Origin of the sequence: Dorea sp. 210702-DFI.3.17, assembly GCF_020560825.1 — a bacterium.
Lineage (GTDB): Bacteria > Bacillota > Clostridia > Lachnospirales > Lachnospiraceae > Dorea > Dorea formicigenerans.
In genome coordinates this window covers 1-86,564 of sequence record NZ_JAJCNB010000008.1, presented here as the reverse complement: position 1 = coordinate 86,564, position 86,564 = coordinate 1, and the positions used below count along the sequence as shown (strand labels likewise).

The following is an 86,564-nucleotide window of genomic DNA, read 5'->3' as shown; positions in this document are numbered from 1 at the left end:
ATCTTCAGGGTTGTTGTCTATTATTTAATTATCAAGGTTCTTTTTCTTTGTTGTCGTCTCAGCGACAGCTTATTTATATTATCACATTCACAATCGCTTGTCAACAACTTTTTTATTTTTCTTTTTCGCTGTCCGCTTCGATCATCTCTGTCGTTCGAAACAGCTTATCTAGAATATCATTTCTATCGACATTTGTCAACAGGAAATTTCATTTATTTTTTTGCGTTCCCATGAGCTCTTAAGCACTTTCCAGTCTTGTCTCACGCGACAGCTTGTATAATATATCATGCCCGTCCAGAATTGTCAATATTGTTTTTATTATTTATTTTATTTACACAATTTACACAATTTTAGTTATCACATTTCGCTTTACTTGTTCATATTTGCAGTTTGAATTACATTCCCCCCAAATTAATACCCAAAATTGCAATTAAAGTATCTTATTTTGTGAGAAGAGTTTCCATTAAACGCAGTTTGACACGTAGCATTTTGCTAAAATACTACGTGCCAGCCTTAAACTTATTGTTGTCCTACGATCTTTCCAAACTTCAATGGACTCATCTCATCATCTTCATAATCAAATACATATCTTTCGTATGCATTGATAATATGTGTGCTCTTATATTTATCACATCTTTTATGCTGCCTTCCGTAAGTCATATGTACATGTCCATGTACGAAGAACTTCGGACTGTACTTCTCTATCAGCTCTATAAATACTTGAAATCCCTGATGTGGCAGATCTCTTCCGTCATTGATCTGATATGCCGGAGCATGTGTGACCAGAATGTCAAAACCACGGTGTTTTAGCAATTGAAACCATAGTTTCTTCACTCTTTTCCTCATTCCACGTTCTGTAAACTGATATTTTCCACCACTATAACGCATGGAACCACCAAGTCCTAAAATTCGCAAGCCTTCAAATTCATAAATCGTATCATCAATGCAAATACAACCTTCTGGTGGGATACGATCATATTTTTCATCATGGTTTCCATGCACATACAGTACCGGAGCAGCTGCAAATGTTGTAAGAAAAGACAGATAATTTGGATTCAAATCACCACAGGATATAATTAAGTCCACACCTTCCAGTTTGCTTTTGTCAAAGAAATCCCAAAGGTATTTCGACTCTTCGTCTGCAATTACCATTATTCGCATTGTTCTTTATCCCTTCCTCGTCTCAATCCCCTGTTGTGTAAGAACCGGTTTGGCCTGCTCCTGTAATTCTTCAATCTTTGGTATTCTTCCTATAATATTCTCTGCCAGCCAGTCCATCTCGATCACTTCTTCCGGAGACAGCTTTTCACCTTTCTTTTCCTTAAGTATATGTCCCTGTGCATACATCTGATCTGTAAATGTATGAAATTGTCCCGTTTTATAATTATGCTTTAATACATTGACCAGTCGGACTGTACCCGCCGGAAGTTTTTTTGAACAAATAACATCTACTACCCCTGTCGGCATTCCCCACCAGTAATTAATTGCTTTTTCTACATCGTTATCTTGTTCCCAGTTTCCTGCCATAATTGTACGGATCAGTTCTTCATAGAATTTTCCCCAGTGGCACAGTGGCATTGCAAGATTCTTCTGCTCACCTCCGCCACTTTCGCGATGATATACTCCATAAAAATGATTATTATCATCTGGTACGATAATATCTTTTCCCGAAATACAATTCGGGTCTATCTCGTCAATTCTTTTCTCAATATCCTGCTCTTTCAGCGTAGACCACTCTAAATACACCTTCGCTCTTGGATTTGTCATCTGCGCTCCAAGCGCAAATGCATTAATCTGTGCAATTGTTCCCAAAATCGGATAATCCGCAATATATACAATCTTATCGTTTTCAGCCATTTCCCCTGCAATTGCTCCCATCAGGAACTTCGCCTCATGCATACGAGTATAATAAGTCCGGATGTAGCGGTGCGTCGTATTCAAAGAACAGTTTAAGATTCTTACTTCCGGATGCGTAATTGCCGCTCTTAAACTTTCCTGCGCAAATATCGGAGTTGTCGTAAATATAATATTGCAACCCGCATGAATAGCTTCCTCCAGGGCTGATGCTATATTTTTTTCTGTTATATTTTCATAACTTACAGTCGTGACTTCATTTGGAAATGTCTGCTCAAGATGCCTGCGTCCCAGTTCATGACTATATGTCCACGCAGAAGAATGTGGTGTCTTCGCATAGATAAATCCTACTTTCAAATGAGATGGTTCTTTATTGCCACCGAGAGGAAGCCATTTTTCAAACAGAGATGGCTTATCTTCTGTCGGAGTCATTTTCAATTCTACTTTTTCCTCATCATTATACTGAAGCAGAACAAATTCTTCCCATGCTTTCTTCACAAGTTCGTTAATTTCTTCTACTGACATTTCTTCTACTCGTTTATAACTGTATAGATGTAAAAATGAAAGAAATGCCTCTGCTGATGAAACTTCCAGTTCTTGTCCACCATGTGCATGAAATGCCGCTGTAAATCTTGCATACACAGAACTGAAAATCAGTCTGTCATCATCTGTCCAGTACTCATCCGGATGTTTTCCCATCTCTTTTATGAGCTGTGCATACTGTCCTTCTTCTGAAAATGTAATATAATTTACTTTAGACACTCTGTAAAAATTCACAAATTCATAATAAATTTTTACGTTTTTATCATTCGTTTTCTTCGGAAGAATACGCGTTACCGTTCCCGGGATTGAAATTGCACCAAAAAATTTCATGACACTGACACGCTTATTTCCCTCTTCTACATAGAATTTATTCATATACTCCCACGCCTTGATTGGCTCATGAATTCCTTCCTTTTCATGAGAAGTGCTGAGTTTTGCCCATTTGATTGCAAACTCCGTATTACTCTCCAATATCGGCATAAAATTACTTGCAAATGCACTGCTTCTACCACTATATCTTGTTCCAACTATCTGATCGATCGGAATCTGAACAAGTCCCAGTGATTCTGTTGATAATGCCTCATCTGGTAATATTTCGTCCAAAGATTCCAAAGTCGGCTTCCGCCCTGCAAGAAGCCGGCTCTCATATTCTTTTTTCCCATAACGAAATGCTTTATTATAGTCTTTTAACGCCATCTTTTACCCTCCTGTTCATATCTCTTTCAGCCGTCACACAAGATTCATAGCCTGGTTTACATTTTCTACTCCTAGTATCTCTATTCCTTCCATCTTTCCAATCGTCTTCATGGAAACTGCAGGGACAATACATCTTTTAAATCCCAGTTTTTTTGCTTCTGATACTCTCTGTTCCGGCATGGTCACGGCCCGCACCTCTCCACTTAATCCTACTTCGCCAAACACGATAGTATCCTCATCAATTGGGCGATTTTTATAGCTTGATGCAATCGCCATCACAATTCCTAAGTCTGCTGCCGGCTCATTCAGCCGGATTCCTCCTGCAATATTCACATATGCATCATACGCGGAAAGCGGCATTCCCATACGTTTTTCCAGAACTGCCATCAGAAGATTGACTCGGTTATAATCAAGCCCTGCTGCCGTACGTCTCGGCATTCCAAAGTTCGTCTTACATACAAGTGCCTGAATCTCCATGAGCATCGGTCTTGTCCCTTCCATTGCACATGCCACAACAGAACCCGATGCATTTTCCGGTTTTCCTGATAACATATACTCGGACGGATTCTCTACCTCCACCAAGCCGCCTTTTTGCATCTCAAACACGCCGATCTCATTCGTAGATCCAAAACGATTCTTCACCCCACGCAGAATCCGGTAAGATGCATGTCTGTCTCCTTCAAAATATAACACTGTATCCACCATATGTTCCAATACGCGTGGGCCTGCAACTGTGCCTTCTTTTGTCACATGTCCTACAATAAATATTGAAATATTAAGTCCTTTTGCAAGTTGCATAAATACATTGGTCGATTCACGCACCTGAGACACGCTTCCCGGTGCCGACGCGACCTCTTCGTTATACATCGTCTGGATTGAGTCGATCACGACCATATCTGGATGCTGTTCTTCTATCACATGACGTATAATTCCAAGATTCGTTTCGCACAACAGAAACAAACTCTCAGAAAATGTTCCCATCCGATTCGCACGCAGTTTAATCTGCTTTAACGATTCTTCCCCGGAAATATATAATATCTTACGGTTTTGTCCTGATAACTTCTGACATACCTGCAGGAGAAGTGTTGATTTACCGATTCCCGGATCCCCTCCCACCAGCACAAGCGATCCAGGCACGATTCCACCACCAAGCACTCGGTCAAGTTCCAGAATCCCTGTCCGCATCCGCTCATCGTCATCAGTCGTAATACTGGAAAGTGTCACTACCTTCGCATCTTTCGCATCCCTTACCTGCTGCACTGCAGCCGTACTTCCTCTTGTTACTGAAACTTTCTCTTCTACAAATGTATTCCATTCCTTGCACATCGGACACTGTCCAAGCCATTTGCTTTCTTCATGTCCACAGTTCTGACAGAAAAATATACTTTTTTTACCTTTTGCCATGTACGATTCCCTTACATCTTTTTTATACTTCTATTTATAAATCCACTCTTAAACCTTGATTTATCATTTCTTTTTTATTTCCATTTTACCAGAAAGGGGAAGCTACGCCTCTGCGAGCTCCCCCGATGTTCTGCGTATTTACTTCTTGATAATCTTAATCTCAATCTCTTTATTCGGATCAAGTTCTGCGCTCACGCTCAGTTTTCCGCTTAAATTCGTTGTCATATCGCCGACATTCACATCGTCCATATACACAACATATTCGCTGTCTGCTTCCAGCTCCAGTGTAATCTGCGCATCCTCAGTACCGGATACTTTAAAAGAGACCTCTCTCTCAGAAGCTTTAAAATCTTCTACTGCTGTTCCCGGAACGGATTCGTATACGAACATACCATTCTTTTCCAACTTTGTAATCTCAGAGAATGTCTTTACCTTATACACATCTCCCTGGAATTCAAATCCGTCCAGTTTTGTCTTGCTGCTCAGAGTATAGTCTCCAAAACCAAGTGCTCCGTCTGCTTCAGCTCTTAATAGCTCTTTCACTGCTGCCATTAGCTCTTTCCTCCTAAGGTTCATTTGTATTAATTATTATATATCAATTTATTTTTATTTGGTAGTCTTGACCTCAAATTTTATTTCTTTTTTCGATACGCCAGCAACGACTTCCTGACCACGCTTAATCTCACCTGCGAGAATTGCCTCGGCCAGACTGTCTTCCAGTTCACTTTGTACTGCACGTCTTAACGGTCTTGCTCCATATTTCTTATCGGTTCCTTTTTCCATAATCAGCTTTTTCACAGAATCACGTACCGTCAAATGAATATCCAGCTGTTCTTTTGCACGCTTGACCACCTCCTGGCACATCATTCCCGTAATCTTTTTAAGTTCCGGTTCACCTAGCGGATGGAATACAAGAATCTCGTCAATTCGATTCAGGAATTCCGGACGGAAGACAAGCTTGATCTCATTCATAACATTCATCTTCATACGCTTGTAATCTTCCTCTTGATTCTCCTTATTGCCAAATCCTAGCCTTTTGGGATCAATGATCGCCTGTGCACCTGCATTTGATGTCATAATAATGACCGTATTCCGGAAATCGACTTTTCTGCCCTGAGAATCTGTAATATGTCCATCATCTAATACCTGCAGTAAAATGTTAAATACATCCGGATGTGCTTTTTCAATCTCATCAAAAAGAATCACTGAATACGGATGTCTTCGCACCTGTTCGCTTAACTGTCCACCTTCCTCGTGACCAACATATCCCGGAGGAGAACCAATCATCTTTGCCACACTGTGCTGTTCCATATATTCGGACATATCAACACGAATCATGGCATTCTCATCATGGAATAATGCTTCTGATAATGCCTTTGACAATTCCGTCTTACCGACTCCGGTCGGTCCAAGGAATAAAAATGAGCCAATCGGGCGCTTTGGATCTTTTAGCCCCACACGCCCTCTTCGTACAGCTTTCGCCACAGACGTAACAGCTTCTTCCTGTCCAACCACTCTCTTGTGAAGCGTCTGCTCTAACTTTTGCAAGCGCACACCTTCAGATTCCTGTAGCTTCTGCACCGGAATCTTCGTCCAGTCAGATACGACCGCTGCCACTTCCTCTTCTGTTACAAGTGGTTTTCTGCCCGCCTGCTTTTTCTGAAAACGCTTCTTCGTCTGCATAATCTTTTTCTGAGCATCTTCTTTCTCTGCCCGGATCCTGGAAGCCTCCACAAGATCACCTGCAAGAATTGCCTCTTCCATCTTTGCTTCGTAATTACCAAGAACCTTTTCCAGTTCATAGATATGCTCCGGTGTCTTGAATCCACTAAGACTCACTTTCGCACATGCTTCATCAATCACATCAATTGCTTTGTCCGGAAGGAAACGGTCACTGATATAACGGGCAGATAATGAAACTGCCGCCTGAAGCGCATCGTCTGTAATCTGTACATGATGATGCGTCTCATAACGTTCCCGCAGTCCTTTTAATATTTCTTCACACTGCTTCTCATCTGGTTCTTCCACTGTAATTGGCTGGAATCTTCGTTCCAGTGCCGCATCTTTTTCAATGTATTTTCGATATTCCGCAATCGTTGTTGCTCCGATCAATTGAAGTTCTCCTCTTGCAAGAGACGGTTTCAGAATATTAGATGCGTCCATTGCGCCTTCCGCACCGCCTGCGCCGATGATTGTATGCACTTCATCCAGGAATAAAATAACATTTCCCGCCGACTTTACTTCCTGCAAAAGTCTCTTCATACGTTCTTCAAATTCACCACGGTATTTTGTACCTGCGATCATACTTGCAAGATCTAACGTATAGACCCGCTTGTCACGCATTCCTTCCGGTACAATGCCACTTGCGATCTGTGCGGCAAGTCCTTCTACCACTGCTGTCTTACCGACTCCCGGCTCTCCCACCAGACACGGATTATTCTTCGTTCTTCTGCCAAGTACCTGCATCAGACGGTGAATCTCTGCTTTTCTTCCAATGACCGGATCAAGCTTTCCTTCTTCTGCCTGCATAGTCAGATCTGTACCATACTGGTCTAAAATCCCATCTTTTCTTTGATATGCCTCTTGAAGCTCCTCTTGATATTCCTTGATATCCACGCCGAGAACTTCCAGCGTATCCTGCACGATTTTCTGTATATTTACATTGAGTGTCAGAAGTATTCTGGTTGCAACACTGTCCGGTTCCCGAAGGATTGCAAGGAGCATATGCTCTGTTCCAATTGCCTCTGATTGAAAACGAATTGCCTCTTCCTTGCTTTCCTCCAGAGTATATTCAAGTCTCGGACTTCTCTTTGGCTTTTCCTGAAAAGTCACTTCTCCGACCGGTGAGATCAGTTCATCTACAATCTTATATAAATTTGCTTCTTCTACACCATTCGCTGACAATATCTGTCCCGCCACACCTGTACATACCCGCATAAATGCAAGCAGCAGGTGTTCTGTTCCTACATATGGATGATCCAGTTCTCTGGCAATCTTTTCCGCTTTTTTCAGCACTTCTTTTGCTGGTTCTGTATAATTCATGCTGTCTGTTATTCCTTTCCACCGTATTCATCAAATAATTCATCCACCATCTCGTGAACTTCTTCTCTACTGACATTCTTAAGACTTCCCTTAGCCAGCGCGATTCTTAGCGCACGCTTTACTTCTGCATAAGCTTTTGCCTTATCTGCATCAATTGCAATCACAGCGCCACGTCTGCGGTCAAGCTGGATAAATCCTTCCTGCTTCAATATGGAATATGCTTTATTAACTGTATGCATATTGATACCTACCGTATCCGCAAGCTGACGGACAGATGGAAGTGATTCTCCTTCTTGGATTGTCGCAGTCGCAATTCCCATAATAATCTGATTCTGTAATTGCACATACAGTGCCTCATCACTGTTAAAATCGATCTCTATCAGCATCGTATCACCCTCATTATCTCTTTTGTTCCACCCTCACGGATGATTTCATAAACAGATTAAGCTTTCTGTTATACATCTAATATAACATACAAAAAAGGAGCTTACAACAAAAATGTAAAACTCCTTTAATCCAGACTTTCCTAGTTCTTCTTGCCTTTCTTTACAGCTCCAAGTGCCGCACCGATTGCTCCTGCATAACGGCTCTGCGGATCTGTCTTAACTTCCATGCCAAGTTCCTTTGTCAGCGCTTCACTGATATAGCTGCACTCGCAGAGACCACCAGTCAGGCAAAGCATCGGACGGTCTTCACTCATACGATTTGCCTGGGCAGCAACCTTTCGTACGATAGAATCAACCACTGCAAATGCGATATTTTCCTTCTTTTCTCCCTGACCAATGAGACTTATGACCTCGGACTCTGCAAATACCGTACACATAGAACTGATCGTTACACCTGAGCCTTCTCTTGCAAGCTCACACATCTCATTTGGACGCATGGACAATGTATTTGCCATAATTTCCAGGAATCTTCCTGTTCCGGCAGAACATTTATCATTCATCATGAAATCTTTTACAAATCCCTGTTCTACACAGATAATCTTTGTATCCTGTCCACCGATATCAATGATTGTCATATCTTTATTATCAAAAATCCAGACAGCCCCCATAGCGTGACAGGTAATTTCTGTAATCATCTTATCTGCATATGGCACAGACACACGGCCATATCCAGTAGCAACACATACATTTTCTTCAGGATCCGCATCATTTTCCACAAGCTTCTTACGAATCTCTTCTGCCGTATCCACACTGCTCCATCCTGTCGGCTGCACAAACTCAAGAACAATTTCTTTGTTCTCGTTCATAACAACAGTCTTGGCACAAGTAGATCCAATGTCAATTCCTATAAACTTCATATCTTATCTTTCCCTCTCATGAATTTACACAACATAAATTTCAAAATTCATTTTAAAATAGTCTGTAACCGGCAATCTTACAACATTTCAATAAATGCTGCAATTCTTGTATTGAGCTGTCCGACATCTGCCTGAGAATAATCTGTCTCCACGTTAATGTATGGAATTCCTTTTTCCTCATTTACAAACTTGCGGATTGCACGAGTCTCAACGTTATATGTATGACAGGCCTGAAGTGTCATCTCAAGAACTCCGTCAACCTGATACTCGTCAATCAGACGTCCCATAAGATCAAAACGGTTCGGATTTGGTGTCATAACTGAACAACCGATTGCCAGATATCTCTCTGCAATTGCCTGGTAAATATCCTCAGCATTCTCATCAACAAGACGGTCGATAGATTTAGCTCCAGTACAGTTTTCATAAGTTACGACAACACCACCATTATCCTCAACAGCACGGATCACTTTCTCAGTTGCTCCTCCGATTGGGCATCCTGTGATCAGAATTCTTGGTTTCTTCTCCAGCATCTTTCCAGATGCATACTCTGCCTCAATCTTGTCAACAAGGGCATTCACTTCTCCGGCAATCTCAGAACGATTTAATTTAAATGTACTTCCGTACAGAACCTTGAACAGATCATGTCCACTGATTGGAGCCGGATCATGCTGCATAACTTCATAAAGACGCTTCAGTGCTTTTCTTGCTTCATTCTCAATTTTAACAGCTTTTCTTACATCTTCATCTGTAATTATAACTTCGAATTTTTTCTCAAGATACTCTTTAAAACGGATAATCTCTTTTTTCCAAAGTTTCAGCGCTTCCGGTCCCTGAGTATTTGGCAGTTCCATTACAAACACATCTTTGAATTCGCTCATATACTCATACATTTTTTTCTTTCCGTCACATGTTGTCTCCCCAACAACTACATCTGAGAAATAGAAGAATGGGCATTTATCTGTCTTTGCAAATCCGTAACTGGATTTGATCAATGGACATAAGTTCTTTGGAAGGTCTTTTTCTGCTTCCGGGATTGTCTCATCAGATGTGGAACACAGGCTGACCGTTGAAGCTCCCATAGCCATAGCAATCTCTTTTGGGAAATATGTACAATAAGCTCCTACTACTGGTGTTCCCTTGTCTTTCAGTTCTTTCATCATAAGAAATGATTTCTGTCTCTGCTCAGCAAATTCTTCAAAAACCTCTGGCAAATCTTTAATAATCTCCATATTCTTTCACCTCATCAAATTTATTCGTATCTATAAACGGACACAATTAACCATTCTGTTAAAATTTTAGACTTTTATAGCATAATATGCAAATTGTTTATTTCTATAAATATACATATTATATAGATGTGCTCTATATTTATTATTTCTCGCTACTTTTATTGTTCTTCATTCGCTCTATTTCCAGGGAAACCTATGTTTATATGTTCCCACAAAATCTCCTGCAACATCTCCTGCAACATTTTGTTGCATCTATTGCCCTCACTCTTTATCTGTGCTACACTACATCTACATCAAATTTCGGGCACGATATTTTCATTATGTTTCAACGCCCATGAAAATCCCCAGCCAGGATTTCATTTCTGAATTTCATTGCTTTTTCAGCAAAGAATTCACTCAGATTTTTGATGATGTTACTCATTCATCGCAACTTTAAGTGCCCCTGCACTTGCACAAGTTGCATGCACACCGGGCAAATGTTACGGTACTTCTGAATTTTTGACAAATCCCTTTTGTATAGAATTTATTTTCATTCAATTTCTATATTGTCTTTTTATACTTACAATGTTAAAATATATTCAGAAAGTTTTTAGTTTACATTTGCTCAGAGAGGAGCGCTATGGAAACTACCAACAAGACAACTGAACATGGGGTACACAATTCAAAGATTCATGACAATGCAGCCAAGATTGTATTCGGAGACTCGACACTCTGTGCCCAATTTCTAAAAGGATACACGGACATTCCTTTTTTCATGAACATAAAGCCAGAGGATATTGAAGACGTTTCTTCACATTTTATTCCTTTATTTCAGGAATCCCGTGATTCTGACATTGTGAAGAAGATTCAGCTTGAAAACACAGAGCTTTATCTGATTGCACTTATTGAACACCAATCAGAAGCAGATGCTGACATGTCTTTTAGATTGCTCAGATACATGGTTTATGTCTGGACTGATTACGCTGCCACACAGGAAAAGTTACATCCTGGAATTACGAAATCCAAAGATTTTTTATATCCGCCAATCCTGCCAATTATTTATTATGAAGGCACGGGACAATGGACTTCTGCATTACATTTTAAAGACCGGGTATTCATGAGTGATATCTTTAAAGAATTCATTCCAGATTATAAATATCTGGTCGTTCCTTTGAATAAGTATTCCCAAGAAGATTTAATTGAAAAAGGTGATGAACTCTCAGCTATTTTCATCCTTAACAAACTCAAGAGTTCCTCTGATTTCAAACATTTAAAAGAGATTCCAGAAGACTACTGGAACCAATTGACACAGAATACACCACCACACATTTTAAAGCTTATTGGCGCTGTATTTTCAGCATTTCTTCATACAATCAATGTCCCTGCTGAAGAAATCAATGACCTTACAGACCATATTACAAGGAGGCAGTTTAATATGATGTTTGATTCTTTTGAAGCATATGATGTACAGGAGACAAGGCGCGTCAGTCGAGAAGAAGGCGAGCAGCTCTACTTAATCAAACAAGTTATTAAAAGGATAATCAAAAACTTTTCTGTTTCTCAGATAGCTACTGATTTGCTGGAACCGCTTGATACTATTCAGCCAATCTATGACCTTGCCATGAACCAGGCACCTGATTATGATGCCGAGAAAATTTTAAAATTATTACACACAGGAAAAATATAATTTACTATCCATAGCAAAAGAGGATGCAGCACTCATTTTTTTGAATGCTACATCCTCTTTTAACCTCTTAAATTTCCTATATTTTAGTATTTCTTCGTCTATTCCTGGAATGTCTTCAATGCATCGATGGTTCTTTGAATCAGCTCGTCCAAAGTCCAGCCCAGCATATCTGCTCCTCTTTCTATGACTTCTCTTGAGCATCCAGCCGCAAAATTCTTGCTTTTATATTTCTTTTTTACCGACTTTAGCGTCAGATCCTGCACGCTTTTCGATGGACGCATAAGCACCACCGCTCCAATAAGCCCTGTCAGTTCATCTACTGCATACAACACCTTCTCCATCTCATGCTCTGGTTGAATATTAACCGTAATTGCATATCCATGACTTGCCGTCGCATGAATAACACGTTCGTCGACTCCTCTCTCTCTCATAATTTCCTGAGATTTGATACAATGCTCTTCTGGATATTTTTCAAAATCCAGATCATGTAAAAGACCTACAATTCCCCAGAATTCTTCCTCTTCTCCATATCCTAGTTCTTTTGCAAAATAGCGCATCGTATTCTCTACTGTCTGTGCATGCTGCAAGTGAAATTCGTCTTGATTATATTCTGTTAATAGTTCCCAGGCTTCCGCTCTCGTCATATCAGGCATCTCCAATCTTTCATATACTTTCTTTTCCTATATGTTTTATATGATATATGCCTTTTTCTATATTGTCAACTAATTTTTCACGACGTTGGTATTCCGGTACACGGACAACAATATTCCCATATAAAAGTAAGTAATCATCATGGTCATATTTCCATGAGATAAAAATGGCATATAATTTCCGCTAATCGGATAAAGTCCTGCATTTACTCCAATATAGAACAGTGACTGTAAAATCAAAAATAATACACAGCCGATACTGATCATATATCCCAGGCGATTCTTCTGTTTTACCGCCATTCGAAGCAATAGTGCCATAAATACCACAAATACTACAACCAGAAAGACTCCTTTTACATTTCCAAAATAATGGAACAGGTATGTCCAGATATAATCATTTCTTGCATAATTGTAAAGCGTGACAGCTTCTACTTCTGCGGCACCATTATATGGATCCGTTACTTCTATTTTTCCGGAAGATTGCGACTCATGCCATTTACTTGAGTTTTGATCTTTTGCAGTATTTGCTACGTCTGCAACCGCACCTCTTGTATAATCCCAGTGTTCTCCGGTAATTAAAGCTTCCAGTCGATGTACCTGATAATCTGTAACGAAACGTCCATTACCCCAAAATGTTATTCCGGACATCAGTATCAGGCAGATTCCAATCACACCCCACATTCTAATCAAAAATTTCTTTTTATTTTCTCCAAACCAGCCCTTACAGACCGCCACATGCAGTAAGACCAGCCCTGTAATTCCGGTAACAACTGCAGATGACATAAACGGTATCATCAAATCGGTAAGTACTGATATTCCAAGACACACGGTACTAATGATCAGTCCTTTCGTTCCTTTTCTGCGGAAATGATAAATTGTCCCTGCGTAAAAGGGAATGACCAGATAGGACAATAACATCTGAACTACACTTCTGCCATTGACCATCGGTCCAATCCACATTGTTTCATCAAAAAAGATCTTACTAACTATAGAAAAGACTGCCGGTATCTGCATGACTGCCCAAATTGGAAATGACCACTTTACTAATACAGAATAATCCAGATAACAGATTCCCAACATGACCGCTATTCCTATTAACATTGCACTCCAAATTCCGCCATATAAAAAGTTATCTTTGAAAGCTTCCAGTGTACTCATATTCATTGTTGGAAAAGACGAAGTAACTACCGCCTGTAGGATCAGTCCCATAATACTAATAATTAAAATCGCCATCAGAACTGTCCATTCCATCTTCGGGCGGTGCACCCGGTCAAGCTTCACGCCTGCCTCCACTGGATCTCCCATCTCCACTACAGCCATCGACTCGGCTTCTTCTTCACCTAATCCATGAGCCATGAAATCCTGTTTCTGGTCTTCAATATGTGCTTCTACTTCCTCCGCAACCATGGTTCGCGCACGCTTTGTACGAATCTGTTCCGTCAAAGATTTCAAATATTCCTGTCTATCCAAAGCATACACCTCCCAGAACATTTCTCACTGCTCCGGCGTATTCTTTCCATTCTTTTTCTTTTGCACGGAGTTGCTTCTTTCCTTCTCTTGTTATGGAATAATACTTTCTTGTCTTTCCACCCGCTTCCTGCTCGTAAGACTTTACAAACTCCTTTTCCTCCAGTCCATGAAGGAGCGGATATAATGTTCCTGCTTTTAACTCAAATACATTCTCTGACTTCTCCCTCAAAGTCTCAATCATCTCATAACCATACATGTCTTTCTCTTCCAGAAGCTTAAGAATCAACATCATCGTGCTTCCGGACACCAGGCTTTTATCTACTGCCATTTTATACCTCCCCTTTCTTTTTTCAATTCAGAATCTTTTTAATCAGTTCTGATTTTTGCATTCATATCTACCCTGCCGACACATCTTATCCGATATAACTGATATAAATTGACTTTCATCATTAAAACAATGTTTTATATCGACAATCGATATATCGGTTATCTACATAGTATATCGGCAATCGATATATGTCAAGCATTTTCTGTAGATATATGCGAGATATGTGCAAGATATATGCAAAGAAGCAGCCGTTTTCACGACTGCTCCTGAACTTCCATATGCGTCTGATGCCTAAATCAGGAAATCTTATTCAATGACGATTTCAAACTCGTCCCCAACTTCCTTTGATGTTGGTTTCTTTCCCTGACTCTTTGCATATTTTTCAACATTTTCTTTCTGTACCGGCTCACTTACCAATACTTTAATTGGACCTTTTTCATTCTTCAGAGCCTCTGCTGTCAGCATGATCGGCTCTGGGCAGGAAAGTCCTCTTGCATCTACTTCTACCATATCTATATACTCCTTTCAGACATTATTTTCAGCTATTCTGTTGTAATTATTTCATCTGAATTTCTTTCTGTTCTTATTTCTTAGCTGTCTCTCTCTTGCATGTAAATGCTATGATGAACAGAACTACGATGCAAAGAATACATGCAACTTTTCCGTTAGTTGGAACTGCTCCGGCTACAACAGCTTTTGTCTCCGGGTTAAGTGCTGTTCCACTTGCTGCAAGTCCGAAGTTGTGGCAGATTGCTGCTCCTACAAACATTCCGATTACAGTGACTCCTGAATCAGAAGATCCCTGTCCTGCAAGGATTAACTGACGAAGCGGGCATCCACCTGCAAGAACTGCTGCAAATCCAACTGTATACATACCAAGGATATTCCACAAGTGTTCAGAATGTGCAATAACTCCTGGTGTGTTAAATCCTACTACAAATTTTCCTGTTGCAATATTGAAGATCAGCATTACAACGAAAAGTCCGCCAATAACAGATAATAAATCAAAGTTCTTCATAATAATGACATCACGGATTCCACCTGCAAAGCACATTCTTGATTTCTGAGCCATAGCTCCGAAGATCAGGCCTCCTACAAGAGACATAATGATTGGTGCGTGTAAACTTCCCGGACCAGCCGCACTTACTTTCAAAAGTGATGTGCATGTTGCAAGGATCAAAATTCCAACAACGATGACCGGAAGTACTGCTCCACTTGCTTTTGTTGTTGCCTGTGCTCTTCCAAGGCTGAATCCCTGTTTCAGAGCAAATACACCAGTTGCTACTCCAAGAATAAATCCGATAAGTGCTACCCATGCATTTAAATCACCGGCTGACATACGAAGTACCATACGAAGTGGGCATCCCAGGAATACGAGTGCTCCGATCATAATGATCACACCAAGTACAAAACGAATCATCGGTGAAGATCCACCTGTAGAGCGGAATTCTTTTGTCACAATTGAAATAATAAATGCGCCAAGAACCAGACCGATAATCTCTGGTCTTGCATACATTACTGCTTCAGCCTGATGCATCCCCATTGCACCAGCTGTATCACGGATAAAGCATGCGATACAGAATGCCATATTTGCCGGGTTACCAAAATATGCAAGACATGCTGCTACAAGTCCGCATATCACACCTGCCAACGCAAGTGTTTTCTTTGAGCCTGTTAAATTCATATTTTTTCCTCCTCCAATAACATAACTCTCGTCTTTAGATTACAACTTCTATTTTAGTTTCTTTTTTTCGACATGTCCAATTGATAAATACATTAAATCCCTTATATTTATTGTTAATGTTTATACATATTGCATATCATATTAATAGGATTAGTGCTTATATTTTTTCTGTATTTTCTTTATTTTTCTTGTATTTACTATTTTCTTCCTGTTTCTTCATTTATACAGCTCTCTGTTTTTATACATTTACAATGCATATTTTGCATATTAAAAAGATTTTTCCATTTTTTTCTTGCATATTTATGAATTTAGGTGTATAGTATGATTTGCGATTGCAAATAAGATATTTTCTTATTAAAATAGAAAGTAAATGATACATTAGGAGGATTTCGAAAATGAAAGAAAAAGTCGTATTAGCATATTCAGGCGGACTGGACACAACTGCTGTTATTCCGTGGTTAAAAGAGACATTTGGCTATGATGTAATCTGCTGCTGCATTAACTGTGGACAGGGCGAGGAGTTAGATGGTCTGGAAGAAAGAGCAAAGATGGCTGGTGCTTCCAAATTATACATCGAGGATATCATTGATGATTTCTGCGACAACTACATCATGCCTTGTGTAAAGGCTCATGCAGTATATGAGAATAAATATTTACTCGGAACAGCTATGGCTCGTCCGGCAATTGCTAAGAAATTAGTTGAAATTGCAAGAAAAGAAGGTGCTGTAGCAATCTGCCACGGTGCTACTGGTAAAGGAAATGACCAGATTCGTTTCGAGCTTGGTATCACAGCACTTGCTCCAGACATCAAGATCATTGCTCCTTGGAGAATGACAGATCTCTGGAAGATGGAATCCCGTGAGGATGAGATTGCTTACTGTAAAGCACATGGTATCGACCTTCCATTTGATGCCAGCCACAGCTACAGCCGTGACCGTAACTTATGGCACATCAGCCATGAAGGTCTTGAGCTTGAGGATCCTTCCTGCGAGCCAAACTATGAGCATCTGCTCGTACTTGGTGTTACACCAGAAAAAGCTCCAGATGCAGGTGAATATGTAACCATGACATTTGAAAAAGGTGTACCAACAAGTATAAACGGACAGCAGATGAAGGTATCTGAGATTATCATGAAGCTTAATGAGCTCGGTGCTAAGCACGGAATCGGTATCTGCGACATCGTAGAGAACCGTGTTGTAGGTATGAAATCCCGTGGTGTATATGAGACACCTGGCGGAACAATCCTTTACGAGGCACATCAGCAGTTAGAGGAGTTAGTTCTTGACCGTGCTACGACAGAAGTTAAGAAAGATATGGGAAATAAACTTTCTCAGGTTGTTTATGAAGGAAAATGGTTTACACCACTTCGCGAGGCAATCCAGGCATTTGTTGAGTCAACTCAGGAGTACGTAACAGGAGAAGTGAAATTCAAACTTTACAAAGGTAACATCATCAAAGCCGGAACAACTTCACCGTACTCACTTTACAATGAGTCTCTTGCAAGCTTCACAACTGGTGACCTTTATGACCACCACGACGCTGACGGATTTATCAATCTGTTCGGACTGCCGCTTAAGGTTCGCGCTATGAAGCTTCAGGAAGTAAAGAGCAATAAGAAATAATTCTTGAAACCATAATTAAAATAATCATAAAAAATAGTGTGTAGATTATCTTTGCAATGACCTACACACTATTTTTATTTAAGAATGCTTTTTCTATCTTCGGAATATCTTCGCTACGCCTGTCACTGCTGCCCCAATTACTACATACACATCTGCCAGGTTCGCGGTGAGTCTTCGAAATCTGCTGTTTTTCCACTGGATTCCGATATAATCAATGACTTTTCCACGAATCAGTCTGTCATAGGTATTACTGATTGCACCGGCTGTCAAAAATACCATGCCGAATTTTCTGAGCCATTTCCCTTTTTTGAGAAAGAGCCATGCATCATAAATTGCAAGCCCGGCACACAAGATACCAGATGTCTTTCTCACTAGCTCCGGCTTCTTATCCAGTGTATTAAAACAGAAGCCTTTATTATAAACCTTCCGAAGCACAACTTTGTCCAGAATTGTCTCACGTTCTTCCTCTTCTTCAAAATTCTCCTCGATGTACTGCTTAATGCCCATGTCCACGCACACCAGCACAACAAGAAGTCCTCCTGCTGCCATCAATAACATCTGCTATACCTCCTGAATTTTTCGTATCTCCTCCTGGCACTGTGCTGCTTCTTCCTCTCTTTTTTCAATTGATTCGCACAGAGAAATATATTCCAGATCTGCTACTTCTGAAATTTTCTTTCCTAACTGCTCAAAAAAGTCTGCCATATTGTACCTCTCCCATCTGTTATAATCTTCTCAATCTGTCCAGCGATTGATACAGGTCCATCGTTCCATAGCCCCACTGTCGGTTCGGGAATTCTGAAAATGTTTTCTGCTGTGCTCCTAATATGATAATATTTGCCACCTGACTTGTGGTAACTCCTGCCGGAATCGGCTGATTCAAAATCCATTCCATGATCATCGCACAGGCTCCGGCTGTGATTCCCGTTGCCACACTGGAACCGCTTCGCCTTACAAATGTTCCATTTACCCCTGCTCCCAAAACCTGGACTCCTGGAACTGCAAAATCAGGTTTTATTCTCTTGTCTCTAGTATAACCTCTGCCAGAATTAATATCAACACTCTTATCTGCTCCCCTGTAATAAGCAACCGTGATCGGATCATCGGTATTCGCAGGCTCTGTCAATGTCACGTCCGGACTTGCCTCCAGAAAATATACATTTCCATCAAGAAATTCCCGCACCGGAAGCCAGATGTGAAACTCTCCATCTGCACGCCCCAGCGACTGTACTCCTATCTTCCAGATACCCTGTGCCGGATGATCGAATTTTAGGAACAAAAGCTGGGATCTTCCGTTCCGCAAAAACAACCGGTATTCCACATCCACAACCGTCTGCTCAAATGGAAATGTAAGCTGATAGCGATTCCCCTGCCGAATGGAAATCACCGGACTTCTCTCCCCAGACGGAGATATAAGATACGCTGTCACAATATTGGGAATGGTCCCCCATAATTCTGCTACAAATCCCGTATTTCCACTTTCGACACGCATTTCCACTTCCTGAACCTCTCCTACCTGATTCAGTTTTCCCTGAAAATGATGTCGTTCATTTGCCTCATTTCCTCCTCCGATAACCACACATCGATCTACCAGTCTGGAATAGCTTCCGAGAATCCGCGACAGACTGGACATTCCATTATGTCCGCCAAGGTTCGTTCCAAGAGCCACACACATAACAAGGGGCATCTGTTTTTTCAGTGCCAGAAGATGCAGATACCGAAGTCCCTGCGCAATATCTGTCTCCTGATAACACACTGCCTTCTGTCGTATTCCATAAAATTTCCGCAGATAATCTTTCGCTTCTTTTAACTTCACTACTGCAATTTCAGCCTCTGATGCCGCCCCGGTAAAACCTTCCTGGATATTTTCTCCACCTGCTGCCACACTTGCTAAAAATGTACCGTGTCCATTTTCATCGCTTACTGGCACAACTTCCTTTGGATTGTCACTTTTCAATGCCTGATTAATCTGATTATTCGTATACTCACTTCCATATGTAAATGTATCCGGTGGCTGACCGTTCTGGTCAGTCTGATCCCATATCGCCGTAATTCGACTGCTTCCATCTATGTTTCGAAAGATTTCATTTTCATAGTCTATTCCTGTATCCAAAAATCCAATCATAATTCCTTTTCCCCGAAGATTAAGACCCGGGTAATTCTGAAGCACACTGATTCCTGTCTCATTCATAGCTTCCATATCCAACAGTGCATAGCAATTTGGAATACTGTTGTAACCATAAGCCGCAATGCTTAGTTCTTCCCCTAGACTTTGATCCACATATGCTACACGATAGCCAAAGCCAAGGCTCTGCACACAAATCTGGCTCTTGGGATAGACCAGTTCCTGATCTGACCGGTAATTCGGAATAATAAAATCCCGAAAATCCTGAGAGAGGATTTTTTCACGGCATGAAGTATCTCCTGTCTCTTCCTCCTTCTGCTGTGTTGCTCTCACTCTCTCCTTCAAAACATTGCTTTTTGTATTTTTTCGTGTCTTTAGCAATGTATTTATTTCTCCATAACTATCATTCATAAAAAAGAAAACACCTCGTATACTTTTCATATGTATATGAGATGTTTTCTTATTTTATTATTGGGCATTATCTTCTATATTTTTATAACTGCCTTACTATCTATGCCTGACTTTCTAATCTCGGTACTTCCTGCCCTCTCAGTGTAATAATCGGACCACCAGTATTTTCTATGTACTCCTGTGTGATCGTCACTTGACCGATGCTGTCATCTTTCGGGATTTCATACATGATATCCAGCATAAATTCTTCGATAATCGCACGAAGGGCTCTCGCTCCAGTATCCTTCTCCATCGCCTTTTTCGCAATTGCACGTAATGCACCTTCTGTGAAATCGAGCTTCACTTCATCCAGTGCAAGAAGTTTCTGATACTGCTTCAGAATTGCATTCTTTGGCTCCTCCAGAATCTTCACATACATATCTTCTGTGAGTCCCTGTAATGTAAAGACTACCGGAAGTCGTCCCAGGAACTCCGGGATCATACCAAAGTTTCTAAGATCTTCTGTTGTTACCTTCTCAAGAATCTTCTTATCATGATCATATTTATCTTTCAGATCTGCGCCAAATCCAATTGCAGACTGCTTTGTAAGTCTCTCTTTGATGATGCCGTCCAGATCCGGAAATGCTCCTCCACAGATAAATAAAATGTTCTTTGTATTGACTGTTGTGAGCGGAACCATCGCATTTTTACTGTTAGCTCCAACCGGAACTTCCACTTCGCTTCCCTCTAAAAGCTTCAGCATTCCCTGCTGTACGGACTCTCCACTAACATCACGCTGACTCGCATTTTTCTTTTTTGCAATCTTATCAATCTCATCAATAAAAATGATTCCCTGTTCTGCTTTTTCCACATCGTTATCCGCTGCTGCCAGAAGCTTGGATACGACGCTTTCGATATCATCTCCAATATAACCTGCTTCCGTCAGAGATGTAGCATCTGTAATCGCAAGCGGCACATCCAGAATTCTTGCCAGCGTCTTGACAAGATAGGTCTTACCGGAACCTGTAGGTCCAATCATCAGCATGTTAGATTTCTCAATCTCAATGTCGTCCATGGAATCTGTTGCCACACGCTTGTAATGGTTGTATACAGCAACAGACATCACTTTCTTGGCATATTCCTGTCCGACTACATACTCGTCCAGGCTCGCCTTGATCTTATGCGGTGCCGGAAGGTTATGAATGTCAACGAGCGGCGTTGCCTTCTCGCCTTCTTTTTTCTTCTTCACGCGCTGCTGCTTTGGAATCTGCTGGCTCATATCATCAATATTTAAGAACTGAACTCCCGGCATATTCATAAGCTGGCTATAATCAATCGCACCACCGAAGTTCATATTATTCATAGCATCAAAACTCTTTTGCATACAGTCATTGCACACACACATATTGTTCGGAAGATTGATCATCTTTCCAGCCACACTCTCTGGTCTGTGGCAGACAAAGCAGACTTTCTCATATTCATCATCGTTATGATTGTCATTGCTATTATTATCGTTGTTATCAATTGTATCTACATAATCCTGTTCAGACATGGTTCTTTCCCTTCTTTCCTACTTTTGTTCCTCTACCATCTTAATGAACTGCTCCTCCGAAATAATCGGAACTCCCAGTTCCTTTGCTTTTTTATTCTTTGATGAAGTCGATGTCACATCATTATTGATTAGGTAATTTGTTTTGGAAGTGACAGATCCCGTAACTTTTCCTCCCAGGCTCTCAATCAGTTCCTTGACCTCTCCTCTGTTTGCAAAATGTTCCACACTCCCGGTAATAACAAAGTTCACTCCGGCAAAGATCTGTTGACTCTCTGATTCTTCTTCCTTTGGAATCTCAAGCTCTTTAAGCAGCCGCTTCAAGCTTTCTACATGCTTATCATCCTGAAAATAAGTTACAAATGCACCGGCAAGTACTTCGCCTACTCCTTGAATCTCTGCAAGTTCTTCTGCAGTAGCATGGATCATACGATCCACGTCACCGGAAAACTCTCTGCAGATGACCTTCGCATTTGCAAGCCCAATTCCCGGAATTCCAAGTGCATAGATAACTTTCGGAAGTGTCGTCACTTTTGCTTTCTCCACATTTGCGATCAGGTTCTTGTAGGATTTTTCTCCAAAACCTTCCATCGTCTGAATCTCTTCCTGCCATTTATCCAAATGAAAAATGTCTGTGAATTCCTTTATAAATCCACGGTCAATAAACTTCTCCAGCGTTGCCTCTGACAAACCTTCAATATTCAAAGCATCACGGCTCGCAAAGAGTGCAAATGCTTTGACATGCTTTGCCTGACATTCCGGATTGGTACAATACAGTGCTTTTGCATTGCTGACCTGGCGAATCTCTGTCTTGCCGCCACAGACCGGACAGACTTTTGGAATATCTTTCACACCACTTCTTGTCAGATTCTGTGCAATCTGCGGAATGATCATATTCGCCTTATAAACTTCAATTTCATCCCCCACACCAAGTTCCAATTCTTCCATAATACTGATGTTATGGACACTAGCACGGCTCACTGTCGTTCCCTCCAGCTCCACCGGTTCAAAGATAGCGACCGGATTGATGAGTCCTGTTCTAGATGGACTCCACTCAATCTCCAGAAGCTTTGTCTGGCGGATCTCATCAGCCCATTTAAATGCAAATGAATCTCGTGGAAACTTAGACGTCCGCCCTAGTGATCTTCCATACGCTATATCATCATATACTAACACAAGTCCGTCGGACGGGAAATCGTTCTCGGCAATTTTTTCTGAAAATTTAATAACTTCCGCCTCTACTGTGTCTCTTATTACTTCGTGGTATTCTACTACTTCAAACCCCTGCTCTTTCAGCCATTCCATCTGACAGGCTCTGGAATTGTGGAAATCCACATCTTTTGCACTGACCAGTGTAAATGCATAGAATTTTACATTTCTTTTTGCTGTAATCTCACTGTTCAGCTGGCGTACAGAACCACTGCAGAGATTACGCGGATTTTTATATTTTGCTTCTGCTTCCTGGATCTGTTCATTAATCTTCTCAAAATCTTTATAGCCGATCACTGCTTCGCCGCGCAGTATCAGCTCACCTTGATAGCTGATCTGAAGCGGTACATTTTTAAAGACTTTTGCATTGTTTGTGATGACCTCACCTACTTCTCCATTTCCACGGGTGACTGCCTTAAAAAGATGTCCGCCCCGGTAAGTCAGAACAATGGTAAGTCCGTCCATTTTCCAGGACATCAGTGCCTTCTGATCTCCCACAAAATTCTTTAATTCCTCTACATCTTTCGTCTTGTCCAAAGAAAGCATTGGGCTTTCATGCCGTTCTTTTGGGAGTTCACTGACCACTTCATATCCAACTCGCACCGTCGGACTATTGGAAAGTGTGATCCCAAGCTCACGCTCCAGTTCCTGAAGTTCATCATAAAGCTTGTCGTACTCATAGTTGCTCATGATTTCTTCTGCGTCTTGATAATATGCTTTTGATGCTTTATTCAAAAGCTCCACCAGTTCCTTCATGCGTTCCTGCCTGTTCATATAGCTTCTTTAACTCCTGTCCTTCTATTTTTCGCACTGCTCCACTCTTTAAGCTTCCCAGTTCTACATTCATAATTCTTATTCTTACAAGCTTTGTCACTTTATATCCAAGTGCTTCGCACATTCTCCGGATCTGACGGTTCAGCCCCTGTGTCAGAATAATGGAAAATGTGTACTTTCCAATTTGCTTTACCTCACACGGTCTTGTTACCGCATCCAGATTCTTTTCCACGTCCTGTATATGCACACCCTCTGACATCTGCCGCACAAATTCTGAAGTGATTTCTTTATCCACGCGGACACGATATTCCTTTTCATGATGATATCTCGCCCGCATCATACTGTTGATCAGTTCTCCGTCATTTGTCATAATAAGAAGGCCTTCCGAATCTTTATCCAGTCTTCCTGCATAGGTCACCCGCACCGGATAATGCAGGAAACGTATGATATTATTTTTCACTTTCATATCCCCGGTACACACGATACCTGCCGGTTTGTTGACTGCCAGAACAACCTTCTGTTCTGCACCCTGGATCACTTTTTTCCCGACACAAATTTTCTGCTCCTCTGACACTTTCATGCCCGGTACAGCCCGTACGCCATCCACCGTCACACGTCCCGCCTCTATGAGACGGTCTGCCTCTCTTCTGGAGCAGATACCTGCCTCACTGAGGTATTTATTTAATCTTATCATTTACTAACACTCCAATTACTTTGCAGTTCCTATTCTGACTTATCCGTTGTCAAAATACTACTCAGCTTGTCATCCTGTACAAAATTATTGCAATCGTACAAAAACAGCACACTTGTAATTTTATTCTTATCTAACAGATCCGACACATGCTTCTGATAATAATCTGCATCTACCACGATGATCTCCCTGTAATATGGAATTAAAAATGGAATCATACAGTCTGCAAAGGAATCCTTCACCAGAAGCAGCCGGTCCGTGCTGTCTGCTGTCGTGCGGATATCTATTTTATCATAATCTCCACCGAGAAATACTTCATACGCATCAGGTTCGTCCAGTTTTGTACGGTCATAAAGCTCTGCTGTCTTTATGCCCTCAGACTCATAGCTTGCCACCATCTGCGTGTTATCAGAAGCATTTTCCGTTAAATATGCGTAAATCGGTTCACGGTATCCGCTTTCAAATCCACTTGTTCGGGAAAGATTTCCACTGAAATCACCGGTCACTACATAAGGTTTTAAATCCGGTGCTTTCGAAGTGTCAAGCCCCAGATCTGAAGCAATCTGCTGCCATACAAGACTAGCTCCAAGCGTTGTCCAGCGGGAATCTGTGTGGTAATAAATTTCCTTATCTTTATTCGCATTTAGAACACCTTGTGCATCAATCCAGTTCACACTGTCTCCAAGCATGCTCTGAATCTGTGCAATCTGCACTGTCTGATCTTCCACCGGAGCATAAGAAGGAAGCTTATCTGCCCATACATTTGCAGCGTCCGGAATCAGTGCCATATACATCGGCACATCGGAATAATCCTCGGCAAGCGCTGTAATCGCGTCCACATTTTCCTGAACCTTCTTTTCATCCAGCTTGTTAATATCCGCCAGAAGATACTGGTTCTTTCCTCGGTACACACCGTTCACGTCCCGTCTTCCAAGAACTGTATCCAGTTTCGCCTGGGTATCTTTCACCGTCTCTTTGAAAAATGTCCTTCCTGCTCCTGTCACATTCACAAGACACAGGATCATGATCACGGCTGCGAATACAAATACTGCACTTCTGCCTCTCTCCAGACGTTTTTTATTCTTTTCTTTTTTATCTTTCTTTCCAAATACCAGAATCTTCTTCCAGATAAGATTCGGAAGTGGTGTGCTTGCAAGAAATGCCACTACAAGAACGAACACATTTCCAAGGAAAAGATATCTTCCCATGATACCAACCACATCGCCTCCGCCAAATCCAAACATCACTTTCAGATAACCAAATGACGCTGCCGGTGTTTTACCAAAGAAAAATACCCAGCCAAGTGCTGTAAAAAAACATGTATAAATCTGTCCAAGCACAGGTGGTAATCTCTTTAAAAATGGCAGTGCATAACGCTCCACGATCTGCCAGAATGCAAGGTAGATACCCCAGAGCAATCCACCTGTGACCGTTACCTGCCACGGTGCATTCTTCCACATACCTGCATACCAAAGTCCCATCAGAATTCCGGATACAAGTGTTCCAAGCCAGCCGCCCCAGAGTGGTTCACAGATGTAATCCCAGAACCATGCAAAAACAGAGCTGTTAAAACGGCGTACAAATGTTGTTATGTTACGTGCTACATATGGATAGCGGAAATTTTTCTTCACATCAAATCCAAGCATTCTGCAAAGTCCCACTGCCATATCACAGTATCCACTGAACGCAAAGTAAATCTGGAACATGAAGATTGCACATCCCAGCCATGCACCAAACACAGACAACTCGCCTGCCTTCAAAGACATGATCTTGGTGAATGAATCTGCCAGGTAATCTGCAATGATAACTTTCTTTGCAAAACCACATACAAATAAAGCAATTCCTTCGCCAGCCTTTGCCCAGGACAATTTGCGAGTCTTTAATTCCTTTCGGATCTGCGGATATTTTACGACCGGTCCTGCCAGGAACAACGGAAACATTGCTATGTAAACAGAAAAATCCAGAATACTTTTCTGAGCCTTTACATTTCCCCGGTGAATCTCAATCAGATAAGAAAGTACCTGTAAGATGCAGATTCCTATTCCGACCGGCACTTCCGAAATAAAGCCCACGCGTTGTCCGATAAATGCAAAGAACACATATACTATCATATTGATCAGTATGCTTCCAGCAAATAACTGCTCCGTACTCCTTCTTCTTCGCATGTAGCCTTCCATCTGAATTCCCACAGCATAATTAAACAATATAAAAAACGCCAGAACGACCAGATTGACCGGGGCTCCCCATGCAAAAAAAACTGCTCCCCCTGCAACCAGGGCAATGTCTTTTATCTTTCCCGGAAGCAGATAATACAATATGAAAATAACTGGTAAAAATACACATATAAATGCGATACTATTGAATAACATAATTTCTAAACGCCGCCTCCAGAATTTTATTAATACAAGCCTCATAATAGGCTTTTGTCATTGTACTTCCGTCCTCCCCATAATAAGAAGCGTCCGTAAGATCTGTTGTGTCTACATATTTCACTTTTTCTTCCTTACAAAGAGCCTTCAAAGCTTCATTGTATGAAGTTACATCCAGCGCGGTACTCATCTTGGACGAACTACTATCATCTGATGATGTATCACTATCACTATTGCTCTTAGAATCTGTGCTGCTCTTAGAATCTGTATTGCTCTTAGAATCTGTACTGCTCTTAAAATCCGAGTTGTCAGTTGTATCTTTAGCATCTGAATCTGAATCAGTATCTGAATCGGCTGAACCTGTCGCATCACCTGTACTTGTCAGTGACAGGTATGCCGGGATACTGCATACATAAACTTTCGTATCCGGCAATGCTGCTTTCACCTGCTCAACAAAGCTTTTGTAATTCGCTGCAAATGCATCCGCTGTCTCTCCACTGACTGCTACATCTCCTCTTCCGATACAGAGGATAAGCTTCTGTGGTGCAGTCTCTGCTTCTGTTACGGCTGTCAAAAGCTCATTTAATCCGGAACCTTCCGCATCGCTGACCGTTGCTCCATCCTTTGACTTCACCTGCGACTTACTCAAGATGTCATTCTGTCTGAAGCCAAGTGCAGTACTGTCGCCAAGCACAATGCAGCCATCCATCTTTTCTTTTGCAGACTTTGCTTTCCACGCTGCCGCCTCATCTGCTTCTGTCTGCTCTAATTCCTGAATCTTGGCATCAATCTTCTGAACATTGGCATCTTCCAGTTCTGTCAGTTTCTTTACTCCTTCTGTCGCATCCACTCGCGGATTCATCATTCGTGTTCCAATAATCAGCGCACCGATCAAAAACAAGAGGATTACCGCAACAATCGCAAAACGAAGCACTTTATCCGGCTCCATTTTTTCCTTCATTTTTTCTTTATTCTTTTCAAACATTTTCATTCTCCAATAAACAAATAAACTATGTACATCTTTAAAAAGACATACATAGTTTATTTTACTTTGTATAAGAATAAAAGTCAAATTTTATAACTGTTTTATCAGATTCACCATCTCAATTGCTGATAACGCACAATCATAACCTTTATTGCCAGCTTTACTTCCGGCACGTGCAATTGCCTGTTCAATATTTTCTGTTGTAATGATTCCAAATAAAACAGGAATACCTGTTGCAAGCTCGATCTGTGCAATTCCTTTTGCTGATTCGTTACACACCAGATCATAATGAGATGTATCTCCACGAATAACTGCACCTACACAGATGACTGCATCGTACTTTCCTGACTGCGCCATTTTCTGCGCTGTGATTGGTATTTCAAATGCTCCCGGCACCCATGCTGCTGTAATATTTTCTTCTTCTACACCATGTCTCACAAGTCCGTCAACAGCTCCGCCTAATAACTTATTGACAATAATTTCATTAAATCTGGCTGCTACGATTCCAACTTTCATTCCCTCTGGTGCTACTACTTTTCCTTCAATTACCTGAATCTGTTTCATGTTCTTCTTCCTCCTGCATTCTTTTTTATAATTGTATTTCTTTGAAAATGTGTCCCATTTTTTCCTGTTTTGTTTTCATATAATTCAGATCATATTTTTGTGGCTGGATCTCTAATGGTACTCTTTCCTTAATTTCCAGTCCGAAATCCTGAAGCCCATAGACTTTATCCGGGTTATTGGTAAGAAGTCTTAAGGATTTCACGCCCAGGTCTGATAAAATCTGAGCTCCGACCCAGTACTCTCTGAGATCTGGGGCAAATCCCAGTTGAACATTCGCCTCGACTGTATCATATCCACGTTCCTGAAGTTCATATGCTTTGATCTTATTGATCAGTCCGATTCCTCTTCCCTCCTGTCTCATGTAGAGAATGATTCCTCTTCCCTCTTCCTCCACCTGGCGCATTGCCGTCTGAAGCTGCAATCCGCAGTCACAGCGAAGAGAACCAAAAGCATCTCCGGTCAGGCATTCTGAATGGACTCTGCAAAGTACATTTTCTCCCTCCCCGATTTCTCCTTTTACCAAAGCAAGATGATGCTCTCCTGTAATGTCATTCACATATCCATGAATCTTAAATTCTCCATACTGTGTTGGAAGATCTGCCACCGCCTCTTCTTTTACATGCTTTTCATGAATTCTTAAATAATCCTGCAAATCTTTGATTGTGATAAACGTAAGATGATACTTACGAGCCAGCTCCCAGAGTTCTGATGTACGCATCATCGTTCCGTCTTCTTTCATGATTTCACAACATACACCACATTCTTTCAGTCCCGCCAGTCTTACAAGATCTGTCGTTGCCTCTGTGTGACCGTTACGCACAAGTACACCGCCTTTTTTTGCCACCAACGGGAATACATGGCCCGGTCTTCTGAAATCTTCTGGTCTTGATGTATCATCCACACATTTCATCATCGTATATGCACGTTCTGCTGCCGATATACCGGTTGTTGTATCTACGTGATCAATCGATACCGTAAATGCTGTTTCATGATTATCGGTATTTTCTGAAACCATCTGTGGAAAATTAAGCTTTGCTGCCAGTTCTGCGCTCATCGGCGTACAGATCAGTCCCTTTGCATGCGTTGCCATAAAATTAATATTTTCCTGGGTTGCAAACTGAGCAGCACAGATCATGTCTCCTTCATTTTCTCTGTCCGGGTCATCTGTAACAAGAATGATTTTTCCATCTTGTAAATCCCGGATTGCCTCTTCTACTGTATTATATTGATACTTTTGTTCCATCTGTTCTTCCTCCGTTATTCTTTTTCTGTTGCTGTATATTTAAAATCCAAATTCTTCCAGAAACTCCATTGTAATTCCTGTCTTTTTCTCATGTTCCAATTTGGACTCTTCTTTTTTTCCAATCCCCATTAATTTTTCTACATATTTTCCGATTATGTCATTTTCCAGATTCACAAGATCTCCGGATGCTTTTTTCAGAAGTATCGTCTCTTCCCCTGTATGTGGAATGACTGATACCTGAAACCCTTCATCGTCTACCTTCGCAACCGTCAGGCTGATTCCATCGATGCAGACAGACCCCTTTTCCACGATCAGATCTAATATCCGCTGTGAAGTTTTAATGGATACCCAGACTGCATTTTCCTCTTGGATCATTGACCTGATAACTCCTGTTCCGTCAATATGGCCGCTCACAATATGGCCTCCGAATCTTCCATCCGCTGCCATTGCCCGTTCAAGATTTACATAACTTCCAATCTTACAATTTCCAAGACTGCTCCTTCTGATCGTCTCTGCCATGATATCTGCCGTAAATCCGTCAGGCTGCAGGGAAGTGACTGTCAGACATACTCCATTTACCGCAATACTGTCTCCGATCTTCGTACCTTCCAGTACTTTTGCTGCCTTCACCCCCAATACCCCTGAATTCCCATTCAACTGAATATAACGGACTTTTCCCAGTTCTTCTACAATTCCTGTAAACATAATTCCTCCTGTTCTTTTCTTAAGACCTGACAGGTAATTTTTAGGTCTTCTCCAATCTGGCAGATATCCTTGAACTTTAGTACCGCTGCCTGAGACGGAAGCTCTATCCCAATTCCATCCACCGGAGTCCGGCTTCCTGCTCCGCCAAAGATTTTTGGTGCAATAAATGCCTGCACCTCCTGGACAACTCCGGCCTGTAGTGCACTGTCATTTAAAGTTCCTCCACCTTCCAGTAAAATACTGTCGATATTTTCTTTTCCCAGATACTCCATCAAATGCTTCAGATTAACATGTTTTTTCATATCCGGACAAAATACGGTTTCCACTCCCATTGTCTGCAAAATTTCTTTTTTCTTCTCTACATTCTCCAGATCTGCATAGGCTACAATCGTCCGGTACTCCCTCGCACTTTTTACGATCTGGCTGTCCAGTGGAATTCTTAACTTACTGTCACAGATAATCCTGACCGGACTTTTAAGCCCTTCTACCCGGACATTCAGCATTGGATCATCAGCAAGTACCGTTCCTATCCCGACCATGATTCCCATATACCGATGACGCATATACTGTACTTCTCTGCGTGCGGCTTCTTGGGTGATCCATTTTGAAGCTCCTGTCTTTGTTGCAATTTTTCCATCCAACGTCATTGCATACTTCATAACTACATACGGTGTTTTGGTCGTTATATAATGAAAAAATATTGGATTTAATTCATCACATTTGTCTCTCATAAAATCTTCCACAACCGCTACACCGGCATCTCTTAATATCTTCGCTCCCTTTCCTGCCACTTTCGGATTTGGGTCTCTGGATCCAATCACTACTTTTTTTATCTTCTGCTCTAAAATTGCTTCCGTACACGGCGGCGTCTTTCCATAATGACAACATGGTTCCAATGTAACGTACAGCGTTGCCCCTTCGGCTGATTCAGTGAGAGAAGCAATTGCATTTCGTTCCGCATGCAACTCTCCGCATCTGGCATGATAGCCTTCGCCGATAATACGTCCATCCTTTACGATGACCGCTCCAACCATCGGATTAGGATTCGTCCATCCTTCTCCTTTTTTTGCAAGTTCTATTGCACGTTTCATATAATCCTGGTCTATCACATACATTCCTTCTTTCTTTTTATCTTAGAACAAAACCCCTGCAGATGATCTACAGGGGTTTTGTTCACTGGTACTTTAATCACAACTTCATGTCCAATTATCTATGAAAATAAAGAAACTCTGAAATGGTCTACCATCTCAGAGCCTCGATACCGCATTCATAACTAAAACTATATGTACCGTCTTCTTCTCTCATCCAGACTATACTGTCGGCTTCGGAATCTCACCGAATCATGCCTCTCGGCTCGCGGGCTTTACCGCCGGTAGGGAATCTCACCCTGCCCTGAAGATTTCTATCTTTTTTTGTATAATAATACTTTATTGCTTATTTGTAAAGAATTTTTTGACTTTTGAGAATTATTTCGCAAAAATCCATAAATTTCGCTTTATTTTTCACTGTATAATTTGTTGAAACACTTTTTCTTCTTCCAAAAATAATACGGTATTACGAATAGAAGTGTTCCTCCCCATGCGATCGGATAACTGATCAGCAAAATTTCCACCTTATGATAAATCGGAGTCAAAATCATAACCCACGGGAGCCGTATTAAAAACAATCCTCCAAATGTAAATATCGTAGGCCACAGTACATCTCCGACTCCGCGAAGTCCACCGTCCAGGTTTTCAAGCAGAATGCTGAGCAGATAACTCGGCACCAGGAACCGGAGCATATACACACCTATGTCGATCACCTTCGGATCCGTTGTGAACATATGATACATAGGCTCACAAAATGCATACAATGTAAAGATGATCGCACCCGTAAATACATAAGAAATACCAATGTTTACCCGGATACTCTTATATACCCGGTCCCACTTACCTGCTCCATAATTCTGTCCGACAAATGTTGTGACCGCAGCTCCCAGTGCACTGGATACTGTCCAGAAAATCAAATCTAATTTCCCATAAGCCGCCCATCCTGCTGCCGTATCCGTTCCAAAGCTGTTGATCGATGCCTGAATGACTACATTGGTCACTCCGTAAGCACATGCCTGCAGAGCTCCCGGTATACCGATTTTCAACTCTCTTTTTAGAACACATGCTTCCATGCGAAGTTCTCTGAATTGTAGTTTCATAGAATCATAGTCTTTTGTCAAAGACCAGGTCACAAAAAATGCGCTGACACACTGGGAAAATACGGTTGCCAGTGCTGCTCCTGCAATTCCCATTTTTAATATAACTACCATGAATATATCCAGACCTATATTCAGTACGCAACAGACCACCAGATAAAGAAGCGGTCTTTTGGAATCTCCGACTGCTCTCATGATCGCCGCTCCCATATTATAGACCAGCGTAAATAAGATTCCCATAAAATAAATGCGTAAATATGTGGTTGATGATGCCATCATATCCTGTGGAGTGTTCATGATCTTAAGCAGCCATGGTGTCAGCACTGCTCCCACTACAGATATTACGAGACTGACCACAATGGAAAATAAATATGCAGTATGAAGTCCTGTATGCAGTCTTCCTTTGTCTTTCGCTCCGTAATACTGCGCAATGACAACTGCCGCTCCATTTGCCAGTCCATTAAAAAATGTAACAACAATCGTTGATAAAACAGCCGCTGGACCGCCTACGCTGGCTAATGCTGCCTTCCCCACAAAGCGTCCGACGATAATCGTATCCACGGTTGTATATAATTGCTGGATTAAAGTTCCCAGCATGATCGGGAAGAAAAATATCAGAAGCTGCTTCCAGATAATCCCCTCCGTGATCGTATTTTCTTCTATTGTCTTTTTCCCCAAGTTTTTTTCCTCTCTTACCTCTTTATTTCTGTATATCTTTTGCAAATCTGCGCTTATTTTCAGTCAGCACATATCCGCAAACTGTATTATGCCTTCCCCAAGGCTATGTCACATAGAAATAATTATACTCGATTTAAAATTTATTGAAAAGCTTTTTAAAAAATTAGAATTATAATGCTACAAAAATTATGCTATAATATCTCTAATAATTATCCAGAGAGGTTTTCACTATGATCGTTCTTAATCTGAAAGCAAAGGTCTGTATGTCCCACCTGCTTTTAAAACCAACATTTGATACATTCTCCTTGATCGAGGGGGAAGTAACTACCTTTAACCGCTTCCAGGTAGATGGAAGAATCCATAAAGACTTTTTTGATGAAACTTTCGAAAAGGAGTATTCCACCTGGGGAGAAGTTCGCGATTTTTTCTTCCAGGTAATCCGTGGAAAGAAAACTCCGTTAAATTTCAAATTCATATTATCTCTAGCAAAAGATCAGTTTGAATCCTTTCTCACTGAGCATGATCTGACCTACCGCCCGGAGGAAATCCAGGGACTATATCTTAATTTCCGCTATGACGGACTGGCACTTCAATGCATCACCGGGACTTCCATGAATACATTTACCATGGATAAAAGCGTAGAAAAAGCCTGGGACGAATATGTCCAGAAATTCTTTGCCAGTCAAGAGCTTGATTTTTAAAAACCAAACTCCTTCCACAGTTTTATCTATGGAAGGAGTTTTTCTTACATCTTGGCTTCAATTCCATTTATTCAATACTCTTGAGTGATTCTACCATATCAATCTTCTTCAATTTAAAATACATAATTCCATTTACGATCAATGAAAACAGAATTGTAAATAGCAGACTGTACATGTAACTTGAAAAGTTAATATTTCTTCCGAACATGGCTGTGTCTACTTCCACCGTATCAATGATAAAGGCATGCAGGAATTTTCCAAGCACCACTCCTACCGCCGCTCCGATGAATGTCAAAAGTACATTTTCACGATATACGTGTTCTGCCACTTCCAGATCATAGAATCCCAGCACTTTCAAGGTTGCCAGTTCCCTCTGCCGCTCCGTGATATTAACAGTATTAAGGTTATAAAGTACGACAAATGCAAGCATTCCTGCAGAAATGATCAGTACTACAATAACCAGATTCAGACTTTTTAGCATATCGTCCAGCTGTTTTTCAATATCACGCATATAGCTGACGCTAAGCGCTCCGTCCTGGGTCAGAATGTCTTCACCAATCTTGTTGTAGTCTTCCTGCGTATCTCCTTTTTGTCCTGCAAAGAAAATACTGTTATATTCCGAATTCTCACCATACACTTTCTCATAATAAGAAGGAGTAAAGAAAATATAGTGTCCCATATAATTCTCGCAGATATGAGCAATTTTTACTTTCTTATTACCATTCTCTTCATCTTTAATTTCAATGGTATCCCCTGCTTTTGCATTCAAAAGTTTTCCGGTTTTCTCAGAAATAATGACACCTTCATCATCAAGCGTATACTCCTCTTTTGATTTCCGGTCGTGGAAATCAAAATAATCTTTTACGTCTTTCGGTTCCGAAAATACGACCTGATAAGTATCACGTTTATTCTTTCCATTGACAAGTGTTACATTCTTCATGCTGGTCTGCATATAATGACTGATGTCCGAATCGTCCTTCATATAATCCAGGAGATTCTGTCTTGTCTCATCTGAAATGTCTTCTTTTAGGTAGACACTTCCATCATACATCTGAATATCCCGGAACTGCAATTCTGCAATTTCATAACAGGAATCTTTGATTCCATATCCAACCAGCATCAATCCCATACAACCGCCAATTCCAAAAACTGTCATAAAGAAACGTTTCTTATATCTGGTTAAGTTACGAATGCAAGACTTCCATGTGAAACTTAAATGTTTCCAAATAAATTTTATTCTTTCCAAGAAAACTCTTTGTCCATTTTTAGGTGCCGGTGGGCGCATCAGTACTGCCGGCTGTGCTACAAGTTCTTTGTAACATGCAAAAAATGTTGCTGCCATTGTACATACAATTGCTGCCGCCGCTGCCATCCAGGCATAGATCCATTGGTATGGGATCAGAATATGTGTAATATGCTGATATAATATTCCATATGCATAGACAATGATATATGGCAATATCTTTTCACCGATCAGCACACCCAATACACTGCCGCCTGCTGTCGCGATCAACGCATATCCAAGATATTTCTTCGCGATGGACATCTTGCTATATCCAAGTGCTTTCATGGTTCCGATTGCGGTTCTTTGCTCTTCTACCATTCGCGTCATGCTGGTCAGACTAATCAGCGCCGCGACAAGAAAGAATAATACCGGGAAGACACGGCCAATCGCACCTAGACGCTCCGCGTTTTCTCCGTACCCGGAATACTCAGTCAAAGTATCACGGTCATAGACATACCAGGTTGGTTTTTCGATGTCCTGAACCTTTGCCTCTGCGTCCGCAATTTTCTGTTCGCCTTCTGCAATCTTCTGGGCAGCCTCCTCTTCACCATTGGCATACTCAATTTTTGCCTCTGCAACTTTCGCTTCATTTTCCGCGATTTCTGCTGCTCCCTCTTCCAGCTTCTTCTCCTGCTTTCGAATTTCAGCCCATCCGGACTGAATCTGGGATTTTCCACTTGCAAGCTGCTGCGGAACACCATTTAAAGAAGCCTTCGCAGCGTCAAGCTCTGACTTCGTCTGAGCCAGAGTTGCTGCAGTGTCATCAAGCTGCTTCTGGGCAGCATCCAGTTCGGCTTTACTCTCATCATATTTCTGCTGTTCAATGGAAATCTTCTGCTGCATGCCAGCTTCGTTTTCCTTAAGCTCGGTAAGCTGTCGTTCAGATTGTTCTTTTTGCTCCTTCTGCTCTTTTGTAAGCTGATCCTCAGGTATTTGGTCAAATGCTGACAATTCAGAATTTACTGCCTCGATCCCCTGATGAATTTTCGTCAATGTCTGCTGGTCTGCCTGAATCATCTGCTGAAGCGCTGCAAGTCCTTCTCTTCCAGACTGAATCTTTGCTTCTGCTTCCGGCTTCGCAGCCTCATATTGTGCAAGTCCGGCTTCATATTGAGCCTCACCTTCCTGAAGCTGTGCAAGTCCGGCATTATATTGATTCTGTGCCTGTTCCAGTTCGCTTTCTTTTTTGCTCAATGTATTCTTAGCACTGGCAATCTGCTTTTTACCACTGGTGATCTGTGCTTTTCCACTCGTCAACTGCTCCTCGGCGTCTGCTATCTTAGCCGCCGCATCCGCAAGTTCCGAAGCTGCATCCGCTCTGCCCTGCTCCAGTTCTTCTCTCGCCTCGTCAATCTTCTCTTGTGCTTCATTTACCAGCTCCTGCTTTCGAATTTCGGCTCGTTCATCCGTAATATCTTCGATCTGCTCCAAGACTTTCTCTACTTTCTTATCATATCCGTCCGTAAATGCTACTTCATTTTTTGCACCTTTGACCTGTACATATACTTCCGTGTATACGTCCATATCAAATGTCTCTTCCGGCACCATGACAAATGCACTGATAGTTCCGGTACCAATCGTTGCACTTCCACGTCCATAAGAAATGTACATCGGACTGCTGCAAAGGCCGACAACTTTCAGCGTATCTGTCGTCAGAGTATCTTTAACCTCATCAGACGTTCCGGAACGCAATTTAATTGTATCTCCGACCTTATATCCTGCATCCTGGTCTGCCAGACATTCCCCTGCTTTTTGGGGCATCCGTCCGTCACTTAACTTCACCTGATTCATCTCATCCTGTAAAGATATCACATGCAGAACTTTTTGTTTCTTATCTACGACCTGCATGAAGTCCGCGCTGTACGCGCCCTCTGCATGTTCTACTCCGTCGATTTTCAAAATCGCGTCCACATCGTCCTGTGTCACGCCATATGTACTGAGCGCTTTAATATCCATAAGATTGCTTTCATCAAAATATGTATCTCCCGTCAGTCTCATATCCGGCTCCGATGCACGAATTCCTGAGAAAAATGCAACACCCAGTGCCACTATAAATAAAATAGACAGGAATCGCCCCGGACTCTTTCGGATCTCCATATAAAAATCTTTGCTCGTTGGTTTCATTTTCATATGTAATGCCTTTCTTTACCACTCAATCGTCTCGACTGGAACTGGGTGTTCGTTCACTGTCATCTCTGATACCATACCATTCTTTATCTTAATGACACGGTCCGCCATTGGCGCAATTGCAGAGTTGTGTGTGATCAGAATTACAGTCATCCCCTTTTCCCTGCAAGTATCCTGCAAAAGTTTCAAAATCGCCTTACCTGTATTATAATCCAGTGCTCCTGTCGGCTCGTCACACAGCAAAAGCTTCGGATTCTTTGCAAGCGCTCTTGCAATGGAAACCCTCTGCTGTTCTCCACCAGATAACTGCGCCGGAAAATTATCCAGACGCTCACCAAGTCCTACATCTTCCATAACCTCCTGGGCATCCATAGGATTCTTACAGATCTGAAGAGCTAATTCTACATTTTCAAGAGCAGTCAGGTTCGGGATCAGATTATAAAACTGAAATACAAAACCAATGTCATCTCTTCTATATGCTGTCAATTGTCTCGGTGAATACTGTGCAATATCTTTTCCATCTACGATCACTCGACCAGAGCTTGCCGTATCCATACCTCCAAGAATATTCAAAACCGTTGTCTTTCCGGCACCACTTGGGCCTACCACAACTGCAAATTCTCCCTTCTCAATCTGGAAATCAATACCGGCTGCAGCCATAATCTGCACCTCGCCCATCTGATATATTTTCTTCACATCCTCAAGGGATACAAAACTACTCATAACTTTCCTCCACTTCCTCCGTTGACACCCAATCCTCTTCCCTTACCGTTTTTTCACCTTTCCCTAATTCAGCCATCAATGCTAATTCTGCTTTCATTCTATCATAATCTTTCATATCCAAAATCACGTACTCACCTCTGCCATTTTTAGTCAAAAATACAGGAGCACCTTCACTTGTTTCTTTTAAAACTTCTGTATAATTTCTCAAATCAGAAATTGGTTTTATATTTGGCATTTTCACCGCTTCCTTTCAGTTCTTTTTCTTAGTATAACAATTCTTTTTCTTCTTTACAATTAAATTCACACGTTAATTTTACAGCAGTAAAAAAATAAAATCATAATGCATTTCAGCTCCAAGTACTTTATACTATTATTAAGAACTACTAATGTCATTTTTCTATAAATTATAAAGATTGGAGTTTGCCATGGAATTACTTATGAACACTCAGAAAGAATGTCAGCAACTGGAAGTATACGGGGAATATTTGAAAAAAATACCAGAACTGCTGAAACAATTAGAAACTGTTGAGAAAATGTATCAGAAAGCTGTGTTAGAAGAAGCCATGCTGAAAGACAAGCCTCTTGATAATCACAGTGTCCAGCTCTATGCAGAACGTCTGCACAGAATCAAAGAACAATGCGAGATTCGCTCCGCAGACATCCGTCAGCAATGCACACTTATCCTCGAACTCAAAAGCCAGATAGAAGCCGAAAGTAGTGTATTGAAAGCGTTGCAACCTTAATAAGCAGCTTCGTGTCAGCATGTAAGTTTTATTGATTATATACTACCGGAAACTGCAGAACAGAAAATCCACCTGATTTTTCTGACTTCTGTGCAGTGGCGATGAGACTGTAGAAAACTTGAAAGCCTTTGCTTTTAAGTTTTCTGTTCTATCAGGCTCATCAGAACGTCTTGCACAGGGAAGACAAATCAGGTGGATTTTCATTATGCATTTTCAAAGCTGATATAATCAGTAAAATTACTCCCGTCCATCGAAGCAATACGTACATACCTGACTTGGATCAATTCCAATAGACTCTAAAAGATCGTCCAGTCTATGGTATCTTAGTGACGTAAAGTTCTGGATTCTTCGAATTTCTTCGATCATATTTGCATAGCGGTCGGAGCATGGATCTGAATACTCTTTTAATACCTCTGCAGATACTTCTCCGCCTTCCTGCTCCTGAATGACTCTTCTCGTGATCAGATCCATCTCGGATTTCGATCTTGAGAAGTTCAGGTATTTACATCCATAAAGAAGCGGTGGACATGCCGGGCGGATATGCACTTCCTTCGCTCCGCTTCTATATAAAAACTCTGTTGTCTCACGAAGCTGTGTTCCACGGACGATCGAGTCATCGATCAAGAGTAATTTCTTGTCTTCGATCAGAGCCTGTACAGGGATCAGCTTCATTCTCGCGATCAGGTCACGCTGACTTTGGTTGGTCGGCATAAATGATCTCGGCCATGTCGGTGTGTATTTGATAAATGGCCTTGCATACGGAATTCCTGATTCATTTGCATATCCGATTGCATGAGCAATACCTGAATCCGGCACACCTGCTACAATATCCGGATGCACACTATCTCCATCACGCTTTGCCAGCATACTTCCGCAACGGTAACGCATTTCCTCAACATTTACCCCTTCATACGCAGAAGTCGGATATCCATAGTATACCCACAGGAAAGAACAGATCTTCATCTTGCCAGTTCTTGCCGGGCGTATTTCTTCTACTCCCTCCGATGTCACATAGACGACCTCGCAAGGTCCCAGTTCCTTATAATCGGTATAGCCCAAGTTAATATAAGCATGACTTTCAAATGAAAGACAATAAGAATCATCCTTCTTACCTATCACAAGAGGTGTTCGCCCATACCTGTCCCTTGCACCATAGATTCCTTCTTTTGTCATGACAAGCATCGTCATAGAACCATCTACAACGTCCTGTACATATTTGATTCCTTCTACTATGGATTCTTTCTCACAGATTAGCGCCGCCACAAGCTCTGTCACATTGATCTGCCCGTTAGTCATTTCCTGAAAATGTGAATGATCCTTCTCAAACAGACCTTTTAACAGTTCCTCATAGTTATTAACTTTTCCGACTGTTGTGATTGCAAAGCTTCCAAGGTGTGACTGAATCAAAAGTGGCTGCGGATCATAATCGGAAATACAGCCAATTCCAAGATATCCTTTCATTTCTGACACATCATGATCAAACTTTGTACGGAATGGAGAATTCTCTATATTATGAATGGCACGGTAAAATCCATCCTCTCCATAAACTGCCATTCCTCCTCGTCTTGTGCCAAGATGTGAGTGATAGTCTACTCCGTAAAATAATTCCAGGACACAGTCCTGCTTTGATGCTACACCAAAAAATCCTCCCATGGCGACCTCCTTATATACTCTTTTGTTTTTATAACTATTTATTCCATGCAAAAAAGTAACCCGGCAAAAGCCAGGCCACTCTTTTTACTTTAACATCTCACGAAGCTTCTGGTTGACCAGTCCGGGATTTGCTTTCCCCTTCATTGCTTTCATCGTCTGACCTACCAGTGCTCCAAGTGCCTTCTCTTTTCCACCCTTATAGTCTACTACAGCCTGTGGATTATCTGCAATAACTTTTTTAAGAACTTCTATAAGTGCTCCTTCGTCATTGACCGTTTTAAGCCCGTGTTCTTCAACATACTTTTCTGGATCTACATTTTCCTCGAACACATGATCAAAAACTTCTTTCGCCACCGAGCTGTTGATTGTTCCTGCATCTGCAAGCTCGATTAGTTTCGCAAGGTTCTCCGGTGTAAATATAATATCTTCTGATTCCATGTTATGTTCTTTTAAGAGCCGCATCGTCTCCACCATGAGCCAGTTGGAAACTTTCTTAGGTTTTCCACATAAAGCAGTTGTTTCTTCAAAGATATCCGCCATATGTTTAGATTCTGTGAGGATTTCTGCATCATATTGTGGAATATCGAACTCTTTCTTGTAACGCTTTAATTTTTCCTCACGGAATTCCGGCTGTCGTTTCTTAACCCGGTCAATCCATTCCTGGCTGATAACAATCGGGACAAGATCCGGTTCCGGGAAGTAACGGTAATCCTGTGCATCTTCTTTGGAACGCATTGCATGTGATGATTCTTTGTTGTCATCCCAGCGTCTCGTCTCCTGAACAACTTTCTTTCCGGCTTCCAGAAGCTCAATCTGACGCTCCCGTTCTCCTTCGATGGCTCTTGCAATTGCCTTAAAGGAGTTCAGGTTCTTCATCTCCGTTCTTGTTCCGAATTCACTGGTTCCCATTTCACGAACGGACAGGTTCACGTCCGCTCTCATAGAGCCCTCCTGCAATTTGCAGTCAGAAGCACCAAGATACTGAATAGTTGTACGAAGTTTTTCCAGATATGCAATAACTTCCTCAGAAGAGCGCATATCCGGCTCCGATACAATCTCCACAAGCGGTACACCGCTTCGGTTGTAATCTACCAGTGATGTATCGTCCCACTCGTCATGGATCAGCTTACCGGCATCTTCCTCCATATGCATTTCATGGATCCGTATTTTTTTCTTCGTATCGCCAACTTCGATCTCTACATAACCATTTCTTGCGATTGGTAAATATAACTGGGAAATCTGATAGTTCTGTGGGTTATCTGGGTAAAAGTAATTCTTACGATCGAATTTGCATACTCTTGTAATATCACAGTGAGTTGCAAGTCCGATTCCCATTGCATACTCTACTACCTGTCTGTTCAGTACCGGAAGGGAACCTGGCATACCAGTACATACCGGACATGTGTGGGTATTTGGCGCACCTCCGAACTGGGTGCTGCAACCACAGAAAATCTTTGTCTTTGTCGCAAGTTCTACGTGAACCTCAAGTCCAATGACTGTCTCATACTGCTTTGCCATAACTATCTTCCCTCCTTCACAAACTGTGGTGCTTCATAAGTTCTTGTCTGTTCAAATGTGTAGGCTGCCTGGATAATTTTTTTCTCCTGGAAGCAGTCTCCGATAAGCTGCATGCCGACCGGAAGACCTTTGGAATCTTTTCCTACCGGAATACTGATTCCAGGAAGTCCTGCCAGGTTCACGGAGATTGTGTAAATGTCACTCAAATACATTTTCATCGGATCACTTAAGCTCTTTCCAAGCTCTGGTGCCGTTGTCGGAGCCGCCGGAGCCACGATCATATCATATTTTGCAAATGCTTTGTCAAATGCCTGTTTAATCAGTGCCTTTGTACGAAGTGCTTTCAGATAGTAAGCATCATAATATCCAGAGCTTAATACAAAAGATCCAAGCATGATCCTGCGCTTTACTTCTGCTCCGAATCCTTCGGAACGTGTCTTTTTGTACATATTGTGAAGTCCTTCGTATTCTTCTGTGCGGTAACCATATTTTACGCCATCAAAACGTGCCAGGTTGGAACTTGCCTCAGCATCTGCAATAATGTAGTATGCCGGAATCGCATATTTCACAAGACTTAAGTCAAATTCTTCTACAACTGCGCCTTTTTCTTCCAGGACCTTCACTGCATTTAAAATCTGCTCTTTTACGTCTGCGCTTAATCCATCCCCAAAGTAATCTCTCGGAATACCTATCTTCATACCTTTCACGTCGTCTGTCAATGCCGAAGTAAAGTCATATTCCCGCTCCACGGAAGTACTGTCTTTTACATCATGAGAAGCGATTGTCTCAAGGATAGTCGCACAATCTGTCACATCTTTCGCAATTGGTCCGATCTGATCCAGCGAAGAACCGTAAGCAATCAGTCCGTACCTGGATACCGTTCCATAAGTCGGTTTAATCCCCGTTACACCACAAAATGAACTCGGCTGACGGATAGATCCACCTGTATCAGAACCAAGTGCATAAGCGCACTCACCTGCTGCCACTGCTGCGCAGGAGCCACCTGAAGAACCGCCTGGCACATGTCCCAGATTCCATGGATTTCTTGTCACTCCATAATAAGAAGTCTCGGTTGTACTTCCCATGGCGAATTCATCCATATTAGTCTTTCCGATTATGACTGCACCGGCTTTTTCCAAGTTCAAAACTGCCTCTGAAGTAAAGGTTGGAACAAAATTTTCCAGAATTTTGGAACTGCAAGTTGTTCTCGTCCCTTTCGTGCACATATTATCCTTGATTGCCACCGGAACACCTGCAAGAGGACTCAGAAGTGTTCCGTCATCGATCATCTTCTGAACTTCTTCGGCACGCTTTAATGCACCCTCTTTATCAATGGTCACATAGCTGTGCACATCATTCTCTACCTTTTCAATCTGATCCAGATATGCCTGCGTGGCTTCCGTAACTGAAATTTCTTTTGCTTTTATTTTCTTTCCGAGTTCCACTGCTGTCAGACTCATAATATCCATAACTCGTCTCCTCCTATCCGATTGTCTTCGGCACCTTGAAGCTCTGCTCCTTCATAAGTGGTGCATTTGCCAATGTATCACTGCTGCCATCACCATTTGTCACAACGTCTTCGCGAAATACATTATTCACCGGAAATACATGAGACATCGGTTCAATTCCATCCGTGTCGAGTTCATTTAATACATCAATGTAGTCCAACATTTTTTCCATATCTGCCTTGGCTTCTTCTTTCTCTTTCTCTGAAAGTTCCAGCTTCGCCAGAATACCCACATACTCAATGGTCTCGTCTGAGATTTTGTTTGCCATTTTAAGCACCCTCCTGTCTGCCAGTTATCTTACATCTTAATTCTTATCTCTAATAATTGTAATATTCATAATAATCCGTCGTTGATATATGCTCGCTTGGAGTCAGTCGGAGTTCCATATTGTCATCTAATGTAATCTGCGCATTTTTCGGAAGAACAAGATTCTTATATTCCTTTCCGTCTGTGCAATTCTCGCCCAGATACAGATCTTTTGTCTCCATAGATTCACCATATTCTGTATAAATATCAACGTCCACACTGCCTTCTCCACTGACCAGTATGAGATCATACACCCCTGCCGGAAGGTCAGGACCTACGGTCAGGTCTTTTTTTACTACCAAAGGCTCTTGTCCTGCCAGTGGATTATTTTCATAAAGAATGTTTTCTGTCTGCGCATTATCTGAATAAAGTGTAATCGTTGTCTGTGAAGAAATGTGAACAATCGCTCCATTGTATAATCTTAAGTCATCCAGATAATCACCGTCTGTCCGCCCTGCATATTCATAAAGGTAAAATCCGCTGTCCCAGTCATCAACCTGGACCGTATCGTAATCATAAGATACATCCGCCTGATAATTTCCTTCCGGAATGTGCACACCGACCACATAGTCACCACTGGTCAGCTCAAAACTTACACTCTCACCATCTGCCGGAAGTTCTTTTGTCACATTTTCATACGGGTCACTTCTTGTATAGTCTTGTGTATTCTCCTGGTATCCGCTGATTACATCATCTAAAATATCACTGACCATCGGTTGGAAAATACCAAAAAATACATTGAAGATGACAATGACTGCTATAATCTTACTGATAATCCTTCCCGGCTTTTTCTTCTTACCGACTTTCTTACGCCCTGTACTTCCTGTATTTCCAGAGTAAGTAGTTGTACTCCCCTGCCAGGACTGATCCTGCTGCCTGTTGTTATCTTTTTGACTCCCCTGCCAGGACTGTCTCGATGTATTTGGCTTCGGCTGTTTCTCCGGCTTCTCATTCTTGCCATAATGCACATGAGTCAATGGTTCATGATCACATTCACTTTGGTTTATTCGATAATTTTTATCGGATTTGTTATTGTCTAATCCACACTCCGTACAGATTCCATTACTATTCAGTTTTCCTCCACATAAAGAACATCTCTTTCCAAACATAGCTTCTTCCATCCTCTCTGCTCATTTCGCTCCCGGGTGGTTAAGCAGGTACATTTCCACTTTTATGGGGAGCATAGATGAGAAGAACTGTCTGGGAATTCTCTATGGCTCCAGTCTGCTTAAGTCTCTTGGGAATAATGTTGTTTCTCTTACATTATCCTCCCCAAGCAGCTGCATCGTCAAGCGTTCCAGTCCAATTCCCAGTCCTCCGTGTGGCGGCATGCCATGTTTAAATGTAGCAAGATACTGATCCATACCTTCTGTCGTCATGCCTCTTGCTTCAATCTTCTTTAGAAGTGTCTGATAATCGTGGATTCTCTGACCTCCGGTCGTAATTTCAAGGCCACGGAAGAGAAGATCAAAGCTCAGTGTATATTTCGGATCCTCCGGATCGTCCATCGCGTAAAATGGACGCTTCTTTGACGGATAGTGCGTAACAAATACAAAATCGCTGCCCCACTCTTCTTTTGCATATTTTCCAATCAGTACTTCTTCTTCCGGCTCCAGATCAAATGGGTTACGCATCTTGTGATTATATTTCTCAGCTACCAGCTCTTTGATCTCACTGAATTTTACTGCCGGAATCTGATCTACTTTCGGAAGTTCCACATTCAGAATCTTCAGTTCTCTGGCATAATCTTTTTTTAAAAGTTCCATGGCATACTGGAGAAATCCTGTCTCCATTCCCATAATATCCTCAAATCCATCAATATAGCCCATCTCAAAGTCCAGACTCGTATATTCGTTCAAATGTCTCTTCGTATTATGCTTCTCAGCACGGAACACCGGCGCCGTTTCAAATACCCGGTCAAACACACCGACCATCATCTGTTTGTAGAACTGAGGACTTTGCTGGAGCACTGCCGGGCGGTGGAAATATTCCAGCTTAAATAAGTTTGCACCACCTTCTGCACTTTTGGCTCCAATCTTCGGTGTATGAATCTCAGTAAATTCCTGACTATATAGGAAATCACGAAATGCTCTTGTCAGTCCTTCCTGAATCCGGAATTTTGCACGCTCCCTGATATTTCTAAGAGAAATGGAACGATAATTTAACTTTGCCTCCAGAGAAGTGTTTAATTTCCACTTGGAAATTGCAAGCGGCATCATCTCATCTTCCGGCTGACTTAAGATTTTAACTTTTTTCATGCGGATTTCAATGCCATTCGGCGCTTTTTCATTCTGCTCAAGCACCCCTTCGACTTCAAGCGTTGATGCTTCTTTGATTTCTTTCAGATCAAATGTGGCACTGCCTTCTTCGTATATACACTGGAGCAGGCCTTCTCTTTTTCTTAAGATTACAAATGCAACTGTTCCCATATCACGGATTGTATGCACTGCACCATTGACTTTTACTGCCTCGCTGGTCTTTGCATTTAAAAGTTCTGTAATCTCCAATGTATCTTTTTTCTTTACGCCTGTCTGGTATTCCATGACTGTTTCCCTCCTGTTAAATTTTGTTCCATTTTATTACTCTTTTAATATTTTTCTTTCAGAAAGTATCTTTCTTAATGCAAAAAGTCCCGGAATACATAATCGTATTCCGGGACGGATTATCTTAATATCCGCGGTACCACCCGCTTTTGAACTCGTCTTTGAATTCATCTCTCGCACATAACGCGTGCCAGCGTACTGCTCTACTTGCAATTACTGTAAATTTAAACCTAAATTGCTTTCGCTCAGTCTGCTCCAGAGTGTTCCCTATTGTTCCTTTCCCTCAAATGACGCTCTCAGTCGGTGGCGTCATATTCCTGTCAAGTTATCACGAACAGAGTCTCTTTCTTTGCATTTTTTATACTGTCTCTAAAAAGATGCTCTTATGTTAGCACATGTTTTTTTTCTTTGCAAGACATTTTTTCAACTTTTTTATGTTCTTTTTTGTTCTTTTCCTTTCTTTCAATCTTCTCTTAGACAATTCCTCTCAAAGCTGGCTGCGGATTACTGTTGAGTTTCAAGAATGCCTCGGCATTCTTGCTGCGAGGTGTGAGTCATCTTCCAGTTGATATAATACACAAGTGCATCAATAAACTGCGCGCTTCCAGGACATTTCTTCGCACCAAATCCCATAATCTCCACCATATATTCCCGGTTGTTCTGCCACCCCACTTCTACAACCTTCCGGATTGCCCGCTCTACTTTTCTTGGCGATTCGTCATAGATCTGCCCAATAACAGGATAAATATCAGCCATAATGCACAACGGCTCTCTCATGTACTGATTCGCCAGTCTGACCGCCACTGGTAAATATGTATACCCTTTATATTTTGGCGTAATATTGCATTTCGATAAAACTTGTAGTGTTGCATTCTCCATGTTACGTCCCCCCTGATTCTGTAGTTGATTTAAAAAAATGCACTTGCTATAATACTTACATAAAGTATTATAGCCAACTACTAAGCTAATTACTTAACCGAAATTTACGACTTTTTTTCAACATCATTTTATAAATGGTCAGTTTTTTGTCCATTATTCCAGCAAACAAAAAAAAGGGAAATCGAGACAAATATGACGAAAAATGTATTATTGGACTGTTTTGTCCAGAATTTGGAAAAGGAACGTTTAAATCTTGGAATGACACAGGCCGAATTTGCATCCAAACTGGAAATTTCAGTGTCTACTTACAAAAATATCATTTCTCGGAGGACTGACAAAATTGATATCATGATTGCCATGCAAATCTACAAAATGACAGGGCATTTTCTTTATGAGTTATTTGGAAATGATAATCCGGAAATGGAATGTCTGAAAAAGTTTCGTCTGCTAAATAATCGCCAGAAGGCATACATCAGTGGCAAGATTGATTTCCAACTGGAAATGATGAGTCACGAGCAGGATTCAGAAAATATGCTGGATGTTCTTGTACTGACCGGCAACATGGAAGATGGTATGGTACTGGATTCTGCGAATGAAGAACGTATCTACTGTCCGGAATATATTAAGAAATATGGTGAACGCCTGCATTGTGGCATTCGCATTACTTCCAACCACCTTAATCCTGTGTATGTCATAAATGATATCCTGGGAATTTCAAAGAAACCTCCGCGTGACGGTGACACCTGTATCCTGATCCACAAGCCGACCGGCCGCGCATTTATCCGCAAGATGCAACAGGGAAATCCTTGTCATCTGCTCCCGATCAACGGTTATGGCGATATTATCACAGTTGACCCGAACAATCATACCGATATGGTACAATGGTTAAAATTCGGAGTCGTGATTGCAGTCCTGCGACGCTAACTAATTTCAATTGATTGTTTTTTTTAGCAAAAGCGCCACACAGATTCAAGGCTTTCTTTCGTCACCTGTCTGTGTGGCATTTTTATTATTTTAAGAGGTCGTATTCCTATCTATGTATTTATTTTCCGTCTTGGAGTACACAATCTTCTGCGCTTTATAAAGGCTCTGATATCCAGACAGCAGATAGCTGGCTGCTATTACGGTACAGAAATACGGCATTCCTGCAAATCCAAACAGCTCAAATGCAATCAGAAGGGAGCTGATCGGACTGTTTGTCACAGCACAGAACACGCCTACCATGCCACACGCTGCACAGATATCTACCGGCAAGCCAAATATCGGTGCCAGTGCGGAGCCGAATGTCGCCCCAATAAACAGTGACGGGACTATCTCACCGCCTTTAAAACCTGAACAAAGTGTGATACATGTAAATAATATTTTCAACAGAAATACCCACAATTTCTGCGGTTCTGCAAAACTCTGCGCAATCGTACCTCCACCAAGCCCCAGGTAGGTATCTGTTCCCGTAATCTTCCACAAAAGAACGACTGTCACACCTCCAACAAACACTCGAAGGTACGGATTCTGAAACCATTTTTTCAACTGCTTTTCAAAAATATGTAACATCACGCAAAACAGCGCTCCGGCAAATGCAAAACAGATTGCCAAAAGAATCGCTTTTCCCCACGCGATTCCATAAAAATTCGGAACTTCTTCTACGGGATACGGCGCAGTCAGTGTCCGAACTCCCATAAAGATTGAAATCCGCTCTCCGATAAATGCGGAGAACACGCACGGAACGAGCGCTGCATAATACATAATCCCGACGCTGATAACCTCCATCGGGAACAATGCTGCTGCCATCGGCGTTCCAAATAGTGCTGCAAAAGCTGCGCTCATACCCGCCAGCGTCATAATACGTTTATCACTCTCATTCAAATGTATCTTACGTCCTAGCCAGTTTCCGAGGCTTGCCCCAAACTGAAGTGCCGCACCTTCCCGGCCGGCAGAACCTCCAAACAAATGCGTCAAAGCTGTCGCAATCAAAATCAATGGTGCCACTCTTCCCGGCATCGTATTCTGATCTGACCGTACTACCATAAGCACCATATCTGTTCCGGCATTCTTCTCTTGCCCCGTAACATGATAAAGAAAAACAATCATGAGACCTGCAAAAGGCAGCAGATATACCATCCACATATGCCCCATACGAAAGTCCGTTGCCCACGTGATCAGATTCGCAAATGCACTGGCGATGACACCGATCACACCGCCAATCACAATCGATAATAGAATCCATTTCACCAGACTCCCTAACAATATTCTCCACGCATGAAACATATGCATGAGCTCCTTCTTCACCTTCTCCATTTCCATCTCACTTCCTCTATTCCTGTATTGTTAAAATTATAAACGCACGGATTCAAAACTTGGCTATATGCAAATTTGAATTGCACCTATAATAACCAGTTTTTTATCCGTGCGCCTTATAAATACCTCACCTTATGAGCCTGACGGAATATATGGTCTGAGTGCCCCGGCAACATTACTGATTGGCATTGTCTGAAGCCATACCCTTCCCGGTCCTGTAATCACGGTATTAAACAGCCCTTCGCCTCCAAAAAGCATATTCTTCACGCCCGGCACAGTCTGAATATCCATCTGACAACTGGCTGTCATTGCTGCAAGATGTCCCGTATCAATCACAATCTGCTGTCCCGGCTGCAGTTCATATTCCACTACATGTCCGTCAAATTCCGCAAATGCAACTCCCTGTCCACTGACTTTCTGAAGAACAAATCCTTCTCCTCCAAATAATCCGGAAGCCACTTTCTTATGGAAATGTACAGACAACTGTACTCCCGCTTCACTTGCCAGAAATGCACTCTTCTGGAAGATCATTTCCTGCCCCGGTCTGATGTTAAATGCACGAATCGATCCTGGAAAGCAAGAAGCAAATGCGATCATTCCGTTGCCTCCCTGTGCAGTGTAAATATTCTGGAACATCTTCTCTCCTGAGAACATTCTTCCTACAGCTTTCCCAATCCCTCCATTGGTCGTTGTCTCCATCTTCATGTTCGGAGACATCCAGGACATACCGCCTCCTTCCGTAATCATCCGCTCACCCGCTTCAAGCTGGCAGATCACAACCGGAAGAGTATCTCCCTGAATCTGATACCTCATATTTGTCATCCTCCTTTATATGGGATTTTATATAAGTGCCATTCGGTCTAACTGACACATATATTTGTCAATACGTATCTGGTCTGCCGCTGAAATCTGCTTACCAGAAAAATAATATGTAACCCGATCAGTTTTTGAAAATTCCTCTGCATCATTAGCCCCATTCTTCACACTGATCGTATCACACTCTTTTTCCATTCTACGGATTAATTCCCGAAGTGCTCCTTCATTTCCATCTACAAATTCTATCTTATTCGGGAAAATCTCCTGATAGCTCTCTTTGAAATAATTAAAATGCGTACAGCCAAGGACAAATGCTTTATATTCCTCTAATGGATAATCCTTCAGCGCCTCCTTAAGATACGGCACAACCTGATCCTGATCAAATATTTCCTGCTCTGCAAATCTAACCAGCTTTGGGAGCGCAACCAGATCTACCATATCACGCTTATCCACCCGGTCCACCAAGTGATGAAGCTTGTCTCCTTGAATTGTGATTGGTGTTGCTGCCACCAGGATTCTTCCCGGTCTGTCAGCATATTCTTCTACTGCTTTTTTCACTGCCGGTTCCATGCCCACAATCGGCAGTGGAAACTGACTTCTGTATTCTTTTGTGGCCACACTCGTAGCTGTATTGCAGGCAATCACAATCGCATCTACCTGCTTCTTTATCATAAATGCTATAATTTCGTCAATATATCCCCGGACTTGCTCTCTTGTTTTTTCCCCATATGGGACGTGCTCCTCGTCCGCATAATAGAGAAAATCTGCTTCTGGTATCATGCGAAGTGCACGGTGCAGAACAGACAACCCACCCATGCCCGAGTCAAAAATACCTATTTTCATGATGTCACTCCTAGAACAATGAATGTGCCTTGGCACAATCAAGCTGTTCTTTCATTATAGCACAGAATTAAGTTGTCTCAAAGAATATTTAATTGCCACTGCAAAACGTAGCATAGAAAATATTTAAACTACAACTTTGCAAAAAAGAAAAGCCACAAAACTAACCATATATCAGCTTTGCGACCAATCATAGTCGGAGTGACAAGATTTGAACTTGCGACCTCTACGTCCCGAACGTAGCGCTCTACCAAGCTGAGCCACACTCCGATACATTCTTTAATTAAGTAACCGGATACTCATTCAAGTATCCGGCGCCCCTGCCAAGGAACTACGGATAGAGGACTCGAACCTCTACTAACAGAGTCAGAGTCTGCTGTGCTGCCATTACACCAATCCGCATTAGTGTGATGTTCTGCGTTATCAGCGAACAAATATTATTATACTTAATTCTGAAAAAAAGTCAATACCCTTTTTTTTATTTTTTCGCAATTTTTCACCAAATTTATATCTCTCATTTTCTAGCTGATATATTAGAAAATCTGCATCTATTGTGTGAAAGTAAAAAGTGTCAATATTTACTCTTTCAACCTCTACGTCCCGAACGCAGCGCCCGTATACGCAAAATGCTGAGTATCTCTTACGAAATACTCAGCATCAATAACTACGGATAGAGGACTCGAACCTCTACTAACAGAGTCAGAGTCTGCTGTGCTGCCATTACACCAATCCGCATTAGTGTGACTTACTCTGCTGTTTTATTTGTCCAGCAAATATTAATTATACACATATTCAAGAGAATGTCAATAGATTTTTTGCATTTTCACCAGACATTTTTCAAATCGCTGATGGGGGCGTAGCATTTTAACAAAATGCTACGTCCCCATCTACAATTTTACTACAATTTACATTTCTTTGATTCTCTTGATTGCTGCTACTGTGTTTTCGTATGTTCCAAATGCTGTCAGGCGGAAATATCCTTCTCCGCTTGGTCCGAATCCTGAACCTGGTGTTCCGACTACGTTTGCTTTTTCAAGCAGATAATCGAAGAAATCCCAGGATGTCATTCCTTTTGGTACTTCTAACCAGATATATGGTGCATTCACGCCGCCGGATACGTTATATCCTGCGTCTTTCAGTCCTTGTTTGATTGTTTTTGCATTGTTCATGTAATAAGCGACCTGATCTTTTAACTGAGCCTTTCCTGCTTCACTGTATACCGCTTCCCCTGCACGTTGTACGATGTAAGGTGCTCCGTTGTATTTTGTTCCATGACGTCTTGCCCACAGGGAATGAAGCATCACGTCTCCGGATTTCAGATCTTTTGGAATAACGGTTGCTCCAAGACGTACTCCTGTAAATCCTGCATTCTTAGAGAAGCTTCGAAGCTCTATTGCGCATGTTCTTGCTCCTTCGCACTCGTAAATGGTGTGTGGTACGTCTGACTCGGAGATATATGCTTCATATGCAGAGTCGTAGATGATGACTGCTCCGACTCTATTAGCGTAATCTACCCACTCCTGAAGCTGTGCTTTTGTGATTGTGGATCCTGTCGGGTTATTCGGGAAACACAGATAAATGATGTCCGGTGTCTCTTCCGGCAATGCCGGTGCAAAGTTTGTTTCTTTTGTACAAGGCATGTAGATCACATTGCTCCATGTCTCTGTCTTTGCATCGTAAGTTCCGGTACGTCCTGCCATTACATTTGTATCAACGTACACAGGGTAAACCGGGTCACACACTGCAATCTTACTGTCTGCCGCAAAAATTTCCTGAATATTTCCCGAATCACATTTTGCACCATCAGAAATAAAGATTTCGTCTGCCTGAATGTCGCAGCCTTTATCTTGATAATCGTTCTTTGCCATGGCGCTTCTTAAAAATTCGTATCCAAGATCTGGTGCATATCCGTGAAATGTCTCGGCATGGCCCATCTCATCAACAGCCTTGTGCATGGCCTCGATGATTGCTGGTGCAAGTGGCTGTGTTACATCACCGATTCCAAGGCGGATGATCTGCTTCTCCGGATTAGCTGCCTGATATGCAGATACTTTCTTTCCAATCGTTGAAAAAAGGTAACTTCCTGGTAATTTCAGATAATTTTCGTTTACTTTGAACATCTTTCTAGTCTCCTTTATTTATTCATTATGTGATATCTTCTTACAGTTCTATCTCCCCGTCAAATACAACGGTCGCCGGACCTGTCATATAGACATGATTATCTTCTTCATTCCATTCAATCTGAAGATTTCCTCCCAGAAGACGGATTTCTACTTCTCGCTCTGTATATCCGTTTAAAATGCTCGCGACTGCTACAGCACATGCTCCGGTTCCACATGCAAGTGTCTCGCCGGATCCTCTCTCCCACACACGCATTTCCACGGTCTTTCTGTCGATAACTCTTGCGAATTCTGTATTAATCCGCTGTGGAAATCTCTCATGGTTCTCGAACTTCGGTCCGATTTTTTCAATGTCAAGTCCCTGTACATCATCAATGTAGACAACATCGTGAGGATTTCCCATTGATACACCAGTCATATGATACTCTTTCCCATCTACTTTAATCTGAGCATTTAATACCCTATCAGTTTCATCAGAATACCCTTTCATTATAATCGGAATTTTCTCCGGGTCAAGCTCCGGTTCTCCCATATCAACACGTACCAGTGCAACTTTTCCATCTTTCACCGTCAAATCCAGATATTTAATTCCTCCAAGTGTCTCCACGGAAATGTGTGTCTTATCAGTCAGTCCGTAATCATAGACATACTTTGCGACAGAACGGATTCCATTTCCACACATTTCTCCTCTGGAACCATCTGCATTATACATCTCCATTTCAAAATCAGCCACCTTAGACGGATTGATCATGATCAGACCGTCTGACCCGATTCCGAAATGTCTGTCACTGACAATCTTTGCCACCTCAGGTGGATTGTCGATTTTTTCTTTGAAACAATTTACATAAACGTAATCGTTCCCCAGACCTTGCATTTTTGTGAATTTCATTTTTATTATTTCTCCCATCTTTATTCATTCATAATGCTAAGTACCATCTCCGCTGTCTCTACGATATTCGTTCCGCTGTCCATACTGTTCTTCTGAAGATACCGGTGTGCCTCTTCTTCTGTCATATTATTTCGCGCCATCAGCAATTCTTTTGCTTTTCGGATCAATGCTTCCTGTTCAGGAGTCCTGCTCTTAATCGTTTTCTTACGTTTTCTGCGCCGCCGGTCCATATTTTGAAGCATCATCTGAAGGGTATTCATAAGATCATACGCTTTGATCGGCATAGTCAGTCCCATGACACCACTTGCCAGCCCTTCTTCCCATTTCCCTTGTGACGCAATCAAAAGCATCTCAAAGCGATCCGGCAAATATTCTCTTAATTCTGAATACATCATATCTTTTAGTTTGTATCCACACACGATAATTCCTTCATCAACAGAATCTGCGTAGTTCATCGCCTGTGCTCCTGTCGTGCACACTCCAGTAACATTAAACCCTGCACGCACTAACAGATTTCGGATATTGGTCGCATTATCCTTGTTCGGAAATACAACTATAATACCTACCAATTTGCCACCTCCTGCTGTGTATCGCTGCTAAAACCGACCTTCTGTCCGCTTTTAGCAGCTTCCTGAATCTTTTCTTCTCCCTGATAAGAAATATTTCACACAACAGCAGGCTTAGATTCGATGTAAATATTTATTAAACTCCCATTCTGTGACCTGGGTTACATATTCCTCGTATTCCTTTTTCTTAGCTTGTGTATACTTCTGCACCAGATCATTTCCAAGCACATTTTTAATATACTCGTCTTTTTCAAATTCCTGACACGCTTCCATCAGATTCATTGGAAGCCTTTCTACTCCTGCCTCTTTGAGTTCTTCCTCGCTCATCTCAAATAAGTTGCGGTCGATGCTGTCCGGTGGCATGATCTTACTACGGATACCGTCCAGTCCTGCTGCCAGACATACTGCCAGTGCCAGATAAGGGTTTGCTGCAGTATCCGGACTACGAAGTTCGATTCTGACGTTCCCCCCACGGTCTGCCGGAATTCGGATAAGTGGCGTCCGATTCTTTCTGGACCATGCGATATGCACCGGTGCCTCAAATCCCGGCACAAACCGTTTATAAGAATTTACAATAGGATTCGTGATAAATGTCATGGCTTTAATGTGCTTCATCAAACCGCCAATAAAATAGTATGCCTCTTTACTCATACCATTCGGGTCATTCTTGTCATTGAATACATTTTCCCCCGCTTCATTATGAAGGGACATATTCATATGCATACCAGAGCCATTTTCATTGTACTTCGGTTTCGGCATAAATGTAGCATGAAGCCCGTGACGCTTGGCAATAGTCTTTACGACTAGTTTAAATGTCATAATATTATCCGCAGTTAAAAGTGCCTCATCATATTTAAAATCCACTTCATGCTGTGCCGGTGCAAATTCATGGTGAGATTCTTCTACTTCAAATCCCATATCCTCCAGTGTCAGAACAATATCACGCCTTGCATTTTCTCCTAAATCTAACGGTCCCAGATCAAAATAGCTTGCCTTCTCATGAGAAAATGTAGTCGGAAGTCCGTCTTCGTCCGTATGGAATAAGAAGAACTCACACTCTGGTCCCACGTCAAATGTATACCCCATCTCTTTTGCTTCGGCAATCACTTTCTTTAACACATATCTTGGATCACTTTCAAACATACTGCCGTCCGCTTTCTGTACATCACAGAGCAGCCTTGCTACTTTCCCCTGCTGCGGTCTCCACGGAAAGATTTCAAATGTATTCAGATCCGGGCGAAGATACATATCCGAATCTTCCATTCTCGCAAAACCTTCAATGGCAGAACCATCGAACATGCACTCATTATCCAACGCCTTCTCAAGCTGGCTGCTGGTGATTGCTACATTTTTCAAAGTTCCATACATATCTGTGAACTGAAGACGAATGAAACCAACGTCCTCCTCTTCAACCATCCTCAAAATATCCTCGCGTGTGTAATTGTTCATAAAAAACCTCCCGCTTGTATTATTTTTTACTATCTGAATCTATAAAAGCCAGATGCTCCGTGCTTTGCACTCCCGCATCTGCTACCACATTCACAATCCGGACTTTCGCCCTTCTTGTTCATGCAGCTCAGATTATCTAATAGATATCCTGTAATGCATGTAAACATGCCTACAAGCTATCTATTGATAATACTTTTATAGCAAAAAGGGCGCTCTCATACAAGGATGAAAACGCCGTTGTCTCACATGTTTATGATTATAAAAAGAAAATGATGCTTTGTCAATCCTGACAATTGATTAATAGTGTATATTTCAAATAGAACTCAATTGCAAAGTTAAATCCTATGAGCAAATATATATCTGCATAAAAAATGAAGACCTCCTGTCCAACACAGAAAATCCTCATTTGTTTAAGTTACCTCATAAAATATGTCCAAATTTTCAGGCACATATCACTCTGATCCGGCATCAATATTTCTTACTTTTTATTCTACTCTTCGTCATCTAACCAGTAATCATCTGCAAATTCATTATAATTATTTCCATTGTTATTACCAAAAGAAATTCCTTTTTTAATTGGAGAAATTAAAAATCCATAAATCACTCCTAAAAGAACACAACAAAGCATAATCAGAACTTTCTCTTCACCTGACCATTCACGGTCAAAAACTTCCTTCACCTTATCTAAAAAATCACGCATACCGCTACCTCCTGTTCTTCGTACTCACGCACAAAATATTCTAAATCAAGTATACACACAAACTCTTTCAAGCGCAAGTTATCTATTCTGCCGATCTAAGAATATCGGTTTCGAACCGTCATCTATTCCAAAACTATTTCCATCAACTCTTATATATACGCTTCCTATCTTAGCTTTTATATACGGAATAATATCTTTATCATAATTACAAATTGTATTAACGGCAAATATATGATGATTATTCGAGTCATTCATATATTCCTCGTCTTCATTACCAGCCAAAAATCTCCAACCACTATCCGGTCTTCCTTCTTCTGGCTTCTCTCTATACATATAGCCAACCTTAAATCCTTCTTTTGTAATTTTATCCGATACTACACAGCCATCTCCATTGGGCTCATTCCAATCAACCAGTTTTTCTACCTTTATTTTAATAAAATCGGCTTTTTTCTTATTAAGATTAAAAAGTTCCATGATTATAAATTCCTTCGAATATTTCTTATAATCCTACCATACTCTGATCTTTTTGTACAGTTCTTATATTTCCAATTCCATATTCAGCAATTGTCGCAAAATTTGCGATAGTTGACTCATAATGGTTGTCGCATTTTTTGCACCTACCAGTTTTCGCTTACGTACCACTACCAGCGGAGGGTAGCGCGAGCGTGCCTTGGGTGAAGGATTTTTTGTTTTTAATAAATACTCTATATCCGATGAATACCACTCTGAATCTCATCTGCCCATCTTTGTAGTTCTTCGGATTTTCCTCCGAAGAGCTTGAGCAGTGTTCCTGTCGGGTTCTCGGTTCCTGCGAATGCATTTGCCTCGTCTGTATCTACGTGCATTGCAAGTGCGAACTGCGGACTGACGCGAACGATGACATCTGCGAATATCAGTGCCCGTTCAAAGCTCTGTGTAATGACAAATACAGAGTCGTTATCTTTTACATTTAACTGATATGCCTGTACCGGTGTCATGTGTATATGGCGTTTTGCCACAATCACACCGTGGTCTAATTCCACGCTTCCACACGGTCCCACCAGTGTACATCCAGGTGTCCCTGCAGTGTCTCCGGACTGACGTATCATTCCTGGAATTCCCAGTTTTCTGGAATCTGTCATAGAGATTTCCACCTGAGTCTCCCCACGGAAAGGTCCAAGAACTGCAACCCTATCGAATGCTCCTTTTGGTCCGCGGACCTCCAGACGCTCTTCACAGGCAAACTGTCCCGGCTGGCTGAGCTCTGACTTAAATGTCAGCTCTTTTCCTTCTCCGAATAATATTTCAAAATCTTCCCGGCACAGATGAATGTGCCTTGCACTTGTCTCGATTGGTATTGCAAGTCCCATGCCTTTACCTCATTTCCCTAATTCTTAAATCTTACTATATTCTTGCTGTGAGATGCACATCATGCAATGCATAGCATATTCTTCTGTGCATCTCTACAAGCTTAACCCGAATCTTTCATTTCTTACTATTTACAGATTCAAAATAAATCTGTCTCTTATCTTGAACATCTGAACAGAAGGTCTTCCCATCTTCTGTCTACTTCCTTCTGGAATGCCTCAAGAAGGTCTTCGTTACCTTTCTTGAATAAATGTTTGAATCTTCCCTGTGGTCTTAAGAAGTCCTCGATTGGAAGTTTCTTCTTTGGCTCATAGTTCAGAATCCATTTTCCTTCTACGACCTCGAACAGCGGCCAGTAACATGTCTCTACACCAAGTTTACAGATTTCCATAATGTCTGGTGTGTTGTATCTCCATCCACGCGGGCATGGTGCCATAATGTTTAGGAATGCTGCACCCGGTGTATAGATGGCTTTTTCGGATTTGATGTGCAGATCTTTAAAGTTCTGTACAAATGTAGTCTGTGCAACGTACGGAATATCGTGTGCCGCAATTACAGATGCCAGATCTTTTCTGTTCTGCGGTTTACCATTGCTCTCGCTTCCAACTGGTGTTGTTGTTGTATCTGCATACATTGGTGTTGCAGAAGAACGCTGGATACCCGTGTTCATATAAGCTCCGTTATCGTAGCACACATATACAAGGTCCTGATTACGCTCCATTGCCCCGGATAATGACTGAAGTCCGATATCGTATGTACCGCCGTCTCCACCAAATGTAATGAATTTGTAATTTGTATCCTGTAATTTTCCTTTTCTCTTTAACGCTTTGTAAGCGCCTTCAACACCGCTGAGTGTTGCCCCTGCATTTTCAAATGCATTGTGAATGTAGCTGTCTTCCCATGCTGTGTATGGATATGTAAATGTAGAAACTTCCAGACATCCTGTTGCATTTCCGATGACTGCTTTGTCTCCTTCATGAAGACCACGAAGGACATTTCTTACTGCGATTGTTCCGCCGCATCCGGCGCACATTCTGTGTCCAGGAGCAAGACGCTCTGGTTTGTTCATTGTCTCTTTAAAATTATAACTCATCTTCTTCGCGCCTCCTTATTCTCTGATTCCCATGTAACGATACATTTCTCCGGCATCACCATCTGCAATGACCTGTTTCAGTGTTTCGTATATATTTTCCATATCTTCGACACGCACATCACGTCCACCAAGTCCATATACATAGTTAATTGCGAGTGCCTGGCTTCTTGCACGGAATAATGCAGACATCACATCTGCTCCAAGTGGGCCACCGTGATTTGTATAACTCTCTGCACGGTCCATGATCGCGATTGCCTTGACATTTTTCAATGCTTCTGCAATCTCATCAGCCGGGAATGGACGGAACAGACGAATCTTAATCAGTCCGACTTTCTCTCCCTGCTCGCGAAGTCTGTCTACTGCATCTTTTGTTGTTCCTGCTGCGGAACCAATGATAACAACTGCACGTTCAGCATCTTCCATACGATACTCCTCGAAAAGTCCGTATTTTCTGCCGGAAAGCTTCTCAAAATCCTCAGCCACTTCTTTTACGACACGGCTGACATTTCTTGTTCCTTCTGCCTGGTTACGCTTTGCTTCCATATAATAATCTGTAATAGAGTAAGGGCCGACTGCCATCGGGCACTCTGGATTCAGAAGATAATCTTCCGGCTCATACTCACCAACAAAATTCTTGACGTCTGCATCTTCCAGAAGTTCAATATTCTCTACGGCGTGACTTGTGATAAATCCATCCTGACAGATCATGATTGGAAGGCGTACATCTTTATGCTCGGAAATGCGGAAAGCCTGAACCATGTTGTCATAAGCTTCCTGATTATTCTCTGCGTAAATCTGGATCCAGCCTGCATCTCTTGCTCCCATACTATCAGAATGATCACAGTTGATATTGATCGGACCGGACAGTGCTCGGTTTACAAGTGCAAGTGCAAGCGGAAGTCTGTTAGAAGCTGCAATGTAAAGTTCCTCCCACATATAAGCAAGTCCACAAGAAGAAGTTGCTGTAAGGCTTCGTGCTCCTGCAGCGGATGCTCCGATTGCTGCTGACATAGAACTATGCTCACTCTCGACTGGGATAAATTCTGTATCCACCTGTCCATTTGCTACAAATGAAGCGAAATACTGTGGAATCTCCGTAGATGGTGTAATTGGGAATGCCGGAAATACGTCCGGATTAATCTGTCTTAAAGCGATTGCTATTGCTTCATTTCCTGATAAACGATCTCTTTTTCCTGCCATCTTATTTCACTCCTTCCATCGTAATTGCACCGAACGGACATGCTTTTACACAAATACCGCATCCTTTGCAATGGTCATAATCAAATGCGCCTCTTTTCATATCCTTAACCGGGATACAACTGTCTGGACAGACAGGTACACATAACAGGCACTGTTTACATTTGTCTTCAATAAATTCCGGCTTTACGCTTGTCCACTCACCGGTGTGGAAATCCTTTGAAGTTCCTGCTCCGGCAACGATCATTCCTTCTGTCAGATCCTGCCATTTTGTCTTAACTCCTAATTTGCTGATATCTGTAGCCATTATTTTACCTCCTTCAGTGCCATCTCAAGAGCCTTCATGTTACCATCAATAACCTCTGGCTTGCTGGCGAATTTATGTTTGAAAGAAGCTTTCATCTCTCTTAAAAATGTCTCTTCGTCCATGATATTTGCAACTTTTACAATTGCTGCAAGAAGTGGTGTATTCGGAAAATATCTTCCCATAGCTTCCATAGATACTTTATGTGCATCAATTGTATAAAGTTTTCCTTCGTATCCTTTCAGATGTGGAATAATCTCTTCTTTCGGGCGGGCTGTATTTACAAGGATCGCCCCCTCTTTTTTCAGTCCTGCTGTTACATCTACAGTCTCAAGAAGTGACTCGTCTACAACAACTACGAACTCTGGATCATAAATGTTAGAATGTACACGGATTACCTCATCGCTGATTCTGTTGTACGCTGTGATCGGCGCACCCATACGCTCCGGACCATACTCCGGAAATCCTTGTACGTATTTTCCTGTCTTAAATGCAACATCAGCTAACAGTAATGCTGCTGTCTTGGCACCCTGACCGCCACGGCCATGCCATCTGATCTCTGTGTGATTACTCATGCATCTTCTCCTTTCTCTTGTTGTGTATAAGTATGATGCCTACAGATTACTCCACGCTTTAACTCTTCTACATCTATGCTTCTATTAGTGCAAAGCTTGTGTCACTGGCATCATATATACAAAAAGTCCGCCCCTGAAATAGGGACGGACATATTATCAGTTCCGCAACCACCCTGTTCTTCTAAAACAAGTGATATTCACTACGTACAATCATACGTGATTTCTATAACGGGAAATCCCCGTGAAAACTTACCTGATGTGATTCTTTCAGCTTTCCTTCTCAGAGATGATTTTCAAAATAAGCCTCCCACTGTCTTTCAGCACCGACAGCTCTCTGTAGGGAAATCTCTTATCTCTACTCTTTCTCTTCACAGAATTTAAATTATAGAGCGCAATCTGTTTTTGCGCTACATAAATATTACTCTATATTCAGAGAAAGGTCAATAGGTTTTTGAAAAATTATAATCTACTAAAAGAGACAGCAAATATTAAACTATTCTATATATGTTCTTTAATTGATGTGTATGTTCTGATTTTTCGCCCATTTTACGGGCTTTTCTAGGTATCTACTTCGCGTCCGGAATTTGTCTTCCGGTCACGTCCATATGGTATTTTTCTTTATAAATCAGTTGCGATATCGGCACTACCTGATAACCTTTTTCTTTCAATCCGTCCAGCAATGCATCCAGAGCATCTGCCGTATATTTCGCCCCATTGTGGCACAAGATAATCGAACCATTTCCAAGTGCCTTATGATTCAGCACCGTATTTAAAATACTATCAACCCCGTAGTCTTTCCAATCCAGACTATCCACGTCCCACTGAATCGGATAATATCCATTTTCCCTGGCATTTAAAACAACGGCGTCATCATAATCTCCATATGGCGGGCGAAACAACTGCATCTTGACTCCTGTCAACTCCTTCACTTTTTCATGAACACTCATTAACTCTTGCGTCTTCTCCTCATCGGAAAGCTGAGACATATTCTTATGATTCTGACTGTGATTTCCAAGGTCATGGCCTGCCTCATAGATTGCTTTCACATCGTCAGGATAACTTTCGACCCACCCGCCAGTCATGAAAAATGTGACATGTACATTATGTTCCTTTAAAATGTCCAGGATTCTCTGGGTATCATCATTCCCCCATGCCGCATCAAATGAGAGCGCAACCTTCTTTTCGTTGGTCTGGACACAGTAAATCGGAAGTTCTTTCCCATTGACATTGCTTGAAACCTTGACGATTCCTGATATGTACCTGTATGAACCTATCATTGCTATTGCAGCCACACATGTAAAAATCCCACAAGTCAACCATTTCTTATTCAATTTCTTTTGAATACTCTCGCGATTTGCCCTTATTCTCTCAAGTTTTATAAACTTTCTCATAAAAAACTCCGGAACATCTGCCTTTATAGCAGTATATGTTCCGGAGTAAATCATATATTCTTCTATAAGAATCTTTATTTTTTGATAAATTACATCCTTTTTAATCTTCTATTTAACTTGAAGCTGAATTTCTTTTCCTACTTCCTTTTTTACCCCTCTATCCGTTCTTACAATGATGGTTTCATGGGTTTCTGTTTCAACACAATATTGTCGGTAAAATCCTAAAAACTCTTCCTGCTTTACAATTCCTTTTACAGTACCATTATCCACAAATTCGAGTTCTTCTGGTCTACAACATATATGGTTTCCTCGCATATCGGTAAACTGATTCGATATTCCCAAGAAATCTCTTGCGAAATCATTTTGTGGATGCAAATACACTTCTTCCGGTCTTCCAATTTGGACAAGTTTACCCTGATCCATAATAGCAATCTTGTCACCAAGTACCATTGCTTCTTCTTGGTCATGGGTTACAAAAACCATTGTAATCTCATACTTTTTTTGAATTTCCCGAATTTCTTCACGCATCTTGACTCGAAGTTTCGCATCCAAATTACTAAGTGGCTCGTCTAAAAGGAGTACCTTCGGCTTTGTAATTAACGATCTGACTAATGCAACTCTTTGCTGTTGTCCACCAGATATTTCGCCAATTGAAAATCCTGCATATTCTTCCATATCCACGATTTTCAAATACTCCATCCCCATTTCTCTGGCTTTCTTTTTTTTAATTCCCTGAAATTTTAATCCATATATTACATTTTCCAAAACCGTCATATGCGGAAATAATGCATATGACTGGAAAACAGTTGATACTGGGCGCTTTTCTGGATCTAGTTCAGTAATATCATGTCCATCAATCAAAATCTGCCCCTTATCCGCCTTTAAGAAACCACTAATCATTTTAAGCGTTGTCGTCTTTCCACAACCTGATGCTCCTAACAAACATAACAGCTCTCCCTTAGGAAGCGAAAGTGATAAATCTTTTACTACTTCTTTTTCACCAAAACTTTTACTTACATTTTTCAGTTCTAAATACACGTTTTCTTCTTCCTTTCCAAGCAACAAGTATTGAAAATATCACATTTACAGTAATTGTAATAGCAATAATAAATGTTGCAATCATTGATGCTTCGCCATATCGCCCTGTATTAATACAGTCAAATAATGTAAATACAGCAATCTTTTGTCCTGGTGTCACCAGAAAGATTACAGCACCTGCCGTAACCATTGCACTTGTAAAATTATTAATAAATCCTGTTGCAAAAGCTTGTTTCATATTAGGAAGAATTACATCTTTCATCACCAAAAATTTGTTTGCCCCAAGATCTCTTGCTGCAGCATCAAGTTCTATGCTGATTTGTTGCAGTGAAGAAAACGAAGCCTTTGTTGTAATGGACATCTGCTTATAAATCATATTTAACACAACAATAGCTGCTGTTCCGGTAAACTTTAACGGACTATGATTGAATGCAAGAATATAACCAATTCCAAAGCAACTTCCCGGAAGCATATATGGTAATGTAATAATAAAATCTAGCACTCCTCCTAATTTTATTTTTCTTCTTTCAATATAGTAAGAAAGCAACATTCCAATCACACTTCCTACTATTGCAACAATCAACGCATATTCCACACTTCGTACAAAAGTGTCCATATCTCGTTCAAGCAATGCTTTTAAATACATGGTTGTAAATGTAATTTTGCCTCGCAAATTTCTACTGAAACTATTCAAGAAAATAGATCCATATTCCAGCGCCATCATAACAAAAAAGAAACCTGCTCCCAGCCATACAACAATTGCCGACATACCTCGTAGTCTGAAAGTATTTCCAGCCTCAATCGTCTTATTGCTATTTCCATCAATAACTTTTTCATTTTTCTTCATCAAATAACGGTATAATACAAATACAATAATTGTAGGAACAAGAAGCAATACATTAAGCGCAGCACTTTTGTCCAATCTAGAATAGCCAATGACCTGCATATATATTTCTGTTGAAACTGTTTCAAAGCGGCCTCCAATTACTACTGGAGTTCCAAAATCAGCAATTGAGCGGATAAAGGAAAGCAAATAACAACTTAAAAGTATTGGGCGCAACAACGGTACTACTATTCTCCATAAAGTGTAGCCAGATGATGCTCCTAAATCAAAAGATGCCCTGACCAATGACATGTCCATTTTTTTCAGCATTCCAAGAATCATAAGTGCATTTAATGAAGCAAAAAATAGAGTCTGCATAACAACAACCCCAAGCCAGCCATATGGATTCAATGACAAGCCTAAAATTCCTTTTGTAATCAATCCATTTCTTCCAAATAATTGAATGTATGCCAGCGATGCAATAAATGGCGGAGAGACCATACTAATCAATAAAATTGTCTCCAGGACTTTCCCCATTTTCTTTCCAGCTACCCACACACAAATTGCTACAAGAAGTCCTGCAATCGTAGAAAAAAATGCTGATAAATTTCCGACAAATACACTATTTTTTACTAACACCAGATTATCACTGAAAATACTTTTATAAACTTCCGTTGAAAATCCTTCTGTTCCTGCGAAGCTCTGCTTCACCATACAAAGAAGCGGATAAAGAATAAATATCAATACTCCGGCTACCAGTATTGCCAATATAAAATAATCTAATATATTATAAAAATGGGCATCATATAATGATGCCCGTTTTTTTATAGGTTTTCTATTGTTCACCTTTATCTCCCATCAAAGTACTCCACTTGTCAAGAATTTCTGTTCTTTCTGATCCAAATAATGACAGATCCTCTTTCATAAGCTGGCTCTCGTCAAAATTCAGTTCCAGTCCCTTCAAGCTTGGTTTTACAAGAAGGCATGTATTATTCTTGTCAATACCAGCCATCATTTTCATGTTCTCATCATCAGAGAAGAACCACTCGATAAATGCTTTTGCTGCCTCTGTGTTCTCTGCATTTGCAAATGCTGCAACACCTTCTGGGACATATGGCATTCCATCTTCAGGATAGATAACATCAACATCTGCCTGTTCTTTTAACTCATCAAGTGTACCATTGATATATGTGATACCAATACCAACTTCTCCTGCTGCCGTCTTAGTACTTGGATCTGAACCACGTTTTGAATAATAATCTACATTCTTATTAAGTGCTTCAAAATATTTCCAACCTTCGTCCTGTCCTTTTGTCTGAAGAAGCGCATTTACTACTGCATAGTTTGTTCCTGAGATAGCCGGATTAGACATCAGTACCTCTCCCTGATACTCTTCCTTTGTGAGATCATCCCATGTCTTCGGAGCTTCCAGTCCTTTTTCTTTTAAAATATCATTGTTTACAATAAATCCTACTACAGTAACACCTTTAGAGAACCAGTAATTATCACTATCCTTAAAGTCTGGTGAAAGTTCATCTGCCGCATCAAAATCTACTTTTTCAAGAAGATTATTATCTTTTGCGTCCATAAATGCGTCAATTCCGCCACCAAACCAAAGGTCTGCTGCTGGCGTTCCACCTTCTGCTTTCAATTTTGATAATACCTCTCCGGAAGACATAGAAATAAATTCTACTTTAGGTCCAACTTCTTCAGTAAACTTATCAAATAATGGCTGATAAGCATCTCCAGTTGTAACAACTTTCAAAGTACCATCAAGCTTTTTGGTACTTTTTTCTTCTGTCTTAGTTTCTTTTTTTGTAGACTCTTCTTTTTTGTCTGAACTGCTGCAGGCAACCATACCAAATGTCATGGCTACTACAAGAAGAAGAGCTGCAAATTTCTTCATTCTTTTCATAATACTTTTTCCTCTTTCTTTTTTGTTGTATTTTTGAATATCTTAGCACTCATAATCAGCTTTTTCAAATTGTTTTTCTCTATAATTGTCATATACATATAGATATTTTTTATATATAATTACTATTTTCAACCTACGAAAAAACTCCGGAACATCTGCCTTTATAAGAGTATATGTTCCGGAGTAAATCATATATTCTACACTTATCTCTGAATATTTGATAAATTAATTGTGAGCTTGCCTTGATATATTCCTGCAGGTATATCTTCTGAAAATGTGTACTCCTGCATGGTGTCTTCTTCAAAATTATATACAGTAATTCTATTTTTCAATGAATCTACAATCCAATATTCCCTAACCCCTGCGGTACGGTACTTAAACAACTTTATCATGTAATCCATTCTCTGACTGCTTGGCGATACAATTTCAATCACCCAGTCCGGTGCCCCATTGCACCCTTTATCGTCCAACTTATCCGGATTGCAAATCACAGATATATCCGGCTCTACATAATTCTTGTCATCTTCATTCAGAAAAACAGCAAACGGCGCTAAATATACACCGCAAGAGCCCTTATTACTATCAATATAATTATATATTGCTGTACTTAATGCTATTAATATTCTTTGATGAGCTGCTGACGGCGGTGCCATGTCGTATATTTTTCCCTCAATCAGTTCTGCACGTTCTCCGGCTGGTAATGCATATATATCTTTTATTGTGTAAATGTCCTCTTTCAATAACGGCATATTGTATTGCTCCTTTCCTGTAAATCCTTATGTCACATTATAACATGTTATGTTTTAATTATCTATACTTTTAGTATAAACAAATATTAAATTATTATTACACATGCAATTAAAAATGCCCCTGGCAATCAATTCACCAAGAGGCATTTATCTGTCATATATTTTTCAATATCATTATTTATTTCTCAGCATTTTTGTATACTTCCATAGCTGCTGCCACACCTTCGCCTGTAGCAATCTTAACATTATTCTGAAGCATAACTGCTTCAAGAGCACCAAGAAGGATCAGGATATTTCTCTTCTGACTTGAATATCCCATGTTACCAATTCTTAAAATCTTGCCGTCCAGTGGTCCGAATGATGTTGCAATTTCGATTCCGAACTCGTTGAGAAGTGTTCCACGGATTACCTTTCCGTCTACTCCTTCCGGAATATTGATTGCTGTTACAACTGGCATCTTGTGCTCGATATCTCCGAAAATGCTAAGACCCATTGCATTCAGACCAGCACACAGAGCCTTGTCATTGAGGCTGTGTCTTGCCCATCTTACTTCCAGAGTCTCGTCCACGATACAGCGGAGTGCTTCATGTACTGCATACTGCATACTTGTAGCCTCTGTATGATGGTTCAGACGTCTTGGGCTCCAGTAATCCTCAAGCTGTGCAAGATCCAGATAGTTACTTGGGATTCCTGCAAGTGAACCGTTTACATCATCTGCTGTACGGATTCCTTTCTCTACTTTCTTTCTCTTCTTAACAATCTCTTCAATCTGCTCATTGTATGTAATCAGTGCAGAACCTGAAGGTGCTGAAATACATTTCTGTGTACCGGAGATACATGCGGATAACTTCCAGTCGTCAACGTGTACTTCTGCTCCACCAAGTGTTGCAACTGCATCTACAATCAGAAGTGCACCATATTTCTCACAGATTTCACCAATCTCTTTCAATGGCTGCATCATAGATGTAGAAGTCTCACCGTGGATAAATGCAACGGCTTTGTAGCTGTCTTTCTTTAATGCCTCTTCAATCTCTTCCGGCTCAAATACAGTTCCCCATTCTCTCTCAAGAAGTGTGATATCTGCTCCACATCTCTCCAGAATCTCTGCAAGCAGATATCCAAAACGTCCGAATGCAGGAATCAAGACTTTATCTCCCGGACAGATTGCTCCTGTCAGAACTGTCTCAAGACCTCCTCTTGATGTGGTATCTACAAGATATGTCATTTTATTTTGTGTCTGGAACACATAGCGCTCCATCTCCATTGTCTCATTCATAAGTGCTGTAAATTCCGGATCGAACTGTCCGAGAATGTGTGCGCCCATTGCGCGAAGTACGCGAGGATCTGCTTCAACTGGTCCCGGTGTCATAAGTGTGCGTGGTGATGGATTAATCTCTTTAAATTTCATGTCTGTCATCCTCTCTTTTCATGTGTTGTTTCTGTTATTTTTTCCTGTTTTTTTCTTAGAAATCCATTGGAAAGATGCTTTTAAACATTCTTCTGAAAGCATCTGATATTGGAAATTTTATTCCTGATATCGAAAAAAGAGGTGCAAAAAACCAATAAGCTTGTTCCCCCCATTGGATTTTTCAACCTCTTTTTAATGACATTATTATACCCACAAATTCCCTATATTTCAAGAGAAAATGCGATTTTGAGAGTTAAAACCCAAAACCGCATTTTAAAATTTAAAGTTACTTTATATCCAATTCCACCGGGCAATGATCTGATCCCATAATATCTGTCAATATCTTCGCGTCTTCCAGTCTGTCTTTCAGACTCTCGGATACACAGAAATAGTCAATTCTCCAACCTGCATTCTTGGCTCTTGCACTAAATCTGTAAGACCACCAGGAGTAGATACCTGTCTGCTCCGGATAAAAATACCGGAATGTATCTACAAATCCGGCATTCAGAAGCTCTGTGAATTTCTGACGCTCTTCATCGGTAAATCCGGCATTTTTCCGATTCGTCTTTGGATTCTTCAGATCAATCTCTGTATGCGCTACATTCAGATCACCGCAGAAAATAACCGGTTTTGTCTCTTCCAGCTTTTTCAAGTATGTAAGAAAATCTTCCTCCCATTTCATACGATAATCCAGTCTTGCAAGCTCGCTCTGGGAGTTTGGTGTATACACAGTAATAAAGTAAAAATCTTCAAACTCCAATGTGATCACACGCCCTTCCTGGTCGTGCTCCTCGATTCCAAGTCCGTAGCTTACGCTGATTGGTTCCTGCTTGGTAAATATTGCTGTCCCCGAATAACCTTTTTTCTTCGCATAATTCCAGTACTGATGATATCCCGGTGTGTCCAGTTCAAGCTGTCCTTCCTGCATCTTCGTCTCCTGAATGCAGAAAATGTCTGCGTCCGTCTCCTGAAAAAAATCCATAAATCCTTTTCCGGCACATGCACGAATACCATTTACATTCCATGATATAAATTTCATTTTAGTCTCCTGTGTTCTTGTCTTCTATTTTTGTCTTCCATTTTCAAAATTGACAGTAACGGCATTAGTAATACACTTTTCTTAAAAACAGACCCCTTGCCGGTGCCAGAAATCCTGCCAGGCTTCTGTCTTCTGCTGCAATGACGACCGGAATCATAGAGGCTTCACGCTCTCCTGTTCCGACCTCCAGAAGTGTGCCTGTCATAATCCGGACCATATGATACATAAACCCGGTTCCATAATAAGTAATACGGAGCTTTTCTCCATTACTTACAATTTTAATGTTGGTAACCCTGCGGACTGGATCCTTATTCTCACTGTCATCCGTAAAGCTTGTAAAATTCTTCGGTCCAATCATATAATCTGCTGCCTCGCGCATTGCTTCGATATCCAGCTTATGTGGATAATGATAGCAATATCTTCTGGAAAATACATCTGGTTTTTCTCGGCAGTCAATATAATATTCGTACTTCTTGCCTTTTGCACTTTTTCTCGCATGGAACCCATTTTTCATCAGTTCCACTTTCATGATCCGGATATCTTCCGGTAAATATCTATTAATGGAATCCTTCAATTCCTTTACATCGTAAAGCTTGGAGAGCTGTACGCTTGCAACCTGTCCACGTGCGTGAACCCCTGCGTCAGTTCTCCCGGAGCCATCTACACGGACTCTGTATCCGACCAGTTTTCCAATGCTCCACTCTAATATATGCTGAATTGTATTATCTGTCGTCGCCTGTCTCTGCCACCCCTGATAGCGGGTGCCATCATAAGAAATTGTTAATTTGTATGTTCTCATTTTTCTTCCTTATCTAATATCTTCTTTAGCTCGTCCATAAAAGTATTCACATCTTTAAATTCACGGTATACAGATGCAAATCTTACATATGCTACTTCATCCAGGTCTTTCAGTTCGTCCATGACAAGTTCGCCGACCACACTGCTCGGAATTTCCTTTTCTTCCAGACTGAATACCTTTGTCTCTATATTGTTCACCGCCTGCTGGATCTTCTCTGTCGGCACCGGACGCTTATAGCATGCCCGGATAATTCCGTTTTCAATCTTCTGACGGCTGTACTGTTCTCTGTTGTTATCTTTTTTTATAATTATAAGAGGGATTGTCTCTATCTTTTCATAAGTTGTAAAACGCTTCCCACATATATCGCAGGCACGTCTTCTTCGAATGGAGCTTCCGTCCTCTGCAGGTCTGGAATCAATTACTTTTGTGTCAGGATTTCCACAATATGGACATTTCATATTCTTTCGCGCTCCTTTTCCTAATCTTTCCTTATTAGTATATCTTGTGGCGTACGAGAAGTCAAACCACTATTACTCCCATTTCCCGGACTTTTTCTTAAATTTTTCTTATTTTTTCTCATGCATTTCTACCAGTATGACATCTGGTCCGATTTTGCAAATGCATTTGTAAGGAATGATATATTCGGAGCCGTCACAGAAGAAGTTACAGAACTTTGATGTCTTTGGAATAATGATTGCTTCGATCTGTCCACATTTTTCGTCAAAGACAAAATCTACAATGTAGCCTAATTTTTTACCGTCACAGGCGTTGATGACTTCTTTTCCTTGAAAATCGTTCAGGCGCATATTCATCATCCACATATATTTTTAATATAATATATGCAGTAAGAATGTCGAGGTCCTTCATGGATTTATCAGATTTTTTCTTCAAGAATCACTTAAAATCTTGCCAATTTTAACCCACTCATGTATGATTAAAGGTAGAATACTTTTAGCAGGAGGCTATACTATGAAGAAACGAGTTGTTGTCGCTTTAGGACACCGGGCACTTGGAACAACATTGCCGGAACAGTTAGAGGCAGTGAAAAAATCAGCGAAAGTAATTGCCGATCTCATCCAGAACGGATATCAAGTAGCTATTACACACAGTAATGCACCTCAGGTCGGAATGATACATACCGCATTGAATGAGTTTGCAAAGCAGCATGAAGATTATACAGCAGCACCTATGTGTATCTGTTCAGCTATGAGTCAGGGATATATCGGTTATGATCTCCAGAACAGCATTCGCGAAGAGCTTTTAGACCGCGGGATTTTCCGCACAGTCAGTACCATTCTTACCAGTGTTGTTGTGGATCCTTATGATGAGGCATTCTATACACCAACCAAAGTTCTCGGCCGTTATCTGAATGCAGAAGAAGCTAATCTGGAGCGGAAAAAGGGAAATTATATCGTGGAAGAGCCGGGAAAGGGATTCCGTCGAATCGTATCTGCACCGAATCCAGTCAGCATTGTCGAGATTGATGCAATCAAAGCCCTGTTAGATGCAGATCAGGTTGTTATCGCATGTGGCGGTGGGGGAATTCCGGTACTTGAGCAGGACAATCATCTCAAAGGAGCCAGCGCTGTGATTGAAAAAGATCTGACTGCCGGTAAGATGGCAGAAGAGACAGATGCTGATATGTTGATCATTCTGACAAGTGTTGAAAAAGTTAAGATCCATATGGGACGTGCCGATGAAAAAGACCTTGGCGAAATTACAGTCGATCAGGCTAAAAAATATATGGAAGAAGGACATTTTGGAGTTTACAACATGCTCCCGAAATTCAATGCTTCCGTAAACTTTGTAGAAGGCAGAGAAGGCAGAAGTGCACTCATCACTTCTTACGATAAATTAAACGAGGCGCTGGAAGGAAAGACCGGAACATTGATTCGTTAGATTCCATCTTGAATTTAAAAATGTTTTTAAAAGAAAAGTATGGTTGATAACAAAATCTCTCTCAATTGTTATCAACCATACTTTTTTGTCTATTCCTTTAATCCATATCCTGGGATTCCATCATTTCGAGACGTTCCACTGCCTCTGCAATGTTCATCTGTTCAATGGCCTTTTTTTCTTCAATCCTCATAAGTTCCAGACGCTTTACACGCTTGTCCAGTTCATTTTCTGTCAGATAATGATACACACTTTTGGGAACAAACTGTTTCCACTCCTGATCTGTGGCGATAAGCTCTCGTACTTTTGATCCAGTAATTCCTTTCTCTTCTTCCGTTTTTCTCCAAAGAATATTCACATCCAGGTCAAGGCTTCGTAAAATCTTGTACTTTTCCTCATCCCAGGCATCAAACATTCCTACATAGTATACTGCTTCTTTTGGTGTATACTGTGCGATATACTCCGGCATGCTGATCGGGAATGGAATAAAATCATACTCTTTCGCAGGCACATTAAATTCTTCCATTGCACCGCGGATCATTTCACACCGCTCAAAATAGGTCAATGGATTCCCTGCTTTCGTTCCTCTGTTCTCATCATGCACCGTATCCCGCGTGTGAGCTCCATCCGGATTCGTGATTCCGATATATAATTTGTCGCAACGCATCTTTGCTGCAAGAATATACTCCATATGTTTCAGGTGAAGCACCTGAAATCTTCCATTTACAATTCCCGTTCTTGTCATTTGTATACCCGTTTCCTTTTTATTTTCCAATTAAATGTAATACTTCTTCTTTACTGATCAGTCCAAGCTGCTTTCCTGTCACTTCTCCGTTTTCAAATACAACAAGCATCGGAATGGACACAACCTTATACTGTCTTGCAAGATCCATGCACTGGTCTACGTCCACTTTGCAAATCTTTACGTCATCTACTTCTGCTGCCACTTCTTCAATAACCGGTCCAAGCATCTGACATGGTCCGCACCAGCCGGCCCAGAAATCAACCAGTACCTTTCCTTCTGCTTTCAATACTTCTTGTTCAAATGTATCTCCTGTTACATGTACAACTGCCATATATGCTTACCTTCCTTTCATCTATTCATTATCTGCACAGATTCATTTTTTATAACTGCATCTTTGTGCAGCCTGTCTGTACTATATTTTCTCTGACTTCATCTTAACGGCCGACACTTACTCTGTCAAGGTATTCCCCGACCATCCGAAATTCATCTTCGTAAATACAGTTCGGCATCGTGCCGTCATGAACTTTCTGCCTGCACTCCTCGTAATCCATCCAGCGAACCGCTTCCACTTCTTCTTTCTGTAATTTGAGGTTTTCAATCTCCACCGGTTCTGTGTATACATAGACTGAACTAAGTTCTCTGTCCCGAAACATTTTCCCATAAAATTCTGCCTCAAATGCTCCGTAATGTACACCTATATAATGAAGTTCTTCCGGTTTTGCCTCAATATCAAGTTCTTCTTTCAGCTCGCGAATGGCTGACTCAAGGATCTCATCTCCGGCGTCCACATGTCCTGCGGAGGATATATCATAGCTGCCTGGATTGGAATCTTTTGTCTGACTGCGCTTCTGTAAAAGAACGTCATAACCACTCTTCTCATTCGGACGCACAATCCACATATGCACTGTCGCATGCAGACTTCCTTCACGGTGCGCAACCACTCGCTCTCTCACAATTCCGGTTTTACTGCCGTCTGGATTTAAAATATCAAAAAGCTCCATTGGCTTTCCATTCAACACTGCTGACACCAGTGTATCATGGCCATCATAGACAAGCTTCAGTGAGAAGAATGGCTCTTCATCTGCAAGAAGCCGTAAAAATATCCGGTCGCCTTCCCAGATATTTAGTTTCAACACGTCCTCTTTTTTCACCCATTCCAGTTCACCTTCATCGCATGCTATGGGTTTTCCTTCGAATTCATCAGCAGTAAACAGATGCATATACTCTGTCACACCATTTCCGGATACAAATGTCACAATCCCACGGAACCGATAAGAAGTCAATGTATATCCTGTCTCCTCTTTCACTTCACGAAGCACACACTCTTCTGGACTTTCATCTGCTTCAAAATGTCCGCCCACACCGATCCATTTATCCTTATTCACATCATTTTTCTTCACTGTACGGTGAAGCATTAGATATTGCCCATCTTTTTCTATATAACATAAAGTACTAAGTGATGTCATTATTGGTTTCCTCTTTTCTTATAAATAATGGCTGATAAATAATGTAATTCACTGGATTTCCATTACACTGAAAAATGTGCTATACTAGCACTAATCGCCAGATTACTTTTTATTATAGACATTATATGGGAGAAATGCAATGAATCGAAATATCGATTATATCATAGATGAAGACAGTGCCGGCCTTAGAGTTGAGCAATTCTTACGCCGAAAGCGCTACTCCGGGCAGAATCTGTCGGAGATCAAAAGAATGCCGAAAAGTATCCTTGTAAATGGGGTACATTATTATATGCGTCAGGAACTTTCCAAGGGAGACCACCTGCAGGTGCGGATCTGTGAGACACAAAATTCTGAGAAAATCCCACCGACGAAACTTCCACTCGATATCATTTATGAAGATGAGGATCTTCTTGTGCTGAACAAGCCTGCCGGCATGCCGATTCACCCGTCTTTAAATAACTATACAAATTCCATGGCAAATGCTCTGGCTTATTATTTTCAGTCTCAGGGAAAGCCTTTCATTTTCCGGTGCTGCAACCGTCTGGACCGGGATACTTCGGGACTTACCATTGTTTCCAAGCATCTGGTCAGTGGCAGTATTCTCTCGGACATGACAAAATACCGGGAAGTCCACCGGGAATATCTCGCGATTGCACGAGGTTCTGTCACACCTTCCGAAGGAACCATCCAGGCTCCGCTCGGGCGCAAGGAAGGAACCATCATTGAACGGACCGTAGACTGGGAACATGGAGAAGATGCAGTCACCCATTATAAAGTGGTAAAAGAAGCAAATGGGCACAGCCTTGTCTCTCTTCGTCTTGAGACCGGCCGCACCCACCAGATCCGTATTCATATGAAATATCTCGGTTATCCACTGATTGGTGACTACCTGTACAACCCAGACATGGAGTACATGACACGTCAAGCTCTGCACTCCCACCACATGGAATTCACCCACCCGATTACCGGAGAACATATGAGTTTCACTGCACCGCTGCCAGAAGATATGGCGCGGGTTATGCAGGAATAATTCAAGAATTTTACCAGAAATATTTCTTCAATTCATTTTGACGATTTTCACAATTTGTGATCATTACATTTTCAATGCTCTTTTCTTTTAACAAGGAGCGGATCTTCTCGGCCCGCTCCTTGCGGATTTCATCGTCACATTTATTCAGAACGACACAATATTTCCGGTCTTCCACGCCTTTTCGTGCACCTTTCACTGATGAAAGGATTTTTGCAATATCCTCTTCTGCTATCAGATGTTTATAACTCGTATTTAAAAACTGAACTGCAAGGTCTTTTCGAAAGCAGACTTCTTCTAATGGCTTTCCTAATGCGTCCATTCCCACAACCGCAATGACATCTGTACACTCCGGAATAATGACTGGTTCTTTCTCAATTGGCACCTTACAAGGAAGATGCTTTGCTCCATCCGCTTCAATTAGTACAACCTCCGCTTCCAGCAGAACTTCCTGTAAAAATGAACCATCTGGCATACGCATCTTTTTCACAGATTTCTTATTTTCCATCTGATTTACTGCTGCCTGATCTCCTGCTGCAAGATTCTTATTACTTTCACAATCTGTACCGATGACCGCAATCTGGTCAGATTTCCAGAGACTTCTCACTTCTTCAATATTCCACGCACGGATTTCTTCTGGCGGGGTCTGCAAATGTGTACTTGTCGTCACAATTACTTTTTTCCCTTCTTCTCTGAAAATTTCAGCCAGCGCATACATGGTCGTTGTCTTGCCACCACCGCCGACCAGCGAAATGACTCTTCTTTCTCTCTCAGCCAATTTTTCATCTCCTCGCGTTTTTCTAGTTCACCTTTTACAAGTCTTCTCCCGTTTCAGTCGATGCTGGCTATATCAGATGCGCTTCCACCCACGCCAGTATATCCTCGTAAACCACCTGTCGGTCCAGCTCGTTTAATATCTCATGGCGGTCTTTCTCATAAAGCTTAAGGGACACATCTTTAATTCCACATTCCCGATACGTTTTTGCAACATTTTCCACACTTTTTCCGAAGTTTCCAACAGGATCGTCTGATCCTGCCACCAGATACAACGGCAAATCTTTTGGGATCTTTTCAATATTCTCTTTTTTCTGTGCATACTCAATGCCACAGAACATATGATAATATGCATTGACTGTAAAGCGGAACGTACACCATGGATTCGCCAGATAGGCGTCCACCTCTTTTTCATCACGCGTCAGCCAGTCCTTATCTGTTCTGGCAGGCTCAAACCGTTTATTATATCCACCAAATGCCATGTTATCCACAAATGCACTCCGGTAATCATCACCTTTAAATGCAGCGATGACTTTGCACAGTAATTTTCCAAAAAATAACGCTACTCCCGGCTGCGCTCCGGTTCCCATGACTATGACTCCGGAAAGGCCAGGTCCGTACATTTCCATATACTGACGGATCAGGAAAGACCCCATACTATGCCCAAGCATAAAATACGGCTTATCCGGATATTTTTTCTGCGTCATTTCCCGAAGTTTGTGAATGTCACCGATTACATATTCATTTCCATTCGTTTTATGAAAATATCCATGATATTCTTCATTTTGCACAGATTTTCCATGTCCCAGATGGTCATGTCCGACCACGTAAATTCCATGTTCGTTCAGATATTTTGCAAATGCATCATATCGGTCGATAAATTCGACCATACCATGACATAACTGCATAACCGCATGGATCTCCCCCTCCGGCTCCCATTCGATTGCATGAATCTGTGTCACTCCGTCCCGCGACGGATATTGAAATTCCCGCTTCATAATCTAGTCCTCCACCCACTCGAATGCACGACCGACTGCTTTCTTCCAGCCTTTTAACAAATGTTGTCTCTTTTCGTCTGACATGTCTGCATGGAATGTTCGGGACAGTGCCCAGTTTGCGCGCACGTCCTCTACATCTTCCCAGTAACCCACTGCAATTCCTGCAAGATATGCCGCTCCGAGAGCTGTGGTCTCCACACACTGTGGTCTGAGCACATCAACACCAAGAATGTCGGACTGGAACTGCATCAGAAAATTATTATTTGATGCACCACCATCTACTTTGAGCGTCCGAATCTGTACACCAGATTCTTCTTCCATCACTTTCAAAATGTCATTGGTCTGATACGCCATAGATTCCAGTGCCGCCCGGATAAAATGTTCTTTTTTGCAGCCTCTTGTGATGCCCACGACCGTACCTCTTGCATATGGATCCCAGTACGGCGCTCCGATTCCGGTAAATGCCGGAACAAGGTAAACGCCTGCAGTATCTTCGACCGCAGTTGCATAACGCTCCGTATCTGCTGCTTTGCGGATCATACGCATCTCATCACGCAGCCACTGGATCGCCGCTCCTGCCACAAAAATACTTCCTTCTAATGCATACTGGACGGTTCCGTCTGCGCTGGCTGCAATAGTCGTAAGCAGTCCATTTTCTGAAGTCACAGCCTTTTCTCCTGTATTCATAAGCAGGAAACAGCCGGTTCCATATGTATTCTTCACTTCTCCGGCATCAAAACAGCACTGGCCGAACAATGCTGCCTGCTGGTCACCTGCTGCCCCGGCGATTGGAATACTCTCGCCAAACATACCGACTTCTGTATATCCGAAAATTCCACTGGATGGTTTTACTTTTGGCAGCATGTTCTTTGGAATCTTGAAATAATCCAGAATCTTCTGATCCCAGTCTAATTTATGAATATCGAACATCATCGTTCTGGAGGCATTGGTGTAATCTGTCGCATGTACTTCCCCACGGGTCAGATTCCAGATCAGCCATGTATCAATTGTTCCAAAAGCAAGGTCTCCATTTTCTGCCTGCTTTCTGGCTCCCTCTACATGATCTAAGATCCATGCCACCTTTGACGCTGAAAAATATGCATCAGGTATCAGTCCTGTCGTCTCTTTCACATAGTCCGTCAGACCATCTTCTTTTAATTGATCGATCCGTTCTGCAGTTCTGCGGCACTGCCACACGATTGCATTGTAAATCGGCATACCCGTCTCACGGTTCCACACAACCGTCGTCTCTCTCTGATTCGTAATTCCAATGGACGCAATCTCATCAGCACTTGCACCGATTTTACTGATTGCTTCGGTCGCAACAGATAACTGAGAGGCCCAAATCTCCATCGAATCATGCTCGACCCAGCCCGGTTTTGGATAAATCTGCTCAAACTCTTTTTGCGCTACACTGCAAATATTTCCTTTTTTGTCAAATAAAATACATCTGGAACTGGTTGTCCCCTGATCCAGAGCCATTACATATTTTTTCATACACGTTCTCCCATCTTCTTTGTAGCGATCACCGGTACATTTGTCCCCGCAATATCCTGCACAATTATCTGCCCTGTTTCCACTGGCGCTTCTACGACAACATGTTTTAATTCTCGCACGCATTCTAATACTTTCGCCTTAGGAATATCCGTCTTCGTGCGCACCGGAAGCATGCGCCCGTCACTCATTTTCACCGTACTTGTCACGGTACGCTCCGGACTTACCAGTTCCTTTCTGGCATAAGCATCTCCGCGCTTGCAAGTATTTCCTGTAACACTTATAACCTCTCCACGTTCCAATACTGCACATAATTCACATCCAAGAGGGCAGCCGATACAGATTAGTTTCTTCTCCTCCATAGTCTATCCCTCCTTCACCGTGATGATAAGCTGTTGTAAATCCGGATATTTTAAAAGTTCTTCCCTGCCAAGCAGAATCTCTTCCATCTCCCCAGGTGCTACGACTGGACGTTTCTTTGTCTTAATCCGTTTCTCGCTATTCTCTTCATTACAGTATACATCGACTGCACAGTTTTTTACAACTTTTCCGACACGAAACCGCACTTTCAATTTATCCGGCATCTTGGACAAATGAATGGCAGATGGAACGGTATAGCGGACACAGCCAAGAGAAATGAGTGGAATCACTGGATCATTATTATCATTCATCTTGGAAGCCTTACCTATATCTGAATCACTATACTGACTCTCTTGGTCTATGCCAGGATTACTGCTTTGATTCTCTTGTAAAATGTATCTCGCCGCACATGTTCCTGCTCTGTCCGCTTCCTCTGATACAAAATCCACAAGATCATGAACATGAAGCACATTTCCACAGGCAAATACTCCCGGCACATTTGTCTCCAGACTCTCGTCTACAACCGGTCCGCTGGTCACTGGATTTAATTTCACGCCCAGTTCCCGTGACAATTCATTTTCCGGAATCAATCCACAGGATAACAACAGAGTATCACATGCATATTCTTCTTCCGTTCCCGGAATTGGCTTTCCTTTCTCATCGACCTTGGCAAGTGTAATTCCTGTCACCCGTTCTTTTCCATGAATATCAACGACTGTATGGCTTAACTTCAGTGGAATATCATAGTCATTCAGACACTGCACAATATTTCTCTTTAGTCCACCGGAATAAGGCATCAGTTCCGCAACTACTTTTACATGTGCCCCTTCCAGTGTCATACGTCTTGCCATGATCAGTCCGATATCACCAGAACCTAAAATCACGACTTCACGTCCTGGCAGATAACCTTCCATATTTACAAGTCTTTGTGCCGTTCCGGCACTGTAGATTCCAGCCGGGCGATATCCCGGAATATTAAGCGCTCCTCTTGGACGCTCCCGGCAACCCATGGCAAGTATTACTGCCTTTGCCTGAATCTGAATGATACCTTCCGTACGACTAACCATAGTGATAATTTTATCTGTATATTTCTTCTTGCTATATTTATCTTGATCTGCTTCTGAATATTTTTCTTTGTTATATTCACACTGATCTGCTTGAAGACTACTCTTATACTGGCTCATGCTTTGAATGCTCAGCACCATGCTATCGGTCACATATGGAATCCCGGCGTCTTTTACCTGCTCAATATAACGTCCTGCATATTCCGGTCCAGTCAGCTCTTCTTTAAATGTGTGAAGTCCGAAACCATTGTGAATACACTGGTTTAAAATTCCGCCAAGTTCTTTGTCTCTTTCTACGATTAAAATGTCCTTTATTCCCTGCTTTCTTGCTCCAAGCGCTGCTGCAAGTCCTGCAGGACCGCCTCCGACAATGACTAAATCACAAGTTTTCATTCCTGCACCTCCCTACAGCCTGTCCTTATTTGTTCCTACAATGATTCGGGAATCCGGATTATTTTTACAGATTTCTTCCAACGGAATTCCACACTCTCTGGACAGTATCTCCATAATCCTCGGTGTACAGAAACCTCCCTGGCATCGTCCCATGCCTGCCCGGACTCTTCGCTTTACTCCATCCAGCGTCCGCGCTCCAAGCGGTCTTCGGATTGCATCCAGAATCTCTCCCTCAGTCACGGTTTCACAGCGACAGATGACCTGTCCATACGCTGGATCTTTCTGAATCAGTTCCTTTTGTTCTTCCAGACTTAGTTCTGCAAAATGTACGATTCCTTTACGCGTCTCTATGAAATTTTCTTTTTCCTGTAATCTGCCTGAACTTTTTTGTTTATCAGTTACTTCGAAACTTCTTAAATTCCCCGAATCTCCTGGATTTATTTGCCGATCTGTATCTTCCATCATTTTTTTTACTAAATCACAGACATACACTCCGATTGCCGGGGCACTGGTAAGTCCTGGTGATTCGATTCCAGCCACATCGATAAATCCTGGCACATCAGTTAATTCTTCTATCTGGAAATCTCCACCATCTTCATGTGCACGAAGTCCTGCAAATGATGTGATGACCTGGCGTGTCGGAATGCCTTTTACGGATTTCGCAGAATCATTTAACACCTTATCAAGCCCTGCTCTCGTCGTTGCATTATCTTCTTTATCTGGAACATCATCGGCAGTTGGCCCGATCATCAGATTGCCATGTATGGTCGGAGTTACAAGAACACCTTTCCCCATTTCCCCTGGCACTTGAAAAATAGTATGACTGACCAGAGTTCCCGCATTTTTATCAAGGAGACAATATTCTCCCCTTCGCGGTGTAATGTGAAGTTTCTTCTCACTGACCATGTTGTGGATTTCGTCCGCATAAACTCCGGCAGCATTGATTACATATTTTGAATATAATGTTCCCTGATTTGTAATGACTTCAAATCCACTTACTTGATGGCATCTCTGTATATCCTGCACACACGTTCCAAATTGGAACTTTACACCATTGATTGCTGCATTTTCTGCATAAGCAATATTTATAAGAAATGGACAGACAATTCCTCCGGTTGGTGCATAAAGCGCCGCATACACAGAATCTGCAAGTGCCGGTTCCAGTTCAAGCGCCTCTTCCCTTGTCAGAATTCTTAACCCTTCCACTCCATTTTCTTTGCCTCGCTCTTTCAGTTCTTCTAGTTTTGAAAGTTCTTCCTCGTTCTGACAGACAACTAGTGAACCATTTCTTTTAAACGGAAAATCCAGCTTTTTTGCCATCTCTTCCATCATAAGATTTCCCTGAACATTCAGTTTCGCTTTCAATGTATCTGGCTTTGCATCATGTCCTGCATGAACAATTCCACTGTTCGCCTTACTCGTCCCCTCACAGACATCACTTTCCTTATCCAGCACACAGATTTTCAAATCATAACGTGATAATTCCCGTGCCACAGCACAACCTGAAACACCCGCACCGATAATGATGATGTCATATTTCAAATCCGACATACCACGACCTCCTTGTTTTCTTCATAACAGAAGATATAACTTTATTGTAACGGATTCTGAATTGTGCGACAATACACAATGCGAAAGAAATGTATTATTCAAAATCGAAATAGCACCCCGCTGGTCAGACGGGGTGCCGAGGTTTGGGTATGGTTAGCTTACTAACCAAAATCTTTAAGAGGTTTTCACAAATTGGCTTATTTAATAAATTTTACGTGTTTGCAGATTTCTTCAATTGCTTTGTCTTTTCTCTGATTGAAAATGACTTTGTTCTCTTCGAAGAGATTACGTCCGTCTGTATCAATAGATACGATCAGAGGTCCTAATTCTTTTACGTGGCAGTGCCAGAGTGTCTCAGGCATTCCAAGGTCTCTCCACTGAGCATCCACAATTTCTTCTACTTCTGTAGCTGCTACAACTGCATTTCCTGCTGGAAATACACAGTGAAGTGCTTTAAAGTTCTTACATGCATACTCTGTATTTGGTCCCATTCCACCTTTTCCAATGATAATCTTCACACCAGTTTTTTCAACGAATTCCTTCTCGAATTTTTCCATTCTCATACTGGTTGTTGGTCCAATGGATACCATCTCAAATTTATCATTTTCCAATGGGCGGATAATCGGTCCTGCATGGAAAATTGCTGCATTTCTTACATCAACCGGAAGCTCTCGTCCTTCTTCAACAAGACGTCTGTGAGCTACGTCACGACAAGTTGTCATGCTTCCATTTAAGTAAATAATATCTCCTACATGGATATCTGCCAGATCTTCATCTGTAATTGGCGTTGTTAATATTTTCTTTCCGTCTTTCATCTCGATCATTATAACGTCACCCCCGAATGTGTTGTGATTGTGTAGTTCAGGTCTTTATCAAAGATAATATGTCCACGTCTGTGAGACCAGCATCCTACGTTTACGGCAACTCCGATTGCAGATGGATGTCTTGCTGTATTCTCAATATGTACGCCCATAACAGAATACTTACCGCCCATTCCCTGTGGTCCAAGGCCAATTTCATTAATTCCGTCCTCAAGAAGTTTTTCCATAGATGCTGCTCTTTCGTTCTCGTTATGGCTTCCAAGTGGACGCATCAGTGCTTTCTTAGAAAGGAGTGCTGCGGTCTCAACAGATGTTGCAACTCCCACACCGACTAACAGTGGTGGACATGCGTTGATTCCGTAGGATGTCATAACATCCATAACGAATTTTGTTACACCTTCATATCCTGCCCCTGGCATCAGAACCATAGCTTTTCCTGGAAGTGTACATCCGCCACCTGCCATGTATGCATAGATTTCGCACTGATCACTGTCCGGAACGATGTCCCAGAATACAGTCGGTGTTCCTTTTCCAACATTTTTTCCTGTATTGTACTCGTCAAATGTCTCAACACTGTTATGGCGAAGTGGTGCTTCAAATGTTGCTTTTACAACCGCATCCTTTAACAATGCTTCCAATTCACCGATCAGTGGGAACTTTGTTCCACATTTTACCCAGAACTGTAATACTCCTGTGTCCTGGCAGCTTGGACGATTCAAATCTTTCGCGAGCTTCTGATTCAGTTTCATTGTCTGGTAGATTGTCTTTGACAGTGGACTGTCCTCTTTCTCTGCCAGCTCATCTAATTTTGCAATGATATCGTCCGGCAGTACTTTCCCGATATATGACACGAAGTTCGCCATATAATTCGTAAGTTTTTCTACCTGTTCTGTCTTACTCATGGTAATCCTCCTTATAAATGTGTTATCTTGTACTTTTAAATACATTTTAAAATTTATATATACAACTCTTATAAAGAAGTGTATATGTCTCATTCAGATCATTTCCTATGAAAACTATCTTTTTCCTTACGGGAAAAAAGGAAATGCAATTGGTAAGATAATCATGCTCACGACTGTAGCAATGATAATCAACGGGAATCCAGCTTTTACATAATCCATAAATGTATATCCTCCCGCTCCTACGACCATTGTGTTTGCTGGCATACCAATCGGTGTTGCATATGCGCAGGAACCTCCGATTACACACGCCATCAGAACTGCCCTCGGGTCTGCACCCATGCCCTGTGCAATGGACATACAGATTGGAGCCATCAACGCTGTCGTCGCTGTATTTGACATGAAGTTCGTAAGCAGACAGCAAAGTACAAATACGACAAATGTCAATACATATGGTGACGGATTATCTCCAAGCATTGCGATTACTTTTCCTGCAATCATCTCTCCTGCTCCAGTCTCTCCAAGAGCTGATGCCAGTGAAAGTGTTCCACCAAACAGGAAGATTGTTTTCAGGTCAATGGATTTCAAAGCATCTTTTTCTGAAATAACACCTGTCAGAATTAATACCAGTGCTCCGATGCAGCCTGTCACACAAAGCTTAATTCCAATCTGCTCCTCAAAAATCATTCCAAGAAGAGTCAGAACCAGAACAACTAATGATACAATTTGTTTCCACTTCGGTACATCATCAAAATTCTTGGTCGTATCAAATGCACCATCATCGGTCGGCTCTCTGTCCGGCAGAAGTCTGTGTCCAATCGTTGCGTAGAACAAAATTCCACAGATCAGAATCGGTACACCTACGATTGCATACTCAAAAAATCCGAATGATAATCCGTTTTTCTGAAGTTCGCTCTGTGCAATCAGATTGCCCGGTGCTCCGATCAGGGAAAGGTTTCCACCCATAGCTGCTGCAAATACAAGTGGCATTAGAAGTCTTGATCTGGAATATCCAGATTTTGCTGCAATTCCGATTACTACCGGAATCAGTACCGCTGCTGTACCTGTGTTGGAAAGCACACCGCTCATCACACCTACAATCACCATGATTGCAACGATCAGTGTTCGTTCGGAACTGGCAAATTTGGTTACGATTCCACCGATTTTATTTGCCATTCCGGTTTCAAAGAGTGCACCGCCTACAATGAACATAGCCACAAATAAGATGACGTTACTGTCGATGAATCCGGCAAATGCTGTTTTCACATCTAACACCCTGGTTACAACCAGACCACAACAGACAATCATCGATGTTACTCCTAGCGGAATCTTTTCTAGCACGAACATGATCACCGCAAACAGGAGAAACAAGAGGGTAATTGTTGAAGAACTCATTTGTTTTCCTCCCAGTCTTTTGTTATTATTTTGTATTCCCTTCTTTATGCCCTCATTATATCGGTGATTTTTAAAATTGTACATTTATTAATACATATGAGAGCATAAAAAAAGATTATAGTGAAATACATTTTTGGCATTTTCAACAGAATCATGGTATAATGAATTATCATTTAACGAGGTGCTTCGTAACATTTTCACAAGAAGACCAGCACATTGCACAAAAAGCAGGAGGAACTTTTATGAAAATCACCCAGTTAGAATATTTCTGTGCCACTTGCAGGCATCACAGTATTACTCAGGCAGCAAGAGAACTTTACGTCACTCAGCCAGCCATTTCCAGCGCAATCCGAGAATTAGAAAAGGAATTTTCCATCAATCTTTTCGTCCGCTCGAAAAACCATGTTACACTCACAAAAGAAGGAGAATTATTTTATCAGAAAGCCCAGGACATGCTGCGTTATATTAAAGAAAGCTCTTCGGAACTCCACGATCTTGGCAGACAGACTCCGCCGGTCCGCATTGGAATCCCGCCGCTTTTAAGTACAGTTTATTTTCCGGATATTTACGTAGAATTTTCCAAAATACACCCGGAAATTCACCTGGAATTATTTGAATACGGCTCTATTCGTGCTGCCTCTCTTGTAAATGAAGAAGCTCTGGATGTTTCACTTGTAAATATGGATTTTTATGATATTGATAAAATGAATTCCTATACGATTGATTCAGATTCTTTTGTGTTCTGTGTATCACCGGAACATCCACTGGCAAGAGAAAAAGAACTTACAGTCGAAATGATTAAAAATGAGCCAATTATGATGTACAATACTGATTCAGTACAGACGAATACATTAATGGGACTGTTTGAACGACATGGTATCAAGCCTAATATCATCATGCATGCCAGTCAGCTACATACCATTCGACAGTTCATTGCCCAGAGACTGGGCGGCGCTTTTCTATATAAATCTGTCATACGCAATCTACCGGATATCGTCGGGATTCCAATGAATCCTTCGATAGAACAGCAGATTGGTCTAGTGTGGAAAAAGGGAATTTACATTAATAGTAGTGTGGAAAAGTTTATTACATATATTCAGAATCACTGCTAACTAAGAGAAACACAGTATCAACAGCGATACGACATTATTATCTCAACAGAAATAAACGATAAAACATTATTTTAATCTGCAAAAGCTTTGTTGTTTAAGCGACAAGGCTTTTTTGTATAATAGGAAATGCAACTTTCTATATACAAAAAAGTGACTGGCTTTTACCAATCACTTCTTATTATAAAATATATACCTTCAAAATCGCATATAAGAAACTTTTTAACATCTTACCTATCCACCTTACTTGGTTATGCCCTCGACCTATTAGTAAC

Annotated in this window: 80 protein-coding genes, 3 tRNA genes, 1 riboswitch and 1 other annotated feature; of the genes, 8 read left to right on the top strand and 75 right to left on the bottom strand. The window is 41.5% G+C overall.

The genetic code is table 11. The features are described 5' to 3' along the window. Positions 1-519 precede the first annotated feature (519 nt). The 8 genes from LI149_RS06695 to LI149_RS06660 all read right to left on the bottom strand — a co-directional run bounded on the left by LI149_RS06695 (position 520) and on the right by LI149_RS06660 (position 10,071). The gene (locus LI149_RS06695; protein WP_117495294.1) at positions 520-1,161 is read right to left on the bottom strand and encodes a metallophosphoesterase; all 642 of its coding nucleotides are present in this window, start codon (positions 1,159-1,161) and stop codon (positions 520-522) included. A gap of 6 nt (positions 1,162-1,167) precedes the next feature. After that, on the bottom strand, positions 1,168-3,093 hold the full coding sequence (locus LI149_RS06690) for a BMP family ABC transporter substrate-binding protein (RefSeq protein WP_227143109.1): 1,926 nt from the start codon (positions 3,091-3,093) through the stop codon (positions 1,168-1,170). 33 nt (positions 3,094-3,126) lie between these two features. Beyond that, positions 3,127-4,497, bottom strand: coding sequence for a DNA repair protein RadA (radA, locus tag LI149_RS06685; protein ID WP_173786236.1), 1,371 nt, complete (start codon positions 4,495-4,497; stop codon positions 3,127-3,129). A gap of 138 nt (positions 4,498-4,635) precedes the next feature. Next, a complete protein-coding gene (locus LI149_RS06680; protein ID WP_005340894.1) occupies positions 4,636-5,049 on the bottom strand; it encodes a hypothetical protein in 414 nt (137 codons plus the stop codon). Positions 5,050-5,103: 54 nt separating this feature from the next. Then, complete coding sequence (locus LI149_RS06675; protein WP_173786235.1) at positions 5,104-7,539, bottom strand: ATP-dependent Clp protease ATP-binding subunit; 2,436 nt, start codon at positions 7,537-7,539, stop codon at positions 5,104-5,106. An 8-nt stretch (positions 7,540-7,547) separates the two neighbouring features. After that, positions 7,548-7,925 carry a GntR family transcriptional regulator gene (locus LI149_RS06670; RefSeq protein ID WP_005330719.1) on the bottom strand — a complete coding sequence of 126 codons (378 nt, stop codon included), beginning with the start codon at positions 7,923-7,925 and terminating at the stop codon, positions 7,548-7,550. A 140-nt stretch (positions 7,926-8,065) separates the two neighbouring features. Further along, positions 8,066-8,842: an acyl-CoA dehydratase activase gene (locus LI149_RS06665; RefSeq protein WP_173786234.1), complete on the bottom strand. Its 777-nt coding sequence runs from the start codon at positions 8,840-8,842 to the stop codon at positions 8,066-8,068. Positions 8,843-8,919: 77 nt separating this feature from the next. Further along, the gene (locus LI149_RS06660; protein ID WP_173786233.1) at positions 8,920-10,071 is read right to left on the bottom strand and encodes a double-cubane-cluster-containing anaerobic reductase; all 1,152 of its coding nucleotides are present in this window, start codon (positions 10,069-10,071) and stop codon (positions 8,920-8,922) included. A gap of 619 nt (positions 10,072-10,690) precedes the next feature. Here LI149_RS06660 and LI149_RS06655 point away from each other — a divergent pair. After that, positions 10,691-11,737, top strand: a complete 1,047-nt coding sequence (locus LI149_RS06655) for an Rpn family recombination-promoting nuclease/putative transposase (RefSeq protein ID WP_173786232.1) — start codon at positions 10,691-10,693, stop codon at positions 11,735-11,737. A 98-nt stretch (positions 11,738-11,835) separates the two neighbouring features. Here the strand turns inward: LI149_RS06655 and LI149_RS06650 are convergent, their stop codons facing one another. From LI149_RS06650 to yedE, 5 genes are all read right to left on the bottom strand, one after another. After that, positions 11,836-12,381 (bottom strand): hydrolase, encoded by a 546-nt coding sequence (locus LI149_RS06650; protein WP_227968882.1) that lies wholly within the window; start codon positions 12,379-12,381, stop codon positions 11,836-11,838. 78 nt (positions 12,382-12,459) lie between these two features. Beyond that, complete coding sequence (locus tag LI149_RS06645; protein WP_227143110.1) at positions 12,460-13,866, bottom strand: permease prefix domain 1-containing protein; 1,407 nt, start codon at positions 13,864-13,866, stop codon at positions 12,460-12,462. Beyond that, on the bottom strand, positions 13,850-14,185 hold the full coding sequence (locus tag LI149_RS06640; protein WP_005330690.1) for a PadR family transcriptional regulator: 336 nt from the start codon (positions 14,183-14,185) through the stop codon (positions 13,850-13,852). Before LI149_RS06640 ends, LI149_RS06645 begins: the two co-directional genes overlap by 17 nt. A gap of 306 nt (positions 14,186-14,491) precedes the next feature. After that, the gene (locus tag LI149_RS06635; RefSeq protein ID WP_005330688.1) at positions 14,492-14,695 is read right to left on the bottom strand and encodes a sulfurtransferase TusA family protein; all 204 of its coding nucleotides are present in this window, start codon (positions 14,693-14,695) and stop codon (positions 14,492-14,494) included. Positions 14,696-14,768: 73 nt separating this feature from the next. Then, entirely contained in the window at positions 14,769-15,869 is a 1,101-nt protein-coding gene (gene yedE, locus LI149_RS06630) for a YedE family putative selenium transporter (RefSeq protein WP_173786229.1), read from the bottom strand. A gap of 395 nt (positions 15,870-16,264) precedes the next feature. On the opposite strand from yedE, the gene LI149_RS06625 reads away from it, so the two are divergent. Beyond that, a complete protein-coding gene (locus tag LI149_RS06625; RefSeq protein WP_005330680.1) occupies positions 16,265-17,491 on the top strand; it encodes an argininosuccinate synthase in 1,227 nt (408 codons plus the stop codon). Positions 17,492-17,584: 93 nt separating this feature from the next. Here the strand turns inward: LI149_RS06625 and LI149_RS06620 are convergent, their stop codons facing one another. The 13 genes from LI149_RS06620 to LI149_RS06560 all read right to left on the bottom strand — a co-directional run bounded on the left by LI149_RS06620 (position 17,585) and on the right by LI149_RS06560 (position 32,958). Continuing rightward, positions 17,585-18,049 carry a signal peptidase II gene (locus LI149_RS06620; RefSeq protein WP_040015242.1) on the bottom strand — a complete coding sequence of 155 codons (465 nt, stop codon included), beginning with the start codon at positions 18,047-18,049 and terminating at the stop codon, positions 17,585-17,587. Positions 18,050-18,052: 3 nt separating this feature from the next. After that, positions 18,053-18,196, bottom strand: coding sequence for a hypothetical protein (locus LI149_RS06615; protein WP_181975448.1), 144 nt, complete (start codon positions 18,194-18,196; stop codon positions 18,053-18,055). A gap of 19 nt (positions 18,197-18,215) precedes the next feature. Then, positions 18,216-20,027, bottom strand: coding sequence for a S8 family peptidase (locus LI149_RS06610; RefSeq protein WP_227143108.1), 1,812 nt, complete (start codon positions 20,025-20,027; stop codon positions 18,216-18,218). A 100-nt stretch (positions 20,028-20,127) separates the two neighbouring features. Continuing rightward, positions 20,128-21,558 (bottom strand): ATP-dependent Clp protease ATP-binding subunit ClpX, encoded by a 1,431-nt coding sequence (gene clpX, locus LI149_RS06605; RefSeq protein WP_117650193.1) that lies wholly within the window; start codon positions 21,556-21,558, stop codon positions 20,128-20,130. Between the two features lie 18 nt (positions 21,559-21,576). Further along, entirely contained in the window at positions 21,577-23,538 is a 1,962-nt protein-coding gene (gene ligA, locus LI149_RS06600) for an NAD-dependent DNA ligase LigA (RefSeq protein ID WP_227078843.1), read from the bottom strand. After that, on the bottom strand, positions 23,492-24,232 hold the full coding sequence (locus LI149_RS06595) for a pseudouridine synthase (RefSeq protein ID WP_173786226.1): 741 nt from the start codon (positions 24,230-24,232) through the stop codon (positions 23,492-23,494). The genes ligA and LI149_RS06595 overlap by 47 nt, the downstream gene beginning before the upstream one ends. A 29-nt stretch (positions 24,233-24,261) precedes the next feature. Continuing rightward, positions 24,262-26,598 carry a DHHW family protein gene (locus LI149_RS06590; protein WP_227143107.1) on the bottom strand — a complete coding sequence of 779 codons (2,337 nt, stop codon included), beginning with the start codon at positions 26,596-26,598 and terminating at the stop codon, positions 24,262-24,264. Continuing rightward, positions 26,585-27,583 carry a hypothetical protein gene (locus tag LI149_RS06585; protein ID WP_227143106.1) on the bottom strand — a complete coding sequence of 333 codons (999 nt, stop codon included), beginning with the start codon at positions 27,581-27,583 and terminating at the stop codon, positions 26,585-26,587. Before LI149_RS06585 ends, LI149_RS06590 begins: the two co-directional genes overlap by 14 nt. 90 nt (positions 27,584-27,673) lie before the next feature. Then, on the bottom strand, positions 27,674-28,147 hold the full coding sequence (ribE, locus tag LI149_RS06580; protein ID WP_005330655.1) for a 6,7-dimethyl-8-ribityllumazine synthase: 474 nt from the start codon (positions 28,145-28,147) through the stop codon (positions 27,674-27,676). Positions 28,148-28,172: 25 nt separating this feature from the next. Further along, positions 28,173-29,390: a bifunctional 3,4-dihydroxy-2-butanone-4-phosphate synthase/GTP cyclohydrolase II gene (locus LI149_RS06575; RefSeq protein WP_105309431.1), complete on the bottom strand. Its 1,218-nt coding sequence runs from the start codon at positions 29,388-29,390 to the stop codon at positions 28,173-28,175. Between the two features lie 39 nt (positions 29,391-29,429). After that, positions 29,430-30,095 (bottom strand): riboflavin synthase, encoded by a 666-nt coding sequence (gene ribE, locus LI149_RS06570; RefSeq protein WP_227078845.1) that lies wholly within the window; start codon positions 30,093-30,095, stop codon positions 29,430-29,432. After that, a complete protein-coding gene (ribD, locus tag LI149_RS06565; RefSeq protein WP_227078862.1) occupies positions 30,077-31,204 on the bottom strand; it encodes a bifunctional diaminohydroxyphosphoribosylaminopyrimidine deaminase/5-amino-6-(5-phosphoribosylamino)uracil reductase RibD in 1,128 nt (375 codons plus the stop codon). Before ribD ends, ribE (LI149_RS06570) begins: the two co-directional genes overlap by 19 nt. Before the next feature lie 180 nt (positions 31,205-31,384). Continuing rightward, positions 31,385-31,499: riboswitch (FMN riboswitch) on the bottom strand. A 91-nt stretch (positions 31,500-31,590) separates the two neighbouring features. Continuing rightward, positions 31,591-32,958, bottom strand: a complete 1,368-nt coding sequence (locus tag LI149_RS06560) for an MATE family efflux transporter (RefSeq protein WP_173786222.1) — start codon at positions 32,956-32,958, stop codon at positions 31,591-31,593. Positions 32,959-33,188: 230 nt separating this feature from the next. Here LI149_RS06560 and LI149_RS06555 point away from each other — a divergent pair, with 230 nt between their 5' ends. Further along, positions 33,189-33,659, top strand: a complete 471-nt coding sequence (locus LI149_RS06555; RefSeq protein ID WP_168933450.1) for a DUF5721 family protein — start codon at positions 33,189-33,191, stop codon at positions 33,657-33,659. A gap of 67 nt (positions 33,660-33,726) precedes the next feature. On the opposite strand, the gene LI149_RS06550 is transcribed toward LI149_RS06555, so the two are convergent. Genes LI149_RS06550 through LI149_RS06540 form a run of 3 tightly spaced genes read right to left on the bottom strand, consistent with a single transcriptional unit; the run spans position 33,727 to position 38,029 of the window. Continuing rightward, positions 33,727-37,074, bottom strand: coding sequence for an FtsX-like permease family protein (locus LI149_RS06550; RefSeq protein WP_227078847.1), 3,348 nt, complete (start codon positions 37,072-37,074; stop codon positions 33,727-33,729). A gap of 15 nt (positions 37,075-37,089) precedes the next feature. Next, a complete protein-coding gene (locus LI149_RS06545) occupies positions 37,090-37,794 on the bottom strand; it encodes an ABC transporter ATP-binding protein (protein WP_117495311.1) in 705 nt (234 codons plus the stop codon). Then, a complete protein-coding gene (locus tag LI149_RS06540) occupies positions 37,787-38,029 on the bottom strand; it encodes a type II toxin-antitoxin system prevent-host-death family antitoxin (RefSeq protein WP_118359438.1) in 243 nt (80 codons plus the stop codon). Before LI149_RS06540 ends, LI149_RS06545 begins: the two co-directional genes overlap by 8 nt. A gap of 190 nt (positions 38,030-38,219) precedes the next feature. On the opposite strand from LI149_RS06540, the gene LI149_RS06535 reads away from it, so the two are divergent. Beyond that, on the top strand, positions 38,220-38,537 hold the full coding sequence (locus LI149_RS06535; RefSeq protein ID WP_117606680.1) for a hypothetical protein: 318 nt from the start codon (positions 38,220-38,222) through the stop codon (positions 38,535-38,537). Positions 38,538-38,774: 237 nt separating this feature from the next. On the opposite strand, the gene LI149_RS06530 is transcribed toward LI149_RS06535, so the two are convergent. The 7 genes from LI149_RS06530 to LI149_RS06500 all read right to left on the bottom strand — a co-directional run bounded on the left by LI149_RS06530 (position 38,775) and on the right by LI149_RS06500 (position 46,944). Next, positions 38,775-40,190, bottom strand: coding sequence for an amidophosphoribosyltransferase (locus LI149_RS06530; RefSeq protein WP_005340942.1), 1,416 nt, complete (start codon positions 40,188-40,190; stop codon positions 38,775-38,777). Between the two features lie 84 nt (positions 40,191-40,274). After that, entirely contained in the window at positions 40,275-41,708 is a 1,434-nt protein-coding gene (gene gatB / locus LI149_RS06525) for an Asp-tRNA(Asn)/Glu-tRNA(Gln) amidotransferase subunit GatB (RefSeq protein WP_227143105.1), read from the bottom strand. 2 nt (positions 41,709-41,710) lie between these two features. Beyond that, positions 41,711-43,177 (bottom strand): Asp-tRNA(Asn)/Glu-tRNA(Gln) amidotransferase subunit GatA, encoded by a 1,467-nt coding sequence (gatA, locus tag LI149_RS06520; RefSeq protein WP_119225435.1) that lies wholly within the window; start codon positions 43,175-43,177, stop codon positions 41,711-41,713. Positions 43,178-43,190: 13 nt separating this feature from the next. Continuing rightward, complete coding sequence (gatC, locus tag LI149_RS06515; RefSeq protein ID WP_173786217.1) at positions 43,191-43,484, bottom strand: Asp-tRNA(Asn)/Glu-tRNA(Gln) amidotransferase subunit GatC; 294 nt, start codon at positions 43,482-43,484, stop codon at positions 43,191-43,193. Positions 43,485-43,533: 49 nt separating this feature from the next. Then, complete coding sequence (locus tag LI149_RS06510; protein ID WP_227143104.1) at positions 43,534-44,631, bottom strand: hypothetical protein; 1,098 nt, start codon at positions 44,629-44,631, stop codon at positions 43,534-43,536. A gap of 102 nt (positions 44,632-44,733) precedes the next feature. After that, entirely contained in the window at positions 44,734-46,065 is a 1,332-nt protein-coding gene (aspS, locus tag LI149_RS06505) for an aspartate--tRNA(Asn) ligase (protein WP_173786215.1), read from the bottom strand. Between the two features lie 504 nt (positions 46,066-46,569). Then, positions 46,570-46,944, bottom strand: coding sequence for a sporulation initiation factor Spo0A C-terminal domain-containing protein (locus LI149_RS06500; protein WP_173786214.1), 375 nt, complete (start codon positions 46,942-46,944; stop codon positions 46,570-46,572). A gap of 231 nt (positions 46,945-47,175) precedes the next feature. Here LI149_RS06500 and LI149_RS06495 point away from each other — a divergent pair, with 231 nt between their 5' ends. Further along, entirely contained in the window at positions 47,176-47,868 is a 693-nt protein-coding gene (locus LI149_RS06495; RefSeq protein ID WP_227143103.1) for a helix-turn-helix transcriptional regulator, read from the top strand. A gap of 90 nt (positions 47,869-47,958) precedes the next feature. On the opposite strand, the gene LI149_RS06490 is transcribed toward LI149_RS06495, so the two are convergent. From LI149_RS06490 to LI149_RS06360, 27 genes are all read right to left on the bottom strand, one after another. Further along, positions 47,959-49,245: a chloride channel protein gene (locus tag LI149_RS06490; RefSeq protein WP_173786212.1), complete on the bottom strand. Its 1,287-nt coding sequence runs from the start codon at positions 49,243-49,245 to the stop codon at positions 47,959-47,961. Between the two features lie 126 nt (positions 49,246-49,371). After that, positions 49,372-50,052: a TIGR00266 family protein gene (locus LI149_RS06485; protein ID WP_040015240.1), complete on the bottom strand. Its 681-nt coding sequence runs from the start codon at positions 50,050-50,052 to the stop codon at positions 49,372-49,374. Positions 50,053-50,079: 27 nt separating this feature from the next. Further along, entirely contained in the window at positions 50,080-50,898 is an 819-nt protein-coding gene (murI, locus tag LI149_RS06480; protein WP_005330595.1) for a glutamate racemase, read from the bottom strand. Positions 50,899-51,091: 193 nt separating this feature from the next. Continuing rightward, positions 51,092-51,165 (bottom strand) — tRNA-Pro (locus LI149_RS06475). A 61-nt stretch (positions 51,166-51,226) separates the two neighbouring features. After that, positions 51,227-51,297: transfer RNA gene (locus LI149_RS06470), tRNA-Gln, on the bottom strand. A 262-nt stretch (positions 51,298-51,559) separates the two neighbouring features. Continuing rightward, positions 51,560-51,630: transfer RNA gene (locus tag LI149_RS06465), tRNA-Gln, on the bottom strand. A 170-nt stretch (positions 51,631-51,800) separates the two neighbouring features. Continuing rightward, complete coding sequence (locus LI149_RS06460; RefSeq protein ID WP_173786373.1) at positions 51,801-53,015, bottom strand: LL-diaminopimelate aminotransferase; 1,215 nt, start codon at positions 53,013-53,015, stop codon at positions 51,801-51,803. A 40-nt stretch (positions 53,016-53,055) separates the two neighbouring features. Further along, positions 53,056-53,904 carry a diaminopimelate epimerase gene (dapF, locus tag LI149_RS06455; RefSeq protein ID WP_227143102.1) on the bottom strand — a complete coding sequence of 283 codons (849 nt, stop codon included), beginning with the start codon at positions 53,902-53,904 and terminating at the stop codon, positions 53,056-53,058. Positions 53,905-53,924: 20 nt separating this feature from the next. Beyond that, the gene (locus LI149_RS06450) at positions 53,925-54,473 is read right to left on the bottom strand and encodes an ANTAR domain-containing response regulator (protein ID WP_227143101.1); all 549 of its coding nucleotides are present in this window, start codon (positions 54,471-54,473) and stop codon (positions 53,925-53,927) included. Positions 54,474-54,584: 111 nt separating this feature from the next. Then, positions 54,585-55,919: a glutamine synthetase family protein gene (locus LI149_RS06445; protein WP_227143100.1), complete on the bottom strand. Its 1,335-nt coding sequence runs from the start codon at positions 55,917-55,919 to the stop codon at positions 54,585-54,587. A 490-nt stretch (positions 55,920-56,409) separates the two neighbouring features. Further along, positions 56,410-56,619, bottom strand: a complete 210-nt coding sequence (locus LI149_RS06440) for a hypothetical protein (protein ID WP_118427560.1) — start codon at positions 56,617-56,619, stop codon at positions 56,410-56,412. Between the two features lie 78 nt (positions 56,620-56,697). After that, a complete protein-coding gene (locus tag LI149_RS06435; RefSeq protein ID WP_168933438.1) occupies positions 56,698-57,093 on the bottom strand; it encodes a DUF2185 domain-containing protein in 396 nt (131 codons plus the stop codon). Between the two features lie 230 nt (positions 57,094-57,323). After that, complete coding sequence (gene pduL / locus LI149_RS06430; protein ID WP_173786369.1) at positions 57,324-57,968, bottom strand: phosphate propanoyltransferase; 645 nt, start codon at positions 57,966-57,968, stop codon at positions 57,324-57,326. A 155-nt stretch (positions 57,969-58,123) separates the two neighbouring features. After that, positions 58,124-59,059, bottom strand: coding sequence for a thiamine pyrophosphate-dependent enzyme (locus LI149_RS06425; RefSeq protein WP_005330572.1), 936 nt, complete (start codon positions 59,057-59,059; stop codon positions 58,124-58,126). A 15-nt stretch (positions 59,060-59,074) separates the two neighbouring features. Then, positions 59,075-60,259 carry a pyruvate ferredoxin oxidoreductase gene (gene porA / locus LI149_RS06420; protein ID WP_173786368.1) on the bottom strand — a complete coding sequence of 395 codons (1,185 nt, stop codon included), beginning with the start codon at positions 60,257-60,259 and terminating at the stop codon, positions 59,075-59,077. A 1-nt stretch (position 60,260) separates the two neighbouring features. Beyond that, on the bottom strand, positions 60,261-60,563 hold the full coding sequence (locus LI149_RS06415; protein WP_005330565.1) for a 4Fe-4S binding protein: 303 nt from the start codon (positions 60,561-60,563) through the stop codon (positions 60,261-60,263). Continuing rightward, on the bottom strand, positions 60,563-61,135 hold the full coding sequence (locus LI149_RS06410) for a 2-oxoacid:acceptor oxidoreductase family protein (RefSeq protein WP_118447822.1): 573 nt from the start codon (positions 61,133-61,135) through the stop codon (positions 60,563-60,565). Before LI149_RS06410 ends, LI149_RS06415 begins: the two co-directional genes overlap by 1 nt. Before the next feature lie 137 nt (positions 61,136-61,272). After that, positions 61,273-61,516 (bottom strand) — a binding site (T-box leader). 185 nt (positions 61,517-61,701) lie between these two features. Further along, positions 61,702-62,580, bottom strand: a complete 879-nt coding sequence (locus LI149_RS06405; RefSeq protein WP_227143099.1) for a polysaccharide deacetylase family protein — start codon at positions 62,578-62,580, stop codon at positions 61,702-61,704. Between the two features lie 54 nt (positions 62,581-62,634). Next, a complete protein-coding gene (locus tag LI149_RS06400; protein WP_005341001.1) occupies positions 62,635-63,564 on the bottom strand; it encodes an ABC transporter ATP-binding protein in 930 nt (309 codons plus the stop codon). Further along, the gene (locus LI149_RS06395; protein WP_117606701.1) at positions 63,536-65,233 is read right to left on the bottom strand and encodes an iron ABC transporter permease; all 1,698 of its coding nucleotides are present in this window, start codon (positions 65,231-65,233) and stop codon (positions 63,536-63,538) included. The genes LI149_RS06400 and LI149_RS06395 overlap by 29 nt, the downstream gene beginning before the upstream one ends. Further along, positions 65,223-66,302, bottom strand: coding sequence for an ABC transporter substrate-binding protein (locus tag LI149_RS06390; RefSeq protein ID WP_005341003.1), 1,080 nt, complete (start codon positions 66,300-66,302; stop codon positions 65,223-65,225). Before LI149_RS06390 ends, LI149_RS06395 begins: the two co-directional genes overlap by 11 nt. A 203-nt stretch (positions 66,303-66,505) precedes the next feature. After that, positions 66,506-67,051 (bottom strand): Uma2 family endonuclease, encoded by a 546-nt coding sequence (locus LI149_RS06385; protein ID WP_005341004.1) that lies wholly within the window; start codon positions 67,049-67,051, stop codon positions 66,506-66,508. 178 nt (positions 67,052-67,229) lie between these two features. Continuing rightward, entirely contained in the window at positions 67,230-68,459 is a 1,230-nt protein-coding gene (locus LI149_RS06380) for an alanine--glyoxylate aminotransferase family protein (protein WP_040015238.1), read from the bottom strand. 286 nt (positions 68,460-68,745) lie between these two features. Then, on the bottom strand, positions 68,746-69,498 hold the full coding sequence (locus tag LI149_RS06375; RefSeq protein WP_005330547.1) for an exodeoxyribonuclease III: 753 nt from the start codon (positions 69,496-69,498) through the stop codon (positions 68,746-68,748). A gap of 64 nt (positions 69,499-69,562) precedes the next feature. Next, positions 69,563-70,297 carry a tRNA pseudouridine(38-40) synthase TruA gene (gene truA / locus LI149_RS06370; RefSeq protein WP_005330545.1) on the bottom strand — a complete coding sequence of 245 codons (735 nt, stop codon included), beginning with the start codon at positions 70,295-70,297 and terminating at the stop codon, positions 69,563-69,565. Continuing rightward, positions 70,294-70,755 carry a transcriptional regulator NrdR gene (gene nrdR, locus LI149_RS06365; protein WP_005330544.1) on the bottom strand — a complete coding sequence of 154 codons (462 nt, stop codon included), beginning with the start codon at positions 70,753-70,755 and terminating at the stop codon, positions 70,294-70,296. The genes truA and nrdR overlap by 4 nt, the downstream gene beginning before the upstream one ends. Positions 70,756-70,863: 108 nt before the next feature. Then, positions 70,864-71,103: a YlmC/YmxH family sporulation protein gene (locus tag LI149_RS06360; RefSeq protein WP_022278453.1), complete on the bottom strand. Its 240-nt coding sequence runs from the start codon at positions 71,101-71,103 to the stop codon at positions 70,864-70,866. A 163-nt stretch (positions 71,104-71,266) separates the two neighbouring features. Here LI149_RS06360 and arcC point away from each other — a divergent pair, with 163 nt between their 5' ends. Beyond that, the gene (gene arcC, locus LI149_RS06355) at positions 71,267-72,196 is read left to right on the top strand and encodes a carbamate kinase (protein WP_173786530.1); all 930 of its coding nucleotides are present in this window, start codon (positions 71,267-71,269) and stop codon (positions 72,194-72,196) included. 97 nt (positions 72,197-72,293) lie between these two features. Here arcC and LI149_RS06350 read toward each other — a convergent pair whose 3' ends face one another. The 3 genes from LI149_RS06350 to LI149_RS06340 all read right to left on the bottom strand — a co-directional run bounded on the left by LI149_RS06350 (position 72,294) and on the right by LI149_RS06340 (position 74,404). Beyond that, the gene (locus LI149_RS06350; protein ID WP_227143098.1) at positions 72,294-72,968 is read right to left on the bottom strand and encodes a nicotinate-nucleotide adenylyltransferase; all 675 of its coding nucleotides are present in this window, start codon (positions 72,966-72,968) and stop codon (positions 72,294-72,296) included. Next, the gene (gene trxA, locus LI149_RS06345; protein ID WP_005330538.1) at positions 72,958-73,269 is read right to left on the bottom strand and encodes a thioredoxin; all 312 of its coding nucleotides are present in this window, start codon (positions 73,267-73,269) and stop codon (positions 72,958-72,960) included. The genes LI149_RS06350 and trxA overlap by 11 nt, the downstream gene beginning before the upstream one ends. A 103-nt stretch (positions 73,270-73,372) precedes the next feature. Continuing rightward, positions 73,373-74,404 (bottom strand): NUDIX domain-containing protein, encoded by a 1,032-nt coding sequence (locus tag LI149_RS06340; protein ID WP_168933429.1) that lies wholly within the window; start codon positions 74,402-74,404, stop codon positions 73,373-73,375. Between the two features lie 139 nt (positions 74,405-74,543). Here LI149_RS06340 and LI149_RS06335 point away from each other — a divergent pair, with 139 nt between their 5' ends. Continuing rightward, a complete protein-coding gene (locus LI149_RS06335) occupies positions 74,544-75,434 on the top strand; it encodes an RluA family pseudouridine synthase (protein WP_168933428.1) in 891 nt (296 codons plus the stop codon). 10 nt (positions 75,435-75,444) lie between these two features. On the opposite strand, the gene yqeC is transcribed toward LI149_RS06335, so the two are convergent. The 9 genes from yqeC to LI149_RS06290 all read right to left on the bottom strand — a co-directional run bounded on the left by yqeC (position 75,445) and on the right by LI149_RS06290 (position 85,180). Beyond that, on the bottom strand, positions 75,445-76,209 hold the full coding sequence (gene yqeC / locus LI149_RS06330) for a selenium cofactor biosynthesis protein YqeC (RefSeq protein ID WP_227143097.1): 765 nt from the start codon (positions 76,207-76,209) through the stop codon (positions 75,445-75,447). A 67-nt stretch (positions 76,210-76,276) separates the two neighbouring features. Then, positions 76,277-77,203, bottom strand: a complete 927-nt coding sequence (locus LI149_RS06325; protein WP_005330534.1) for an alpha/beta fold hydrolase — start codon at positions 77,201-77,203, stop codon at positions 76,277-76,279. Positions 77,204-77,206: 3 nt separating this feature from the next. After that, positions 77,207-78,700, bottom strand: a complete 1,494-nt coding sequence (gene glpK, locus LI149_RS06320) for a glycerol kinase GlpK (RefSeq protein ID WP_227143096.1) — start codon at positions 78,698-78,700, stop codon at positions 77,207-77,209. Then, on the bottom strand, positions 78,697-79,059 hold the full coding sequence (locus LI149_RS06315; RefSeq protein WP_005330531.1) for a DUF1667 domain-containing protein: 363 nt from the start codon (positions 79,057-79,059) through the stop codon (positions 78,697-78,699). Before LI149_RS06315 ends, glpK begins: the two co-directional genes overlap by 4 nt. A gap of 3 nt (positions 79,060-79,062) precedes the next feature. Then, positions 79,063-80,514, bottom strand: a complete 1,452-nt coding sequence (locus LI149_RS06310; RefSeq protein ID WP_227143095.1) for an NAD(P)/FAD-dependent oxidoreductase — start codon at positions 80,512-80,514, stop codon at positions 79,063-79,065. Between the two features lie 12 nt (positions 80,515-80,526). After that, positions 80,527-82,065 carry an NAD(P)/FAD-dependent oxidoreductase gene (locus LI149_RS06305; RefSeq protein WP_227143094.1) on the bottom strand — a complete coding sequence of 513 codons (1,539 nt, stop codon included), beginning with the start codon at positions 82,063-82,065 and terminating at the stop codon, positions 80,527-80,529. 197 nt (positions 82,066-82,262) lie between these two features. Beyond that, positions 82,263-82,889 (bottom strand): L(+)-tartrate dehydratase subunit beta, encoded by a 627-nt coding sequence (gene ttdB, locus LI149_RS06300; RefSeq protein ID WP_005330521.1) that lies wholly within the window; start codon positions 82,887-82,889, stop codon positions 82,263-82,265. Then, on the bottom strand, positions 82,889-83,788 hold the full coding sequence (gene ttdA, locus LI149_RS06295; RefSeq protein WP_040015236.1) for a L(+)-tartrate dehydratase subunit alpha: 900 nt from the start codon (positions 83,786-83,788) through the stop codon (positions 82,889-82,891). Before ttdA ends, ttdB begins: the two co-directional genes overlap by 1 nt. Positions 83,789-83,914: 126 nt before the next feature. Next, positions 83,915-85,180, bottom strand: a complete 1,266-nt coding sequence (locus tag LI149_RS06290) for an SLC13 family permease (protein ID WP_040015235.1) — start codon at positions 85,178-85,180, stop codon at positions 83,915-83,917. A 242-nt stretch (positions 85,181-85,422) separates the two neighbouring features. Between LI149_RS06290 and LI149_RS06285 the strand changes: the two genes are divergently transcribed. Beyond that, complete coding sequence (locus LI149_RS06285; protein WP_117606713.1) at positions 85,423-86,292, top strand: LysR family transcriptional regulator; 870 nt, start codon at positions 85,423-85,425, stop codon at positions 86,290-86,292. The last annotated feature ends 272 nt before the right edge of the window (positions 86,293-86,564 follow it).

Excerpts from the sequence above, each read along its gene's own strand:
- LI149_RS06695 (WP_117495294.1), bottom strand. The coding sequence starts at position 1,161 with ATGCGAATAATGGTAATTGCAGACGAAGAGTCGAAATACCTTTGGGAT.
- LI149_RS06690 (WP_227143109.1), bottom strand. The coding sequence starts at position 3,093 with ATGGCGTTAAAAGACTATAATAAAGCATTTCGTTATGGGAAAAAAGAA.
- radA (WP_173786236.1), bottom strand. The coding sequence starts at position 4,497 with ATGGCAAAAGGTAAAAAAAGTATATTTTTCTGTCAGAACTGTGGACAT.
- LI149_RS06680 (WP_005340894.1), bottom strand. The coding sequence starts at position 5,049 with ATGGCAGCAGTGAAAGAGCTATTAAGAGCTGAAGCAGACGGAGCACTT.
- LI149_RS06675 (WP_173786235.1), bottom strand. The coding sequence starts at position 7,539 with ATGAATTATACAGAACCAGCAAAAGAAGTGCTGAAAAAAGCGGAAAAG.
- LI149_RS06670 (WP_005330719.1), bottom strand. The coding sequence starts at position 7,925 with ATGCTGATAGAGATCGATTTTAACAGTGATGAGGCACTGTATGTGCAA.
- LI149_RS06665 (WP_173786234.1), bottom strand. The coding sequence starts at position 8,842 with ATGAAGTTTATAGGAATTGACATTGGATCTACTTGTGCCAAGACTGTT.
- LI149_RS06660 (WP_173786233.1), bottom strand. The coding sequence starts at position 10,071 with ATGGAGATTATTAAAGATTTGCCAGAGGTTTTTGAAGAATTTGCTGAG.
- LI149_RS06655 (WP_173786232.1), top strand. The coding sequence starts at position 10,691 with ATGGAAACTACCAACAAGACAACTGAACATGGGGTACACAATTCAAAG.
- LI149_RS06650 (WP_227968882.1), bottom strand. The coding sequence starts at position 12,381 with ATGACGAGAGCGGAAGCCTGGGAACTATTAACAGAATATAATCAAGAC.
- LI149_RS06640 (WP_005330690.1), bottom strand. The coding sequence starts at position 14,185 with ATGGCAGTAGATAAAAGCCTGGTGTCCGGAAGCACGATGATGTTGATT.
- LI149_RS06635 (WP_005330688.1), bottom strand. The coding sequence starts at position 14,695 with ATGGTAGAAGTAGATGCAAGAGGACTTTCCTGCCCAGAGCCGATCATG.
- yedE (WP_173786229.1), bottom strand. The coding sequence starts at position 15,869 with ATGAATTTAACAGGCTCAAAGAAAACACTTGCGTTGGCAGGTGTGATA.
- LI149_RS06625 (WP_005330680.1), top strand. The coding sequence starts at position 16,265 with ATGAAAGAAAAAGTCGTATTAGCATATTCAGGCGGACTGGACACAACT.
- LI149_RS06620 (WP_040015242.1), bottom strand. The coding sequence starts at position 18,049 with ATGTTATTGATGGCAGCAGGAGGACTTCTTGTTGTGCTGGTGTGCGTG.
- LI149_RS06615 (WP_181975448.1), bottom strand. The coding sequence starts at position 18,196 with ATGGCAGACTTTTTTGAGCAGTTAGGAAAGAAAATTTCAGAAGTAGCA.
- LI149_RS06610 (WP_227143108.1), bottom strand. The coding sequence starts at position 20,027 with ATGAATGATAGTTATGGAGAAATAAATACATTGCTAAAGACACGAAAA.
- clpX (WP_117650193.1), bottom strand. The coding sequence starts at position 21,558 with ATGTCTGAACAGGATTATGTAGATACAATTGATAACAACGATAATAAT.
- ligA (WP_227078843.1), bottom strand. The coding sequence starts at position 23,538 with ATGAACAGGCAGGAACGCATGAAGGAACTGGTGGAGCTTTTGAATAAA.
- LI149_RS06595 (WP_173786226.1), bottom strand. The coding sequence starts at position 24,232 with ATGATAAGATTAAATAAATACCTCAGTGAGGCAGGTATCTGCTCCAGA.
- LI149_RS06590 (WP_227143107.1), bottom strand. The coding sequence starts at position 26,598 with ATGTTATTCAATAGTATCGCATTTATATGTGTATTTTTACCAGTTATT.
- LI149_RS06585 (WP_227143106.1), bottom strand. The coding sequence starts at position 27,583 with ATGTTTGAAAAGAATAAAGAAAAAATGAAGGAAAAAATGGAGCCGGAT.
- ribE (WP_005330655.1), bottom strand. The coding sequence starts at position 28,147 with ATGAAACAGATTCAGGTAATTGAAGGAAAAGTAGTAGCACCAGAGGGA.
- LI149_RS06575 (WP_105309431.1), bottom strand. The coding sequence starts at position 29,390 with ATGGAACAAAAGTATCAATATAATACAGTAGAAGAGGCAATCCGGGAT.
- ribE (WP_227078845.1), bottom strand. The coding sequence starts at position 30,095 with ATGTTTACAGGAATTGTAGAAGAACTGGGAAAAGTCCGTTATATTCAG.
- LI149_RS06555 (WP_168933450.1), top strand. The coding sequence starts at position 33,189 with ATGATCGTTCTTAATCTGAAAGCAAAGGTCTGTATGTCCCACCTGCTT.
- LI149_RS06550 (WP_227078847.1), bottom strand. The coding sequence starts at position 37,074 with ATGAAAATGAAACCAACGAGCAAAGATTTTTATATGGAGATCCGAAAG.
- LI149_RS06545 (WP_117495311.1), bottom strand. The coding sequence starts at position 37,794 with ATGAGTAGTTTTGTATCCCTTGAGGATGTGAAGAAAATATATCAGATG.
- LI149_RS06540 (WP_118359438.1), bottom strand. The coding sequence starts at position 38,029 with ATGCCAAATATAAAACCAATTTCTGATTTGAGAAATTATACAGAAGTT.
- LI149_RS06535 (WP_117606680.1), top strand. The coding sequence starts at position 38,220 with ATGGAATTACTTATGAACACTCAGAAAGAATGTCAGCAACTGGAAGTA.
- LI149_RS06530 (WP_005340942.1), bottom strand. The coding sequence starts at position 40,190 with ATGGGAGGATTTTTTGGTGTAGCATCAAAGCAGGACTGTGTCCTGGAA.
- gatB (WP_227143105.1), bottom strand. The coding sequence starts at position 41,708 with ATGGCAAAGCAGTATGAGACAGTCATTGGACTTGAGGTTCACGTAGAA.
- gatA (WP_119225435.1), bottom strand. The coding sequence starts at position 43,177 with ATGGATATTATGAGTCTGACAGCAGTGGAACTCGGAAAGAAAATAAAA.
- gatC (WP_173786217.1), bottom strand. The coding sequence starts at position 43,484 with ATGGCAAACAAAATCTCAGACGAGACCATTGAGTATGTGGGTATTCTG.
- LI149_RS06510 (WP_227143104.1), bottom strand. The coding sequence starts at position 44,631 with ATGTTTGGAAAGAGATGTTCTTTATGTGGAGGAAAACTGAATAGTAAT.
- aspS (WP_173786215.1), bottom strand. The coding sequence starts at position 46,065 with ATGGAATACCAGACAGGCGTAAAGAAAAAAGATACATTGGAGATTACA.
- LI149_RS06500 (WP_173786214.1), bottom strand. The coding sequence starts at position 46,944 with ATGGAGAATGCAACACTACAAGTTTTATCGAAATGCAATATTACGCCA.
- LI149_RS06490 (WP_173786212.1), bottom strand. The coding sequence starts at position 49,245 with ATGGAAATGGAGAAGGTGAAGAAGGAGCTCATGCATATGTTTCATGCG.
- LI149_RS06485 (WP_040015240.1), bottom strand. The coding sequence starts at position 50,052 with ATGAGGTATCAGATTCAGGGAGATACTCTTCCGGTTGTGATCTGCCAG.
- murI (WP_005330595.1), bottom strand. The coding sequence starts at position 50,898 with ATGAAAATAGGTATTTTTGACTCGGGCATGGGTGGGTTGTCTGTTCTG.
- LI149_RS06460 (WP_173786373.1), bottom strand. The coding sequence starts at position 53,015 with ATGTTCAAAGTAAACGAAAATTATCTGAAATTACCAGGAAGTTACCTT.
- dapF (WP_227143102.1), bottom strand. The coding sequence starts at position 53,904 with ATGAAATTCACAAAAATGCAAGGTCTGGGGAACGATTACGTTTATGTA.
- LI149_RS06445 (WP_227143100.1), bottom strand. The coding sequence starts at position 55,919 with ATGAACAATTACACACGCGAGGATATTTTGAGGATGGTTGAAGAGGAG.
- LI149_RS06440 (WP_118427560.1), bottom strand. The coding sequence starts at position 56,619 with ATGCGTGATTTTTTAGATAAGGTGAAGGAAGTTTTTGACCGTGAATGG.
- LI149_RS06435 (WP_168933438.1), bottom strand. The coding sequence starts at position 57,093 with ATGGAACTTTTTAATCTTAATAAGAAAAAAGCCGATTTTATTAAAATA.
- pduL (WP_173786369.1), bottom strand. The coding sequence starts at position 57,968 with ATGGGACTTGCAATACCAATCGAGACAAGTGCAAGGCACATTCATCTG.
- LI149_RS06425 (WP_005330572.1), bottom strand. The coding sequence starts at position 59,059 with ATGAGTTATAATTTTAAAGAGACAATGAACAAACCAGAGCGTCTTGCT.
- porA (WP_173786368.1), bottom strand. The coding sequence starts at position 60,259 with ATGGCAGGAAAAAGAGATCGTTTATCAGGAAATGAAGCAATAGCAATC.
- LI149_RS06415 (WP_005330565.1), bottom strand. The coding sequence starts at position 60,563 with ATGGCTACAGATATCAGCAAATTAGGAGTTAAGACAAAATGGCAGGAT.
- LI149_RS06410 (WP_118447822.1), bottom strand. The coding sequence starts at position 61,135 with ATGAGTAATCACACAGAGATCAGATGGCATGGCCGTGGCGGTCAGGGT.
- LI149_RS06405 (WP_227143099.1), bottom strand. The coding sequence starts at position 62,580 with ATGATTTACTCCGGAACATATACTGCTATAAAGGCAGATGTTCCGGAG.
- LI149_RS06390 (WP_005341003.1), bottom strand. The coding sequence starts at position 66,302 with ATGAAAAGAATGAAGAAATTTGCAGCTCTTCTTCTTGTAGTAGCCATG.
- LI149_RS06385 (WP_005341004.1), bottom strand. The coding sequence starts at position 67,051 with ATGCCGTTATTGAAAGAGGACATTTACACAATAAAAGATATATATGCA.
- LI149_RS06380 (WP_040015238.1), bottom strand. The coding sequence starts at position 68,459 with ATGAAATTTAAAGAGATTAATCCATCACCACGCACACTTATGACACCG.
- LI149_RS06375 (WP_005330547.1), bottom strand. The coding sequence starts at position 69,498 with ATGAAATTTATATCATGGAATGTAAATGGTATTCGTGCATGTGCCGGA.
- truA (WP_005330545.1), bottom strand. The coding sequence starts at position 70,297 with ATGAGAACATACAAATTAACAATTTCTTATGATGGCACCCGCTATCAG.
- nrdR (WP_005330544.1), bottom strand. The coding sequence starts at position 70,755 with ATGAAATGTCCATATTGTGGAAATCCTGACACAAAAGTAATTGATTCC.
- LI149_RS06360 (WP_022278453.1), bottom strand. The coding sequence starts at position 71,103 with ATGCGCCTGAACGATTTTCAAGGAAAAGAAGTCATCAACGCCTGTGAC.
- arcC (WP_173786530.1), top strand. The coding sequence starts at position 71,267 with ATGAAGAAACGAGTTGTTGTCGCTTTAGGACACCGGGCACTTGGAACA.
- trxA (WP_005330538.1), bottom strand. The coding sequence starts at position 73,269 with ATGGCAGTTGTACATGTAACAGGAGATACATTTGAACAAGAAGTATTG.
- LI149_RS06340 (WP_168933429.1), bottom strand. The coding sequence starts at position 74,404 with ATGACATCACTTAGTACTTTATGTTATATAGAAAAAGATGGGCAATAT.
- LI149_RS06335 (WP_168933428.1), top strand. The coding sequence starts at position 74,544 with ATGAATCGAAATATCGATTATATCATAGATGAAGACAGTGCCGGCCTT.
- LI149_RS06325 (WP_005330534.1), bottom strand. The coding sequence starts at position 77,203 with ATGAAGCGGGAATTTCAATATCCGTCGCGGGACGGAGTGACACAGATT.
- glpK (WP_227143096.1), bottom strand. The coding sequence starts at position 78,700 with ATGAAAAAATATGTAATGGCTCTGGATCAGGGGACAACCAGTTCCAGA.
- LI149_RS06315 (WP_005330531.1), bottom strand. The coding sequence starts at position 79,059 with ATGGAGGAGAAGAAACTAATCTGTATCGGCTGCCCTCTTGGATGTGAA.
- LI149_RS06310 (WP_227143095.1), bottom strand. The coding sequence starts at position 80,514 with ATGAAAACTTGTGATTTAGTCATTGTCGGAGGCGGTCCTGCAGGACTT.
- LI149_RS06305 (WP_227143094.1), bottom strand. The coding sequence starts at position 82,065 with ATGTCGGATTTGAAATATGACATCATCATTATCGGTGCGGGTGTTTCA.
- ttdB (WP_005330521.1), bottom strand. The coding sequence starts at position 82,889 with ATGATCGAGATGAAAGACGGAAAGAAAATATTAACAACGCCAATTACA.
- ttdA (WP_040015236.1), bottom strand. The coding sequence starts at position 83,788 with ATGAGTAAGACAGAACAGGTAGAAAAACTTACGAATTATATGGCGAAC.
- LI149_RS06290 (WP_040015235.1), bottom strand. The coding sequence starts at position 85,180 with ATGAGTTCTTCAACAATTACCCTCTTGTTTCTCCTGTTTGCGGTGATC.
- LI149_RS06285 (WP_117606713.1), top strand. The coding sequence starts at position 85,423 with ATGAAAATCACCCAGTTAGAATATTTCTGTGCCACTTGCAGGCATCAC.